This window comes from Pseudomonas sp. TWI628 (assembly GCF_039673865.1).
Taxonomy (GTDB): domain Bacteria; phylum Pseudomonadota; class Gammaproteobacteria; order Pseudomonadales; family Pseudomonadaceae; genus Aquipseudomonas.
On the sequence record NZ_JBDJMM010000005.1, the window covers coordinates 1 to 115343 of the forward strand.

Annotated in this window: 107 protein-coding genes (1 of these 107 running past the window's edge); 44 read left to right on the top strand and 63 right to left on the bottom strand. The window is 61.5% G+C overall.

All coding sequences use genetic code 11. The annotated features are described in order from the left end of the window. Positions 1-65: 65 nt before the first annotated feature. Positions 66-923: an NAD-dependent epimerase/dehydratase family protein gene (locus tag ABE528_RS04965; protein WP_346652363.1), complete on the bottom strand. Its 858-nt coding sequence runs from the start codon at positions 921-923 to the stop codon at positions 66-68. 191 nt (positions 924-1114) lie between these two features. On the opposite strand from ABE528_RS04965, the gene exbB reads away from it, so the two are divergent. The 6 genes from exbB (at position 1115) to ABE528_RS04995 (ending at position 7831) form a co-directional block, all read left to right on the top strand. After that, positions 1115-2083 carry a tonB-system energizer ExbB gene (gene exbB, locus ABE528_RS04970; RefSeq protein WP_152957316.1) on the top strand — a complete coding sequence of 323 codons (969 nt, stop codon included), beginning with the start codon at positions 1115-1117 and terminating at the stop codon, positions 2081-2083. 3 nt (positions 2084-2086) lie between these two features. After that, positions 2087-2515, top strand: coding sequence for a TonB system transport protein ExbD (exbD, locus tag ABE528_RS04975; protein ID WP_346652364.1), 429 nt, complete (start codon positions 2087-2089; stop codon positions 2513-2515). After that, complete coding sequence (locus ABE528_RS04980) at positions 2512-3246, top strand: energy transducer TonB (RefSeq protein WP_152957318.1); 735 nt, start codon at positions 2512-2514, stop codon at positions 3244-3246. The genes exbD and ABE528_RS04980 overlap by 4 nt, the downstream gene beginning before the upstream one ends. Positions 3247-3340: 94 nt before the next feature. Next, on the top strand, positions 3341-4267 hold the full coding sequence (locus tag ABE528_RS04985; protein WP_054884745.1) for a hydrogen peroxide-inducible genes activator: 927 nt from the start codon (positions 3341-3343) through the stop codon (positions 4265-4267). A gap of 3 nt (positions 4268-4270) precedes the next feature. Then, entirely contained in the window at positions 4271-6349 is a 2079-nt protein-coding gene (gene recG / locus ABE528_RS04990) for an ATP-dependent DNA helicase RecG (protein ID WP_152957319.1), read from the top strand. A 78-nt stretch (positions 6350-6427) separates the two neighbouring features. Then, positions 6428-7831 carry an aminoacyl-tRNA deacylase and HDOD domain-containing protein gene (locus ABE528_RS04995; protein WP_152957320.1) on the top strand — a complete coding sequence of 468 codons (1404 nt, stop codon included), beginning with the start codon at positions 6428-6430 and terminating at the stop codon, positions 7829-7831. 33 nt (positions 7832-7864) lie between these two features. Here ABE528_RS04995 and ABE528_RS05000 read toward each other — a convergent pair whose 3' ends face one another. The 4 genes from ABE528_RS05000 to ABE528_RS05015 form a co-directional block, all read right to left on the bottom strand. After that, the gene (locus ABE528_RS05000; protein WP_152957321.1) at positions 7865-8239 is read right to left on the bottom strand and encodes a helicase; all 375 of its coding nucleotides are present in this window, start codon (positions 8237-8239) and stop codon (positions 7865-7867) included. A gap of 146 nt (positions 8240-8385) precedes the next feature. After that, positions 8386-8682 (bottom strand): HU family DNA-binding protein, encoded by a 297-nt coding sequence (locus ABE528_RS05005; RefSeq protein WP_152957349.1) that lies wholly within the window; start codon positions 8680-8682, stop codon positions 8386-8388. 187 nt (positions 8683-8869) lie between these two features. Next, complete coding sequence (locus ABE528_RS05010; protein ID WP_152957322.1) at positions 8870-10018, bottom strand: FAD-dependent oxidoreductase; 1149 nt, start codon at positions 10016-10018, stop codon at positions 8870-8872. 17 nt (positions 10019-10035) lie between these two features. Beyond that, positions 10036-10203 carry a rubredoxin gene (locus ABE528_RS05015; protein WP_027917042.1) on the bottom strand — a complete coding sequence of 56 codons (168 nt, stop codon included), beginning with the start codon at positions 10201-10203 and terminating at the stop codon, positions 10036-10038. A 113-nt stretch (positions 10204-10316) separates the two neighbouring features. Here ABE528_RS05015 and ABE528_RS05020 point away from each other — a divergent pair, with 113 nt between their 5' ends. Both ABE528_RS05020 and ubiA read left to right on the top strand, forming a co-directional pair. Next, positions 10317-10874 carry a chorismate lyase gene (locus ABE528_RS05020; protein WP_346652365.1) on the top strand — a complete coding sequence of 186 codons (558 nt, stop codon included), beginning with the start codon at positions 10317-10319 and terminating at the stop codon, positions 10872-10874. After that, positions 10874-11764 (top strand): 4-hydroxybenzoate octaprenyltransferase, encoded by an 891-nt coding sequence (gene ubiA, locus ABE528_RS05025; protein ID WP_346652366.1) that lies wholly within the window; start codon positions 10874-10876, stop codon positions 11762-11764. Before ABE528_RS05020 ends, ubiA begins: the two co-directional genes overlap by 1 nt. 102 nt (positions 11765-11866) lie before the next feature. Here the strand turns inward: ubiA and ABE528_RS05030 are convergent, their stop codons facing one another. Beyond that, positions 11867-12235, bottom strand: coding sequence for a hypothetical protein (locus tag ABE528_RS05030; protein WP_152957324.1), 369 nt, complete (start codon positions 12233-12235; stop codon positions 11867-11869). A gap of 174 nt (positions 12236-12409) precedes the next feature. On the opposite strand from ABE528_RS05030, the gene phoB reads away from it, so the two are divergent. The 3 genes from phoB (at position 12410) to ABE528_RS05045 (ending at position 15924) form a co-directional block, all read left to right on the top strand. Continuing rightward, positions 12410-13099: a phosphate regulon transcriptional regulator PhoB gene (gene phoB / locus ABE528_RS05035; protein WP_003253341.1), complete on the top strand. Its 690-nt coding sequence runs from the start codon at positions 12410-12412 to the stop codon at positions 13097-13099. Positions 13100-13147: 48 nt separating this feature from the next. Then, positions 13148-14455, top strand: a complete 1308-nt coding sequence (phoR, locus tag ABE528_RS05040; protein WP_152957325.1) for a phosphate regulon sensor histidine kinase PhoR — start codon at positions 13148-13150, stop codon at positions 14453-14455. 128 nt (positions 14456-14583) lie between these two features. Continuing rightward, positions 14584-15924 (top strand): hemolysin family protein, encoded by a 1341-nt coding sequence (locus ABE528_RS05045; protein ID WP_152957326.1) that lies wholly within the window; start codon positions 14584-14586, stop codon positions 15922-15924. Positions 15925-15926: 2 nt separating this feature from the next. Here the strand turns inward: ABE528_RS05045 and ABE528_RS05050 are convergent, their stop codons facing one another. From ABE528_RS05050 to ABE528_RS05085, 8 genes are all read right to left on the bottom strand, one after another. Next, the gene (locus tag ABE528_RS05050; protein WP_152957327.1) at positions 15927-16829 is read right to left on the bottom strand and encodes a peptidoglycan DD-metalloendopeptidase family protein; all 903 of its coding nucleotides are present in this window, start codon (positions 16827-16829) and stop codon (positions 15927-15929) included. 145 nt (positions 16830-16974) lie between these two features. Next, a complete protein-coding gene (locus tag ABE528_RS05055) occupies positions 16975-17874 on the bottom strand; it encodes a response regulator (RefSeq protein ID WP_152957328.1) in 900 nt (299 codons plus the stop codon). Positions 17875-18038: 164 nt separating this feature from the next. After that, positions 18039-18809: a phosphate signaling complex protein PhoU gene (phoU, locus tag ABE528_RS05060; RefSeq protein ID WP_152957329.1), complete on the bottom strand. Its 771-nt coding sequence runs from the start codon at positions 18807-18809 to the stop codon at positions 18039-18041. Between the two features lie 65 nt (positions 18810-18874). Further along, positions 18875-19708, bottom strand: a complete 834-nt coding sequence (gene pstB / locus ABE528_RS05065) for a phosphate ABC transporter ATP-binding protein PstB (RefSeq protein WP_110638940.1) — start codon at positions 19706-19708, stop codon at positions 18875-18877. A 101-nt stretch (positions 19709-19809) separates the two neighbouring features. Beyond that, on the bottom strand, positions 19810-21480 hold the full coding sequence (gene pstA, locus ABE528_RS05070) for a phosphate ABC transporter permease PstA (RefSeq protein WP_346652367.1): 1671 nt from the start codon (positions 21478-21480) through the stop codon (positions 19810-19812). 17 nt (positions 21481-21497) lie between these two features. Next, positions 21498-23786 (bottom strand): ABC transporter permease subunit, encoded by a 2289-nt coding sequence (locus tag ABE528_RS05075; RefSeq protein ID WP_346652368.1) that lies wholly within the window; start codon positions 23784-23786, stop codon positions 21498-21500. A gap of 139 nt (positions 23787-23925) precedes the next feature. Beyond that, positions 23926-24924: a phosphate ABC transporter substrate-binding protein PstS gene (locus tag ABE528_RS05080; RefSeq protein WP_152957331.1), complete on the bottom strand. Its 999-nt coding sequence runs from the start codon at positions 24922-24924 to the stop codon at positions 23926-23928. Between the two features lie 172 nt (positions 24925-25096). Next, positions 25097-26386, bottom strand: coding sequence for an MFS transporter (locus tag ABE528_RS05085; protein ID WP_346652369.1), 1290 nt, complete (start codon positions 26384-26386; stop codon positions 25097-25099). Between the two features lie 359 nt (positions 26387-26745). On the opposite strand from ABE528_RS05085, the gene ABE528_RS05090 reads away from it, so the two are divergent. Together ABE528_RS05090 and ABE528_RS05095 are read left to right on the top strand one after the other, a co-directional pair. Further along, positions 26746-27144 carry an acyl-CoA thioesterase gene (locus ABE528_RS05090; RefSeq protein ID WP_027917060.1) on the top strand — a complete coding sequence of 133 codons (399 nt, stop codon included), beginning with the start codon at positions 26746-26748 and terminating at the stop codon, positions 27142-27144. Positions 27145-27216: 72 nt separating this feature from the next. Further along, positions 27217-28113: a D-hexose-6-phosphate mutarotase gene (locus tag ABE528_RS05095; RefSeq protein ID WP_346652370.1), complete on the top strand. Its 897-nt coding sequence runs from the start codon at positions 27217-27219 to the stop codon at positions 28111-28113. Between the two features lie 53 nt (positions 28114-28166). Here ABE528_RS05095 and ABE528_RS05100 read toward each other — a convergent pair whose 3' ends face one another. The 4 genes from ABE528_RS05100 to purE all read right to left on the bottom strand — a co-directional run bounded on the left by ABE528_RS05100 (position 28167) and on the right by purE (position 30677). Beyond that, positions 28167-28700 (bottom strand): DUF3299 domain-containing protein, encoded by a 534-nt coding sequence (locus ABE528_RS05100; protein ID WP_178120105.1) that lies wholly within the window; start codon positions 28698-28700, stop codon positions 28167-28169. A 49-nt stretch (positions 28701-28749) separates the two neighbouring features. Next, positions 28750-28995: a GlsB/YeaQ/YmgE family stress response membrane protein gene (locus ABE528_RS05105; protein ID WP_152957335.1), complete on the bottom strand. Its 246-nt coding sequence runs from the start codon at positions 28993-28995 to the stop codon at positions 28750-28752. 97 nt (positions 28996-29092) lie between these two features. Beyond that, complete coding sequence (locus tag ABE528_RS05110; RefSeq protein ID WP_346652371.1) at positions 29093-30175, bottom strand: 5-(carboxyamino)imidazole ribonucleotide synthase; 1083 nt, start codon at positions 30173-30175, stop codon at positions 29093-29095. A 10-nt stretch (positions 30176-30185) separates the two neighbouring features. Continuing rightward, positions 30186-30677 carry a 5-(carboxyamino)imidazole ribonucleotide mutase gene (purE, locus tag ABE528_RS05115; RefSeq protein WP_152957337.1) on the bottom strand — a complete coding sequence of 164 codons (492 nt, stop codon included), beginning with the start codon at positions 30675-30677 and terminating at the stop codon, positions 30186-30188. A gap of 296 nt (positions 30678-30973) precedes the next feature. Here purE and ABE528_RS05120 point away from each other — a divergent pair, with 296 nt between their 5' ends. Next, positions 30974-31615, top strand: coding sequence for a hypothetical protein (locus ABE528_RS05120; protein WP_346652372.1), 642 nt, complete (start codon positions 30974-30976; stop codon positions 31613-31615). A gap of 5 nt (positions 31616-31620) precedes the next feature. Here ABE528_RS05120 and ABE528_RS05125 read toward each other — a convergent pair whose 3' ends face one another. Then, a complete protein-coding gene (locus tag ABE528_RS05125) occupies positions 31621-32532 on the bottom strand; it encodes a LysR substrate-binding domain-containing protein (protein ID WP_152957339.1) in 912 nt (303 codons plus the stop codon). A gap of 182 nt (positions 32533-32714) precedes the next feature. Here ABE528_RS05125 and aspA point away from each other — a divergent pair, with 182 nt between their 5' ends. From aspA to ABE528_RS05145, 4 genes are all read left to right on the top strand, one after another. Beyond that, positions 32715-34139 (top strand): aspartate ammonia-lyase, encoded by a 1425-nt coding sequence (gene aspA, locus ABE528_RS05130; protein ID WP_027917067.1) that lies wholly within the window; start codon positions 32715-32717, stop codon positions 34137-34139. A gap of 183 nt (positions 34140-34322) precedes the next feature. Continuing rightward, on the top strand, positions 34323-35315 hold the full coding sequence (locus ABE528_RS05135) for an AraC family transcriptional regulator (RefSeq protein WP_152957340.1): 993 nt from the start codon (positions 34323-34325) through the stop codon (positions 35313-35315). 116 nt (positions 35316-35431) lie between these two features. Beyond that, positions 35432-36472: a histone deacetylase family protein gene (locus ABE528_RS05140; protein ID WP_346652373.1), complete on the top strand. Its 1041-nt coding sequence runs from the start codon at positions 35432-35434 to the stop codon at positions 36470-36472. A 2-nt stretch (positions 36473-36474) separates the two neighbouring features. Then, on the top strand, positions 36475-37578 hold the full coding sequence (locus ABE528_RS05145; RefSeq protein ID WP_152957342.1) for a polyamine ABC transporter substrate-binding protein: 1104 nt from the start codon (positions 36475-36477) through the stop codon (positions 37576-37578). 30 nt (positions 37579-37608) lie between these two features. Here the strand turns inward: ABE528_RS05145 and ABE528_RS05150 are convergent, their stop codons facing one another. Further along, positions 37609-39138, bottom strand: a complete 1530-nt coding sequence (locus ABE528_RS05150) for a PLP-dependent aminotransferase family protein (protein WP_346652374.1) — start codon at positions 39136-39138, stop codon at positions 37609-37611. 89 nt (positions 39139-39227) lie between these two features. On the opposite strand from ABE528_RS05150, the gene ABE528_RS05155 reads away from it, so the two are divergent. The 3 genes from ABE528_RS05155 to ABE528_RS05165 are packed head-to-tail and all read left to right on the top strand — an operon-like array spanning position 39228 to position 40992. Continuing rightward, entirely contained in the window at positions 39228-39857 is a 630-nt protein-coding gene (locus ABE528_RS05155; protein WP_152957344.1) for an FMN-binding negative transcriptional regulator, read from the top strand. Positions 39858-39868: 11 nt separating this feature from the next. Beyond that, positions 39869-40315 (top strand): GNAT family N-acetyltransferase, encoded by a 447-nt coding sequence (locus ABE528_RS05160; protein WP_346652375.1) that lies wholly within the window; start codon positions 39869-39871, stop codon positions 40313-40315. Positions 40316-40320: 5 nt separating this feature from the next. After that, the gene (locus ABE528_RS05165) at positions 40321-40992 is read left to right on the top strand and encodes a GNAT family protein (protein ID WP_152957346.1); all 672 of its coding nucleotides are present in this window, start codon (positions 40321-40323) and stop codon (positions 40990-40992) included. A gap of 184 nt (positions 40993-41176) precedes the next feature. Here the strand turns inward: ABE528_RS05165 and oadA are convergent, their stop codons facing one another. Both oadA and ABE528_RS05175 read right to left on the bottom strand, forming a co-directional pair. After that, the gene (gene oadA, locus ABE528_RS05170; RefSeq protein ID WP_152957347.1) at positions 41177-42985 is read right to left on the bottom strand and encodes a sodium-extruding oxaloacetate decarboxylase subunit alpha; all 1809 of its coding nucleotides are present in this window, start codon (positions 42983-42985) and stop codon (positions 41177-41179) included. Between the two features lie 10 nt (positions 42986-42995). Further along, entirely contained in the window at positions 42996-44411 is a 1416-nt protein-coding gene (locus ABE528_RS05175; RefSeq protein WP_346652376.1) for an acetyl-CoA carboxylase biotin carboxylase subunit, read from the bottom strand. Between the two features lie 205 nt (positions 44412-44616). On the opposite strand from ABE528_RS05175, the gene ABE528_RS05180 reads away from it, so the two are divergent. Next, positions 44617-45564, top strand: coding sequence for a LysR family transcriptional regulator (locus ABE528_RS05180; protein WP_346652433.1), 948 nt, complete (start codon positions 44617-44619; stop codon positions 45562-45564). On the opposite strand, the gene ABE528_RS05185 is transcribed toward ABE528_RS05180, so the two are convergent. After that, complete coding sequence (locus ABE528_RS05185) at positions 45506-45724, bottom strand: hypothetical protein (RefSeq protein ID WP_346652377.1); 219 nt, start codon at positions 45722-45724, stop codon at positions 45506-45508. The genes ABE528_RS05180 and ABE528_RS05185 overlap by 59 nt on opposite strands. Positions 45725-45831: 107 nt before the next feature. After that, positions 45832-46698 (bottom strand): transcriptional regulator HexR, encoded by an 867-nt coding sequence (hexR, locus tag ABE528_RS05190; protein ID WP_027917078.1) that lies wholly within the window; start codon positions 46696-46698, stop codon positions 45832-45834. A gap of 103 nt (positions 46699-46801) precedes the next feature. Here hexR and zwf point away from each other — a divergent pair, with 103 nt between their 5' ends. Beyond that, a complete protein-coding gene (gene zwf, locus ABE528_RS05195) occupies positions 46802-48244 on the top strand; it encodes a glucose-6-phosphate dehydrogenase (RefSeq protein ID WP_152957310.1) in 1443 nt (480 codons plus the stop codon). Positions 48245-48256: 12 nt separating this feature from the next. Here the strand turns inward: zwf and ABE528_RS05200 are convergent, their stop codons facing one another. Then, positions 48257-50617, bottom strand: a complete 2361-nt coding sequence (locus tag ABE528_RS05200; RefSeq protein ID WP_346652378.1) for an EAL domain-containing protein — start codon at positions 50615-50617, stop codon at positions 48257-48259. 235 nt (positions 50618-50852) lie between these two features. Between ABE528_RS05200 and uvrD the strand changes: the two genes are divergently transcribed. From uvrD to ABE528_RS05215, 3 genes are all read left to right on the top strand, one after another. Then, positions 50853-53039, top strand: coding sequence for a DNA helicase II (uvrD, locus tag ABE528_RS05205; RefSeq protein WP_346652379.1), 2187 nt, complete (start codon positions 50853-50855; stop codon positions 53037-53039). Positions 53040-53150: 111 nt separating this feature from the next. Beyond that, the gene (locus ABE528_RS05210) at positions 53151-54008 is read left to right on the top strand and encodes a TIM44-like domain-containing protein (protein WP_346652380.1); all 858 of its coding nucleotides are present in this window, start codon (positions 53151-53153) and stop codon (positions 54006-54008) included. Positions 54009-54122: 114 nt separating this feature from the next. Continuing rightward, entirely contained in the window at positions 54123-54530 is a 408-nt protein-coding gene (locus ABE528_RS05215; RefSeq protein ID WP_027917084.1) for an SMI1/KNR4 family protein, read from the top strand. A gap of 129 nt (positions 54531-54659) precedes the next feature. Here ABE528_RS05215 and ABE528_RS05220 read toward each other — a convergent pair whose 3' ends face one another. Then, entirely contained in the window at positions 54660-56420 is a 1761-nt protein-coding gene (locus ABE528_RS05220; RefSeq protein ID WP_152957308.1) for a cation:proton antiporter, read from the bottom strand. A gap of 333 nt (positions 56421-56753) precedes the next feature. On the opposite strand from ABE528_RS05220, the gene ABE528_RS05225 reads away from it, so the two are divergent. Further along, positions 56754-57239: an acyl-CoA thioesterase gene (locus tag ABE528_RS05225; protein WP_152957307.1), complete on the top strand. Its 486-nt coding sequence runs from the start codon at positions 56754-56756 to the stop codon at positions 57237-57239. Here ABE528_RS05225 and pdxY read toward each other — a convergent pair. Continuing rightward, complete coding sequence (gene pdxY, locus ABE528_RS05230) at positions 57236-58108, bottom strand: pyridoxal kinase PdxY (RefSeq protein ID WP_346652381.1); 873 nt, start codon at positions 58106-58108, stop codon at positions 57236-57238. The two genes, ABE528_RS05225 and pdxY, sit on opposite strands and share 4 nt — an antisense overlap. Before the next feature lie 120 nt (positions 58109-58228). Between pdxY and ABE528_RS05235 the strand changes: the two genes are divergently transcribed. Then, positions 58229-58621, top strand: a complete 393-nt coding sequence (locus ABE528_RS05235; RefSeq protein ID WP_054884785.1) for a DUF3301 domain-containing protein — start codon at positions 58229-58231, stop codon at positions 58619-58621. A gap of 3 nt (positions 58622-58624) precedes the next feature. Here the strand turns inward: ABE528_RS05235 and ABE528_RS05240 are convergent, their stop codons facing one another. Genes ABE528_RS05240 through zigA form a run of 3 tightly spaced genes read right to left on the bottom strand, consistent with a single transcriptional unit; the run spans position 58625 to position 61464 of the window. Further along, positions 58625-59593: a CobW family GTP-binding protein gene (locus ABE528_RS05240; RefSeq protein WP_346652382.1), complete on the bottom strand. Its 969-nt coding sequence runs from the start codon at positions 59591-59593 to the stop codon at positions 58625-58627. 39 nt (positions 59594-59632) lie between these two features. Beyond that, on the bottom strand, positions 59633-60259 hold the full coding sequence (locus ABE528_RS05245) for a DUF1826 domain-containing protein (RefSeq protein ID WP_346652383.1): 627 nt from the start codon (positions 60257-60259) through the stop codon (positions 59633-59635). Further along, positions 60256-61464 (bottom strand): zinc metallochaperone GTPase ZigA, encoded by a 1209-nt coding sequence (zigA, locus tag ABE528_RS05250; protein ID WP_346652384.1) that lies wholly within the window; start codon positions 61462-61464, stop codon positions 60256-60258. Before zigA ends, ABE528_RS05245 begins: the two co-directional genes overlap by 4 nt. A gap of 112 nt (positions 61465-61576) precedes the next feature. Here zigA and ABE528_RS05255 point away from each other — a divergent pair, with 112 nt between their 5' ends. Continuing rightward, the gene (locus ABE528_RS05255; RefSeq protein ID WP_346652385.1) at positions 61577-61957 is read left to right on the top strand and encodes a glutamine synthetase; all 381 of its coding nucleotides are present in this window, start codon (positions 61577-61579) and stop codon (positions 61955-61957) included. A 20-nt stretch (positions 61958-61977) separates the two neighbouring features. Further along, positions 61978-62865 (top strand): GTP cyclohydrolase FolE2, encoded by an 888-nt coding sequence (gene folE2, locus ABE528_RS05260; RefSeq protein WP_346652386.1) that lies wholly within the window; start codon positions 61978-61980, stop codon positions 62863-62865. Between the two features lie 3 nt (positions 62866-62868). Here folE2 and ABE528_RS05265 read toward each other — a convergent pair whose 3' ends face one another. Next, a complete protein-coding gene (locus tag ABE528_RS05265) occupies positions 62869-63396 on the bottom strand; it encodes a DUF3617 domain-containing protein (RefSeq protein WP_346652387.1) in 528 nt (175 codons plus the stop codon). A gap of 130 nt (positions 63397-63526) precedes the next feature. Between ABE528_RS05265 and cls the strand changes: the two genes are divergently transcribed. Beyond that, positions 63527-64966, top strand: coding sequence for a cardiolipin synthase (gene cls / locus ABE528_RS05270; RefSeq protein WP_152957298.1), 1440 nt, complete (start codon positions 63527-63529; stop codon positions 64964-64966). A gap of 50 nt (positions 64967-65016) precedes the next feature. Here cls and cfaB read toward each other — a convergent pair whose 3' ends face one another. Beyond that, entirely contained in the window at positions 65017-66201 is a 1185-nt protein-coding gene (cfaB, locus tag ABE528_RS05275) for a C17 cyclopropane fatty acid synthase CfaB (protein ID WP_152957297.1), read from the bottom strand. Positions 66202-66409: 208 nt separating this feature from the next. On the opposite strand from cfaB, the gene lpdA reads away from it, so the two are divergent. Both lpdA and ABE528_RS05285 read left to right on the top strand, forming a co-directional pair. Then, a complete protein-coding gene (lpdA, locus tag ABE528_RS05280; RefSeq protein WP_152957296.1) occupies positions 66410-67810 on the top strand; it encodes a dihydrolipoyl dehydrogenase in 1401 nt (466 codons plus the stop codon). Between the two features lie 73 nt (positions 67811-67883). After that, the gene (locus ABE528_RS05285; RefSeq protein WP_346652434.1) at positions 67884-68792 is read left to right on the top strand and encodes a LysR family transcriptional regulator; all 909 of its coding nucleotides are present in this window, start codon (positions 67884-67886) and stop codon (positions 68790-68792) included. Here the strand turns inward: ABE528_RS05285 and ABE528_RS05290 are convergent. The 24 genes from ABE528_RS05290 to rpmH form a co-directional block, all read right to left on the bottom strand. Next, a complete protein-coding gene (locus ABE528_RS05290) occupies positions 68778-69548 on the bottom strand; it encodes a substrate-binding domain-containing protein (protein WP_152957294.1) in 771 nt (256 codons plus the stop codon). The two genes, ABE528_RS05285 and ABE528_RS05290, sit on opposite strands and share 15 nt — an antisense overlap. After that, on the bottom strand, positions 69545-70843 hold the full coding sequence (locus ABE528_RS05295) for an MFS transporter (RefSeq protein ID WP_152957293.1): 1299 nt from the start codon (positions 70841-70843) through the stop codon (positions 69545-69547). Before ABE528_RS05295 ends, ABE528_RS05290 begins: the two co-directional genes overlap by 4 nt. A gap of 260 nt (positions 70844-71103) precedes the next feature. Then, entirely contained in the window at positions 71104-72675 is a 1572-nt protein-coding gene (locus ABE528_RS05300; RefSeq protein ID WP_346652388.1) for a glycosyltransferase family 39 protein, read from the bottom strand. A 246-nt stretch (positions 72676-72921) separates the two neighbouring features. Beyond that, the gene (glmS, locus tag ABE528_RS05305; protein ID WP_346652389.1) at positions 72922-74757 is read right to left on the bottom strand and encodes a glutamine--fructose-6-phosphate transaminase (isomerizing); all 1836 of its coding nucleotides are present in this window, start codon (positions 74755-74757) and stop codon (positions 72922-72924) included. 2 nt (positions 74758-74759) lie between these two features. Then, complete coding sequence (locus tag ABE528_RS05310) at positions 74760-75536, bottom strand: DeoR family transcriptional regulator (protein WP_054884856.1); 777 nt, start codon at positions 75534-75536, stop codon at positions 74760-74762. A 160-nt stretch (positions 75537-75696) separates the two neighbouring features. Then, positions 75697-77064 (bottom strand): bifunctional UDP-N-acetylglucosamine diphosphorylase/glucosamine-1-phosphate N-acetyltransferase GlmU, encoded by a 1368-nt coding sequence (gene glmU, locus ABE528_RS05315; RefSeq protein ID WP_152957290.1) that lies wholly within the window; start codon positions 77062-77064, stop codon positions 75697-75699. Between the two features lie 121 nt (positions 77065-77185). After that, positions 77186-77605, bottom strand: a complete 420-nt coding sequence (locus ABE528_RS05320) for a F0F1 ATP synthase subunit epsilon (RefSeq protein ID WP_033695933.1) — start codon at positions 77603-77605, stop codon at positions 77186-77188. Positions 77606-77649: 44 nt separating this feature from the next. Next, positions 77650-79026 carry a F0F1 ATP synthase subunit beta gene (atpD, locus tag ABE528_RS05325; RefSeq protein WP_152957289.1) on the bottom strand — a complete coding sequence of 459 codons (1377 nt, stop codon included), beginning with the start codon at positions 79024-79026 and terminating at the stop codon, positions 77650-77652. 27 nt (positions 79027-79053) lie between these two features. Then, positions 79054-79914: a F0F1 ATP synthase subunit gamma gene (atpG, locus tag ABE528_RS05330; RefSeq protein WP_013974905.1), complete on the bottom strand. Its 861-nt coding sequence runs from the start codon at positions 79912-79914 to the stop codon at positions 79054-79056. A 48-nt stretch (positions 79915-79962) separates the two neighbouring features. Next, positions 79963-81507 (bottom strand): F0F1 ATP synthase subunit alpha, encoded by a 1545-nt coding sequence (atpA, locus tag ABE528_RS05335; RefSeq protein WP_085676550.1) that lies wholly within the window; start codon positions 81505-81507, stop codon positions 79963-79965. A 21-nt stretch (positions 81508-81528) separates the two neighbouring features. Further along, positions 81529-82065, bottom strand: a complete 537-nt coding sequence (locus ABE528_RS05340; protein ID WP_003253191.1) for a F0F1 ATP synthase subunit delta — start codon at positions 82063-82065, stop codon at positions 81529-81531. 12 nt (positions 82066-82077) lie between these two features. Then, the gene (locus ABE528_RS05345) at positions 82078-82548 is read right to left on the bottom strand and encodes a F0F1 ATP synthase subunit B (RefSeq protein ID WP_027917106.1); all 471 of its coding nucleotides are present in this window, start codon (positions 82546-82548) and stop codon (positions 82078-82080) included. Between the two features lie 57 nt (positions 82549-82605). Continuing rightward, complete coding sequence (gene atpE / locus ABE528_RS05350) at positions 82606-82863, bottom strand: F0F1 ATP synthase subunit C (RefSeq protein ID WP_003097235.1); 258 nt, start codon at positions 82861-82863, stop codon at positions 82606-82608. Between the two features lie 143 nt (positions 82864-83006). Beyond that, complete coding sequence (atpB, locus tag ABE528_RS05355) at positions 83007-83876, bottom strand: F0F1 ATP synthase subunit A (RefSeq protein WP_152957288.1); 870 nt, start codon at positions 83874-83876, stop codon at positions 83007-83009. A gap of 16 nt (positions 83877-83892) precedes the next feature. Further along, positions 83893-84300, bottom strand: a complete 408-nt coding sequence (locus tag ABE528_RS05360) for a F0F1 ATP synthase subunit I (protein WP_008092225.1) — start codon at positions 84298-84300, stop codon at positions 83893-83895. A 149-nt stretch (positions 84301-84449) separates the two neighbouring features. Further along, positions 84450-85322 (bottom strand): ParB/RepB/Spo0J family partition protein, encoded by an 873-nt coding sequence (locus ABE528_RS05365; protein ID WP_085676552.1) that lies wholly within the window; start codon positions 85320-85322, stop codon positions 84450-84452. Between the two features lie 9 nt (positions 85323-85331). Continuing rightward, positions 85332-86123, bottom strand: a complete 792-nt coding sequence (locus ABE528_RS05370) for a ParA family protein (RefSeq protein WP_060507762.1) — start codon at positions 86121-86123, stop codon at positions 85332-85334. 18 nt (positions 86124-86141) lie between these two features. Then, positions 86142-86792 (bottom strand): 16S rRNA (guanine(527)-N(7))-methyltransferase RsmG, encoded by a 651-nt coding sequence (gene rsmG, locus ABE528_RS05375; protein WP_110638902.1) that lies wholly within the window; start codon positions 86790-86792, stop codon positions 86142-86144. Further along, positions 86789-88681: a tRNA uridine-5-carboxymethylaminomethyl(34) synthesis enzyme MnmG gene (gene mnmG, locus ABE528_RS05380; RefSeq protein WP_346652390.1), complete on the bottom strand. Its 1893-nt coding sequence runs from the start codon at positions 88679-88681 to the stop codon at positions 86789-86791. Before mnmG ends, rsmG begins: the two co-directional genes overlap by 4 nt. 558 nt (positions 88682-89239) lie before the next feature. After that, positions 89240-90610 carry a tRNA uridine-5-carboxymethylaminomethyl(34) synthesis GTPase MnmE gene (gene mnmE, locus ABE528_RS05385; RefSeq protein WP_346652391.1) on the bottom strand — a complete coding sequence of 457 codons (1371 nt, stop codon included), beginning with the start codon at positions 90608-90610 and terminating at the stop codon, positions 89240-89242. 86 nt (positions 90611-90696) lie between these two features. Next, complete coding sequence (gene yidC, locus ABE528_RS05390) at positions 90697-92373, bottom strand: membrane protein insertase YidC (RefSeq protein WP_152957285.1); 1677 nt, start codon at positions 92371-92373, stop codon at positions 90697-90699. A gap of 2 nt (positions 92374-92375) precedes the next feature. Further along, positions 92376-92621: a membrane protein insertion efficiency factor YidD gene (gene yidD / locus ABE528_RS05395; protein WP_079230263.1), complete on the bottom strand. Its 246-nt coding sequence runs from the start codon at positions 92619-92621 to the stop codon at positions 92376-92378. Continuing rightward, positions 92614-93018 carry a ribonuclease P protein component gene (gene rnpA / locus ABE528_RS05400; RefSeq protein ID WP_079230262.1) on the bottom strand — a complete coding sequence of 135 codons (405 nt, stop codon included), beginning with the start codon at positions 93016-93018 and terminating at the stop codon, positions 92614-92616. Before rnpA ends, yidD begins: the two co-directional genes overlap by 8 nt. Positions 93019-93031: 13 nt before the next feature. Then, the gene (gene rpmH, locus ABE528_RS05405; RefSeq protein WP_003253163.1) at positions 93032-93166 is read right to left on the bottom strand and encodes a 50S ribosomal protein L34; all 135 of its coding nucleotides are present in this window, start codon (positions 93164-93166) and stop codon (positions 93032-93034) included. Between the two features lie 583 nt (positions 93167-93749). On the opposite strand from rpmH, the gene dnaA reads away from it, so the two are divergent. The 4 genes from dnaA to gyrB are packed head-to-tail and all read left to right on the top strand — an operon-like array spanning position 93750 to position 99976. Then, complete coding sequence (gene dnaA, locus ABE528_RS05410; RefSeq protein ID WP_346652392.1) at positions 93750-95288, top strand: chromosomal replication initiator protein DnaA; 1539 nt, start codon at positions 93750-93752, stop codon at positions 95286-95288. Between the two features lie 40 nt (positions 95289-95328). Next, positions 95329-96432: a DNA polymerase III subunit beta gene (dnaN, locus tag ABE528_RS05415; protein ID WP_015268408.1), complete on the top strand. Its 1104-nt coding sequence runs from the start codon at positions 95329-95331 to the stop codon at positions 96430-96432. 15 nt (positions 96433-96447) lie between these two features. After that, positions 96448-97551 (top strand): DNA replication/repair protein RecF, encoded by a 1104-nt coding sequence (recF, locus tag ABE528_RS05420; protein WP_110638907.1) that lies wholly within the window; start codon positions 96448-96450, stop codon positions 97549-97551. Positions 97552-97555: 4 nt separating this feature from the next. Beyond that, complete coding sequence (gene gyrB, locus ABE528_RS05425) at positions 97556-99976, top strand: DNA topoisomerase (ATP-hydrolyzing) subunit B (RefSeq protein WP_346652393.1); 2421 nt, start codon at positions 97556-97558, stop codon at positions 99974-99976. 63 nt (positions 99977-100039) lie between these two features. Here the strand turns inward: gyrB and ABE528_RS05430 are convergent, their stop codons facing one another. Beyond that, positions 100040-100444 carry an RcnB family protein gene (locus tag ABE528_RS05430; RefSeq protein ID WP_152959262.1) on the bottom strand — a complete coding sequence of 135 codons (405 nt, stop codon included), beginning with the start codon at positions 100442-100444 and terminating at the stop codon, positions 100040-100042. 127 nt (positions 100445-100571) lie between these two features. Continuing rightward, positions 100572-101861, bottom strand: a complete 1290-nt coding sequence (locus ABE528_RS05435; protein ID WP_346652394.1) for a sigma 54-interacting transcriptional regulator — start codon at positions 101859-101861, stop codon at positions 100572-100574. A 222-nt stretch (positions 101862-102083) separates the two neighbouring features. On the opposite strand from ABE528_RS05435, the gene ABE528_RS05440 reads away from it, so the two are divergent. From ABE528_RS05440 to ABE528_RS05450, 3 genes are read left to right on the top strand one after another with little or no spacing between them, the layout of a single operon-like run. Further along, a complete protein-coding gene (locus tag ABE528_RS05440) occupies positions 102084-102968 on the top strand; it encodes an MBL fold metallo-hydrolase (RefSeq protein ID WP_152959264.1) in 885 nt (294 codons plus the stop codon). A 22-nt stretch (positions 102969-102990) separates the two neighbouring features. Continuing rightward, positions 102991-104265, top strand: coding sequence for an FAD/NAD(P)-binding oxidoreductase (locus ABE528_RS05445; RefSeq protein WP_346652435.1), 1275 nt, complete (start codon positions 102991-102993; stop codon positions 104263-104265). Further along, positions 104262-105080 carry a sulfite exporter TauE/SafE family protein gene (locus tag ABE528_RS05450; RefSeq protein WP_346652395.1) on the top strand — a complete coding sequence of 273 codons (819 nt, stop codon included), beginning with the start codon at positions 104262-104264 and terminating at the stop codon, positions 105078-105080. Before ABE528_RS05445 ends, ABE528_RS05450 begins: the two co-directional genes overlap by 4 nt. Here ABE528_RS05450 and ABE528_RS05455 read toward each other — a convergent pair. Further along, positions 105069-105956, bottom strand: coding sequence for a LysR family transcriptional regulator (locus ABE528_RS05455; protein WP_152959266.1), 888 nt, complete (start codon positions 105954-105956; stop codon positions 105069-105071). The two genes, ABE528_RS05450 and ABE528_RS05455, sit on opposite strands and share 12 nt — an antisense overlap. 119 nt (positions 105957-106075) lie before the next feature. On the opposite strand from ABE528_RS05455, the gene ABE528_RS05460 reads away from it, so the two are divergent. After that, positions 106076-107722, top strand: a complete 1647-nt coding sequence (locus ABE528_RS05460) for a GMC family oxidoreductase N-terminal domain-containing protein (protein ID WP_346652396.1) — start codon at positions 106076-106078, stop codon at positions 107720-107722. Between the two features lie 97 nt (positions 107723-107819). Next, on the top strand, positions 107820-109439 hold the full coding sequence (locus ABE528_RS05465; RefSeq protein WP_152959268.1) for an MFS transporter: 1620 nt from the start codon (positions 107820-107822) through the stop codon (positions 109437-109439). Positions 109440-109615: 176 nt separating this feature from the next. Here the strand turns inward: ABE528_RS05465 and ABE528_RS05470 are convergent, their stop codons facing one another. The 4 genes from ABE528_RS05470 to glyQ all read right to left on the bottom strand — a co-directional run bounded on the left by ABE528_RS05470 (position 109616) and on the right by glyQ (position 113974). Then, a complete protein-coding gene (locus tag ABE528_RS05470; protein WP_152959269.1) occupies positions 109616-110386 on the bottom strand; it encodes a lysophospholipid acyltransferase family protein in 771 nt (256 codons plus the stop codon). 61 nt (positions 110387-110447) lie between these two features. Beyond that, a complete protein-coding gene (gmhB, locus tag ABE528_RS05475; protein WP_152959270.1) occupies positions 110448-110975 on the bottom strand; it encodes a D-glycero-beta-D-manno-heptose 1,7-bisphosphate 7-phosphatase in 528 nt (175 codons plus the stop codon). A 3-nt stretch (positions 110976-110978) separates the two neighbouring features. Continuing rightward, positions 110979-113030, bottom strand: coding sequence for a glycine--tRNA ligase subunit beta (glyS, locus tag ABE528_RS05480; RefSeq protein ID WP_152959271.1), 2052 nt, complete (start codon positions 113028-113030; stop codon positions 110979-110981). Next, entirely contained in the window at positions 113027-113974 is a 948-nt protein-coding gene (gene glyQ / locus ABE528_RS05485; protein ID WP_027592054.1) for a glycine--tRNA ligase subunit alpha, read from the bottom strand. Before glyQ ends, glyS begins: the two co-directional genes overlap by 4 nt. A gap of 83 nt (positions 113975-114057) precedes the next feature. Here glyQ and ABE528_RS05490 point away from each other — a divergent pair, with 83 nt between their 5' ends. Beyond that, positions 114058-114609, top strand: a complete 552-nt coding sequence (locus ABE528_RS05490; RefSeq protein ID WP_085621437.1) for a DNA-3-methyladenine glycosylase I — start codon at positions 114058-114060, stop codon at positions 114607-114609. Positions 114610-114649: 40 nt separating this feature from the next. After that, positions 114650-115343, top strand: partial view of a lysophospholipid acyltransferase gene (locus ABE528_RS05495; RefSeq protein WP_346652397.1) — the 5' portion only. The gene runs 194 nt beyond the window's last position; the window shows 694 of its 888 coding nt (coding positions 1-694); it begins with the start codon at positions 114650-114652; its stop codon lies off the right edge, out of view.

Genomic DNA, 115343 nt, shown 5'->3' on the forward strand with positions numbered 1-115343 from the left:
GGCCGCTTCGCGGCCCATCGCCGGCAAGCGCGGCTCCCACAGGTGACCCATGCAAGGCACGGGAATCAGCCCTCGCCTGCCAGAATGGCGGCATAGCCTTCCTTGTAGCTCGGATACGCCGGCACCCAGCCCAACGCCCGCACCCGGGCATTGCTGCAACGCTTGCTGCCTGTACGGCGCACGCGCTGTTCATCGGACCACTCGGTAACCCCCATGTACCCCCGCAACCAAGCCACCACATCGGCCAGCGGCGCCGGGTCGTCGTCGACGCCGATGTAGCATTCCTCCAGCGCCACACCATCGGCATCGGCCTGCAGCAGGAACGCCATCAGGCTCGCGGCATCTTCGGCATGAATCCGGTTGCCATACAGCGGCGGCTCCTCGGCTACCCGATAGCCTTGCCGCACCTGGCTCAGCAGCCACTCGCGCCCCGGGCCGTAGATGCCGGTCAAGCGAATCACGCTGGCGGGAATGCCGCTCGCCAACGCCAACCCTTCGGCCTCAAGCATCACCTTTCCGGAATAACCCTCAGGTTCGGTGGCCGCAGTTTCGTCGATCCATTCGCCTTCCTTTTGCGCAAACACGCTGCTGCTGGAGACGAACAGCAACCGCCGCGGGCGCTGGCCACGCTCGCCCAGCCACGCCAGCACATGGCGCAAACCGTCGACATAAGCAGCCTGATAGCCCGCCTCGTCATGCTGGCTGGCGGCGACGCAGTACACCAGATAGTCCGGCGAACGCTGTGGCCATGCCTGTGGAATGGCCGGGTCGGACAGGTCGGCAGCGATGCGCGCGACGCCCTTGGGCAGTTGCTCGACCGAGCGACGCAAGCCACTGACTTGCCAGCCTTTGGCCAGCAGCTGGCGGGCCAAGCGGCCGCCTACATCACCACATCCCACGATAATTGCGGAAAGGTCTGACATCACAAAACTCCCTAGACCAAAGGATCAGGCTAGCTGTATTACACGATAGGCGGCTAGACCATGGGCGAAAAAAGCAACAAGATTGCTTTTGTTAACAAGAATTACTTGCAATAATGGCACCCCTATCTGTTCTCGGCCTATATCGAGGCCTTGGAGAACGCACACTTTCTTCTTCATCAGGTCCGGCCAGCATGACACGTACTCAACCTTCCGCTTCGCCAACACCGTCGCGCGCCTGGCGCGCCATCGCCGCGCTGATGTTCAGCCTGGTGCTGGCCCCAGTGGCCATGGCCGATGAGCCTAACGCCAACACCGCCACCCCGGCTGCTGCTGTCGCTCCGGCCACCCCCGCCACTTCAGCGCCCGCTGCTGTCGAAGGCCAGGCCGCCACTCCGGTCGAAGCACCTGTAGCCGCCGACCCGGCCGTTCAGGAACTGGTTGAAGACACCTCGCTGGGCATGGCCCACGACCTGTCCCCATGGGGCATGTACAAGAACGCTGACATCGTCGTCAAAATCGTGATGATCGGCCTGGCCATCGCCTCGATCATCACCTGGACTATCTGGATCGCCAAGGGCTTCGAGCTGATGGGCGCCAAGCGCCGCCTGCGTGGCGAGATCGCCGCGCTGAAGAAGTCGGTGAGCCTGAAAGAAGCCAGCACCGTCGCCAATAAAGAAGGCACCCTGGCACATACCCTGGTTCACGATGCCCTCGAAGAGATGCGCCTGTCGGCCAATGCCCGCGAGAAAGAAGGCATCAAGGAACGCGTCAGCTTCCGCCTGGAGCGCCTGGTAGCTGCCAGCGGCCGCAGCATGAGCAGCGGCACCGGCGTGCTCGCCACCATCGGTTCCACCGCGCCGTTCGTCGGCCTGTTCGGTACCGTGTGGGGCATCATGAACAGCTTCATCGGCATCGCCAAGACCCAGACCACCAACCTGGCCGTGGTTGCCCCAGGTATCGCCGAGGCCCTGTTGGCCACTGCATTGGGCCTGGTCGCAGCGATCCCGGCCGTGGTCATCTACAACGTCTTCGCCCGCTCCATCGCCGGCTACAAAGCACAGGTGTCCGACGCCTCCGCCCAGGTGCTGCTGCTGGTCAGCCGTGATCTGGACCACCAGGGCAGCGACCGCGCCGCCCCGCACATGGTGAAAGTGGGGTAAACCATGGGCCTGCATCTCAACGAAGGTGGCGACGACCTCGCCGAAAACCACGAAATCAACGTTACGCCGTTCATCGACGTGATGCTGGTGCTGCTGATCATCTTCATGGTCGCAGCCCCGCTGGCCACGGTCGACATCAAGGTCGACCTGCCAGCCTCGACGGCCAAGCCGGCACCGAGGCCCGAAAAGCCGGTGTTCGTCAGCGTCAAGGCCGACCAGAAGCTGTACGTCGGCGACGATCAGGTTGCTGCCCCTGCACAGCTTGGCGCGATGCTCGACGCCAAGACCAAGGGCGACAAGGAAACCACCATCTTCTTCCAGGCCGACAAGGGCGTGGATTACGGTGACCTGATGGAAGTGATGAACACCCTGCGCGCGGCCGGCTACCTCAAAGTCGGCCTGGTAGGCCTTGAGACGGCAGCCAAGAAATGACGAAACCGCGCTCAAACGTGGCGCGCTACGCTGGCAGCCTGGCGATCGTGCTGGGCGTGCACGTGGTCGCCGTGCTGCTGACGCTCAACTGGTCGGTGCCCCAGGCCATCGAGCTGCCCCCGGCAGCCATGATGGTCGAGCTGGCACCGCTGCCCGAGCCCGCGCCGCCGCCACCCCCGAAAGCCGCCCCACAGCCACCGGCACCGGTCGAAGAACCGCCAATGCCAAAGCTGGCCGAGGCGCCGAAGCCGAAGATCGCCATCGCCAAGCCGCCCAAGCCGAAGCCCAAGCCTCAGCCGCCCAAGCCTGAGAAGAAGCCTGAGCCGCCGAAGGATGAGCCACCGGCCAAGGAACAGGTAGCCGATACGCCGCCAAGCAACACGCCACCGCAGAAGTCGGCGGCACCGGCGCCAAGCATCGCTTCCAACAGCCAGGCGCTGCCAACCTGGCAGAGCGACCTGCTGCGCCACCTGGCGAAGTACAAGCGCTACCCGGAGGACGCTCGCCGACGCGGCCTGCAAGGCATCAACCGCCTGCGCTTCGTGGTCGACGCCGAGGGCAAGGTGGTGTCCTACTCCATGGCAGGCGGCTCCGGCAGCGCAGCCCTGGACCGGGCGACCATGGAAATGATCCGCCGCGCCGGCACGGTACCCAAGCCGCCAGCCGAGCTGCTGACCAATGGCACGATCGAAGTAGTAGCACCGTTCGTCTACTCGCTGGACCGTCGCTGATACTTTTGGTTCTGTCACAAATCGGCAAGTCTGATAACGTGCGTCTATCAATTGCAGCCGCTATGCTGGGCCCGCAACTTCATGGACGCACGTTATGACCCTCACAGAATTACGCTACATCGTCACGCTCGCCCAGGAGCAGCACTTCGGCCACGCTGCCGAGCGCTGCCACGTCAGCCAGCCGACCCTGTCGGTCGGCGTGAAGAAGCTTGAGGACGAGCTTGGCGTGCTGATTTTCGAGCGCAGCAAGAGCGCGGTGCGCCTGACCCCGGTCGGCGAAAGCATCGTGGCCCAGGCGCAGAAGGTGCTGGAGCAAGCCCAGGGCATTCGCGAGCTGGCCCAGGCCGGCAAGAACCAGCTGACCGCTCCGCTCAAGGTCGGCGCCATCTACACCGTTGGCCCGTACCTGTTCCCGCACCTGATTCCACAGCTGCACCGGGTTGCGCCGCAGATGCCGCTGTACATCGAAGAAAACTTCACCCACGTGCTGCGCGAGAAGCTGCGCAACGGCGAACTGGACGCAGTGATCATCGCCCTGCCGTTCAACGAAGCCGACGTGTTGACCCTGCCACTGTACGACGAGCCTTTCTGTGCCTTGATGCCAGCCGACCACCCCTGGACGGCGAAGAAGACCATCGACACGGCCATGCTCAACGACAAGAGCCTGCTGCTGCTCGGCGAGGGCCACTGCTTCCGCGACCAGGTGCTGGAAGCCTGCCCGACGCTGAACAAAGGTGGCGAAGGCTCCAAGCACACCACGGTCGAGTCCAGCTCGCTGGAAACCATCCGCCACATGGTCGCTTCCGGCCTGGGTGTGTCGATCCTGCCGCTGTCGGCCGTGCACAGCCATCACTATGCGCCAGGGGTCATCGAAGTGCGCCCGCTTACCCCGCCTGCACCGTTCCGCACCGTGGCCATCGCCTGGCGCGCCAGCTTCCCGCGGCCGAAAGCGATCGAGATCCTTGCCGACTCGATCCGCCTCTGCTCGGTGGCCAAGCCGCCTGTGGAACAACCGGCCTGATCCATGACTGAGCTGTCGAAGGTTTCGGTCACGGCGCTCAAGGGCGTAGGCGATGCCATGGCGGAAAAGCTCGCCAAGGTCGGCCTGGAGAATCTGCAGGACGTGCTGTTCCACTTGCCCCTGCGCTATCAGGACCGTACCCGCGTGGTGCCCATCGGCCAGTTGCGCCCGGGCCAGGATGCGGTGATCGAGGGCGTGGTCAGCGGTGCCGACGTGACCATGGGCAAGCGCCGCAGCCTGGTGGTACGCCTGGGTGACGGCACCGGAGTGCTGAGCCTGCGCTTCTACCACTTCAGCAATGCGCAGAAGGAAGGCCTCAAGCGGGGCACCCACCTGCGCTGCTACGGCGAAGCCCGCCCCGGCGCCTCGGGGCTGGAGATCTACCACCCAGAGTACCGTGCGCTGAATGGCGACGAGCCGCCGCCTCCGGTCGAACAGACCCTGACGCCGATCTACCCGTCCACCGAAGGCCTCACCCAACAGCGCCTGCGCCTGCTCTGCCAACAGAGCCTGGGCATGCTTGGCCCGCGCAGCCTGCCCGACTGGCTGCCCGACGAACTGGCCCGCGACTACCACCTGGCGCCGCTGGACGATGCCATCCGTTACCTGCACAACCCGCCCGCCGACGCCGACCTCGACGAGCTCGCCGAGGGCCAGCACTGGGCCCAGCACCGCCTGGCCTTCGAAGAGCTGCTGACCCACCAGCTGTCACAACAACGCCTGCGCGAAAGCCTGCGCAGCCTGCGCGCGCCGGTGCTGCCCAAGGCCAAGCGCCTGCAGGCGCAATACCTGGCCAACCTGGGCTTCAAGCCAACCGGGGCGCAGCAGCGGGTAGCCAACGAAATCGCCTATGACCTCAGCCAGCACGAGCCCATGATGCGCCTGGTACAGGGCGATGTCGGCGCCGGCAAGACCGTGGTCGCCGCCCTTGCTGCACTGCAGGCCCTGGAAGCCGGCTACCAGGTGGCGCTGATGGCGCCGACCGAGATCCTTGCCGAACAGCACTACATCACCTTCAAGCGCTGGCTGGAGCCGTTGGGCATCGAAGTCGCCTGGCTGGCCGGCAAGCTCAAGGGCAAGGCCCGCGCCAGCGCCCTGGAGCAGATCGCCGGCGGTGCGCCGATGGTGGTCGGGACCCACGCACTGTTCCAGGAAGAGGTCCGCTTCAAGCACCTGGCCCTGGCGATCATCGACGAACAGCACCGCTTCGGCGTGCAGCAACGCCTGGCCCTGCGCAAGAAAGGCGTGGCCGGCGAGCTGTGCCCGCATCAGCTGATCATGACCGCCACGCCGATCCCGCGCACCTTGGCCATGAGCGCCTATGCCGACCTCGACACCTCGGTACTCGACGAGCTGCCGCCAGGGCGTACGCCGGTGAATACCGTGCTGGTCGCCGACAGCCGCCGCTTCGAAGTGGTCGAGCGGGTTCGCGCCGCCTGCGCGGAGGGGCGCCAGGCTTACTGGGTATGCACGCTGATCGAGGAATCCGAAGAGCTGACCTGCCAGGCAGCCGAGAGCACCTTCGAAGAGCTTGGCAGCGCACTTGGCGAGCTGCGCGTGGGCCTGATCCACGGCCGCATGAAGCCGGCAGAAAAGGCCGAGGTCATGGCCGAGTTCAAGCAAGGCAACCTGCAACTGCTGGTCGCCACCACGGTGATCGAGGTTGGCGTGGACGTGCCCAACGCCAGCCTGATGATCATCGAGAACCCCGAGCGCCTGGGCCTGGCCCAACTGCACCAGCTGCGTGGCCGGGTTGGCCGGGGCAGCGCGGTGAGCCACTGCGTGCTGCTGTATCACCCGCCACTGTCGCAGATTGGCCGCGAACGCCTGGGGATCATGCGGGAAACCAACGATGGCTTCATCATCGCCGAGAAAGACCTCGAACTGCGCGGGCCCGGCGAAATGCTCGGCACACGCCAGACCGGCCTGCTGCAGTTCAAGGTCGCCGACCTGATGCGCGACGCCGACCTGCTGCCGGCCGTGCGTGACGCGGCCCAGGCGCTGCTGGCGCGCTGGCCCGACCATGTCAGCCCGCTGCTCGATCGCTGGCTGCGCCACGGTCAACAATATGGGCAGGTGTGACGCCCGTCCCAGAATGGATCCAGCTTTGCCTGCAGGCTGGTTATACTTCGCGTTTAAAAGAACCTGTGGATACAGACCATGACTGAAGTTGCCCTGGACACTGCAACCCCACACGCACCGTCTGTTATCCGACTGTTGCTCGAAAAACTGCACGTTGCCTTTGAAGAGGTGGCGGAACATCCAGAGCTGCCAGCCGCGTCTCGGGTACAGGCGATCCTGCTTGATGACGAGATCGGCGCCCTGCTGGTGCTGTTCCCGCAGAGCAAGCTGCTGGACCTCAACCGTCTCGAAGAGCTGACCGGTCGCAAACTCAAGGCCGTGCCGTTGCCACGCCTCAAGCAGATGCTCGACAAGCATCAGCTCAAGGCCTTGCCGGCCATTCCGGCCCTGACCAGCTCACCTTGCCTGTACGAAGGCAAACTGCTCGATGCCGAACACCTGCTGATCCAGTCAGGCGAAGCCGGCCTGCTGCTCAAGGTTCATCGTAATGATTTCAAGCGCATGCTCGCCAAGGCCAGTGCCGGCAGTTTCGGCCAGCCCGTGCGCGACATCCGCCCCAACCTCGATCGCCCGGATGACGACCCCAAGGAAATCACGCTGGCGGTCCAGGCCTTTACGGCCCGGCGCATCCAGAAGCGCCTGGAAGAAACCATCGAGATCCCGCCACTGGCCGACACGGCGCAGAAGATCATCAAGCTGCGGGTCGACCCCAACGCCAGCATCGACGACATCACCGGCGTGGTAGAAACCGACCCGGCCCTGGCCGCCCAGGTGGTCAGCTGGGCCGCTTCGCCGTACTACGCGTCACCCGGCAAGATCCGCTCGGTGGAAGACGCTATCGTCCGCGTGCTGGGCTTCGACCTGGTGATCAACCTGGCCCTGGGCCTGGCGCTGGGCAAGACCCTGAGCCTGCCCAAGGACCATCCGCAGCAGGCCACGCCGTACTGGCAGCAGTCGATCTATACCGCCGCCATCATCGAAGGCCTGACCCGCGCCATGCCCCGCGCCGAGCGCCCGGAGGCCGGCCTGACCTACCTGGCAGGGCTGCTGCACAATTTCGGCTACCTGCTGCTGGCGCATGTATTCCCACCGCACTTCTCGCTGATCTGCCGCCACCTGGAGGTCAACCCGCACCTGTGCCACACCTACGTGGAACAGCACCTGCTGGGCATCAGCCGCGAGCAGATCGGCGCCTGGCTGATGAAGCTGTGGGACATGCCCGAAGAGCTGTCGACCGCGCTGCGCTTCCAGCATGACCCGGCGTATGACGGCGAATACTCGGCGTACCCCAACCTGGTGTGCCTGGCGACGCGTCTGCTGCGCTCGCGGGGCATTGGCTCGGGGCCACAGGAGCAGATTCCGGATGAGTTGCTGGAGCGCCTGGATATCACCCGGGACAAGGCGGAGGATGTGGTGAACAAGGTGCTCGAAGCCGAGGCCTTGTTGCGCGATCTGGCATCGCAGCTCAACGCCCCGCATTGAGAACATCGGGGCCGCTTTGCGGCCCCGGCGATTTCAGCCTTTCTTCCTGGGTTTCAGGTACTTCATCAACCCCTGGAACCACATCACCAGCGCCGGATTGCCCTTGATCTGGATGTTCTTGTCCTGAATGCCCTGCATGAACGCCAGTTGCTTGTTCCCCGCTTGCATCGTGGCAAAGCCGTAAGCGGCATCCTTGAAGGCGATGGCAAAGGCCGGCTGCGGATGGCTACCGCCCTTGCTGCTGATGCGCTCACCGCTGACGATGAAGTGCCGCGCCACCTTGCCGTCCAGCGTCTGCATCTGGAACACCAGGTCCTTGTCCTTGAGTTGCTGCTGGAACGCCGGGTTGTTGCGGCTGGCCCTGGCCATCAGCAGCCCCATGGCCCAGAGAAGAAAGCGAAACTTCATCAACGCGCCTCGAATAAAAAATGACTGAGGCGCGCAGTTTATCCTTTTCCTGAACTATTTACGCAAGTTCGCAACACTTAGCCTCCAGAATGCATAACGGGCGCCCTGGGGCGCCCGCGTGGATGACACTGGGGGTCAGCAGTCGATCACTTTTTCTTGGCTGGCTTGGCGGGAGCGTTGACGCTGTCGCGCAGGTTCTTGCCAGGCTTGAAGGCAACAGTGTTGCTGGCCTTGATCTTCACCGGCTCACCGGTTTGCGGATTCTTGCCAGTGCGGGCACCACGATGACGTTTTTCAAAGGTGCCGAAACCGACCAGGGTGACCGTGTCCTTGTCCAGGGCTCCGGTGATACTGTCGAGAATCGCGTTCAGCACCAAATTGGCCTTTTCCTTGGTCAGATCAGCCTTTTCGGCGATGACGGCGGCGAGTTCTGGTTTGCGCATAGTGAAGCCTCTTTGACGGAATTTCTTGTTGTTATGCCGTGCTGCCATTGAAGCAGCGTTCAAGGCACCGCAGGCTCTAATCTGCGGCAGACGGAACTGAGAATGGCACGCCCACCGAGGCCGCGCCAGTATCTGGGCGGCCATTGTGCTGGCAACAACAGGATAAATCCGACAGAACACCCGCTATTTACGCCATCAGGGCGGGCAACTGCCGATTCAGCGCGAGTTTTTCCATCACGGCGCTGCCGGTCAGGGCGTAGCCGAGCAACTGGCCGTCCGGGGCATGGCAGAGCACTTTCAAGTCGCTGCCCTGCCCTTCGACCTGCCAGCTGCCTTCACGGCCTGCCGGCGGCGGTGACACCACCAGCGGGCAAGCCGGGGTCTTTACGGTGATCGGCATCGGCCCGTAGCTTACCTGGGTCGGGTTGCCGGCCAAGGTCTGTGCCAGGGCACGGGCGCAGGCCATCAATGGCATCACATAGAGCAGGTTGATGCCGTCGACTTCGGCGCAGTCGCCAAGGGCGAAGATGTGGCTGTGCGAAGTGCGCAGTTGGCGGTCCACTACCACGCCGCGGTTGGTCTGTAACCCGGCGGCAGCGGCGAGGTCGGTACGCGGGCGCAGGCCGATGGCCGAGACCACCAGGTCGCAGGCGATGACTTGCCCATCGGACAGATGCGCCTCAAGCCCCTCACCCGCCTGTTGCAGGCGAGTCAGCACGGGGCCGAGGTGGAAGCGTACGCCCAGCCCTTCCAGGCCGGCCTGCACGGCAGCGGCGGCAGCCGGGTGCAACAAGGTCGGCATGACCTGCTCGCAAGGCGCCACCACCTCGACCTCGAAGCCGCCCAGGCGCATGTCGTTGGCAAACTCGCAACCGATCAGCCCGGCACCGAGAATCAGCACGCGCTGCTTGCCCGCGGCAGCGGCACGGAAGCGCGCATAGTCTTCAAGGTCGTTGATCGGGAATACCCGCTCGGCACCATCGCCTTCGATCGGCACTCGCACGGTCTGCGCCCCCCAGGCCAGTACCAGGTCGCGATACGCGATCGCCTCTTCACCGATCCACAGGCGCTTGTGGCCCGGGTCGATACCGCTGATGCGCGTGTGGGTGCGGACCTCGGCCTTGAGCTGCTCGGCCATCACGCCAGGTTCGGCCATGCACAGGCCATCGGCGTCCTTCTGCTTGGCAAAACCGGTGGAGAGCATGGGCTTGGAGTAGGAACGGCCATCGTCGGCGGTAATCAGCAGCAGCGGCGTGTCGCCATCGAGCTTGCGAAATTCACGGGCCAGGTTGTAGCCGGCCAGGCCGGTACCAATGATTACCACGGGGGACGTCATGCGCTGCTTTCCTTCTATCAGCCGATGGAGATCATTTCGAAGTCGCTCTTGCCCACGCCGCAGTCAGGGCACAGCCAGTCTGCCGGCACGTCTTCCCAGCGGGTACCGGGCGGGATGCCGTCATCCGGCCAACCTTCGGCTTCGTCATAGATCAGGCCACAGACAATACACTGCCACTTTTTCATCAGGTCATTTTCCTCGGTGTCGCTCAGGCGTTGTTGTAGCCCGGCATTATGCAAGCAGTGGGGGCAATCATGCTAAGCTCGCCGCCTCTCTGGCTGTCATCAAGCATACCGACGTGTCGTACGAATCCCCGCAAGCAGCCGCTGTCGCGTGGCTGCCGTATTCACAGCTGGCCACTGAAATCGACCAGCCAACCCTGGACTGGCTGTTTGACGAAGGCTCCCTGACTCGCCGCCTCACCCAGCTGTCCCTGGACCACTTCAGTGTCACTCCCCTGTTCGAAGGCTGGCAACCGCTGCGCGATGACGAATGCCTGGCCCTGAACATCGCGCCAGGTGCCGAAGGCTGGGTGCGCGAGGTGTTCTTGCGCGGGCATGGCGAACCTTGGGTGTTCGCCCGCAGCGTGGCCAGCCGCAGCGCCCTGGAACGGGGCGGCCTGGACCTTGAAACCCTGGGCAGCCGCTCACTGGGCGAATTGCTGTTCTGCGACCAGGCATTCATCCGCCACCCGATCGAGGTGTGCCGTTATCCACAAGGCTGGTTACCAGCCGATGCCGCGCAAGACGGCCTGTGGGGGCGCCGCTCACGCTTCGCCCGTGGCGGCCTCGACCTGCTGGTAGCCGAGGTTTTCCTGCCTACACTGTGGCAAGCGGCCAAGGAGGAGAAGCGCTGATGTACCTGCAACTGCTCAAGTCGCTCAACCGTCTGCACCCACGGGCCTGGGACTTCGTCCAGCTCAGCCGCATGGACCGGCCGATCGGTATCTATCTGTTGCTCTGGCCGACCCTGTCAGCGGTATGGATCGCCGGGCACGGCTCGCCAACTCTGGCCAACGTGCTGATCTTCGGCCTGGGGGTGGTGCTGATGCGCGCCGCTGGCTGCTGCATCAACGACTTCGCCGACCGCAAGGTCGATGGCCACGTCAAGCGTACCGCTGACCGCCCGCTGGCCAGTGGCAGGGTCAAATCGCGCGAGGCGCTGACGTTGTTCGCCATCCTGGTCGGGGTCAGCTTCCTGCTGGTGCTGTGCACCAACAGCCGGACCGTGTGGCTGTCGTTCGGCGCGGTGGCGCTGGCGTCCTGCTACCCGTTCATGAAGCGCTACACCTATTACCCGCAGGTGGTGCTGGGTGCAGCGTATTCCTGGGGTATCCCCATGGCCTTCACCGCTGCCGGTGGCGAGTTGCCGGCCAGTGCCTGGTTGCTGTACATCGCCAACCTGCTGTGGACGGTGGGTTACGACACCTACTACGCCATGGTCGACCGCGATGACGACCTGAAGATCGGGGTGAAATCGACCGCGATCCTGTTCGGCGATGCGGACCGGGCTATCATCCTGACCTTGCAGTTGCTGTCGCTCGGCTGCTTGCTGCTGGCGGGCAGCCGTTTCGAGTTGGGTGGCTGGTTCCACCTGGGTTTGCTGGGGGCGGCGGCGTGCTTTGCCTGGGAATACTGGTCGACGCGCAAGCTGGACCGCGAGTCGTGCTTCAAGGCGTTCCTGCACAATCACTGGGCGGGGTTACTGGTGTTCATCGGGGTGGTGCTGGATTACGCAATGCGCTGAGGTTCAGCGTCACTGTGGGAGCGGGTTTACCCGCGAATGCGATGGTGGCTCCACCGCAGCATTCGCGGGTGAACCCGCTCCCACAGGGGCAAGTGTCAGGCTTTACGGCTTGGCGACGTGCCAGACGTCCTTCATGCCGTCACCGGTCATGTCTCCGGCTTTCTTGTCCTTGACGAAGGTGTACAGCGGCTTGCCGTCATAGGCCCACTGCATCTTGCCGTCGTCACGCTTGATCTGCGTCCACTTTCCTTCGGCTTTTTCACCTTTTTCGACCATCAATGGCGGCCAGTTCGTTGCACATTCACCATTGCACATCGACTTGCCACCGGCGTCCTTGTCAAAGGTGTACAAGGTCATGCCTTTGTGGTCGACCCACATGCCGTCTTTTTCCATGGCATGGTGGGCAGACGCCACCCCCGGCAGCGCCAGTGCAGCGAAAAGGGCCATCCAGCTCAGCGTATGTCGTGTCATTGGAATCACCATGAATTCGGGGGTGGATTGCATGCTGTTTACCGCCGCAGCGGCCCTGTGAAGCCTAGCCCAGTCATGGAATGTCGCCAGAACGGCCAACACCCTGTCACACAGCTGCAATAATTCCGTTATCTAATGCGGGCCAAGACACGATTCCTGGGAGAGGTTTTGAGCATGGTTGGCAGAAACATTCTGATCGTCGACGACGAAGCACCGATTCGCGAGATGATCGCCGTTGCCTTGGAAATGGCCGGCTATGACTGCCTGGAAGCCGAGAACTCCCAGCAAGCCCACGCGATCATCGTCGACCGCAAACCGGACCTGATCCTGCTCGACTGGATGCTGCCCGGCACTTCCGGCATCGAGCTGGCACGCCGCCTCAAGCGCGACGAGCTGACCGGCGACATCCCGATCATCATGCTCACCGCAAAAGGCGAAGAGGACAACAAGATCCAGGGCCTGGAAGTCGGCGCCGACGACTACATCACCAAGCCGTTCTCGCCCCGCGAACTGGTAGCCAGGCTGAAGGCCGTGCTGCGCCGCACCGGCCCGAGCGACAGTGAAGCGCCGATCGAAGTCGGCGGCCTGCTGCTCGACCCGATCAGCCACCGCGTGACCATCGACGGCAAGCCGGCCGAGATGGGCCCTACCGAATACCGCCTGCTGCAGTTCTTCATGACTCACCAGGAACGCGCCTACACCCGTGGCCAGCTGCTCGACCAGGTGTGGGGCGGCAACGTGTATGTCGAGGAGCGCACCGTTGATGTGCACATCCGTCGCCTGCGCAAGGCACTGGGTGAAGCCTACGAAAATCTGGTACAAACCGTCCGGGGCACTGGCTACCGCTTCTCGACCAAGAGCTGATCGAGCCGCCAAGCGCCAAGCTGCAAGTCGTTGTACAAGGACCGTCAATTGAACCAGAACTGGCACGCGACCCTGATTCGCCACCTGTTGCTGCTGATCACTGTCTGCCTGATCGGCGGCCTGGTCAGTGGCTATTACGGCTGGAGCCTGGCCACCGGCCTGGCGCTCTATCTGGGCTGGACGCTCAAGCAGCTATTGCGCCTGCACGACTGGCTGCGCAACCACCAACCCGACGAAGCACCGCCCGATGGCTACGGCCTGTGGGGTGAAGTGTTCGACAGCATCTACCACCTGCAACGCCGCGACCAGCGCGTGCGCGGGCGCCTGCAGGCGGTGATCGACCGGGTGCAGGAGTCCACTGCGGCACTGCGGGATGCGGTGATCATGCTCGACAGCGACGGCAACCTGGAGTGGTGGAACCGAGCCGCAGAGACGCTGCTGGGCTTCAAGACCCCGCAGGACGGCGGGCAGCCGGTGACCAACCTGGTGCGCCACCCACGCTTCAAGGAATACTTCGAGGCGGAGAACTACGCCGAACCGCTGGAGATCCCCTCACCGATCAACGACCGCCTGCGCGTGCAGCTGCATATCACCCGCTACGGCAACAACGAGCACCTGATGCTGGTGCGCGATGTGACCCGCATTCACCAGCTTGAGCAGATGCGCAAGGATTTCGTCGCCAACGTCTCCCACGAACTGCGCACACCGCTGACGGTGATTACCGGCTACCTGGAAACCCTGCTGGACAACGTCGATGACGTGAACCCGCGCTGGGCCCGGGCGCTGCAGCAGATGACCCAGCAAGGCTCGCGCATGCAGACTCTGCTCAACGACCTGTTGCTGCTGGCCAAGCTGGAAGCCACCGACTACCCGTCGGACAACCAGCCGGTGGCGGTCGATGCCCTGCTCACCGCGATCAAGCAGGACGCCCAGGCACTGTCCGGGCCGCGTAACCAGAAAATCACCCTGGAAGCCGTGCCGGGCCTGCGCCTGAAGGGCAGCGAGTCAGAACTGCGCAGCGCCTTCTCCAACCTGGTGTTCAACGCCGTGAAGTACACCCAGGATGAAGGCACCATTCGCATCCGCTGGTGGGGCGACGAACACGGCGCGCACCTGTCGGTGCAGGATTCCGGGGTCGGTATCGACGCCAAGCACCTGCCGCGGCTGACCGAACGCTTCTACCGGGTCGACTCCAGCCGTGCGTCGAATACCGGCGGCACCGGCCTGGGGCTGGCGATCGTCAAGCATGTGCTGATGCGCCACCGCGGCAAGCTGGAAATCAGCAGCGTGCCGGGGCATGGCAGTACCTTCACCTGTCACTTCGGGCCCGCACAATTGGCCAACGGCAAGGCCTGACGGACCAGGGGCCGCTTTGCAGCCCTTTGCTTTTGCTGCCCCAGCCGCTACATTGGACCCCCTGTGCCAGCAAGAGCTGGCACTTTTTTTCTCTCTATCTCAAAGACGGACCCCGTAAAAACTCCATCATGGACCCTTCCCCTGGTATCAGCCTCGCCTCGTTATTCGCCGATTTCGGCATGATCATCTTTGCCTTCCTGCTGGTGCTGCTCAACGGCTTCTTCGTTGCCGCCGAGTTCGCCATGGTCAAGCTGCGCGCCACCCGCGTCGAGTCCATCGCCGAACTGCATGGCTGGCGCGGCAGCATCCTGCGCAAGGTACACAACCAGCTCGACGCCTACCTGTCCGCTTGCCAGTTGGGCATCACCCTTGCCTCGCTGGGCCTGGGCTGGGTCGGTGAGCCGGCCTTCGCCCACCTGCTCGAACCGCTGCTGGCCTACCTGGGCGTGGACAGCGCCGAACTGGTCAAGGGGGTGTCGTTCTTCGTCGCCTTCTTCGTCATTTCGTACCTGCACATCGTGGTCGGCGAACTGGCGCCCAAGTCGTGGGCAATCCGCAAGCCCGAGCTGCTGTCGCTGTGGACTGCCGTGCCGCTGTACCTGTTCTACTGGACCATGTACCCGGCCATCTACCTGCTCAACGCCAGCGCCAACACCATCTTGCGCATCGCCGGCCAGGGTGAGCCCGGCCCACACCACGAACACCACTACAGCCGCGAAGAACTCAAGCTGATCCTGCACTCCAGCCGTGGCCAGGACCCGAGCGACCAAGGCATGCGCGTACTCGCCTCAGCCGTCGAAATGGGCGAGCTGGAAGTGGTGGACTGGGCCAATTCGCGTGAGGACATGGTCAGCATCGACGCCCATGCCCCGCTCAAGGAAATCCTCGCCCTGGTACGCCGGCACAAGTTCAGCCGCTACCCGGTGTACGACGCCGAGCGCGAGGAATTCACCGGCCTGCTGCACATCAAGGACTTGCTGCTGGAGCTGGCCGAACTCGAACACCTGCCCGAAACCATCGACCTGGACGACCTGGCCCGCCCGCTGGAGCGCGTATCGCGGCACATGCCGCTGTCGCAGCTGCTGGAGCAGTTCCGCAAAGGCGGCGCGCACTTCGTGCTGGTGGAAGAAGCCGACGGCAAGGTGATCGGCTACCTGACCATGGAAGACGTGCTGGAAGTGCTGGTGGGTGACATTCAGGACGAGCACCGCAAGACCGAACGCGGCATCCTCGCCTACCAGCCGGGCAAGCTGCTGGTGCGCGGCGATACGCCGCTGTTCAAGGTTGAGCGCCTGCTCGGTGTCGACCTCGACCACATCGAGGCAGAAACCCTCGCCGGCCTGGTCTACGAAACCCTCAAGCGTGTGCCTGAGGAAGAGGAAGTGCTGGAAGTCGAAGGCCTGCGCATCATCATCAAGAAGATGAAAGGGCCGAAGATCGTACTGGCCAAGGTCCTCAAGCTCGACTGACCCTACGGGTTGCCGGCAGTGAAGTCCGGCAACCCGCCAAGCGGACGGTCGAACTGGAACGGTATCGATTCCAGCGCCAGCCCCACATTGCGCTGCACCACGAAATGCAGATGGGGCCCGGTGCTGTTACCGGTATTGCCCGACTTCGCCAGGGCCTGCCCCACCACCACCTGTTGCCCTTCGCGCACCAGCACCGTACCGCGCATCAGGTGCAGGTACACGCCCATGGTGCCGTCGGGGTGCAGTATCCGCACGAAATTGCCCCCCGGGTTGCCACCTCGACCACTCTGGTCATTCTCGACCTTCACCACCATGCCGCCCCGCGCTGCAATGATCGGCGTACCCTCCGGCATGGCGATGTCCATCGCATAGCGGCTCCTGGGGCCGAAATGGCTGAAGCGCCCATTGGGCCCCTGGGTCAGGCGAAATGGCCCGCCCTTCCAGGGAAACGGATAGCGGTAGGCCAAAGAGCGCTGGCCAGGGTCACCCATGGCGTACTGGAAATGGGTGGCGTACTGCAACTTGCCACCTGGGGCGGCCAGCACCGAACTCAGCACCTTGCTCGAACGCGGCCCCACCACGGCGCGTATGTTGCGCGGCTGGTTGCCGCCGAAGGCATTGGTCAGCTTGTCGACGCGCAGCTCAACCTGCATCGGCACGTACAGATCGTTGCGCACCATGAAGCGCACACCGCCCGGGAAGGTTTCGGCCTGCAGGCGCACCTTGCCATCGATGTGATCGAGGATCGGCTCGCTCAGCTCGAAGGTTTTTGCCCCCGGGCTGTAGCGATCGGAGTACGAGACCACGCCGGTGTTGTCGACGGTCTTGTAGATCGTCATGCCCATGCTCGACGCCGAGGCCGAAAGCAAGGCACAGAAAAGCAGCAAGCGGGCGACGGCTGGCATGATGGTGGCTTTTTGACAGGTATGGTCTGTCGAAGACTAGCAGCGGGATCTGTAGGCGGTATTACAGCTGGTCGGAAGAACCTGGCAGATTGGCGCGGACCTTGTGAGCAAGCCCGAGCCCACAAGGTGCTGTGTATCGCCCAGATCAGGCGCCGGGGGTGAAATGCTTCTGCTGGGTCCCGCGGGCAATCAGGCGCGACAGGTAGTCGAGTTTCTGCGCATCCTGGTCGACGAACTTGAAGGTCAGCTGCAGCCAGTCACTTTCTGGCTTGGGCTCCAGCGCCGCGATGGCGTGCAGATAACCGTTCAGGCGCGCCACTTCGGCATTCTCACCCTGCTCCAGGTCGAGCACTGCGCCCTCCAGCACCTGTGGCAACGCGGCACTGCGACGTACCACCAGCAACGCTTCCTTCAGGCTCAGGGCCTTGATCACGCAGGGCTGGGTGCCGCTGGCCAGGCGCAACTGGCCCTGCCCCCGCCCGGCCTGGGCCGCAGCCGCCGCAGTCTGCGGCTTCGGCGCATTGAGCAAAGGCTTGGCCGGCGCGGCAGCAGGCGCCGCCACCTTGGCCGCTTCAGGCTTGCCACCGGTCAGTGCACTCAGCGAGTCGTTGGCGAATGCCGAATTCACCCGTGCCGGTGCACCGGCCATCAGGCTTTCCAGCTTGCCGATCTTGCTCAGGGCTTTCTTCACCTTGGTCAACAGCTGTTCGTTGGTGAACGGCTTGCCGACGAAGTCGGAGACGCCGGCCTGGATGGCCTGGATCACGTTCTCCTTGTCACCACGGCTGGTCACCATGATGAATTGCAGGTCCTTCATCTCAGGCTGCTGACGGCACCAGGTCAGCAACTCAAGGCCAGACATCTCCGGCATCTCCCAGTCGCACAGCACCAGGTCGAACGGCTCCTTGGCCAGCATGGCCATGGCCTTGCGACCGTTGACCGCATCTTCGATGACCATGCCCGGGAAGGCGTTGCGCAGGCACTTCCTGACCAGGTCACGAATGAACGGCGCGTCATCCACGACCAGCACATTGACTTTACTCATCGATACTCCTCTTGAACCCGACTAGCCTACCGCGCAAGGGTGGCCACTTGCCAACTCTAGGGTCACGCCGGGACTTCTTCGCATCGTTCGCGGGTGCCTGCTGATTGCTCTGCCACAAACGAAAACGCCCGGCACGGGCCGGGCGTCGATGCTCGGGAGCAATCTTATTTATCGTCAGGTTTGCCCGGAACATTAGCGCTTTCGGCCGCGTCACCGGCAGTGCCTTCGACTTCTGCCTTCATGCGCTTGAGGCCCATGTGCCGCACGTCGGTACCGCGCACCAGGTAGATCACCAGCTCCGAGATGTTGCGTGCGTGGTCGCCGATCCGCTCCAGCGAACGCAGCACCCAGATCACGCTGAGCACCCGCGAGATCGAGCGCGGGTCTTCCATCATGTAGGTGACCAGTTCACGCAGGGCTGTCTTGTACTCGCGGTCGATGGTCTTGTCGTACTGGGCCACCGCCAGTGCCAGGTCAGCATCGAAGCGGGCGAATGCATCGAGGGCGTCGCGCACCATGTTGCGCACCTGGTCGCCGATGTGGCGCACTTCGACGTAGCCACGCGGCGACTCGCCTTCCTCGCACAGCTGAATGGCGCGGCGGGCGATCTTGGTCGATTCATCGCCAATGCGCTCCAGGTCGATCACCGACTTGGAGATGCTGATGATCAGGCGCAGGTCGGAGGCCGCTGGCTGGCGGCGGGCGAGGATGCGCAGGCATTCCTCGTCGATGTTGCGCTCCATCTGGTTGATCTGCTCGTCGACTTCACGCACCTGCTGGGCCAGGCCCGAGTCGGCCTCGATCAGCGCGGTGACGGCATCGTTCACCTGCTTCTCGACCAGGCCACCCATGGCCAGCAAGTGGCTGCGCACCTCTTCGAGTTCGGCGTTGAACTGCTGGGAAATATGGTGCGTCAGGCTTTCTTTGTTGATCATCGTTTCGCTCCGCGAAGCAGCTGCAAGCTTCAAGTAGTTCGTATCGTTCCCTGGGCAAGCCGGGCTTAGCCGTAACGACCGGTGATGTAGTCTTCGGTCTGCTTCTTCGCCGGGTTGGTGAACAGGGTGTCGGTATCCCCGAATTCGACCAGTTTGCCCATGTACATGAACGCGGTGTAGTCCGAAACACGCGCCGCCTGTTGCATGTTGTGGGTCACGATGACGATGGTGTACTTGGATTTCAGTTCGTAGATCAGCTCTTCGACCTTCAACGTCGAGATCGGGTCCAGCGCCGAGCACGGTTCGTCGAGCAGCAGCACCTCAGGCTCGACGGCGATGGTGCGGGCAATCACCAGACGCTGCTGCTGGCCGCCGGACAGGCCCAGGGCAGATTCGTGCAGGCGGTCCTTGACCTCGTCCCACAGGGCGGCGCCCTTCAGTGCCCACTCCACGGCTTCATCGAGCACGCGCTTCTTGTTGATGCCCTGGATACGCAGGCCGTAGACCACGTTCTCGTAGATGGTCTTGGGGAACGGGTTAGGCTTCTGGAACACCATGCCCACCCGGCGACGCAGCTCGGCCACGTCTTCGCCCTTGCGGTAGATGTTGTTGCCGTACAAGTTGATGGCGCCTTCCACGCGGCAGCCGTCGACCAGGTCGTTCATGCGGTTGAACGTGCGCAGCAGGGTCGACTTGCCACAGCCGGACGGGCCGATGAAGGCGGTCACACGCTGTTTGGGGATGTTCATCTGCACGTCGAACAGGGCTTGTTTGTCGCCGTAGAACAGGCTCAGGCCCGGCACTTCGATGGCCACGGTTTCTTCAGCCAGGCGCAGGCCCTGCTTGTCGCGACCCAGGGCAGACATGTCGATGCCGTGGGTATGGGATTCGTTCTGCATGGTTGACTCCATTTGTAGCTGCAAGCTTCGAGCTGCAAGCTGCAAGTTAGGGCAAAGCGGCAATCTGCTTGGAGCTTGCCGCTTGTGACTTAAAGCTTCAATCAGCTGTCGAGCGCCTTGTACTTCTCGCGCAGGTGGTTACGGATCCACACCGCCGACAGGTTGAGGGTGGCAATCACCAGCACCAGCAGCAGCGCGGTGGCGTATACCAGCGGTCGCGCAGCCTCGACGTTCGGGCTCTGGAAGCCGACGTCGTAGATGTGGAAGCCCAGGTGCATGATCTTCTGGTCCAGGTGCAGGTACGGGTAGTTGCCGTCCAGCGGCAGCGATGGCGCCAGCTTCACCACACCCACCAGCATCAGCGGCGCCACTTCACCAGCGGCGCGGGCCACGGCGAGGATCATGCCGGTCATCATGGCCGGGCTGGCCATCGGCAGGACGATCTTCCACAGGGTTTCGGCCTTGGTCGCACCCAGGGCCAGGGAGCCTTCACGCACAGTCCGCGGAATCCGCGCCAGGCCTTCCTCGGTGGCCACGATCACCACCGGCACGGCCAGCAGCGCCAGGGTCAGCGAAGCCCACAGCAAGCCCGGGGTACCCAAGGTCGGCGCCGGCAGCGCTTCGGGGAAGAACAGGCGGTCGATCGAGCCGCCCAGCACGTAGACGAAGAAGCCCAGGCCGAATACGCCGTAGACGATCGCCGGTACGCCGGCCAAGTTGTTCACCGCGATGCGGATCAGGCGGGTTACGGGGCCTTGCCTGGCGTATTCGCGCAAGTAGACCGCAGCCAGCACGCCGAACGGCGTGACGATTACGGCCATGATCAGGGTCATCATCACGGTGCCGAAGATGGCCGGGAAGATGCCGCCCTCGGTGTTGGCTTCACGCGGATCGTCGCTGAGGAACTCCCAGACCTTGGCGAAATAGGTGCCCATCTTGCTGAAGCCGGACATGCCGTTCGGCTGGACGGCGTGCACCACCTTGCTCAGGTTGATTTCCACTTCGCGGCCGTTGCCGTCGCGGGCCACCAGGCTGTCGCGGGCAAAGGCCTGGTGCAGGCCCAGCAGGCGGTCCTCGATGGCCTTGTAGCGGCTGTTCAGCTCGGCGCGTTCGGCGTCCATGTCGGCCTGGGCGGTGGCGTCCAGCTTGCCGTCCAGTTCCAGCTTGCGGCCGTGCAGGCGCAGGCGCTCGAGGCCATGGTTGATGGCACCGATGTCCTTCTTCTCAAGGGTTTGCAGCTCGCTGTTGAGCTGGTTGGCGCGCTTCAGGCGGGCTTGCAGCTCGCTCCAGGCCGCCGGGCCTTGGGCAACCACGCGGCCTTCTTCCTTGACGCTGACCAGGTAACCGTAGAAGTTGCCCCACTCGCGGCGTTCCAGGGCGATCAGGTCAGCCGGGTGCTGCTGGTCGACCAGCCAGTCGCCGACCACCCAGGTGAAGTCGCTGCCGTTGAGGTCGCGGTTACCCACCTTGACCAGCTCGCGGGTCATGAACTCAGGGCCGTCGTCCGGCACCGGCAGGCCGGCGCCCTTGAGGCGGGCACGCGGGACTTCTTCCTTCTGCACCACTTCGCCGATGACAACGAGGTCGGCCTGGCCCGGCACCTTGTAGGTGGCCTGGATCAGGTCGGCTGGCCAGAAGTGGCCCAGGCCGCGTACGGCGATCACCGCCAGCAGGCCAACGGTCATGATCACCGCCATGGCCACCGCGCCACCGCTGATCCAGACGCCTGGGGCGCCGCTCTTGAACCAGCCTTTGAGGGAATCCTTTTTCACGGATCGCTACCTTTCTATCAAAGCGACGAGTATTTCTTGCGCAGACGCTGGCGAATCAGCTCGGCCAAGGTGTTCATGATGAAGGTGAACATCAGCAGCACGAGAGCGGCGAGGAACAGCACACGATAGTGGCTGCCGCCAACTTCCGATTCAGGCATTTCCACCGCCACGTTGGCGGCCAGGGTGCGCATGCCTTCGAACAGGTTCAATTCCATCACCGGGGTGTTGCCGGTGGCCATCAGCACGATCATGGTCTCGCCCACCGCACGGCCCATGCCGATCATCAGCGCCGAGAAGATGCCCGGGCTGGCGGTGAGGATGACCACGCGGGTCAGGGTCTGCCACGGCGTCGCACCCAGGGCCAGGGAGCCCAGGGTCAAGCTGCGCGGCACGCTGAACACGGCGTCTTCGGCGATCGAGTAGATGTTCGGGATGACCGCGAAGCCCATGGCGATACCGACCACCAGGGCGTTGCGCTGGTCATAGCGCAGGCCGAGCGTGTGCTCGATCCACAGGCGCATGTCACCACCGAAGAACCAGCTTTCGAGGTACGGGCTGACCGACAGGGCGAACCAGCCGATCACCAGGATCACCGGGATCAGGATTGCCGCTTCCCAGCCATCCGGGATGCGCAGGCGGATCGACTCCGGCAGGCGGCTCCAGCTAAAGCCTGCCAGCAGGATGCCGAGGGGCATGATCAGGAACAGGCTGAACACGCCGGGCAGGTGGCCTTCCAGGTACGGTGCGAGGAACAGGCCGGCGAAGAAGCCGAGGATCACCGTCGGCATCGCTTCCATCAGCTCGATCACCGGCTTGACCTTGCGGCGCATGCCCGGGGCCATGAAGTAGGCGGTGTAGATGGCGGCGGCAATGGCCAGCGGAGCGGCCAGGATCATCGCGTAGAACGCGGCCTTGAGGGTACCGAAGGTCAGCGGCGACAGGCTCAGCTTGGGTTCGAAGTCGGTGTTCGAGGCGGTCGACTGCCAGACGTACTTGGGCTCGTCATAGTTCTCGTACCAGACCTTGCCCCACAGCGCGCTGAAGGAAATTTCCGGGTGCGGGTTGCGCAGGCTCAGCGGCAGCAGCTTGCCGCCTTCTTCGATGATGATGCGGTTGGCACGCGGCGAAAGGGCCAGGATGCCTGCACCTTCGGCAGCCTGCTCGACCAGCAGGGTGCGGTGCGCGGTGCTGTGGAACACGCCGAGCTTGCCGTCGGTATCCAGGGCGATGAAGCCCTTGCGACGCTCTTCGGCATCGATCTGGGCGATCGGCGCCTTGCCCAACTGGAAGGTACGGATCTGCTTGAAGCGCTGCTCGCCATCCGGGTCGCGGGCCATGAACCACTGGGCCAGGCCGCCCTTGGAATCGCCGATGATCAGCGAGATGCCACCCACCAGCTGGGCGGTGGCGGTGATTTCGGTGTCGGCGCTTTCGGCCAGCTTGTAGCGGCCATTGAGGCTCTTGTCGCGCAGGCTGAAGACATCGGCGGTGGCGCGACCGTTGATCACGTACAACCACTGCTGACGCGGGTCGATGAAGATGTTCTTCACCACTTCGGTCATCTGCGGCAATTCGATGCGGTTCTGCTCGGTGCTGGTCTCGCCGGTCAGCATGTTTTCGCTGCGCGACAGCTCGACCACCTGCAGGTGCGCACCCGTGGAGCCGGCCAGCACCAGGGTGTCGCCATTGACGTTGACGCTCACGTGCTCCAGCGCACGGCCTTGGTCGTCGAGCACGAACGGCGCCTGGCCGTACGGGTAGTCGATGGCTGGGGTGATGGTCTTCTTGTTGTCCGGGTAGGTGATCTTGTAGGTGTGGTGGAACACCAGTGCCTGACCATTGGACAGACCGAGCACGACCAGCGGGCTGCCCGGCTGGTCAGCGCCGATCGAAGCGACCTGGGTACCTGCCGGCAATGGCAGGTCGACGCGGCTGAGCGGGTTACCGCTCTTGGTGTCGAAGAAAATGGCCTGACCCTTGTCCGAAACGCGCATGCCGACCAGGTTCTGCTCTTCAAGGGCGATCATCAGTGGCTTGCCGGCATCCTGTTGCAGCCAGGTTGGCTCCAGGGCCTTCTTGCTGGTCAGCTCGGCGCCCTGGAACAGTGGCAGCACCACATAAGCCAGATAAAAGAAGATCAGCGTGATGGCTGCCAATACGGCAAGCCCGCCCACCAGTACATACCAGCGGGTCAGGCGATCCTTGAGGGCGCGCATGCGGCGCTTGCGTTGCAACTCGGGCGTATTGAAGTCAATCCGCACGGGCGGGGAATTTGGGGTCATTGTGGAATTGGCCAGATCATTCATGCGCACACCCTAGCGGTCCCGTATGACAAAAACATGACAGTGAGTTGACGCAAAAAAGCCCGCCGCTCAGGAACCCTGGCACCGGACTGGAAAGTCGTGGAAGAGGCCGGGCATCAGCACCGGCCTCATCCTCAATTACTTACTTCTTTGCAACGTTACCGGCGTGGGACAGGCCCAGGTCAGCCAGTGCCTTGTCGACCACTTTGGCCGGCAGCGGGATGTAACCATCCTTCACCACGATCTGCTGGCCAGCCTGCGACAGGACCAGCTTGACGAACTCGGCTTCCAGCGGGGCCAGCGGCTTGTTCGGCGCCTTGTTGACGTAAACGTACAGGAAGCGCGACAGCGGGTAGGTGCCGTTCAGGGCGTTGGTTTCGTTGTCTTCAACGAACTCGCCGCCTTCTTTCTTGGCCAAGGCCACGGTCTTGACGCTGGCAGTCTTGTAGCCGATGCCCGAATAGCCGATGCCGTTCAGCGAGGAGCTGATCGACTGCACGACCGAAGCCGAGCCAGGCTGTTCGTTGACGCTAGGCTTGAAGTCGCCTTTGCACAGGGCTTCTTCCTTGAAGTAGCCGTAGGTACCCGATACCGAGTTGCGACCGAACAGCTGCACCGGCTTGTTGGCCAGGTCGCCGGTCACGCCCAGGTCGCCCCAGGTCTTGACGTCGGCTTTGGCGCCGCACAGGCGGGTGGACGAGAAAATGGCATCGACCTGAGCCATGGTCAGGCCTTTGATCGGGTTGTCCTTGTGCACGAACACGGCCAGGGCATCGACGGCGACCGGGATGGCGGTCGGCTTGTAGCCGTACTTCTGCTCGAAGGCCTGCAGCTCGACGTCCTTCATCTTGCGGCTCATCGGGCCGAGGTTGGCGGTACCTTCGGTCAGCGCGGGTGGCGCGGTGGAGGAGCCGGCAGCCTGAATCTGGATGTTTACGTTCGGATATTCCTTCTTGTAGGCCTCGGCCCACAGAGTCATGAGGTTCGCGAGGGTGTCGGAACCGACGCTGGAGAGGTTGCCCGAAACACCGGTGGTCTTGGTGTAGGTCGGGATCGCAGGGTCGACAGCGGCTACCGCGTTGGCGGTCGCAACGCCAGCGGCGGCAAAGGTGAGGGCCGCCATCAAACGCTTCAGTTTCATGCCTTGCTCCTAGCAGGAATATTGGGGTGTTGGATGGAACGGGGCCAAGTATCTGCAGGCCGCATGAATACGATATGACTCAATTGTGACAAATGGATGAAAGGCCATCACGAAAAGAGGTCTGGCCTCTTCTCGACTGAAGCCGCGAAGAGGCCAGTTGCCTTGGCGCAGATCAGCGCTTGTTGGCGAGCAGATACAGGCCCACGACCAGACCGACGGCGCACAAGCCAGCCACATAGTAGGCCGGTGCCATCGGGCTGACCTTGAGCAGCGCCGTCACCACCATCGGCGTCAGGCCACCGAAGATGGCGTAGGCGACGTTGTAGGAGAACGACAACCCGCTGAAGCGCACCACCGCCGGGAACGCCTTGACCATCACATACGGCACCGCGCCGATCACCCCCACGCACAGGCCGGTCACCGCATACAGCGGGAACAGCAGCTCAGGGTGGGTCGGCAGGCTGTGGTAGAAAGTCCAGGAGCTGGCCAGCAGCAATAGGCTGCCAATCACGAACACCCGGCCCGCGCCAAAGCGGTCGGCCAGGCTGCCGGCACCGATGCAGCCGAAGCTGAGCAGCACGATCGCCAGGCTGTTGGCCTTGAGCGAATCGGTGGGGCTGACGTGGTAGATGCTCTGCAGCAATGCCGGGGTCATCAGGATCACCACCACGATGCCGGCAGACAGCATCCAGGTCAGCAACATCGACAGGATGATCGGGCCACGGTGGTCGCGCAGCACCGCGCGCAGCGGCAGCTCTTCGGCCAGCGCCTTGCGCTGCTGCATCTCGGCGAACACCGGGGTTTCATGCAGCCAGCGGCGCAGGTACACCGAGAACAGGCCGAACACACCGCCGAGCAGGAACGGGATCCGCCAGGCGTAGTCGGCCACTTCTTCGGCGCTGTAGAGGGTATTGATCAGGGTCGCCACCAGCGAACCAAGCAGGATCCCTGCCGTCAGGCCAGCGGTCAGGGTCCCGCAGGCGTAACCGGTGTTGCGCTCCGGCACGTGCTCGGAGACGAACACCCAGGCGCCCGGTACTTCACCGCCGATCGCCGCGCCCTGGATCACGCGCATCAGCAGCAACAGGATCGGCGCCCACAGGCCGACCTGTGCATAAGTCGGCAGCAGGCCCATGATCAGGGTCGGCAGGGCCATCATGAAGATGCTCAAGGTGAACATCTTCTTGCGCCCAAGCAGGTCGCCGAAGTGGGCCATGACGATGCCTCCCAGCGGCCGCGCCAGGTAGCCAGCGGCGAAGATGCCGAAGGTCTGCATCAGGCGTAGCCATTCGGGCATGTCGGCGGGGAAGAACAGCTTGCCGACCACCGTGGCGAAGAACACGAAGATAATGAAGTCGTAGAACTCCAGGGCTCCGCCCAGGGCGGACAGTGAGAGGGTCTTGTAGTCACTGCGGGTCAGCGGCCGCGAGGGCTGCTCGATACTGCTCGGCACGGAGGTCATCGCTCGTTGTTCTCTTGTAGGTCATGCAGGCCGCTTGGCACGCGGCTTCTGGATTGGGGCGAGGAGCGAAGATAGCAAATTGCCGAGCTGCGCTGAAAGCGATACAAAATCCATACAGATATTCGTGAATGTGCGGTCGTCGCCCGGCGATTGGCTATATATACTGGCCGTTCGTAGGAAAAGGTTGCTTTAACCTTGGGAAGTTGTGCGAAAACGCCGGTCATGATGTCAGACGGTTTCGCAGAGTTTCCCTATGGCCGCCCAGCGAAACGGAATCGGCGTAGTATGTTGTCAGCTGAATCGTTTTCCCGGCCTTGCGCCACACCAACGAAAGCGTCACGGGTCAGAGGCCCCATCGCATGATTGAGCTCGAACAAGAAGATCCTATCCCGCAAGGCGACCTGGCCTTGCAAATCACCGCGCTACCGCGCGAAACCAATGGCTTCGGCGACATCTTCGGCGGCTGGCTGGTCGCGCAGATGGACCTGGCCGGCACCGCCATGGCCAGCCGCGTCGCCGGCGGCCGGGTGGCCACGGTATCCATCGACCGCATGGCATTCCTCGTGCCGGTGGCCGTGGGCGCACAACTGTCGTTCTATACCCAGACCCTGGAAATCGGCCGCAGCTCGATCCGCATGATGGTCGAGGTGTGGAGTGATGATCCGCTGTCCAGCGAATGGCGCAAGGTCACTGAAGCGACCTTCGTGTTCGTCGCCATCGATGGCAGTGGCCGAACCCGCTCGGTGCCTCGTCGCTGAGCCTCGCGAGCGGTAAACTCATTGCACGTCACCGGGTCCAAGGGCCCACAGGCAATCAATGAGACGAGCGCAATGGCTACCTTCAAGGTCGAATCCGAGCAACACGGCGAACTCAACTGCTGGCGCATCAGCAGCGACCGCGCCGAACTACTGATCGCCCAGCAGGGCGCGCAGATCCTCAGCTACCAGCGTGTTGGCGAGCCACCGCTGCTGTGGCTGAGCGACCAGGCCATCTTCCGCCAGGGCAAATCGGTGCGAGCCGGTGTGCCGGTGTGCTGGCCGTGGTTTGGCAACTTGCAGCGCAATCCAGCATCAGTGCAGGCCATGTACCGTGGCGAACAGGCCCCCGCCCATGGCTTGGCGCGCACGCGTGACTGGCAATTGCTGGGCGTCGAAGAAAAAGGCGATGAGTTGCACATCGAATTCCAGCTGCCAGAGGCCCAGGGAGAACTGCCGGGCTGGCCGCATGATGTCGAACTGAAGCTGCAGATCGTGCTCGGCGACACGCTCACCGTGTCCCTGAACAGCCGCAACATGGGCAACAGCCCCGTAACCATCAGCCAGGCCCTGCACAGCTACTTCGCCGTCAGCGACGTCCGCCAGGCGCGGGTCGAAGGGGTCGAGGGGCTGCAGTACATCGAGACCCTGGCCGACTGGCAACAGCGCCAGCAGCAGGGTGAACTGGGCTTTGCCGGGGAAACCGACCGGATCTACCTGGATACGCCGCAGAAGTTGAGCATCGTCGACCCGCACTGGCAGCGGCGGATTACCTTGACCAGCAACGGATCGCGCTCGGCGGTGATCTGGAACCCTTGGACCGAGCGGGCCAAGGAGCTGGCAGACATGGCCGATGACGGCTGGCAGCGGATGCTGTGCATCGAGACGGCGAATGTCTGGGATGATGTGGTGGAACTCAAGCCTGGGGCCAGCCGATCGCTGCAGGTCACAATTGGCAGCGCTGAGATCTGATTCCTGCATCAGCTTCTTCGCGGGCAAGCCCGCGAAGAAGCCGGTACAGGCGATCAGAGGTCGGCGTCTTCCACCACCCTCACCTTCCCCGCATCCAGCGCATAGGCCGCATCGGCCAGGTCATTGCTGACCTTCTCCACCTTCAGCTTGCCGCTGACCCAAAGCGGTGTGTAGATGTCGTCGATCTTCAAACCCTTCGGATACCGCACCAGCACCAGCTGGTTGGGCGGCGGCGGCGGCACGTGGATGCACGCGCCCGGGTAAGGCACGAGGAAGAACAAGGTACTGTTGCCCTTGGCATCGCTTTCCAGCGGCACCGGGTAGCCGCCCAGGCGGATGTCCTTGCCGTTCATGGCGGCCACAGTCTTGGTCGAATACATCACCGCCGGCAGGCCCTTGCTCTGCTTGAGGCCGCCCTTGGCAGTGAAGGTGCCATTGGCTTCCGGTGAGTTGTGGTCGATTTCGGGCATCGCTTCGAGGGCCTTCTGGTCCGACTTGGGCATCAGCTCCAGCCAGTCGGTTTCGGGCAGTTCGGCATGGGCCAGGGTGCTGGCCAGAAGCAACGGAATGAGAAAAAAGGCACGCATGAAAATGCTCGGCAACTCGGGATGAATTGCCGGGCATTCTAACCAGTATTCAGCGTTTCTTGATGAACCCGTAGATCACCAGAAGGATGATCGCACCCAACAGTGCACCGATGAATCCTGCAGCCTGGCCCGCCTGGTAGATCCCCAGTGCCTGGCCGCCATAGGTGGCAAGCAGGGAGCCGGCGATACCCAGCAGAATGGTCATGATCCAGCCCATGCTGTCGTCGCCCGGCTTGAGGAAGCGGGCCAGCAAGCCAACGATGAGGCCGATGAAGATGGTTCCAATGATGCCCATGGCAATCCCTCTGAAGTGAAGATGGAACAAGCCAAAGCCTAGACAGCGCTTTGGCTTGTTGCCATTTTCAGAGGGCAGACCCCGAGCAGAAGTTCGATCAGTTGCTGATCAGCGCTTCTACTTCGGCAATCTTGGCCTTCAGGCCGACCATGTCCTGGCAGCGCAGGGTGGCGTGGCCGACCTTGCGCCCGGCCTTGAAGGCCTTGCCGTAGTGGTGCAGGTGGCAGCCGTCGATGGCCACGACCTTGTCCACCGCTGGCACTTCACCGATGAAGTTGAGCATGGCGCTCTCACCGACCTTGGCAGTCGAGCCCAGCGGTAGGCCGGCCACGGCGCGCAGGTGGTTCTCGAACTGGCTGCACTCGGCGCCTTCGATGGTCCAGTGCCCGGAGTTGTGCACACGCGGGGCGATCTCGTTGGCCTTCAGGCCACCGTCGACCTCGAAGAATTCGAAGGCCATCACGCCGACATAGTCCAGTTGCTTGAGCACACGGCTGACATAGTCTTCGGCCAGGCCCTGCAACGGGTGCGCTTGGCTGGCCACCGAGAGTTTCAGGATGCCGCTCTCATGGGTGTTGTGCACCAATGGGTAGAAGCGGGTTTCGCCATCGCGGGCACGCACGGCCACCAGCGATACTTCGCCAGTGAACGGCACGAAGCCTTCCAGCAGGCATGGCACGCTGCCCAGTTCGGCGAAGGTGCCCACCACGTCTTCAGGCGTACGCAAAACTTTCTGGCCCTTGCCGTCGTAGCCCAGGGTGCGGGTCTTCAGCACAGCCGGCAGGCCGATGCTGGCGACCGCCGCGTCGAGGTCTGCCTGCGAGAGAATGTCGGCGAAGGCTGGGGTCGGGATGCCCAGGTCGCGGAACATGCTCTTCTCGAACAGGCGGTCGCGGGCGATACGCAGGGCTTCGGCACTCGGGTAGACCGGGACGAACTGCGACAGGAAAGCCACGGTCTCGGCCGGGACGCTTTCGAATTCGAAGGTCACCAGGTCGACTTCGTCGGCCAGCTGGCGCAGGTGGTCCTGGTCGCCATAGTCAGCACGCAGGTGCTCGCCCAGCGCGGCGGCACAGGCGTCTGGCGCCGGGTCGAGGAAGGCGAAGTTCATGCCCAGCGGGGTGCCCGCCAGGGCCAGCATGCGGCCCAGTTGGCCGCCACCGATTACACCGATCTTCATGGGTTCAGCCTCAAGCCTGACGCGGGTCTGGATTGTCCAGCACGGTGTCGGTCTGCTCCGTGCGGAACTGCTTGAGCGCCGCGTGGTACTGCGGGTGCTTGGCGCCGAGGATGCTTGCCGACAGCAGCGCGGCGTTGACAGCGCCAGCACGGCCAATGGCCAGGGTGGCAACCGGCACACCGGCAGGCATCTGCACGATCGACAGCAGCGAGTCGACGCCCGACAGCATCGACGACTGCACCGGCACACCCAGCACCGGCAGGTGGGTCTTGGCGGCACACATGCCTGGCAGGTGGGCAGCGCCACCGGCACCGGCAATGATCACCTCGATGCCACGCCCTTCGGCCTCTTCGGCGTACTGGAACAGCAAGTCCGGGGTGCGGTGGGCGGAAACCACCTTCACTTCGTAGGGAATGCCGAGTTTTTCCAGCATATCGGCGGTGTGGCTAAGGGTGGACCAATCGGACTTGGAGCCCATGATCACGCCAACCAGTGCACTCATCGTCGAGCCTCTCCTGCAAGCGCCTTCTGGCGCGCTAAAAGCAACAAGCCACGCAGGTGGACCGGCGTGGCTTGTCATACGGATTCTGAATCGACCGGGTCGGCCGAAGGCGCGGGATTGTAGCGTATTTCTGGGCTGGCCGCCCACCCCCATAAGCACATGTCGGATCAAAGGGCAAGCTGTCTCGCGGGACAAGTTTTTCCACCCTGATACGCCAGTGCAAGTCCTTCCAAATTCCGAGCTTTCCGATTCCATCCGAGCATCGCGCAGACACTGCAAACGAAAAGGACTCAACCATGCCGTACATCAGGCGACTTGCCACATTACTGACGCTGTCGTGCACCCTGCACTTGCCGGCTGCGTTGGCCAGAGAGCCCCTTAACATCCACGTTTATCTGCACGATGAGCTGTCTTCCATCAGCGAGCAAGCAATGCACAACGACTACTTCAAGCATTGGGAAGACGAGATGCACGCATTTGCCACGCATCCCATCGAGGTAATCTTCCACCGCAACATCGCAGGTATCACCGACATCAACTACGCAGCCAGCAACAGTGCCTGGGCCACACTTGACGCCTTCCATCATGCAGTGGCTGACAAAACATTCAGCCATTACCCACGGGGTATCAATAAATCGCTTCTGGTCACCGAAAATGAATACGAAGCGTTGGACAGTGGCAAGGTTATCCAAGGCTTGGCGATGCTTGGCGGCAGCTTTGCAATCGCCTCACGCACCACCTACGCCAACCCTGCACATGAGATCGGCCATATGCTCGGGGCAACCCATGAGGATGCTGAAAAGCAGATAAAAATCTGGCCCCTCAAATGCGAAACCTACGTTTACCCCGAACGAGCCAGGGACCGGGCGAATTGCTACCGCTACAGCGACGCCAACCGCGAAAACATCAAGGCGCACCTGCTGAGCCATTCACGCTAACGCTATCAAGCCTCGCCTTGCGCTGCAGCCGATTCCAGCTTGCGCCACAACAGGCGCACGTTGGCCTTGCGCACCAGTGCGCAACGATACAGCCGGATTTCCAGTGGCACGTGCCACTGGTTCCCGCCGCAGATCGCCAGCTCCCCGCGTTCCAGCTCACCACGCATGGACAGACGGGGCACCCAGGCGACGCCCATACCTTCCAGCGCCATGCTCTTGAGACTGTCAGCCATGGCAGTTTCGTAAACGGTGGTGTAGCGCAGGTTGCGTTGACGTAGCAGCAGGTTCACCGAGCGCCCCAGGAAGGCACCAGCACTGTAGGCCAACAACGGCACGCTGCTGTCGGCTTCAAGGTCGAACAGCGGCTTGCCCTCGGCATCCACTGCGCACACCGGAAGCATTTCAGTGGTGCCCATGTGCAGCGACGGGAAGATCTCGGCATCCATCTGCAGGGCAGCGTCGGGGTCATAGAACGCCAGCATCAGGTCACACCCCCCTTCCCTTAATGCATGCACCGCGTCTCCGACGTTAGTCGCAACCAGGCGGGTGGCGATGTTCAAACCATCGTTGCGCAACTGCGCCACCCAGCGCGGGAAAAAGCCCGATGCCAGGGAGTGCGCGGCAGACACCTGGATCACCTCACCCTGACCACCTTCGAGGTGATGCAAATGGCGGAGAACTTCGCTCAACTGGTCGACAACGGTACGCGCAGTGACGAGAAACAGCTGCCCGGCCTCAGTCAGCTCTATCGGCGTGCGGGAACGATTCACCAAGGTCAGCCCGAGCGCCGCTTCCAGGCTGCGTATACGCCGACTAAAGGCCGGCTGAGTAACGAAGCGTCGCTCGGCCGCCTGGGAAAAACTGCGGGTGGAGGCCAGGGCACTGAAGTCCTCCAGCCACTTGCTTTCGAGGTTCATGAAGCAGATCTCCCGGCGTGCACCAAAATGGAACACGCTCGAATGTCAATTGGCGTCACATGAAACACTATGCCGTTTGTGCATAGGTTAGCGTGCAACAGCATTGGCCGCAAAATCTCGTTCAGGCCTAGGATTGGCGCCATTCCGGCATGTGCCGGGTCAAAATCGAGATGATATCCATCATGTCCTCCGCTGCATCGTTCCGCGTCGAAAAAGATCTGCTTGGTACCCTTGAAGTCCCTGCCGATGCCTACTACGGCATCCAGACCCTGCGCGCTGCCAACAACTTCCATCTCTCCGGTGTTCCGCTGTCGCACTACCCGAAGCTGGTCGTGGCCTTGGCCATGGTCAAGCAGGCTGCTGCCGACGCCAACCGTGAGCTGGGTCACCTGAGCGATGCCAAGCACGCTGCCATCAGTGCAGCCTGCGCCCGCCTGATCAAAGGCGATTACCACGACCAGTTCGTGGTGGACATGATCCAGGGTGGTGCCGGTACTTCCACCAACATGAACGCGAACGAAGTCATCGCCAACGTCGCGCTGGAGGCCATGGGCCACCAGAAGGGTGAGTACCAGTACCTGCACCCGAACAACGACGTGAACATGGCGCAGTCGACCAACGACGCCTACCCGACCGCTATCCGCCTGGGCCTGCTGCTGGGCCACGACGCCCTGCTGGCCAGCCTCGACAGCCTGATCCAGGCCTTCGCTGCCAAAGGCAAGGAATTCGACCACGTACTGAAGATGGGCCGTACCCAGCTGCAGGACGCCGTGCCGATGACCCTGGGCCAGGAATTCCGCGCCTTCGCCACCACCATGACCGAAGACCTGCAGCGCCTGCGCTCGCTGGCTCCGGAACTGCTGACCGAAATCAACCTGGGCGGTACCGCTATCGGTACCGGCATCAACGCCGACCCGGGCTACCAGGCCCTGGCCGTTCAGCGCCTGGCGACCATCAGCGGCCAGCCGCTGGTACCGGCTGCCGACCTGATCGAAGCCACTTCCGACATGGGCGCCTTCGTGCTGTTCTCCGGCATGCTCAAGCGTACCGCGGTCAAGCTGTCGAAGATCTGCAACGACCTGCGCCTGCTGTCCAGCGGCCCACGCACTGGCATCAACGAGATCAACCTGCCAGCGCGTCAGCCAGGTAGCTCGATCATGCCAGGCAAGGTCAACCCGGTTATCCCGGAAGCCGTCAACCAAGTGGCCTTCGCCATCATGGGCAACGACCTGGCCCTGACCGTCGCCGCCGAAGGTGGCCAGCTGCAGTTGAACGTGATGGAGCCGCTGATCGCCTACAAGATCTTCGACTCGATCCGCCTGCTCCAGCGCGCCATGGACATGCTGCGCGAGCACTGCATTGTCGGTATCACCGCCAACGAACAGCGCTGCCGTGAACTGGTCGAGCACTCGATCGGCCTGGTCACCGCCCTGAACCCGTACATCGGCTACGAAAACGCCACCCGTATCGCCCGCGTTGCCCTGGAAACCGGCCGCGGCGTACTGGAACTGGTGCGTGAAGAGAAGCTGCTGGACGACGCGATGCTCGACGACATCCTGCGTCCGGAAAACATGATCGCTCCACGTCTGGTTCCGCTGAAGGCGTAACTCAGGCCGCTGCAAACAGTCTCACCAGGTCGAGGGACTAGACACCTCTCAACCTTTCAAAGGCCCGAGCGCACGCTTCGGGCCTTTTTTTTTCGCCTCATGAATGCCGCGCCAGTCATGCCGTGCCGGTATAGGCACACAACTTGCTCCATAATGCCTCCCAGGCCCACGGGATGACCGAGCATGCTGCACAGCCACCTGACCACCCTCAACGCGGTTTCGCTGATCCTCAACCTGTTCCAGGAAGAAGGCTGCGAGGCGACGACGTTGCTCGCCGGCAGCGGCATAGGCCCGGCCGACCTTGGCCATAGCGATGCACGCATCACCACCCAGCAAGAGTTGCAGGTATGCGCCAATGCCGTGGCCCGGCGCGAGGAGATCGGCCTGGAACTGGGCCGGCGCATGCATGTGTCGTGCTACGGCATGCTCGGTTACGCCCTGCTCTCCAGTGCCACTTTGGGTGACGCTCTGCGCCTGGCGCTGCACTATCCGGCACTGCTGGGAACAGTCTTCAAGCTGCGCCTGGTCGACGATGGCCAGCGCGTCTGGTTCAGCGCCAGCGAATACCATGACAGCCCTGCCCTCGCCGCCTTCAATGCCGAGTTCTGCCTGGTGTCGCTGAAAGTGATCTGCGATGACCTGCTCGGCCGCACGCTGCCGCTGCTCGGCGCCCGTTTCGAGCACACCCGGCCCGGCTACCACAACCTCTACACCGGCGCCTTCCAGTGCCCACTGGCTTTCGACGCCGAGGACAACGCCTTTGCCTTCGAACGGCGCTGGCTGGACATGCCATTGCCGCTGGCCGACCCAATCACCCACAAGGCCATGAGCGAGCGCTGCCGGCGGTTGAACCTGGAGTTCACCGGGCGCCAGGCCTGGCTTGGGCGGATCCGCCAGCTCTTGCTGCAACAACTGGATGCGGCCCCGGGCCTGGAGGGGCTGGCGCGGCAGATGAACTGTTCCTCGCGCACCTTGCGCCGGCATCTGCAGGCACTGGGCTGCAGTTATCAACAACTGCTCGATGAACTGCGCTTCGATCGCGCCAAGCAGTTGCTGGCCGATGAGCAGATGCCGATCTACCAGATTGCCGAGACCCTGGGGTTCAGCGAGACCGCGAGTTTCCGCCATGCATTCCAGCGTTGGAGCGGTGTCGCACCCAGCCACTTCCGCGGCTGACCTGCAGTGGCCAACGAGCTTGGCCACATCGATCCCCTTTTGGCCGTTTGCGTCGTTCTCCGCCACCGGGTCTCCCGTTAAAAATGGGCCCACGCCAGTAACCCGGAGAACAACAAATGCTGACGATCTATTCCGATGATCACCGCCTGCACCATGGCCGCTGCGAGCTGATCGACGGCAAGCTGATGCCTTGCTTCGAAATGCCCTCCCGCGCCGACCACGTTCTTGAACAAGTGAAAAAGCGCAACCTGGGCGACGTCCAGGGCCCAACCGATTTCGGCCGTGCGCCGCTGCAGCGCATCCACAGCGCCGACTATCTCGACTTCTTCCAAGGTGCCTGGGCACGCTGGGCCGCGCTCGGTCACGACGGCGACCTGCTGCCCTTCACCTGGCCGGCGCGCACCCTGCGCCAGGTCAAGCCAACCGGCCTGCATGGCGAACTGGGCTACTACAGTTTCGACGCCGGCGCGCCGATCACCGCGGGCACCTGGCAGGCTGCCTACAGCGCTGCGCAGGTCGCCCTGACCGCCCAGGCTGCCATCCAGCAAGGCGCTCACTCGGCCTTCGCCCTGTGCCGCCCACCAGGGCACCACGCCGCCGCAGAGGTCATGGGTGGCTATTGCTACCTGAACAACGCCGCGATCGCCGCCCAGGCCTTCCTCGACCAGGGCCGCGCCAAGGTGGCCATCCTCGACGTCGACTACCACCACGGCAACGGCACCCAGGACATCTTCTACCAGCGCAACGATGTGTTCTTCGCCTCGATCCATGGCGATCCACAAGATGAATTCCCGTTCTTCCTCGGCTATGCCGACGAAACCGGTGAAGGCGCAGGCGTTGGCTGCAACATCAACTACCCGCTGCCCGCCGGCAGTGACTGGGCGGCCTGGAGCGCTGCACTGGAAGACGCCTGCCAACGCATTGCTGCCTATGATGCCGACGTGCTGGTGGTCTCCCTGGGCGTAGACACCTTCAAGGACGATCCGATCTCGCAGTTCAAGCTGGACAGTCCGGACTATCTGGAAATGGGCAAGCGCATTGCCCAGCTCGGCAAGCCCACCCTGTTCGTGATGGAGGGTGGCTACGCTGTGGAAGAAATCGGTATCAACGCAGTCAATGTGCTGGAAGGCTTCCAGCGCGCCCAGCCAGGAGCCTGATCATGGTCCGACTCAAGCGTCTGCTCGCCCCGTTCATCGCTGCCACCCTGTTCACCGGTGCCCTGCACGCTCAAGCCGAGCAGCGCACCCTGCGTGTGTTTAACTGGTTCGATTACATCACCCCGCAGACCTTGAGCGACTTCCAGAAGGACAGTGGCACCAAGCTGATCTACGACATCTTCGACACCAATGAAGCGCTCGAGGCCAAGCTGCTCACCGGCAACTCCGGCTACGACGTGGTCGTACCGTCCAACGTGTTCCTCGCCAAGCAGATCGAAGCCGGGGTATTCCAGCCGCTGGACCGCAGCAAGCTGCCCAACTGGCAACACCTGGACCCGGCGCTGATGAAGCTGATCGAAGCCAACGACCCGGGCAACAAGTTCGCCGTGCCGTACATGTATGGCACCATCCTGATCGGCTTCAACCCGGACAAGGTCAAGGCCGTGCTCGGTGACCAGGCCCCGGTCGACAGCTGGGACCTGATCTTCAAGGAAGAGAACATCGCCAAGCTGAAACAGTGTGGCGTCGCGCTGCTCGACTCGCCGTCGGAGATCTTGCCGCTGGCCCTGCAGTACCTGGGCTTGCCACCCAACAGTGACAAGCCGGACGACTACAAGAAGGCCGAAGCGCTGTTGCTGAAGATCCGCCCGTCTATCACCTACTTCCATTCCTCGAAGTACATGGCCGACATCGCCAACGGTGATATCTGCGTGGCGGTGGGCTACAGCGGCAGCTTCTCGCAAGCCGCCAACCGCGCGAAGGAAGCGAAGAATGGTGTGGTGGTGGACATGCGCCTGCCCAAGGAAGGTGCACCGATCTGGTTCGACATGCTGGCAATCCCGAAGAATGCGGCGAACCCGGAGGATGCCCACGCGTTCATCAACTACCTGCTGCGGCCTGAGGTGATCGCGCCGATCAGTGATTTTGTCGGCTATCCGAACCCGAACAAGGATGCCACCGACAAGGTCAGCCCGGCGATTCGCAACAACCCGAACCTGTACCCGACGGCCGAGGCAATGGCCAAGCTGTACACCCTGAAACCGTTGACGCGTGAGGCCGAACGGGCGCGGACTCGGGCCTGGACGCGGATCAAATCCGGAACCTGATGTACAGCAGGGGCTGCTTTGCAGCCCCATTCACTTTCTCCAGGCTTTGCGCAAACGCATCAAGGATTCGGCAATCTCCCCTTCAGGCACCGCCGCAAACCCCAGCACCAGCCCTGCCCGCTTATCCACAGGCACCTCGCTCTCTTCCAGCCAGTAACTGCTCAACGGGTTCACCTCCACACCCACCGCCTCAGCCGTTGCCACCAACGCCTGCTCCCGCGCAACGTTATCCACATCCACCTTCACATGCAGCCCGGCCGCCACCTCAGGCATCGCACCAAGCCCGGGCACATCCACCGGCCATCCGGCCTTGAGCACATTGCGCCGGCTCAGCGCCGCCTTGCGCATGCGTCGGATGTGCCGCTGGAAATGCCCTTGAGCCATGAATTCGGCCATCACGCACTGGGTGCCCACCTCGGAATGCCGCACCGCCAGTGCCCGGCCCTGGCTGAACGCCTGCACCAGCCGTGGCGGCAGCACCAGATAGCCCAGGCGCAAAGCCGGGAAGGCGATCTTGCCGAAAGTGCCGACATACAACACCCGCCCCTGGCGGTCGAGCGCTGCCAGCGGGGTCAAGGGCGCGCCGCTGTAGCGGTACTCGCCGTCGTAGTCATCCTCGATGATCCAGCCATCGTTGCGCTCGGCCCAGGCCAGCAAGGCCAGGCGCCGGGGCAGGCTCATGGTCACGCCGGTCGGGTACTGGTGCGCCGGGGTGACATAAGCTAGCCGACAACCCGCCAGCTGCTCCAGGCGCTGGCAATCCAGGCCATCCTCGTCCACCGGCACACCGGTCACCTTGGCGCCGGCCACGGCGAAGGTATGCCCGGCGGCTCGATATCCCGGGTTTTCCACAGCCACGCCGTCGCCCGGTTGCAACAGCAACTGTGCACAAAGGCTGATGGCCTGTTGCGCACCACTGGTGATCACAATTTGTTCAGCCGCACAGGAGAGGCCGCGCGAACGGCGCAAGTAGGCGGCTATCAGCTCGCGAAGTATCGGTTCACCTGCGGGGTCGCCATAACCCAGCTTCGCCGGGGACGGATTACGCCAGAAACCCGCCTGCAGCTTGGCCCACACGTCAAACGGGAACAAATCGAACGCCGGAATTCCGACGCGAAATGCCCTGGGCGCGCCGCTTTTTGGCGGTGGAAGGTGGTTATTTTTCAGCCGCTCCAACGGCTCACTGGAAAGCTGGTTGCTGGATAAATCTTCAGTATCACTGAGGCAAAATGTGGATAAGTCTGTTGGTAACCCTAGGGATAACCCTGTGGATAGTTGTGTGGATAGTTTTGGCAGGCGATTTACATAAGTGCCATCCCCTACCCGGCTTTCGATGTAGCCCTCGGCATACAACTGGTCATAGGCACGTACCACGCTGTTGCGCGACAGCGCCAGCACCCTCGCCAGGTCACGCGTGGCCGGCAACCGGGTACCGCTGCTCAGGCGGCCATCCAGCACCCGTGCACGCAAGGCCTGGTAAAGCTGATGGCTGAGCCCGCGGCGGCGATCGAGAACGATACCGGCAGGATCGAAAGGCAATACAAGGGGACGTTCACTCATGGCATTGGACCTATCAAAACAGCAATTAATGGCTCTTACGCAGAACCAATAGCCTGCCTAGGATGGAGCCATTCGACAAGGACCCGCGCATGTACAACAGCAAACCCCATCAGGAACATGACCTTGAGCGCTTGCACCAGCACATGCGCGACACCCGCCTGGCGGTGTTGGTCAGCCACGGCGAACAGGGCCTGCTGGCCACGCACCTGCCAGTGTTGCTCGACACCGACGAGGGCGGCTTCGGCACCGTCTACGCCCACCTGGCGCGAGCTAACCGCCAGTGGCAGGACCTGGAGCAAGGCGCCGAAGCACTACTGGTGTTCCCAGGTGCCGACGCCTACGTAAGCCCCAGCTATTACCCGAGCAAGGCCGAAAACCCCAAGGTGGTGCCGACCTGGAACTACCTTGCCGTGCATGCTTACGGCACTGCCGAAGTGATCCACGAAGCCGCGCCGCTGCTGCAGATTGTCAGCCGCCTGACCGACCGTCACGAACAGGGCCGCAGCGCACCCTGGAAAGTCGCCGACGCCCCCACCGACTACCTCGATGGCATGCTCCGCGCCATCGTCGGCATTCGCCTGCCGATTGCCCGCCTGCAAGGCGCGCGCAAACTCAGCCAGAACCGCTCGGCCGAGGATATCGCCGGCGTGCGCGAAGGCCTGGGTGCCAGCCCGGATTACCAGGACAATCAACTTGCGGCGCACATGCGCCAACTCTGAAGGAAAAGCCCATGCCCATCGTTACCCTGCGTCCCGTCAGCGCTCAAGACCACGCCGTCTGGCTCGCCCTGTGGCAAGCCTACCTGCGCTTCTACCAGACCGAACTGACCGAAGCGGTAAGCCTCAGCACCTGGCAACGGCTGCTCGACCCGAACGAACCGACCCATTCGACCCTGGCCTGGGTCGATGGCAAGGCCGTGGGCATGGTCAACTTCATCTACCATCGTTCCAACTGGAGCATCGAGAACGCCTGCTATCTGCAGGACCTCTACGTCGACAGCAGCCAGCGCGGCCTGGGCATCGGCCGCCAGCTGATCGAGCACGTGTACGCCACGGCCAAGGCCGCTGGCTGCATCAAGGTGCACTGGCTGACCCATGAAACCAATGCCACCGCCATCAGCCTGTACGAACAGGTTGCCGAGCGCCCGGGCTTCATCCAATTCCGCAAAGGGTTGTAGGCCACATGACTGACGCACTGAACTGGAAACCCGCCGCAGCGCCCAAGGCCGAGCCCATCGACGGCCGCTTCATCCGCCTGGAGAAACTCGACCCGGCGCGTCACGGCGACGACCTCTGGGCCGCCCTGCAAGGGCCCGATTCCGACCCGCAGCTGTGGGCCTACCTGCCCTACGGCCCGTTCACCGAGCGTGCTGCCTTCGACCGCTGGCTGCAAGGTAATGCCGCCGGCCACGACCCGCTGTATTACACCGTGATCGACCGGGCCAGCGGCCAGGCCCAGGGCGTGCTCAGCCTGATGTCGATCGTGCCCGACCATGGTCGTATCGAGATCGGCCACGTCGCCTTCGGCGCCCCCATGCAGCGCACGCCCAAGAGCACCGAGGCCGTCTACTTGCTGGGCAAATTGAGCTTCGAGCTGGGCAACCGGAGGCTGGAGTGGAAGTGCAACAACGCCAACGCCCGCTCCAAGCGTGCAGCGGAGCGGTTCGGCTTCGTTTTCGAAGGGGTGTTCCGCAAGCACCTGGTGGTGAAGGACCACAACCGCGATACGGCGTGGTACTCGATTACCGATGATGAGTGGCCGCAGGTGGCAGCGGGGTTTGAGCGGTGGTTGAGTGAGGCGAACCAACAGCCGGAGGGCCAGGTAGAGACTCTGGAGGCCTGCCGCAAAAGCTGAGAGATTTATCGAGGCAGCCGGCCTCTTCGCGGGCAAGCCCGCTCCCACAGGTACTGCGCTGCTCTCAAGCTGTGCGCGGTACCAGTGGGAGCGGGCTTGCCCGCGAAAGGGCCGGTAAATCCAGCACAAAAAAAGGGGAGCACCCGCTCCCCAGAGGTAAACCGCTTGTAGATGAAGGCTTATCTCAACCTTCGATCTCGATCAGGATCTCGCCCGGCGTCACGCGATCGCCCTTGGCCACGTGGATGGCCACGACCTTGCCGGCGATGGCCGCCTGCACTTCGGTCTCCATCTTCATCGCCTCGGTGATCAGCACGGCCTGGCCGGCCTTGACCACGTCGCCTTCCTTGACCAGCACATCGACGATGTTGCCGGGCATGGTGGTGCTGACATGGCCCGGTGCACTGGCCTGCTTGCGCTTGCTGCCGCCACCGCCGACAAACTCGTTGAGTGGCTCGAACACCACTTCTTCCGGCATGCCGTCGATCGACAGGTAGAAGTGACGCTTGCCTTCGGCCTTGACGCCGACACCGGTGATGTCGACACGGTAGGTTTCGCCGTGCACGTCGATGACGAACTCGGTCGGTACACCCTCGCCACTGTGGGAGGCCACTGCACCGGCTTCAGGAATCGGCAGCAGGGCTTCTGGGGTCAGGGTGCCGGCTTCACGTTCCTCGAGGAACTTGCGGCCAATGTCCGGGAACATGGCGAAGGTCAGCACGTCTTCTTCGCAACGGGCCAGGGCACCGATGTCGCCACGCAGCTTGGCCATCTCTGGTTTGAGCAGGTCGGCCGGGCGTACGTCGATCACTTCTTCGTTACCGATCGCCTGGCGGCGCAACTGCTCGTTGATCACGCCCGGCGCCTTGCCGTAACCGCCTTGCAGGTACAGCTTCACCTCGTTGGTGATGGTCTTGTAGCGCTCACCGGCCAGCACGTTGAAGAACGCCTGGGTACCGACGATCTGCGAGGTAGGCGTCACCAGCGGCGGGAAGCCGAGGTCTTCACGTACACGCGGGATTTCTGCCAGCACTTCGTTCATGCGGCTCAGCGCGCCCTGCTCCTTGAGCTGGTTGGCCAGGTTGGAAATCATCCCGCCCGGGACCTGGTTGACCTGCACGCGGGTGTCCACGGCGGTGAACTCGCTCTCGAACTGGTGGTACTTCTTGCGCACGGCGTAGAAGTACAAGCCGATTTCCTGCAGCAGTTCCAGGTCCAGGCCGGTATCAAACTCGCTGCCCTTGAGCGCGGCGACCATCGACTCGGTACCTGGGTGGCTGGTACCCCAGGCGAAGCTGGAGATCGCGGTGTCGATGTGGTCGGCACCGTTTTCCACGGCCTTGAGCTGGCACATGGCGGCCAGGCCGGCGGTGTCGTGAGAATGGATGAACACCGGCAGCGACTGCTCGGCCTTCAGCGCCCGCACCAGCTCACCGGTAGCGAACGGCGTCAGCAGGCCGGCCATGTCCTTGATCGCAACCGAGTCGCATCCCATGGCTTCCATTTGCTTGGCCTGGGCGACGAAGGCGTCGATGGTGTGCACGGGGCTGACGGTGTAGGCGATGGTGCCTTGGGCGTGCTTGCCGGCAGCCTTCACCGCTTCGATGGCGACACGCAGGTTACGCACGTCGTTCATGGCGTCGAAGATGCGGAACACGTCGATGCCGTTGACCGCAGCCTTGGCGACGAAGGCCTTGACCACGTCGTCGCTGTAGTGGCGGTAGCCCAGCAGGTTCTGGCCGCGCAGCAGCATTTGCAGACGGGTGTTGGGCAGCGCCGCACGCAGTTTGCGCAGGCGCTCCCACGGGTCTTCCTTGAGGAAGCGCACGCAGGCGTCGAAGGTGGCGCCACCCCAGACTTCCAGCGACCAGTAGCCGACCTTGTCGAGCTTTTCGCAGATCGGCAGCATGTCTTCGGTACGCATGCGGGTAGCCAGCAGGGACTGGTGGGCGTCGCGCAGGATCGTGTCGGTTACGTGAATTTTCTTGGACATTATGGGTTCCTCACAGGCCTGCGTGGGCGGCGATGGCGGCGGCGATGGCCAGGGCCAGCTCTTCGGGTTTGCGCTTGATCGAGTAGTTGGTCAGTTCCGGGTGGCTTTCGACGAAGCTGGTATTGAACTGGCCGCTACGGAATTCCGGATTGCGCAGGATTTCCTGGTAGTACGCGGCCGTGGTCTTCACCCCTTGCACGCGCATGTCATCCAGGGCCCGCAGGCCGCGGTCCATGGCTTCTTCCCAGGTCAACGCCCAGACCACCAGCTTCAGGCACATGGAGTCGTAGAACGGCGGAATGGTGTAGCCGGTGTAGATCGCCGTGTCGGTACGCACGCCCGGGCCGCCGGGGGCGTAGTAACGGGTGATCTTGCCGAAGCTGGGCAGGAAGTTGTTCTTCGGGTCTTCGGCGTTGATACGGAACTGCAACGCGTAGCCACGGTGCTGGATGTCTTCCTGTTTCACCGACAGCGGCAGGCCCGACGCGATGCGGATCTGCTCGCGGACGATGTCGATACCGGTGATTTCCTCGGTGATGGTGTGTTCCACCTGCACCCGGGTGTTCATCTCCATGAAGTACACCTCGCCATCGGCGAGCAGGAACTCCACGGTACCGGCGTTCTCGTAGTTCACCGCCTTGGCCGCACGCACCGCCAGGTCGCCGATGTAGGCGCGCTGCTCCGGGGTAAGCTGTGGGCTCGGGGCAATTTCGATGAGCTTCTGGTTGCGGCGCTGGATCGAGCAGTCACGCTCGAACAGGTGCACGACGTTGCCGAAGCTGTCACCGAGGATCTGCGCCTCGATGTGCTTGGGGTTGACGATGCACTTTTCCAGGAACACTTCAGCCGAGCCGAAGGCTTTGGTGGCTTCGGAGATTACCCGTGGGAAGTTCTGTTCCAGCTCTTCACGGCTGTTGCAGCGGCGGATACCCCGGCCGCCACCACCGGAAGTGGCCTTGAGCATCACCGGATAACCGATACGCTCGCCTTCGCTCAGGGCTTCATGAATATCGGCGACGTTGCCTTCGGTACCGGGAGTGACCGGCACACCGGCCTGGATCATGGTGCGACGCGCTTCGGTCTTGTCGCCCATGCGGCGGATGACGTCGGCGGCCGGGCCGATGAACTTGATCCCGCGTTCGGCGCAGATCTCTGCCAGTTCGGCGTTTTCCGAAAGGAAACCGTAACCCGGGTGCAGGGCATCACAGCCGGTTTCCACAGCAAGGTTGACCAGCTTGCGCGGGTTCAGGTAACCGGCCAGTGGCTCGGCACCAATGCTGTGGGCCTCGTCGGCGCGCTTGACGTGCAAGGCGTGACGGTCGGCATCGGAATAGATCGCGACAGAGCGAATGCCCATTTCGGCGCAGGCACGCACGATCCGAACTGCGATTTCACCCCGGTTGGCGATCAGGATTTTTTTTATCACTGGATTCTTCCCAAAGCCCGTAGGAACAGACGATCCGGTTGTACCGGTCGGCGCGTGACCAGAGGTTGCTGGCCAGTCGCACATTCACCCTAGCGCTGAAGGTCGATAAACAAAAATCAATATTTGTTAGGGGCTGTATTAGCAAAAGCTTATAGTTCGGTAACAAGGTATTGCCGAAGAGCCGATAAAAATGCGTAAGTCCTTGATGCGTATGACATTACGTCAATTGCAGATCTTCAACGAGGTGTGCGATTTGCGCTCGTACAGCCGTGCGGCCGAGGAGATGGCACTGACGCAACCCGCCGTTAGTCTACAGATCCGCCAGCTCGAAGAGCTGGTCGGCCAGCCGCTGTTCGAGTACGTCGGCAAGAAGCTCTACCTGACCGAAGCCGCCGAAGCACTGCAACGGGCCAGCCGCGACATCTTCGGGCGCCTGGAAAGCCTCGACATGCAGCTGTCGGACATGCAGGGCTCACTGCAGGGGCAACTGAAACTGGCGATCGAGTCCAGCGCCAAGTACTTCGTGCCACACCTGTTCGCCGCCTTCAAGCAGCGTCACCCGGAGGTCAACCTGACCCTCACGGTGGTCAACCGCGCCCAGGCAATCCGCCGGCTTTCCGATAACCGCGACGACCTGATCATCATGTCGATGGTGCCGCAGGACATGGGCCTGGAGTTTCTGCCGTTTCTCAACAACCCGATCATTGCCGTGGCCCCACCGGAACACCCGCTGTGCAAGCTCGAACAACTGCGCCTGCAGGACCTGGAGCCTCATACCCTGCTGGTCCGCGAGCAGGGTTCAGGCACGCGCAAGGCCTGCGAGGAGTACTTCAAGGACAAGCGCGTGCACTTTACCCAGACGCTGGAGGTCGCTTCGGCCGATGCCCAGCGCGAATGCGTGATCGCCGGCCTGGGCATTGCCCTGCTGACCCGCCATGCCGTCAATCTGGAGCTGGCCACGGGTGTTCTCAGGGAGCTGCCGGTGGAAGAGTTACCGCTGTACCGCAGCTGGTGCGTAGTGCAGGCCAAAGCCAAGCGGCAATCGCCGGTGGCCTTGGCCTTTTTGGCGTTCATCCGCAGCGAACGTGCGCTGATCAGCGCACTGGTTGAGCGATTTTCGGGGAAGATGCCGACGAGGCCTGCCACACCGTGAGCGCCTGCAGCTCAGGATAGTCGACGAGCTCGCGGAGCAGTTGACGTTGGTCGCAATAGCTCTCGATCGCGCGGCGGTACTCCATGCGGCGCTGATCCTTTTCCTGCTGCTTGCGAGCCTTGGCGCTGGGTTGGTACGTACCGTCGAAGTCACGAGCCATTGCCTGTCTCCCAGATAGGATGCGGGAGTTTCAGACTGGCCTTGAGGGTTTACGGTTTGGCTGTGGATTGGTGACAAAACCGTGAAATTTGACCGCCTGAAGCGACCTCAGTCGTCGGTAGCCTTGATCGACTTGGGCGACAAACGCAGGCTACGCAAGCTGCGTTTCACGCTCTTGAGGTGATTGACCAGGCTCGGCCCACGGGCCATGGCCACGCCCATGGCCAGCACGTCGATCACCACCAGGTGAGCAATACGCGAGGTCAGTGGGGTGTAGATCTCGGTGTCTTCATGCACGTCGATTGCCAGGTTGACCGTCGACAGCTCCGCCAGTGGCGTCGCGCTTGGGCACAAGGTGATCAGGTTGGCGCCGCTTTCGCGCACCAGGTTGGCGGTGATCAGCAGGTCCTTGGAACGCCCCGACTGGGAAATGCACACAGCCACGTCACCCGGCTTCAACGTCACCGCCGACATGGCCTGCATGTGCGGGTCGGAGTAGGCTGCGGCGCTGAGCAGCAGGCGGAAGAACTTGTGCTGGGCGTCGGCGGCTACCGCGCCGGATGCACCAAAGCCATAGAACTCTACGCGTTGCGCCTGAGCCATGGCGCTCACGGCCTGCTGCAGGGCCTGCGGGTCCAGGTGCTCACGCACTTCCATCAGCGTGTGCAGGGTAGTATCGAAAATCTTCAGGCTGTAGTCGGCAACCGAGTCGTCTTCATGAATCGCGAACTGGCCGAAACTGGCGCCAGCCGCCAGACTCTGCGCCAGCTTGAGCTTGAGATCCTGAAAACCCGAACAACCGATCGCCCGGCAGAATCGCACAATGGTCGGCTCGCTGATGCCCACGCTGTGCGCCAGGTCGGCCATGGAGCTGTGCATCACGGCAGCCGGGTCGAGCAGCACGTGGTCGGCCACTTTGAGTTCCGATTTGCGCAGCAGGTGGCGCGATTGGGCGATATGTTGCAACAGATTCACGGGCTGGACTCGGTTATGATCGGCTGGCCGGGATGTAGCTTTCTTGTAGTTATACTACATGGACGCCAACCCGCCCAGTTAAACGAACGTGGAGAGTGGTGGTTTGACTATTCCTTGCGACATTCTGGTGTTCGGTGGCACCGGTGATCTGGCCCTGCACAAACTGCTGCCAGCGCTCTATCACCTGTATCGCGAGGCGCGCCTGAACAACGCGGTGCGCATCATTGCCCTCGCCCGCCGCCACATAAGCCGTAACGAATACCTCAAGCTCGCCGAGCGCCATTGCCGGGCGCAGATCGCCCGCCACGACTTCGACGAAGATGTGTGGCAACGCTTTTCCGCACGCCTCGACTACTTCCCCATGGATGCTGCGCAAAGCGCCGATTTCGGCCGCCTGGCCCGCTACCTCGGCGAGCCTGGAGGGCTGACCCGCATCTACTACCTGGCCACTGCGCCCAACCTCTTCGTACCCATCGCCAACCACCTGCGGATTGCCGGGCTGGCCGACAGCGAAGCGCGCATCGTGCTGGAGAAACCGATCGGCCACTCGCTGGCATCCGCCACCGCCATCAACGAAGCGATCGGCGCGGTGTTCGACGAAACGCAGGTGTTTCGCATCGACCACTACCTGGGCAAGGAAACCGTGCAGAACCTGATGGCCCTGCGCTTCGCCAATGCCCTGCTGGAGCCGGTGTGGCGCAACGGCCAGGTCGACCATGTACAGATCAGTGTCTGCGAAACCCTGGGCGTGGAAAACCGCGGTGGCTACTACGACCGCGCCGGAGCGACCCGCGACATGCTGCAGAATCACCTGCTGCAGCTGCTGTGCCTGGTGGCCATGGAGCCACCTGCGCAGTTCGAAGCCGAAGCCGTGCGCGACGAGAAAGTGAAGATCCTGCGCGCCCTCAAGCCCATTACCGGCCAGGATGTGCAGGACAAGACCGTGCGTGGCCAGTACGGTGCCGGCCACATCGGCGGCCAGGAAGTACCGGCCTACTATTTCGAGAAAGATGTCGACAACGACACCGACACCGAAACGTTCGTCGCCGTGCACGCCCACATCGACAACTGGCGCTGGGCCGGCGTGCCCTTCTACCTGCGGACCGGCAAGCGCATGGCGCGGCGCTCGTCGCAGATCGTCATCCAGTTCAAACCCGTGCCCCACGAGCTGTTCAGTGGCGGCCAGGTCAACCAGCTGCTGATCCAGCTGCAGCCGGAGGAACGCATCAGCCTGCGCATGATGACCAAGAGCCCCGGCAAGGGCATGCGCCTGGAGCCGGTCGACCTGGACCTGAACCTTGCCCAGGTATTTGGCCAGACCCGCCGTTGGGACGCCTACGAGCGCCTGCTGCTGGACATCCTGGAAGGCGATTCGACGCTGTTCATGCGCCGCGACGAAGTGGAGGCCGCCTGGGCCTGGATCGACCCGATCATCAAGGGTTGGGAAGAGCACTTCCAGGCGCCCCGCCACTATGCTGCTGGCAACAACGGCCCGGAACAGGCCAACAGCCTGCTGGCCAGGCATGGCAGGCACTGGCATGGCTGAGTGATCTTGCGCTCAATGCGCCCATGGACGGTCAAGCATCTGCCTGAACTCCGGCTCAGGAACAGGCCTGCTGATGAGATAGCCCTGAACCTCATCACACGCCTGCTCACGCAGGAACGCCAATTGTTCCGCCGTTTCCACCCCTTCCGCCACCACCTTCAGGCCCAGGCCTCTGGACAGGGTGATGATCGCCCGGGTGATGGCTGCATCCTGACTACCCTCGGACAGGCCACGGATGAATGCCTGGTCGATCTTCACGTAGTCCACCGGCAGGCGCTTGAGGTAGCTCAATGACGAATAGCCGGTGCCAAAATCATCGATGGCCAGCTTCACTCCCAGTGCGTGCAGTTGCTCGAAGGTCGTGATGATGTGTTCGACGCTGTCCAGCAGCTGGCTTTCGGTCAGCTCCAGCTCCAGCAGATGCGGCGCCAAGCCGGTTTCCTCGAGCACCTGACGCACCAGACTGACCAGCTTGCCCTGGCGCAGCTGGTAGACCGACAGGTTGACCGAAACCCGAACCTCCAGCCCTTGCCGCAGCCATTCGCGCGCTTGTTTGCAGGCTTGCCGGAGCACGAACTCACCAATAGGGGCGATCAGCCCGGTTTCTTCTGCCAGGCCGATGAATTCCCCTGGCGGCACCATGCCCCTCTCTGGATGCTGCCAGCGCACCAGTGCTTCGGCAGCATGCAGGTGCCCACTGAGCAGGCACAGTTTGGGCTGGTAATAGACCATCAGTTGTTCTTCTTCGATGGCCTTGCGGAGCTGGTTCTCCAGCTGCAGGCGCTCAAGGGTGCTGGCGCGCAGGCTCTCGGTATAGAACTGGAAGTTGTCACCGCCCAGATGCTTGGCATGCTGCTTGGCCATGTCTGCCTGGCTGATCAGGGCATCGGCATCGAGCGTGACATCGGACAGCACACTGATACCCACCGAAGCACTGACCACCACCTCATGCCCATCGAGCCGCTGCGTCTTGCGCAACTTGTTCAACAAGCGGGTGGTGACCCGCACCAGGCTCGACAGGTTGCTGTAACCATCGAACAGCACGGCAAACTCATCGCCGGACAGCCGCGCCACGGTGTCCGCCTCGGGAACGGTGCTGACAATGCGCCGGGCAATCTTGCGAATCAGTTGATCAGCCAGTTCATGGCCCAGGCTTTCATTGAGCAGCTTGAAACGGTCCAGGTCGATATGCAGCAGGGCAAGGCTGCGGCCGTTGCTGCGCACGCGTTGCGCGGCTTGCTGCAGGCGCAACCGGAACAGTGAACGGTTGGCCAACCCGCTCAGTTCATCGTAGTGCGCCAGATAGCGCAGGCGCTCCTCGGATGCCCGGCACGCCGACAGGTCGGTAAAGAAGCCGACCACCTGGCTCAATTGGCCCTCGGCGTCACGTACAGCCGTCAGCTGCAAGCGTTGCGGGTGCAGCTCGCCGTGCTTGCGCGCCTCTACCAGTTCACCCTGCCAACCGCCTTGCTGCGCCAGCGCCGACTCGATGGCCTGGCTGTGCCTGCGCGCATCACTGTGGCATGGCAATTCGAACAACTCGCGCGCCAGCAGCTCGCAGCGGTTATAGCCAGTCATCTGGCAGTAAGCCTGATTCACCGCCAGCACCCCGAAATCGGCGCTGAGAATCACCACACCCTCATTACAGGCTTCGAACACCGTGGCAGCAAGGCGCTGCTGCTCTTCGAGCACCTTCTGCGCCGAGACCCGTTGCAGGTCCTGGTTCAACGCCTGATTCTGGAAACGCCGCAGCAGGCTGCGGTCGAGCAGGCGGTTGACCTGCCAGGCCACCACCAGCAACGCCGCCAGCAGGATCAGCCCGAGCCAGCCCCAACCGCGCTGCTGCCCCGCCTCGAAGTAGAACAGGAACAGGATGGGTGGCAACAGGCAGGGCAAGGCAAAGCTGAGAAAGGCCGGCAGGCTGACTGCATAGGCAATGCTCGCACTCAAGGCGGCCATCCCCAGCAGCCCGAACACCCAGGCCTGCTGCACGAAGTTGTCTTCCGGCACCAGCGCGATTGCGGCACAGGCCAAGGTCAGGCCGCTGAACGCCGAACCGAACAGGAACATGCGGCGCCAGCCGGGGTTGGCCTGGCGTTGCGCCGTGGCTGCATCGAACGCCGCAACCTGGATCACCCGCAGGGCCACCAGCGCCAGCAGCCACACCAGCCAAACGCCCACCAGCAGATAGCGCCCAGGGTTCCACAACAGCCAGGCGCACAGCAGGCCGTTGAGCAGCATGAACAATGTAGGTAACAGAGAGCCTTGATACAGCAGACGCGTTCGCTCGACGGAGAGCTGAGTGGCGAACTGCCTGCGCACATTCCTTGTCATCTCCGGCGATACTCCGATCGCCGTGCAGTCCTGGTTCATAGCGCTGTTTCTTGTAGTGTTCTTGTTATGGTTGGCACTAAACGAGCTGCGATCTTACACAAACGGCAGCCCTGGCCAAACTCCTCCGGGTCATCTTTCACCAAGCCACGCGGGTACGGATACTGGTATAGCTGAAATGTCGCGAGTACCAGAACCCGATGAGCCACAGCGCGACAGGTGAATATTTATACAGTAGGCGTTTGCCCGTTGACCGGCCTGCCCCTAGAATGGCCGGATGCACACAGATGACCTCTCCCTCCTGCTGAATTCCCTCAACGATGCCCAACGCCAGGCCGTCGCGGCCGCGCTTGGGCGTCAGCTGGTGCTTGCTGGCGCCGGTTCCGGTAAAACCCGCGTGCTGGTGCACCGCATCGCCTGGCTGATCCAGGTCGAGCAGGCATCGCCGCACTCGATCCTGTCGGTGACCTTCACCAACAAGGCTGCCGCCGAAATGCGCCAGCGGATCGAGCAGTTGCTGGGTATCAACCCGGCCGGCATGTGGGTGGGCACCTTCCATGGCCTGGCGCACCGCCTGTTGCGGGCGCACTGGCAGGAAGCACGCCTGGTGCAGAACTTCCAGATTCTCGACAGCGATGATCAGCAGCGGCTGATCAAGCGTGTCATGCGCGAGCTCGGCCTGGACGAGCAGAAATGGCCAGCGCGCCAGGCGCAATGGTTCATCAACGGGCAAAAGGACGAGGGCCTGCGCCCACATCATATCCAGGCCAGCGGCGACCTGTTCCTGCAGACCATGCGTGATGTCTACAGTGCCTATGAACTGGCCTGTGAGCGCGCCGGGGTCATCGATTTCTCCGAATTGCTACTGCGCGCCCTCGACCTGTGGCGCGACCACCCTGGCCTGCTGGAACACTACCAGCGGCGCTTCCGCCACCTGCTGGTGGACGAATTCCAGGACACCAACGCCGTGCAGTACGCCTGGCTGCGCCTGCTGGCAGGCAAGAACGGTGGCAGCCTGATGGCGGTGGGCGACGACGACCAGTCGATCTACGGCTGGCGCGGCGCCAAGATCGAGAACATTCACCAGTACACGGCCGACTTCCCCGACGCCGAGATGATCCGCCTGGAGCAGAACTACCGCTCCACCGGCGGCATCCTCAAGGCCGCGAACGCGCTGATCGCCAACAACAGCGGGCGCCTGGGCAAGGAACTGTGGACCGACATGGGCGAAGGCGAACCGCTGACGCTGTATGCCGCCTACAACGAGCACGATGAAGCGCGCTATGTGGTCGAGACCATCGAGAGCCTGATCAAGCAAGGCAGCGCGCGCAATGACATCGCCATCCTGTATCGCTCCAACGCCCAGTCGCGGGTGCTCGAAGAAGCCCTGCTGCGCGAACGCATCCCCTACCGCATCTACGGTGGCCAACGCTTCTTCGAGCGTGCCGAAATCAAGAATGCCATGGCCTACCTGCGCCTGATCGAAGGCCGCGGCAACGATGCGGCACTGGAGCGGGTAATCAACGTGCCACCCCGTGGAATTGGCGAGAAAACCGTCGAGGCCATTCGCGAGCATGCCCGCCACAGCCAGCTGTCCATGTGGGAAGCCATGTGCCAGTTGCTGGCCGCCAAGGCGCTGAAAGGCCGCGCCGCTTCTGCCCTGGGTGCCTTTATCGAGTTGATCGAGGGCTTGGCCAGCAAGGTTGCGGATATGCCGCTGCACACCATGACCCAGACGGCCATCGAGCAGTCCGGCCTGATCATCTATCACCAGGAAGAAAAGGGTGAAAAAGGCCAGGCACGGGTAGAAAACCTTGAGGAACTGGTCAGCGCCGCGCGCAACTTCGAAACCAGCGAAGACGACGCCGACCTGTCGCCGCTGTCGGCCTTCCTTGGCCATGCTTCGCTGGAGGCGGGCGATACCCAGGCGGACGAGCACGAAGACAGCATCCAGCTGATGACCCTGCACAGCGCCAAGGGCCTGGAATTCCCCTACGTCTTCCTGGTGGGCATGGAAGAAGGCCTGTTCCCGCACAAGATGAGCCTGGAAGAACCCGGCCGCCTGGAAGAGGAACGCCGCCTGGCCTACGTGGGCATCACCCGCGCCATGCGCCAGCTGATCATGACCTATGCCGAGACCCGCCGCCTTTATGGCAGCGAGACCTACAACAAGGTTTCTCGTTTCGTACGTGAGATTCCGAGTGGCCTGGTTCAGGAAGTACGCCTTTCCAACAGTGTCAGCCGACCGTTCGGCGGTTCGACCAGCACGAGCAGCAACCTGTTTGCCAATGCGGCCATTCCGCAGACCTCCTTCAGCCTGGGCCAGCGCGTGCAGCACGCAGTGTTTGGCGAAGGGGTGATCCTCAACTTCGAGGGTTCCGGTGCCCAGGCGCGGGTGCAGGTGAACTTTGCCGAAGGCAGCAAATGGCTCATGCTGGGATACGCCAAGCTCGAGGCCATCTAAAAGCCTCGAAACATTCCAGGCAAAAGCTGGAAACATCTTGTCGCTGGTCATGTGCACAGGAACCTGTGCACCATGGCGCGCGTGCAATCCACAACAGGGGAAATCCCATTTATGCAACGTTTTCTTAGCATCGCACTGGCGCTCTGCGTCGGCCTGACGCTGAGCCTGGACGCCAACGCCAAGCGTTTCGGCGGCGGCAAGAGCTCGGGCGCCGCACCTATCCACCAGACCCGCCAGGCTACGCCAACCACGCCTGCTGCCGCGCCGACCGCTCCAGGCCGCGCCCCGGCCGCCGCCAGCGGTGCCTCGCGCTGGCTGGGCCCACTGGCCGGCCTCGCCGCCGGTGGCCTGCTGGCGTCCATGTTCATGGGTGACGGCTTCCAGGGCATGCAGATCATGGACTTCCTGATCATGGGCCTGATCGCCTTCCTGGTGTTCCGCTTCATTGCCGCACGCCGTCGCCAGCAGCAGCCGCAAATGGCCGCTCCGGGCCACGCGCCGTTCCAGCGTGAAGCCCATGGCCAGCAGCCAGCCCAGCCGCCGATCTTCGGTGGTTCGGCCGCCCCTGCCGCCGCAGCCGCTCCGGTAATCAACGCACCGGCCTGGTTCAACGAGCAGAGCTTCCTGGCAGCGGCCCGCAGCCACTTCCAGTCGCTGCAGCAGCACTGGGATGCCAACGAGATGGACAAGATCGCCGAGTTCGTCACCCCGCAGATGCTTGAATTCCTCAAGCGCGAGCGTGCCGACCTGGGTGATGGCTTCCAGTCCACCTACATCGATGACCTCGATGTGCAACTGGACGGTGTCGACGATCGCGCCGACCGCACCGACGCCACCCTGACCTTCCGTGGCGTGTCGAAGACCTCGCGCTTCGACCAGGGCGAAGCCTTCAGCGAAAGCTGGCACATGGTTCGCGCCCAGGGCGAGAACCAGCCATGGCTGGTCGCCGGTATCCGTCAAAACGGTTAACCGTCGCACGTTGCACAAAAAACCCCGGGCCTGTCCCGGGGTTTTTGCTTTTGCCAGAGCAGGCTACTAGGGTATAACGCGCAGCGTTGTCATCAAGGTCAGAGGATGTAAACCGTGGAAGAAGTGATCGAACAACTCCGTGAAGCCAATGAACCCGTGCCGGTGCCGCTGGAGCTTCCCGATGAAGACCAACTGGTCGAGATCGAGGAACAGCTGTTCATCAACATTCCGTTCGTGTTCAAGGAGTTTCTGCTGACGGTCAGCGATGTGGTCTATGGCTCGCTGGAGCCGGTGACCTGCACCGATCCGCAGTCGCACACCTACCTGCCCGACGTCGCTGCCAACGCCTGGGACGCCGGTGTGCCGCGCGACCTGATTCCGCTCTGCGAGGACGGCAATAATTACTACTGCGTCGAGGAAGACGGCACCGTGGTGCTGTGGGAAGGCGACGAAGAAGCCGTTGCCGAGGAGAGCTGGGAGTCGGTGTGGCACTGGGCACGGGACGTGTGGCTGGAAAGCTGAAAAGCGCAGTCAAAACAATGGCTTAGCGCCATCACCCCAGTTAAGATCGCCAGGCTTTCTGCGCCTGGCGACATCGCTACCGCTCCATCCCCTCGGACGACGGTGAAATCTTGCGCAGAGGGCATGCCCTCAGTGCGAATGATCGCGACTGTTCTCCAGCGTCTCCAGCAAGGCGATCTGCATCCGCGAATGCACGCGGATGAACCAGCGCCACAGCAACGCCACCACCACCGCTGCTACCACCGCGATCACCAGCAATAGCTCGCTGGTCGGCAAGATGCTCGCCGACAACGCCGACAGCAGCAGGAAGATCACCAGCAGCGACACCAGCGGAATCACCTCGGCAATCACGCGACGCACACGCTGGGTATGCCGGCCGGCCATTTCCGGCTTCACGCCCATCTCAGCCAACAGCATCGACAGTGCCTTGAGCTTGCGATAGGCGGCAATCAGGAAAGGCAGCGACAGCAGCAACGCCGCGCCCCAGATCAACGCCTTCTGCTGGCTGACATCCGTCACCCACTCATTGAGCCAATTGCCGATGCGTCCGGCAAAATAACCACCGCTGAAGAAAATCGCGATCACCAGCGCCAGGTTGACCCCCACCTGCAGCAGGATGCGCCGGATCATCGCCGCCAGCATGGCACTTTCACCTTGCGGCTGAATGTTGCGCAACCATTCCCCATACAGTGACAGCACCCGCGCCAGGCGCCGTGGCACCACGTTGCCGAGCTTCAGTGACAGCGGGTCGGCGGCGCGGATCAGGTAAGGCGTCAGCAGCGTAGTGATAGCCGAAACCGCCACCGCCACCGGGTAAAGGAAGTCGCTGGTGACCTGAAGGGTCATCCCCAAGGCCGCGATGATGAAGGAGAATTCGCCAATCTGCGAAAGGCCCATACCCACCCGCAGCGAGGTACGGCCATCGTTACCGGCGATGAATGCGCCCATGCCGCACGACAGCATCTTGCCCAGCACCACCGCCAGGGTGATCACCACGATCGGCCAGGCATAGTCAATCAGCACCTGAGGGTCGATCATCAGGCCGATGGCGACGAAGAAGATCGCGCTGAACAGGTCGCGCACCGGCTCGATCAGGCGCTCGATCTTCAACAGCTGGCGCGACTCGGCCATGATCGCACCGATCAGGAAGGCCCCCAGTACCATGCTGTATTCCAGCTTGACCACCAACAGGCAGAAACCGAAGCACAGGCCCAGCACAGTAATCAGCAACATCTCATTGCTTTCGAATTTCGCCACGTAGGCCAGCAGGCGCGGCACCAACAGGATGCCGATGACCAGCGCGACGATCATGAACAACGACAGCTTGCCGACCGTCGAAAACACCTCGCCGGAGCTGACCGAGCCACTGACGGCGATGCCGGACAGCAAGGCGATGATGCCGATGCCGAGGATGTCCTCGACAATCAGCACGCCAAAGATCAGTTGGGCGAAGCGCTCGTTCTTCATCTTCAGGTCATTCAGCGCCTTGACGATGATGGTGGTCGAGGAAATCGCCAGGATCGCGCCAAGGAACAGCGAGTCCATGGTATTCCAGCCGAACCAGCGGCCGATCTCGAAACCGATCCAGATCATCAGGACGATTTCCAGGAACGCCGCGATAAATGCCGTGGCGCCGACCTTGAACAGCTTGCGCAGGCTGAACTCCAGGCCCAGGCAGAACATCAGGAAGATAACCCCCAGCTCGGCCAGGGTCTTGATCGTGTCTTCGTCGTGGATCAGGCCGAACGGCGGCGTGTGCGGGCCGATGATGAAGCCGGCGACGATGTAGCCCAGTACCACGGGCTGCTTGAGGCGATGAAAAAGAATCGTCACCACACCGGCGACCAGCATGATCACTGCCAGGTCCTGGATGAAGCTGATGGCATGCATGGCGCGATACTCCTTGTCGACTTTGCTGGATGCCCAGGCAGACCGCTCCTCTGCCAAGGCCAAGCCGAGCGAGCAGCAAGTACATACTGTATTGAATGCAAGAACGCCCACGTTGCATGGGCGTAGTCAGGTTAACATCGCACCCCGCCGCAAAAAGCCGGTGCAATATGTAGAAACAGATCGGCTGATCAGCCGTCTGTGATGACGTAATTGGCGTGACGATGGAGCGTCCGGCAACGTCCCGTAATTCAGGAAGGCAAACCTTCTAGAGGGGAAACAGAAGTGTCAGCAGATACCCGCCCCGATTCAGCGCAACCTCACCGTGAGCACACTATGGAACCTGGAAACGCCCAGCTGAGCATGACCGTCCTGATGACCCCGGACATGGCCAACTTTTCTGGCAACGTACACGGCGGCACCTTGCTCAAGTACCTCGACGAAGTGGCCTATGCCTGTGCCAGCCGCTATGCCGGCAGCTATGTGGTGACCTTGTCGGTCGACCAGGTGATCTTCCGCGAGCCGGTACATGTCGGCGAGCTGGTGACCTTCCTCGCCTCGGTCAACTACACCGGCAACACCTCGATGGAAGTGGGTATCAAGGTGGTCACCGAGAACATCCGCGAGCGCTCGGTACGCCATTCCAACAGCTGTTTCTTCACCATGGTCGCGGTTGATGACAACCGCCGCCCGGTGCCGGTGCCGCCACTCCAGCCGCACTCCAGCGAAGAGAAGCGCCGCTTCCTGCAAGGCCAGCAGCGCCGCCAGATCCGCCAGGAACTGGAAAAGCGCTACCAGGACCTGAAAACCGACTCGATCTAGATCGCCAGGCGCTGCGCCTCGAAGCGCACGCGTGGGTGAGCAATGCGATCCTGGGCACGCACCAGCTGCAGTTCGTAGCTGGCGCAGGCCTGGGTTTCCAGCAGCACCTCATGCACGGCCGCTGCCGTGAATTCAAAGGCCTGCAGCCAACTGTCGCCCAGCAGCACCCGGGCCAGGAACAACCCCGAAGTCAGGTCACCCACGCCAACCGGTTGCTGCGGGAAGGCCAGCAGGGGACGACGCAGGTGCCAGCTTTCTTCGCGGGTCACCAGCAACATCTCGAACAAGCCTTCATCACGGCCCGGATACGACAGGTGCTTGACCAGCACCACTTGCGGGCCACGTTCGAGCAGGCCGCGCGCCATGCTCACGCAGTCCTTGAGCGATTGCGCACGACGGCCGCAGAAGCTGTCCAGTTCCAGCTGATTGGGGCAAAGGATATCCGCCTTGGTCGCGGCTTCATCGAGCAGGAACTCGCTGACCTCCTGCGGAACGATGCAGCCCTTCTGCGCATGGCCCATGACCGGGTCACACAGGTACAGTGCCTTCGGGTTCACAGCCTTGATGCGTTCGACGCCAGCCAGAATCGCCCGCCCCTGCTCGGCGCTACCCAGATAGCCGGACAGCACGGCGTCGCATTGGCCCAGCTCGCCGATGTTGGAAATACCTTCCACTAACGCAGGAATTTGCGCTGGAGCAAGCACTTCGCCCGCCCACTGGCCATACTGAGTGTGATTGGAAAACTGTACAGTATTGAGGGGCCAGACGTTGATCCCGATACGCTGCATGGGGAACACCGCAGCGCTGTTGCCGGCGTGGCCGAACACCACGTGGGACTGGATGGCGAGCAGATGCGGGGTACGTTTCATGCGGGAAGATTCCAAAGCTGTTTCAAGGATTGTGCAGCGCGCAGTATGGACTCGATTGCCACCTGTACGACAGGCCAGGGACGCAGTTAAGCTGGTTCGACCTGTTTGGAGCATACGTAAATGTTGACCCTGGAGAATCTCTTCGTCCTGATGTTGTTGGCCACGGCAGGCGCTTGGTTATGGCACAACCATGGGCTGCGCGAGAAGGCCCTGGAGCGGGTCAAACAGCATTGCGCCAAGCTCGACCTGGAGCTGCTGGATGACGCCGTTGCGCTCAAACGCATTGCGTTCATCCGCGATGCAAACGGCAAGAAGCGCCTGGCCCGGGTCTATGCCTTCGAGTTCACCGTGACCGGCGAACAACGCCACCCTGGCACCGTGACCCAGTTCGGCGCCCACAGCGCGCAGATCGAACTCGCACCCTACCCGTTCGAGATCAAGACACCACCACGGGCCGACAATGTGATCGAGATGCAGCAATGGCGCCAGGAACACAATCGCTGGCGCAATTGACAATCAGATCAGGCATTGCGCCAGAGCGCTCTGTAACAGCGGCTCTGGCTGCGCCTGCTCGAAGATCAGCTCGATGCGCGAGTCCTTGCGCCATTCGCTTGGCTGCCACTGCGGCAAGTCAGCGTCCAGCCCATTGAATGACTGCCACCCATCCGCACTGTGGATAACGCCCTTGGCACGCCGCCATGGCCAGGCCGCAAGAAATGCCTGCAAGCGCTGCGGGTCAAATCGCTGACTGGGGTGCCAGCGCCAGCCGATGCTCCACCCCCCCTCACCTTCCTGAGCTGAGCAAATTGGCATGGAAGTATCTATCCACAGGGCTGAAGGCGCTGTGGATAGACTCGCTTCAGGCAAATTATTCACAGAACTGTCACTGATTCGACTTGTGGATGAAACAGGCAGCATGTCGAGTTCGACCAAGCCCTGCTGGGTCCAAATCGTGTGGATATTTAAAAACTCTTTATTTATCAACAGCTTAATATCTTCATCCACAGCGTCTGCCTTGTTCAGCAGAACCAGCGCTGCCGCTTGCAAGGCCTGTTGCTGAGCCTCCGGTAATGGCTCACCTCGGGCCAGTGCATGAGCATCCAGCACCATCACCAACGGCTGCACCGCCAGCACCCCAACCCAGGGTGGCTGCTGCAGCTGGTTCAGCAACTGCACAGGATGACCAAGCCCGGAAGGCTCGATGAACAACCGGTCGGGCCGAGCCTTGCGCAGCAGGCGGCCGAGCCCGACCTGGAACGGTGTACCGTTCACGCAACACAGGCAGCCACCGGCCACCTCGCCGATGGCGATACCGTCCTCGTCACGGCTGAGCAACGCCGCGTCGAGGCCGACCTGGCCAAACTCGTTGACCAGCACGGCCCAGCGTTCGTTTGCAGGGCGCTGGGCCATCAGCTGGCGGATCAGGCTGGTCTTGCCAGCCCCCAAGGGACCGGCGATGACGTAGGTGGGGATGTTCTGCAGCATGCCAGGACTTCTATGCGGAGTTCACCCCACTATGCCCCGTCATGCCAGCCAGTCAAGGCTGAGCAGCAACCGCCGCTGTTGACTGGCCGGCGAGCGGTGGATAAGTCCCGCGCCTTCATTACCCAGCCATTTTTCCCCTTTGAGTACAGCCACCTCACCCGCCTGCAGGGTGCGAATGTTATCCACAGGCGCTGCCGCCAGATGCAGACCTACCCGCTCTACTGCACCTTCTTCCAGCCATTCGCTGCCAGGGCCGACGTAGGTGGTCAGCAAGCGCACGGGCACGTTATCCACATGGAAGCGCGGGCACATGGCACCTTGCAGCACCCGCAGCCGCAACCCCACCCGCCGTGCACCGAGCAGGCAGGTGTAGGCCGATACCAGCCACTTCACATCGGCAACAAATCCCTCGTAGCCATGCAGCTCGGCTGCCTCCTGCAGCAAGCCAGGCAGTCGCGGCGGCTCGTGCTCGTTCACATCGAGTACGCGCTGGTCTGCCAGGGGCTGGCCGAGGCTTACCGCCAAGGCGGCAAAGTCTTCCAGCTGAGCTGGCAAGCGGCGCTGCCAGACGGCCAGGTTCACGCCATCCTGGAAGATCTCGGTGAGTACCTTTGGCGCTTCACCAAAGGCCTGGCGGATATCCACAGGGCGCAACGCCGGGTTCATGCTGCTTCCTCGGCATGCCAGGGACCGAACGGATCCGGCAGGCGAAGCCAGGCCACCGGCCCGAGCGCCATTTCCTCATCGCTCAGCAGGCAGGCATCCAGCTCTGTGGATAACCGCGCGAAGTCGATGTTCTGCCCAATGAATACCAGCTCCTGGCGGCAGTCACCGGTTTCGGCGTGCCAATGCTTGAGAATGTCCGCCGTGCTCTGCTCATCCTGTGGCCAATGCTCGCGTGGAACAAACCGCCACCAGCGCCCGGCCAGGCCATGACGCATCATGCCGCCAGCCTGCGACCAGCTGCCGGCTTCCTGGAATTTGCTGGCCAGCCAGAAAAAGCCCTTGGAGCGCAGCAGCCTGCCGTTGCGCCAGGTGTTGTGGATAAAATCGAAGAAGCGTTGAGGATGCAGTGGCCGGCGGGCTTCCCAGGTGGTCGCCGCGATGCCGTACTCCTCGGTTTCCGGTATGTGCTCGCCGCGCAACTCCTGCAGCCAACCGGGTGCCTGCGCGGCCTGGTCGAAATCGAACAGCCCGGTATCGAGAATCCGCGCCAGCGGCACCTGGCCCATGACCATCGGCACGATCTGCGCGCGGGCATTGAGGCTGCGCAGAATGGCGGTGAGTTCCTCTCGCTCGTGCTGGCTGATCAGGTCGATCTTGCTCAGCAGCAGTACATCGGCGAACTCGACCTGTTCGATCAACAGGTCGCTGATGGAGCGCTCATCTTCTTCACCCAGCGTCTCGCCGCGGCTGGCCAGGCTATCGGCTTGCTGATAATCGCGCAGGAAATTCAGGCCATCGACCACGGTGACCATGGTGTCCAGGCGCGCCATGTCGGACAGGCTACGGCCTTGCTCATCGCGGAAGGTGAAGGTTTCGGCGACCGGCAGGGGTTCCGAGATACCGGTGGACTCGATCAGCAAATAGTCAAAGCGGCCTTCCTCGGCCAGTCGCGCGACTTCTTCCAACAGGTCTTCACGCAGGGTGCAGCAGATGCAGCCGTTGCTCATCTCGACCAGTTTTTCTTCTGCGCGGTTAAGGCTGACGTTGCGCTGCACTTCGCTGGCGTCGATGTTGATTTCACTCATGTCGTTGACGATCACCGCGACCCGAAGGTTGTCGCGGTTACGCAGCACATGGTTGAGCAAGGTGCTCTTGCCGGCGCCGAGGAAGCCGGACAGCACGGTGACAGGGAGGCGGTTGGACATGGTGAAACCTCTTCAGGCGGACGCACTCGAAACGATGCATTGCACAATGTTATAAAGTAACAATACAATTTCGCCAAGCCGTACTCGTCGCAAGCGTACTTCGGAGATGGAAATGAGCCTGTCACGTGCTGCCCTGTTGCTGCTGCTTCTCACGCCCGTGCCTGCCTTGGCATTGGCGCAAGGCAGTTCGCTGGCGCTGTGTACCCGGAGCGCAACGCTACTCGCCTGCCAGGACGGTAAAGGCAGTTACTACAGCGTGCGCACCGAAGGCAGCCATTTCTACTTGCGCGGCTTCGACACGGCCACTCGCCGGCTCTGGTCGCAGACCAACAGCCGCTATGGCGCGCTGACGTCGTTCACCGGGCTGGCCAGCGATGGCGAAGCCTGGTTCGGCTACAGCCGACGTGTTGGCTGGACCACGTTAAATCGCGTGTCGAGTTCCAGCGGCCAACGTTTCAATTTGCATTGCAGCCTGGTCGGCGGATGTCGCTGACCCTTTTGCCTGGTATCCCCATGACTAGCCTGACGCTTCCGGACATTGCCACACAGCCCCAAGCGCACGCCGTCCCGCTTGATTGGGTCGGTATGTGCGGTATCGCCTTACCCATCCAATTTGACGGCCGTCAGGTGTCGGCCATGGCCAATGCCGGTGTCAGCCTGGTAGATGGCACTTCGCGGGGCATCCATATGTCTCGCCTCTACCTCGCACTGGAATCGCTTGAAGAGCAGCCGTTGACGCCCTTGGTCATTCGCCGTCTTCTGGCAGACTTTCTCGCCAGCCACGAAGGGCTTTCCAGCGCTGCTTATCTCAACCTGGCTTTCGAGCACTTGCTGAAACGACCCGCCTTGGTCAGCCCACTCGCTGGCTGGAAGCGCTATCCAATCACCCTCGAAGCGAAGATAGAAAATGAAATGTTCCACGTGGAACTATCAGTTCGTGTGCCGTACTCCTCAACCTGCCCTTGCTCGGCAGCGCTGGCAAGGCAACTGATTCAACAGCAGTTCGAGGCTGATTTCCCAGGGCAGCACCTGGAACGCAGTGCGGTATTGGAATGGTTGGGCAGCAGCCAGGGCATCGTCGCAACGCCGCATAGCCAGCGCAGCCAGGCGCTGATAAGCGTGCGCCTGCAAGACAATCTGGAGTCGTTACCCATAACCGAATTGATCGACCGGATTGAGACCAGCCTGGGTACGGCTGTGCAAACCGCCGTAAAGCGTGCAGACGAACAGGCGTTCGCTTTGGCCAATGGGCAGAACCTGATGTTCTGCGAGGACGCCGCTCGGCGACTGCATCAGTCGCTACGGCAGTTGGAGTGGGGTAGCGCCTTCAAGCTGCGCGTGGAACATGCAGAGAGCCTGCATGCCCACGATGCAGTAGCCAGCAGCCAGTGGCAGTGGTGAAACTCAGGTACGGGGTTTGACTGTGCCGCAGTCATTGCCGAGCCATACGGCCCGGGTGTTCATACTGCCCTGCTGCTGAACGCCCGAGGCATTGAAGGTGCCGTTCACCTGAGTGGTGAATTCCTTGTCGCTGAGGAAAGTCGCCTGGCCGGTGCCCTGGGCCTTCGGGCAGCTGAACTGAAACTTCCAGACATTACCGGTGCGGTCGGTGATCTTCTGGGTACAACCCGACTTCGGATCCTGCAACGGAATATCGTTGGTCTGCACCTGCTCACGCGTCAGGCACGAACGCACCCCATTGCCGCCAATCGTAACACCCTGTTTGGCCAATACCCCTTCCATCATGGCCCGCTGTTCCGGCGGCAGGTTCTTCAATTGCCCGAGCATGAACTGCATATCGGGTAACGGCTTGCCATCGACCTGCATGTTGCTGGTAGTCAGTTCCCACAAACCAGGTTGCAACATCTGCGCATGTACCAGTGGGCTGCCCAGGCCCAAGGCCAGGGCCAACAGTGGCAGACGAATCTTCATGTACGAACGCTCCTCGAAAAACCGGCCAACGGGCCGGGCTCAGCCTTAGACGCCAAATCCGCTTTCAGGTTGCAAGCCGGACGTGGAACGTGTTCTGTTATCCGCTGTGTGTTCGGCAAGCAGGATGCGTATGGATTACCACAGCCCCTACTTTTTCGGCTACGTGCTCGGCCTGATTCATTTGCTCGGCATGATCGCCGCGTTGCATGCAGTGTTCACCGTGCGTACCGCTCAAGGCGCAATTGCCTGGGCCATGTCGTTGTTCTTCATTCCTTACTTCACGCTGATTCCCTACCTGATCTTTGGTGCGCGATCCTTCTACGCCTACATCCAGGCCCGGCGCCAGGCCAACCAGGAAATGCACGTGGCCATGGCCAGCCTCAACTGGCGGCCCTGGGTAGAGGAAGCCCTCACTGCCCGAGAATCAGAAAGCTACGCAGCCTTGCGGGCCATGCCGAAACTCGGGCGAATGCCCTGCCTGGCTAATAACCAAGTGAAGCTGCTGATCAACGGCAAAGCCACTTTTGACGCTATCTTCGCCGCCATCGAGCAGGCACGCGAAGCAGTGCTGGTCCAGTTTTTCATCATCCACGACGACACCCTGGGCAAAGACCTGCAGCAGTTGTTGCTGCGCAAGGCGGCCGAGGGGGTGAAGGTATTCGTGTTGTACGACCGTGTCGGCAGCCATGCCCTGCCCGCTAGCTACAGCCAGGTGCTGCGTGAAGGCGGTGTGCAGATCCATGCCTTCGCCACCCGCCGCGGATGGTTCAACCGCTTCCAGGTCAACTTCCGCAACCACCGCAAGATCGTCGTGGTCGATGGCCTGCTCGGCTTCATCGGTGGGCATAACGTAGGCGACGAATACCTCGGCAAGGATCCACATCTGTCACCTTGGCGCGATACCCATGTGCAGATCAGCGGCCCAGTACTAGCCTGCCTGCAGGAGTCGTTTGCCGAGGATTGGTACTGGGCCACGCGTCAGCTGCCACCTTTGATTCTGCCAGACACCTACCCCGACAACGGCGTACTGTGCCAAGCCCTGGCCAGCGGCCCGGCAGACCCGCAGGAAACCTGTTCGTTGTTCTTCATTGAGGCCATCCACTCGGCGAACAAACGGGTATGGATCACCAGCCCTTACTTCATCCCGGATGAAGCGGTGTTCGCTGCCTTGCGTCTGGCGGTGCTGCGCGGGGTGGATGTGCGCGTGCTGATTCCTTCTCGGCCCGATCACAAGATCGTCTATGCGGCCTCCAGCCTGTTCGCGTTCGAAGCGGTACGCGCAGGGGTGAGGATGTTCCGTTATCAGCCTGGCTTCCTGCACCAGAAGGTAGTGCTGGTGGATGACGAGATCAGCGCGATCGGCAGCGCCAACCTGGACAACCGCTCGTTCCGGCTCAACTTCGAGATCACCTTGCTGACGGTAGACCGCCCATTCGCCGACCAGGTGGAGGCGATGCTGCTGGAAGACTTCGAACAGGCCCGTGAGATCACCGCCGAGGACAGTCGTGATACCCATCGCGTTCAGCAGCTGGGGATGCGCATCGCGCGGCTGATTTCACCCATTCTCTGAATGAAGAAGGGGCCGCTTTTGCGGCCCCCTCTGCGTTCAGTGATAGAGGTTCAACGATAAAGATCTTCCCGCGTCCACGGCAGATCATGGTGCCCGTCGGCATAAGGCTTCACGGCCAGAATCTGATGCAGGTTGATCCAGCCCTTCTGGAACGCATAAGCACACCCGGCCAGGTACAGGCGCCAGATGCGCAAGGTCTTCTCCGGCACCAGCCCCGCCGCTTTGTGCAACTGGTTCTCGAGGTTCTCGCTCCAGTGATGCAGGGTCTTGGCGTAGTGCAAGCGCAGGCTCTCGACGTCCACCACCTCCAGCCCCGCTTCACAGATGCAGGCGGTGATCATCGACAAATGCGGCAGCTCACCATTGGGGAATACGTAACGGTCGATGAAGTCACCTGCCCCTCGCCCGACAGGTCGGCCATCGATGTGCTTGGCAGTGATGCCATGGTTCATCACCACGCCACCTTCCCTCACCGCGCCGAACAGCTTCTGGCAATACAGCGCCAGGTTGGCGTGCCCGACGTGCTCGAACATGCCAACGCTGACCACTTTGTCGAAGCGGCCGTCCTGTGGCAGGTCGCGATAGTCGAGAATCTGCAGGTCGACCTTGTCGGCCAGGCCCTCGGCCTTTACCCGCGCGCGCCCAAGCTTGAGCTGCTCTTTGCTAAGGGTGATACCGAATACCTTGGCGCCATATTCACGCGCGGCGAAACGCGACAACCCACCCCAGCCACAGCCCACATCGAGCAGGTAGTCACCGGCATCCAGGCGTAACTTGCGGCACAGGTGATCGAACTTGTCCTGTTGAGCTTGATCCAGGGTGTTGTCCGGCTCACGGAAATAGGCGCAGGAATAGGCCATGTCCTGATCGAGCCAGAGTTGATAGAAGTCGTTGGAGACGTCGTAGTGGTAGGAAATCGCCTTGGCGTCTGTGCGCTTGTCATGGGCCAGACGCTCTGGCGGGGTGTCATCTTCGTCGATCAGCAGCGCTTCGCTGAGCTCGTCGCACACGCGGATGGCTTCACCGATATCACCTTCCAGCTCCAGCTTGCCCTCCACGAACGCAGTGCCCAGCTGGTCCAGGCTTGGGTGGGTCAGCTGGCTGATCAGCTGTGGCTCCTTGACCAGGATGGTGACCTGAGGGCTTGGGCCCAGATCGAACTGGTTGCCGTCCCACAGTTTCAGCCGCAGCGGCAGATGCAGGCTTTGCAGTGCCGGTGGAAGTTGAGCAAGCATGAACACCCCTCCTTTCCCTATCAGGCCACGACGCCTGTAATTTCGAACGTCGCGGGATCAGAGTAGTTCATTCGTGGGAGGTTTCCTCTAAACGAGACCAAGGTCTAGAACCAACTGATCTGATGAAAGCAACAGATTGTATACAATCTGCGCTTCTGAGCTTAACCTTATGCCCCTCTCGCGCTTCCTCATCTGGAGTACAAAACCCATGAAATCCTATGACGTGGTGATCATCGGCGGCGGCCCTGGCGGCTACAACGCAGCGATCCGCGCCGGCCAGCTGGGCCTGAGCGTCGCCTGTGTGGAAGGCCGTTCGACCCTCGGTGGCACCTGCCTGAACGTCGGTTGCATGCCGTCCAAGGCGTTGCTGCACGCATCCGAGCTTTATGAAGCTGCCAGCGGCGACGAGTTCGCCCACCTCGGCATCGAAGTGAAGCCGACGCTCAACCTCGCCCAGATGATGAAACAGAAGGACGAGAGCGTAACCGGCCTGACCAAGGGCATCGAGTACCTGTTCCGCAAGAACAAGGTCGACTGGATCAAAGGCTGGGGCCGCCTGGATGGCGTCGGCAAGGTCATCGTCAAGGCTGAAGATGGCAGCGAGACCGCACTGCAGGCCAAGGACATCGTCATTGCCACCGGCTCCGAGCCCACTCCCCTGCCCGGCGTGACCATCGACAACCAGCGTATCATCGACTCCACCGGTGCCCTGGCCCTGCCACAGGTCCCCAAGCACCTGGTGGTGATCGGCGCGGGCGTCATCGGCCTGGAACTGGGTTCGGTGTGGCGCCGTCTGGGTGCACAAGTCACCGTCATCGAGTACCTCGACCGCATCTGCCCGGGCACCGATGAAGAAACCGCCAAGACCCTGCAAAAAGCCCTGGCCAAGCAAGGCATGGCCTTCAAGCTCGGTAGCAAGGTCACCCAGGCAAAGACTGAAGCCGAAGGTGTCAGCCTGACCCTTGAGCCGGCTGCTGGTGGTGCCGCTGAAACACTGCAGGCCGACTATGTGCTGGTCGCGATCGGCCGTCGTCCTTATACCAAGGGCCTGAACCTTGAGAGCGTAGGGCTGGAAACCGACAAGCGCGGCATGCTCAGCAACCAGCACCACCGCACCTCGGTGCCAGGTGTGTGGGTAATCGGCGACGTCACCTCCGGCCCGATGCTGGCGCACAAGGCTGAAGACGAAGCGGTCGCCTGCATCGAGCGCATCGCCGGCAAGCCCCATGAAGTGAACTACAACCTGATCCCCGGCGTGATCTATACCCGTCCGGAACTGGCTACGGTCGGCAAGACCGAAGAGCAACTGAAGGCCGAAGGCCGCGCCTACAAGGTTGGCAAGTTCCCCTTCACCGCCAACAGCCGCGCCAAGATCAACCACGAGACCGAAGGCTTCGCCAAGGTCATCGCCGATGCCAACACCGATGAGGTGCTCGGTGTGCACCTGGTCGGCCCGAGCGTCAGCGAGATGATCGGCGAGTTCTGCGTGGCCATGGAGTTCGCCGCCTCGGCTGAAGACATCGCCCTGATCTGCCACCCGCACCCGACCCGCTCCGAAGCCCTGCGCCAGGCCGCGATGAACGTGCACGGCATGGCCATGCAGATCTGACCCCGCTGGCTCCGCCGGTTTTTTCGAAATACCATTGATGCACGCTTTCGATCAAACCAGCGGGGCCCACCGGGTGAGCATCAATTTCGATCTGAACGACTTGCAGGCCTTCCGTGCCGTGGTCGAGCAAGGCAGCTTCCGCCGCGCCGCCGATACCATTCGCATCACCCAGTCGGCGTTGAGCCGGCGCATCGAAAAACTCGAGTCGGCGTTGGGGGTGAAACTGCTCGAACGCACCACGCGCAAGGTGTCGCTGACCAATGTCGGGCGTGCTTTCCTGCCGCAGGTCGAACGCCTGCTGGACGACCTCGACCTGGCGCTGCTCAGCGTCGGTGATGGTGGCTCACTGCGTACCGGCACACTGACCATCGCCTGCGTGCCGTCAGCCGCCTACTACTTCATGCCCCATGCGATTCGCGCCTTCCATGCGCAGTATCCGAAAGTGCGCATCAACCTGTACGACGCCTCTGCCAACGAAGTCAGTGCCGCCGTGGCCTCCGGCGAAGCGGATTTCGGCCTTAGCTTCACTGGCAACCTTGCCCCGGAGATTGAATTCAGTGTCTTGCTCGAAGAACGCTATGTCATCGCCTGCCGCCAGGATCACCCGCTGGCCAAGCTGGACAAGGTGACTTGGGCACAAGCCTACGAACACGACTACATCACCCTGGGCAAATCGTCAGGCAACCGTCTGGTACTGGATCGGGCGCTGGCCGGGATGCAGGTCAGCAAAGAGAGTGTGTGCGAAGCCAGGCACGTGACCACCCTGCTTGGCCTGATCGAAGCAGGCCTGGGTATTGCGGCGGTGCCATCGATCGCGCTACCGATGACGCCGCATCCGATCCTCGCCAGCGTTGCACTGGTCGAACCGCAGGTCAGCCGCAAGATGGGCCTGCTCAAGCGCCGCGGCCGCACGCTGACACCTGCGGCACTCGAGATGGTAAGGCTGATTCGGGAATTGCCCGGCGTATTAGCGGGCGACTGAATCCAGGCCGGTGGCGCGTACGTCAGGCTGCACGGCAGGTGAAGCCAGGTATTGCAGAAGCTGTTTCGCCTCGGCGGGGTGCTCGGCATCCTTCGGAATACCGGCGGCGAAGCGGGTCACCGACTGCAGGCTTTCTGGAATCTTGCCAACGAAGGTCACACCCGGCACGGGCAGCAACTCGGCAACCTGCTGGAAACCAAGCTCATAGGTGCCCTGAGCCACCTGCGAGGCCACCGGTATGCGCTCGACCATGGTGCTCTTGCCGACCAGGCGGTCCTCGATACCCAGCTTCTTGTACAGCTCTTTCTCGATATACACGCCACTGGCGCTGTCCGAGTAGGCCACCGATTTGGCCGCCAACAGTGTCTGCTTCAGTTGGTCGGGAGTGGCGATACCAGGCTTGGCCTGGCCCTGCTTGACCACCATGCCGATGCGCGAGTCCGCCAGCTCGACCCGTGAAGCAGGGTCGACCGTGCCCTGGCGGATCAGCTCATCCAGCGCATAGCCGACCATGATCACCACATCGGCGTGCTCACCGCGTGCGAGGCGATTGGGAATCGCCTCGGGTGCCTTGCCCATCGAGGGCCCGAGCACAGTGACCAGTGTATCGCCGCTCTGCGCGGCATACTTGGGCCCTAGTTGCTTGTAGGCGGCGGTGAAACCGCCCGAGGTCATCACGGTCAGTTCGGCAGCCTGGGCTAGGCTGCAGCCAGCCAGGAGAACAGCGGCAAGTAACGCTTTCATCGAGGTCCTCATACAGCCACCGGTGCGCGATTGGCCAGGCGACGGTACAGCATGCAGGTGGCGACGAATGCACAGAGCGCGGCAAACATCATCCAGTAGGCGGGTGCCGCCTTGTCATTGGTGACATGGATCATCCAGGTCGAGATGGCCGGGGTGAAACCACCGAACAGTGCAGTCGCCAGGCTGTAAGCCAGCGAGAAACCTGCCACGCGGACTTCCACCGGCATGATCTCGGTCAGCGCCGGGATCATCGCCCCGTTGTACATGCCGTACAGGAACGAGAACCACAGCAGCACTTCAAGCATGTGGCCAAAGCTCGGCGACTGGGCCAGATAGGTCAGCGCCGGGTAAGCGGTGATCACCGTCATCAGCGACATGGCCAGCAGCAGCGGCTTGCGCCCCAAGCGATCGCTGAGCGCACCGCCGATGGGCAACCAGATGAAGTTCGACACCGCCGTCAGCAAGGTCACCAGCAGCGCGTCACCGGTACTCAGTTGCAGCACGGTCTTGCCGAAGGTCGGCGCGTACACAGTGATCATGTAGAAGGCGGTGGTGGTCATGGCAACCATCAGCATGCCAAACAGCACCATGCCGGAATTGGCGGCCAGCGTCGCCAGCACCTGCTTCATGGTAGGGCGATGCTCGCGCGCAGCGAACTCCTCGGTTTCCTGCAAGCTGCGACGCAGCAGGAAGATCACCGGGATGATCATGCAGCCCACAGCAAACGGCACGCGCCAGCCCCACTGGGCGATCTCGGCGGCAGACAGCCATTCATTGAGGGCAAAGCCAAGCGCTGCGGCGACGACGATAGCCACCTGCTGGCTGGCGGACTGCCAGCTAGCGTAGAAGCCCTTGTGCCCTGGCGTGGCCATTTCGGCCAGGTACACCGACACCCCGCCAAGCTCCGCACCCGCCGAGAACCCTTGCAGCAAGCGCCCGATCAGCACCAGCGCCGGGGCCAGAAGCCCGATGCTGGCGTAACCGGGCACCAGCACGATCAGCAAGGTCCCGCTGGCCATGATCGCCAGGGTGACGATCAACCCTTTGCGTCGGCCTACGTCATCAATGTACGCACCCAGGATCACCGCACCCAGCGGGCGCATGAGGAAGCCTGCGCCAAACACGGCGAAGGTCATCATCAACGAGGCGAATTCATTGGACGCGGGGAAGAAGGCCGCCGCGATATGCGTGGCATAGAAGCCGAACAGGAAGAAGTCGAACTGTTCGAGGAAGTTTCCGGACGTAACCCGGAAGACCATACCGGCCTTGGACTTGCCCTCGGGCACCGAGTGTGATGGCAGACTCATGGTGGATCTCCAGCGTTTCTTAATAATTGTAAGTGCTTATTTCTGGAATGATCGTCGAAAGCAGCGCTGGAGATAATCGTTCATTTTTCATTAATTGATGCGCAGATGGCATCAATGAGACCTGTGCTACGGCTTCCTGAGCGGTAAGTGAGCACGACTCAGCGCTTTGATGGTTATCAAGATTGCCCTGATAAACGGAGGGGTATTTCAGTATCCCGGATGCCGCCGATACATTTCGAGTTCGTAGGGTAAGGCTGGGGCTAGTTTGCTTTCACGTTATAGGGCAAGCGAACACTGTAAAGGCGCACTTGGGTATCGCCGACTTTTAACGTACTGGCCTTATGCCAATTTTCCGGGATGGGAGAGAAATCATCGGGCGGTTCGCTATTGCTAATCAACCAGACTCTGGTTTGGCCGACGGGTAGATTCTCAAGGCTGTCGAAATAGATTTTATCGGCATCATTGTTCACCAGTGTGCCAAATCCGTAGTTACCTGGCCGACCCGAAGCGCCGTTGGCCTGTGGCGGCGTATAGAGCAGTGGCACTGACCCGGTCTTGTTATAGTAGACATAGCTGAAATACCAGAAAAGATCGCTGACGATAATACGGTCATTCGCACGATAGTTTTCATTGACGAAGTTGACCAGCGTGTTGAACTGATCATCATCCTTTTGATAGTAATTACTCAGGCCGCCCAACTCTACCGCCAGAAAAGCCACCAGGGTGGCTATTGCCGCATAGCGAAAACTACGCTTCATTCGATCAAAGGCGACTGCCAGTATTATCGGTAAGCCCAGGGCAGAAAACATCAGATAACGTTCGACCAGAAGTGGCGTGATCCACGAGACCAAAAATACGACGATCAACGGCAGAAACGTATAGATCGCCATTAGCGTATGGAATTTATGCGGGCTTCGATCATGCCGGCAGACAGCGCCCGTTAGCAGCGCCAACGCCAGTGGCAGTGCAAAGTAAACTGGCCATTTCAGATCCAGGCCATCGGTCAGGGCCAGATACTGCCAGAGTGTCGATGGCAGGGAATGCAGTGTAACGGGCAGTATCCAGCCAATGTCGCCACCTGCCTTGAGTTGGTCAAGGTGCTGCAGCAGGTCGATCAAGCTGGGAATCCAGGGGATATACAACAAGACGATCAAGCTGTTGGCGACCCACCATGCTGGCCGAGTGATGAGGCGGCGTTTGTCGCCGCGTACAAGCAATAGATAGGCCCAGTGAGACAGTACGCAAAGGCCAGTGAAATAATGAGTATAGAAACTTGCCGCCATTAACAGCACATACACGAAAAGGTAGCGGTGGCGCTCAGGATTTTTTACCCAATATACCAGCGCGATGGTTGCTCCCAGCAGGAAGAATCCCATTAGGGAGTACATGCGCGCTTCTTGACTATAACGCACTGCAATTGGCAGCAAGGCCAACAAAACACCAGCCAGTACGGCTGCACGTCGTGTTGCAATCTGGTAAGCCAGCCACATGCCCAGGGCTACAGTACCGACACCTGTCAGCACGCTGATGAACCTGACCGAAAAGACACTGTCCCCGAATGCAGCTATCCAGGCGTGTAGAAGGAGAAAGTAAAGTGGTGGGTGTACGTCATGGGCGCTGTGGACCCAGATGAGCGAGGGTGAGTACTGGCTCATCAACAAGCTGGAGCCCTCGTCGCACCATATGGCGGAGGCCGTTGAGCCGTACACTCGCGCCAGCGTGGCGAGCAACAGGATTGGTAGCGGCCAGAGTTTCCTGGCCCATACAGCGAATTTCTTCGCATTGCCGGGAGCTGGGCTTTTCCCACTGACGTTGTGTTCGTGAGACTTCATGTTTCCTCCAGCCCGGTGCAGCCTTGTGAGCACTTCACCTCACCATCAAAAAATAGTCCTAGGAAAAGCTGCCTGCAAACTGCCCTGGTGGGAGGGCTTATCTAGACTACTCTCGCGGAAAAGCGACGCGGTTGAGCTGGACCAACGGTATGACCCAAAAACGGAAAACCCCCGTAGTTACGGGGGTTTACGCGTTGTGTCGAACTTTATTGTTCAAAGCCAATCGCTTTTCCGAAGAACAAACGCTTATTCCACAGTCACCGACTTCGCCAGGTTACGCGGCTGGTCGACGTCAGTACCCTTGAGCACTGCCACGTAGTATGACAGCAGCTGCAGCGGAATGGTGTAGAGGATCGGCGCCAGCTCGTCGACGATGTGCGGCACCTTGATCACGTGGGTGCCTTCGCCGTTGCTCATACCGGCGTTCTCGTCAGCGAACACTACCAGCTCGCCACCGCGGGCACGCACTTCCTGCAGGTTGGACTTGAGCTTCTCCAGCAGTTCGTTGTTCGGCGCCACGGTCACGACAGGCATGTCGTTATCCACAAGCGCCAGCGGGCCGTGCTTGAGCTCCCCGGCCGGGTAGGCTTCGGCGTGGATGTAGGAGATTTCCTTGAGCTTCAGCGCACCTTCCATTGCCACCGGGTACTGTGCACCACGGCCGAGGAACAGGGTGTGGTGCTTGTCGGCGAACAGCTCGGCGGTTTTCTCCACGGTGCTGTCCATGGCCAGCGCCTCGCCCAGGCGCGCTGGCAGGCGGCGCAGCTCTTCAACCAGCCCAGCTTCGACGCCCGCTTCGAGGGTGCCACGCACCTGGCCCAGGGCCAGGGTCAGCAGCATCAGCGAGACCAGCTGGGTGGTGAAGGCCTTGGTCGAAGCCACGCCGATTTCCGGGCCGGCCAGGGTCAGCAGGGTCAGGTCGGACTCACGGACCAGCGAGCTGATACCGACGTTGCAGATGGCCAGGCTACCGAGGAAGCCCAGTTCCTTGGCGTTGCGCAGGGCGGCCAGGGTGTCGGCAGTTTCACCGGACTGGGAGATCGAGACGAACAGGGTATCTGGCTGCACCACTACCTTGCGATAACGGAACTCGCTGGCCACTTCGACCTGGCACGGAATGCCAGCCAGGCTTTCCAGCCAGTAACGAGCAACCATGCCGGCGTGGTAGCTGGTACCGCAGGCGACAATCTGCACGTTGCGCACTTTGGCAAACAGCTCGGCAGCCTGTGGGCCGAAAGCCTGGACCATCACATGGTCTTTGCCCAGGCGGCCTTCAAGGGTGCGCTGGACCACGGTCGGCTGCTCGTGGATCTCTTTGAGCATGAAGTGGCGATAGGCGCCCTTGTCGGCGGCTTCGGCACCTTCATGGTATTGCACGGTTTCACGCTGCACCGGTTTGCCGGCCTGGTCCCAGATCTTCACCTGGTCACGGCGGATCTCGGCGATATCGCCCTCTTCCAGGTACATGAAACGGTCGGTGACCTGGCGCAGGGCCAGTTGGTCGGAAGCCAGGAAGTTTTCGCCATGGCCCAGGCCGATCACCAGCGGGCTACCGCTGCGCGCGGCGACCAGGCGGTCAGGCTGTTTCACGCTGATCAGCGCCAGGCCGTAGGCACCGTGCAGGCGCTTGACCGCAGATTTCAGCGCATCGGCCAGATCCGGAATGGTCTTCAGGGTATGGTGGATCAGGTGCACGATGACTTCGGTATCGGTCTGCGAGGTGAAGACGTAGCCCAAGCCTTTGAGCTCTTCACGCAGTTCTTCGTGATTCTCGATGATGCCGTTGTGCACAACGGCCACTTCGCTAGCGGAAAAATGCGGGTGGGCGTTGCCCTCGGTCGGCGCACCGTGGGTGGCCCAACGGGTGTGGGCGATGCCCAGCTGACCGTTCAGCGGTTCGGCAGCAACAGCGGCTTCCAGCTCGGCGACCTTGCCGATACGGCGGCGGCGCTGCAGTTCGCCCTGCTGGGTGTAGACGGCCAGGCCGGCACTGTCGTACCCACGGTACTCAAGACGCTTGAGGCCTTCGATGAGAATGGCAGTGATGTTGCGCTCGGCTACGGCACCAACGATTCCACACATGGTTATTGCTCCTGGCTGATCGCGGCGCAGATCAGGTTGATGCCGCGGGCTTGAATCTGTTCGCGTGCCGCTGCGGGCAGGCGTTCGTCTGTAATAAGGGTGTGCACGCTGCCCCAGGGCAGCTCGAGATTGGGGATCTTGCGCCCGACCTTGTCGGACTCGACCATCACGATCACTTCGCGGGCGACCTCGGCCATCACTCGGCTCAGGCCAAGCAGCTCATTGAAGGTGGTGGTGCCTCGCTGCAGGTCGATGCCGTCGGCACCGATGAACAGCTGATCGAAATCGTAAGAGCGTAGTACCTGCTCGGCGACCTGACCCTGGAACGACTCCGAATGCGGGTCCCAGGTGCCACCGGTCATCAGCAGCACCGGTTCGTGCTCGATCTCGCTGATGGCGCGGGCCACATTCAACGAGTTGGTCATCACCACCAGACCGGGCTGGCGGCCCAGTTCCGGGATCATGGCGGCGGTAGTGCTGCCGCTGTCGATGATGATCCGCGCATGCTCGCGAATCCGCCCGACCGCTGCACGGGCAATAGCTTTCTTGTAGGCAGAGACCGGTTGCGCAGGTTCACTGAGCATTTCCTGCGGTACCGGCACTGCACCGCCGTAACGGCGCAGCAGCAGGCCGTTGGCCTCCAGCGCGGCAAGGTCCTTGCGAATGGTCACTTCCGACGTTTCGAAACGCTTGGCCAAGGCGTCCACGCTCACCTCCCCTTGCTCGCTGAGCAGGGCCAGGATGTTGTGACGGCGCTGGGGGGTATTTCGTTTCGACATTGGCTGTTAAGTTTCGATTCGAAAGATAATGGTTGCAATCAAAACCTAAGATGGACGGTTCGTCAAGATGTGGATAAAAATTCCTGACCCCCGGCATGCGCATAAAAAAAGCCGACTTATTCACATAAGTCGGCTTTCGATAGAAACAGCTGTGTATAACTCAGCTCTTCTTGATCTTCTCCGGCCGCTTCCAGCCCGAGATGTTGCGCTGACGCGCACGTGCCACCGCCAGATCGCCTGCTTCGACAGCCTGGGTGATGGTTGAACCGGCAGCCGTCGTGGCACCCGCCTTGATTTCCACAGGCGCCACCAGCGAGTTGTTGGAGCCGATGAACACGTCCTCACCCATCACGGTCTTGAACTTGTTGGCGCCATCGTAGTTGCAGGTGATGGTACCGGCGCCGATGTTGGTACGTGCACCGATCTCTGCATCACCCAGGTAGGTCAGGTGGCCGGCCTTGGCGCCTTCACCCAGGTGGGCATTTTTCAGTTCGACGAAGTTACCCACATGGGCCTTGGCTTCCAGCACGCTGCCCGGGCGCAGGCGGGCGAACGGGCCGGCATCGCTGCCCTCGCCCATCACCGCACCCTCCAGGTGAGTGTTGGCCTTGATGATCGCGCCCTTGCGCAGGGTGCTGTCTTTGATCACGCAGTTCGGGCCGATCTGCACGTCGTCCTCGATGACAACCTTGCCTTCCAGGATAACGTTGATGTCGATCAGCACATCGCGACCAACGCTCACTTCGCCACGTACATCGAAGCGCGCAGGGTCGCGCAAGGTGACCCCCTGGGCCATCAGCCGACGGCCTTCGCGCAGCTGGTAATGGCGCTCGAGCTCTGACAGCTGGCGACGGTCATTGGCGCCCTGCACTTCCATCGGATCGTGCGGCTGTTCGGTGGCGACCACCAGCCCATCGGCCACCGCCATGGCGATGACGTCAGTGAGGTAGTACTCGCCCTGAGCATTGTTGTTCGACAACCGGCCCATCCAGTCGGCCAGTCGCGCGGCTGGCATGGCCAGGATACCGGTGTTGCCTTCCTTGATCGCCTTCTGCGCTTCGCTGGCGTCCTTGTGCTCGACGATGGCGGTCACCTGGCCTTCTGCATCACGCACGATGCGGCCATAACCGGTCGGGTCTTGCAGGGTGACGGTGAGCAGGCCCAACTGCTTGTCGCTGACCTTGGCCAGCAGACGCTGCAGGGTTTGCACTTCGATCAGTGGTACATCGCCATAAAGCACCAGCACGGTGTCGGCAGTGATTGCCGGCAATGCCTGCGCAACGGCGTGGCCGGTCCCCAGCTGCTTGTCCTGCATGACGAAGTTCAGGTCGGCGGCGGCCAAACGCTCACGCACCAGCTCCGCACCGTGGCCGATGACCACGTGAATGCCTTGGGGCTGAAGCTGGCGCGCACTGTGGATAACGTGGCCGAGCATGGAATTGCCGGCTACCGGGTGCAGTACCTTGGGCAGCGCCGAACGCATGCGGGTGCCTTGGCCGGCGGCGAGAATAACGATATCAAGGGACATTGACTGGCTACCAATCCTGGGCGGTCAGGGATGACCGAAGCGGGGAATTCAGAAAAAGAAAAAGGGTAGCCGAGGCTACCCTTTAACTCAATCGCAACGGAAGAATGCGGCCTGAACCGGATTACTTGCCTTTGCGCATTTGCTGGACGGTACGCAGCTGAGCTGCAGCCTCGGCCAGACGTGCGGCAGCAGCACCGTAGTCGAAGTCCGAGCTTTTCGCGTTCAGGGCGTTCTCAGCAGCCTTGAGGGCTTCCTGAGCCTGAGCTTCGTCCAGGTCGGCAGCGCGCTGCACGGTGTCGGCAAGAACCTTGACCATGTTCGGCTGCACTTCGAGGAAGCCACCGGAGATGTAGAACACCTCACGATCGCCGCCTTGCTTGGTCAGCGTGATCGGACCAGGCTTGAGATTGGTGATCAGCGGGGCGTGGCCTGGAGCGATACCAAGATCGCCCAGGTTGCCGTGCGCTACTACCATCTCGACCAGGCCGGAGAAGATTTCTCCTTCCGCGCTGACGATATCGCAATGGACTGTCATAGCCATCTGCTTGCCTCAACCTGATTAGCGCCCCTTGCGGGGCGCCGGGATTACAGTTTCTTGGCTTTCTCGATCGCTTCGTCGATGCTGCCGACCATGTAGAACGCTTGTTCTGGCAGGTGGTCGTAGTCACCTTTGAGGATGCCGCTGAAGCCAGCGATGGTGTCTTTCAGGGAAACGTACTTGCCTGGCGAACCGGTGAAGACTTCGGCCACGAAGAACGGCTGCGACAGGAAGCGCTGGATCTTACGAGCGCGGGCTACCAGTTGCTTGTCGCTTTCGGACAGCTCGTCCATACCCAGGATCGCGATGATGTCCTTCAGCTCTTTGTAGCGCTGCAGAACATACTGAACGCCACGAGCGGTGTCGTAGTGTTCGTTGCCGATCACGTTCGGGTCCAGCTGGCGCGAAGTCGAGTCCAGTGGGTCGACCGCTGGGTAGATACCCAGGGAGGCGATGTCACGGGACAGAACGACGGTGGCGTCCAGGTGGGCGAAGGTGGTCGCTGGCGACGGGTCGGTCAGGTCGTCCGCAGGTACGTATACGGCCTGAACGGAGGTGATCGAACCTTCTTTGGTCGAAGTGATACGCTCTTGCAGAACGCCCATCTCTTCGGCCAGGGTCGGCTGGTAACCTACTGCCGAAGGCATACGGCCCAGCAGTGCGGATACTTCGGTACCGGCCAGGGTGTAACGATAGATGTTGTCGACGAACAGCAGAACGTCGTTACCTTCGTCACGGAACTTCTCAGCCATGGTCAGGCCAGTCAGCGCTACGCGCAGACGGTTTCCTGGTGGCTCGTTCATCTGACCGTAGACCAGCGCTACCTTGTCGAGAACGTTGGAGTCCTTCATCTCGTGGTAGAAGTCGTTACCCTCACGAGTACGCTCACCCACACCAGCGAACACGGAGTAACCGCTGTGTTCCATGGCGATGTTACGGATCAGTTCCATCATGTTTACGGTCTTGCCAACACCGGCACCACCGAACAGACCAACCTTACCACCCTTGGCGAACGGGCAAACCAGGTCGATAACCTTGATGCCGGTTTCCAGCAGGTCGTTGCCGCCTGCCTGGTCAGCGAACGAAGGCGCTGGCTGGTGGATACCGCGACGCTCTTCTTCGCCGATCGGGCCGGCTTCGTCGATCGGGTTGCCCAGTACGTCCATGATACGGCCCAGGGTGGCCTTACCAACTGGAACGGAAATGGCAGCGCCGGTGTCGATGACATCCAGACCGCGCTTCAGGCCTTCGGTCGAGCCCATCGCAATGGTACGAACCACACCGTCGCCCAGCTGCTGCTGAACTTCGAGAGTGGTTTCCGCGCCTTGTACTTTCAGCGCGTTGTAAACACTCGGTACGACGTCACGTGGGAATTCCACGTCGATGACGGCGCCGATGATTTGAACGATACGTCCGCTACTCATAGCTGGATCCTCTGAATTTTTGAACCGTTAAACCGCGGCAGCGCCGCCGACGATTTCCGAGATCTCCTGGGTGATCGCAGCCTGACGCGCCTTGTTGTAGATCAATTGCAGCTCTTTGATCAAATCACCGGCGTTGTCTGTGGCGTTCTTCATGGCGATCATCCGGGCCGCTTGTTCAGCAGCGTTGTTCTCGACCACCGCCTGGTATACCTGCGACTCCACGTAACGCACCATCAAGCCGTCCAGCAGCTCTTTTGCGTCGGGTTCATACAGGTAATCCCAGTGATGCTTGAGATCCTGATCCGGGGTTGCCACCAACGGTACCAATTGCTCGACCGTCGGTTTTTGGGTCATGGTGTTGATGAACTTGTTCGAAACCACCGAAAGGCGATCGATACGGCCGTCCAGGTAGGCGTCCAGCATCACTTTGACGGAGCCGATCAGATCGTTGATCGATGGCTCTTCGCCCAGGTGGCTGATCGCAGCTACGACGTTGCCGCCAAAGATGCGGAAGAAAGTCGCACCCTTGCTGCCGATCACGCACAGGTCGATTTCAACGCCCTGTTCGCGGTTTTCGTTCATGTCCTTGACCAGGGCCTTGAACAGGTTGGTGTTCAAGCCACCGCACAGACCACGGTCACTGCTCACCACGATATAACCGGCGCGCTTTACAGGGCGCTCGATCATGAACGGGTGGCGGTATTCCGGGTTGGCGTTGGCCAGATGACCGATCACCTGGCGGATACGCTCCGCGTAAGGACGGCTAGCAGCCATGCGCATTTGTGCCTTGCGCATCTTGCTGACCGCCACTTTCTCCATGGCGCTGGTAATTTTTTGCGTGCTTTTGATGCTCGCAATCTTACTGCGAATCTCTTTTGCGCCTGCCATGTATCACCTATCAGGTTAGCAAGCGGGGGCCGGAGCCCCCGCTGCGGCTTACCAGGTCTGGGTGGCCTTGAACTTCTCGATACCGGCTTTCATGCCAGCGTCGATTTCGTCGTTGAAGTCACCCTTCACGTTGATCTTCGCCATCAGTTCGGCGTGATCACGGTTGAAGTAGGCGATCAGTGCTTGCTCGAAGCTACCGACCTTGGAGACTTCCACGTCAGTCAGGAAACCACGCTCAGCGGCGTACAGCGACAGGGCCATGTCCGCGATGGACATTGGCGCGTACTGCTTCTGCTTCATCAGCTCGGTTACGCGCTGACCATGCTCCAGCTGCTTGCGGGTCGCTTCGTCCAGATCGGAAGCGAACTGGGCGAATGCAGCCAGTTCACGGTACTGAGCCAGAGCGGTACGAATACCACCGGACAGCTTCTTGATGATCTTGGTCTGAGCGGCACCACCTACGCGGGATACCGAAACACCGGCGTTCACTGCAGGGCGGATGCCCGAGTTGAACATGGCCGATTCCAGGAAGATCTGACCGTCGGTGATGGAAATCACGTTGGTCGGAACAAACGCGGAAACGTCGCCAGCCTGGGTTTCGATGATCGGCAGGGCGGTCAGGGAACCGGTCTTGCCAGTGACTGCGCCATTGGTGAACTTCTCGACGTACTCTTCCGAAACGCGCGATGCACGCTCCAGCAGGCGGGAGTGGAGATAGAACACGTCACCTGGGTACGCTTCACGTCCTGGTGGACGACGCAGCAGCAGGGAGATCTGACGGTAGGCAACGGCCTGCTTGGACAGGTCATCGTAAACGATCAGGGCGTCTTCACCGCGGTCACGGAAGAACTCGCCCATGGTGCAGCCGGCGTAAGGCGCCAGGAACTGCAGCGCGGCGGATTCCGAAGCACTGGCAACGACCACGATGGTGTTGGCCAGGGCGCCGGCTTCTTCCAGCTTGCGAACGATGTTGGCAACGGTGGAACGCTTCTGGCCGACTGCAACATAAACACAGAAAATACCGGAGTCTTTCTGGTTGATGATGGCGTCGATGGCCATGGCGGTCTTGCCGATCTGACGGTCACCGATGATCAGCTCACGCTGGCCACGGCCGACAGGGATCATGGCGTCGACGGACTTGTAGCCAGTCTGTACAGGCTGGTCTACCGACTTACGCCAGATCACGCCTGGAGCTACTTTCTCGACCGCGTCGGTCTGGGTGTTGCCCAGAGGACCTTTGCCGTCGATCGGGTTGCCCAGTGCGTCAACGACGCGACCCAGCAGTTCCTTACCAACCGGAACTTCCAGGATGCGGCCGGTGCACTTGGCGCTCATGCCTTCGGCGAGGGTGTCATAGGCACCCAGGATCACTGCACCTACGGAGTCTTGCTCCAGGTTCAGGGCCATGCCGAATACGCTGCCAGGGAACTCGATCATTTCGCCGTACATGACGTCGGCCAGACCGTGGATCCGCACGATACCGTCGGATACCGAAACAACGGTACCTTCGTTACGGGCTTGGGAGCTCACATCGAGGTTGTCGATGCGGCCCTTGATGATTTCACTAATTTCGGAAGGATTGAGTTGCTGCATTGCTCTGCTGCCCCTTCAAACTCAAGATTTCAATGCTTCGGCCAGTTTCGCGATCTTGCCGCGAACAGAGCCATCGATTACCAGGTCACCAGCGCGGATGACGACGCCGCCAATCAGGCTGGCATCCTCCGACGCGTGCAGGCGAACTTCCTGGCCTAGCCGTGCACTGAGAACCTTGGCGAGTTTGTCTTGCTGTTCTTGGTTCAACGCGAAGGCACTGGTGACTTCCACGTCCACGGATTTCTCTTGCTCGGCCTTGTACAGGTCGAACAGGGCGGCAATCTCCGGCAGAAGCAGGAGACGGTCGTTTTCCGCGGCAACATGAATGAAATTCTGTGCCTGTGCATTGAACTTGTCACCGCACACGTCAATGAACGTGGCGGCCTTTTCTGCGCTCGTCAGTCGCGGGGCCTTGAGCAGGCGCTGCATGGTGTCGTCTTGCGACACCGCAGCAGCCAGGCCGAGCATGGCTGACCAATTGGCCAGTTGCTGATGGGCCTGGGCATGCTCAAAGGCAGCCTTAGCGTAAGGTCGGGCCAACGTGGTCAGTTCTGCCATGATCGCCCTCGCTTAAATTTCAGCGGCCAGTTTGTTAACCAGCTCCGCATGCGCGTTTTGATCGATTGTGGCGCCAAGGATCTTTTCAGCACCGCCAACAGCCAGGGCACCCACTTGGGCACGCAGGGCGTCTTTCGCGCTGTTCAGTTCCTGTTCGATCTCGGCCAGAGCCTGAGCCTTCACACGGTCAGCTTCGACGCGGGCCTGGTCACGGGCTTCCTCGACAAGCTGAGCAGCGCGTTTCTTGCTTTGCTCAATGATTTCGGCTGCCTGTGCTTTAGCTTCACGCAGTTGCTGACCCACTTTCTCTTGGGCCAGCTCCAGGTCGCGAGCTGCGCGGTTGGCAGCGTCCAAGCCGTCGGCAATCTTCTTTTGACGCTCTTGCAGAGCAGTGATGACCGGAGGCCATACGTACTTCATGCAGAAGAGTACAAAAATCAGGAAGGCAACGGATTGGCCAATCAGGGTTGCATTAATGTTCACGCCAACACCTCGCTCGGTCTTAATTCATCACAGCCATCAACTCGTGGTTACGAGTGATTAGCCGGCGATCTGACCAACGAACGGATTCGCGAAGGTGAAGAACAGAGCGATACCAACACCGATCATGGTTACGGCGTCGAGCAGGCCGGCAACGATGAACATTTTGACCTGCAGCATCGGAACCATTTCTGGTTGACGAGCAGCGCCTTCCAGGAATTTGCCGCCCAGCAGGCCGAAACCAATGGCGGTACCCAGAGCACCCAGGCCGATCAGCAGAGCAACAGCGATAGCGGTCAGACCAACTACAGTTTCCATCTTTCCTCCCGACTTTTACGTCGTATTGGTTAGGTTTTTAAGTTGAAGCGGTAAAACAAATCGTTTGGTACAGCTGCCCTTGCGGACTTTTAAAGCCCTCCCCCCAAACGAGCGGGGAAGGCTACAAGACACGCCAGGCGGTCTTAATGGTTATCTTCATGAGCCATCGACAGGTAGACGATGGTCAGCATCATGAAGATGAAAGCTTGCAGCGTGATGATCAGGATGTGGAACACAGCCCACGCCCACTGCAGCACGATACCCAGGCCGCTCAGCCAGAGGATGCCGGCGCCGAACATCACGGCGATCAGGATGAACACCAGCTCGCCGGCGTACATGTTGCCGAAAAGACGCAGTGCCAGCGAGATCGGCTTGGCGATCAGGGTGACGAATTCCAGCAGGAAGTTCACCGGGATCAGCAGGATCTGAACGAAGATGTTCTTGCTGCCGAACGGGTGCAGGGTGAGCTCACCGATGAAGCCGCCCAGGCCCTTGACCTTGATGCTGTAGAAGATGATCAGGGCGAACACGCAGAAGGCCATGGCCAGGGTCGCGTTCGGGTCGGTGGTCGACACGGCACGGAACGGAATGTGCGGATCACCGGAGATCTTCATGGCCAGCTGAGGAATCCAGTCGACCGGTACCAGGTCGATGGCGTTCATCAGGAACACCCAGACGAAGATGGTCAGCGCCAGCGGAGCGATTACCGGGCTACGGCCGTGGAAGGAGTCCTTCACGCTGCCGTGGACGAAGTCCACCATCACTTCCACGAAGTTCTGCAGGCCGCCTGGTTGGCCGGAAGTCGCCTTCTTGGCCGCCATGCGGAAGATGAACAGGAAGATCAGACCCAGCGCGACGGACCAACCCAGGGTGTCCAGGTGGAACGCCCAGAAGCCCATTGCCTTGGCTTCTGCAGCCGAATGGGCAAAGCCCCAGCTGCCGTCTGGTAGTTGACCGTAGGTCAGGTTCTGCAAGTGGTGCTGGATATAGCCCGAAGCGGTTTCTGCTGCCATGGTTGCCTCAAACGCCCTAAGGTCTCGAAAGTCTTTTATTCATCAGCAGGGGCGCGAACCAGCTGACCAAAAGGGTCAACACGAAGACGCCGAATACTGCTAACGGCGCCAGTGGCTTCACTCCTGCGAAGGTCAGTGCAAAAAGCACTGCCGTCAAAATCATCTTGCCTGCTTCGCCCGCGTAAAACGACTTGACGATAGCTTGTGCCGCCCGAGCTCCGCTGAAGCGAAAAGCCTTCCAGGCGAAATACACATTGGGCAGCCAGGCAATCAAACCTCCGCAAAGGCCTGAATATCCACTGACCGCCCCTTTCCACTGCCACAACACCAAGGTTGCCAGCAGTAGTACGACGAATTGAGCCAGCAGTACCGGAAAAACCGCCCAGCGATGGAAAGGCAGGCGGTTTGGCGTGCGGATTTCCATCACAGCTGCTCCTCGGAAGTCGACCAACAAGTCAGTTATGACTTGGCATAATTTGTGCCGACAAAATGCGCGCAGAGTATAGGGGTGGATTAACCCCTATTCAACTATTCGGTAGTGATTTCCGACTGCGCGCTACAACGGGAATTGTTTCAGCGGATGTGAGCAAGCACGCCTTGCAACTCGTCAAGCGAGTTGTAGCGAATAACCAACTGGCCTTTTCCCTTGTTGCCGTGGCGTATCTGCACGGCAGAGCCCAGGCGCTCTGCGAGCCGCTGTTCAAGGCGTGCGATGTCCGGATCAGGTTTGCTCGGTTCGACCGGCTCAGGCTTGCCATTGAGCCACTGACGGACCAGTGCCTCGGTTTGGCGCACGGTGAGCCCACGTGCGACAACATGACGCGCCCCCTCTTCCTGACGATCTTCCTCGAGGCCGAGCAAAGCGCGGGCGTGGCCCATTTCCAGGTCGCCGTGGGCGAGCATGGTCTTGATTGCCTCAGGCAGCGAGATCAGGCGCAGCAAGTTGGCCACGGTCACCCGCGACTTGCCCACGGCATCGGCCACCTGCTGCTGGGTCAGCTCGAACTCCTGCTGCAGGCGCTGCAGGGCCAGGGCTTCTTCCAGCGGGTTGAGGTCTTCGCGCTGAATGTTCTCGATCAGCGCCATGGCGATGGCGGCTTCATCCGGCACTTCACGCACCATCGCCGGGATGGTGTCGAGACCGGCTTGCTGGGTGGCGCGCCAGCGGCGCTCACCGGCGATGATCTCGTAGCGGCTACCGTCGATCGGGCGGACCACGATCGGCTGCATCACCCCATGGTTGCGAATCGAGTGCGCAAGTTCTTCCAGTGCCTCGGGGTCCATGTCGCGGCGCGGCTGGTACTTGCCGCGCTGGATCAGTTCGACGGGCAGGTGTTGCAGTTCTTTCTGGTCGATCTTCACAGCCTGCTCTTCGAGCGCGCTGACGGAAGGACCACTGAGCAGTGCATCCAACCCACGTCCGAGACCCCGTTTCTTAACGGCCATGCGGATTCCTTAAGTTGTTTGTGCAGTGCGTGATTGACGGCGTTGACGGCGTACCAGTTCCCCGGCCAGGGCCAGATAGGCCAGTGCGCCACGCGATTGCTTGTCGTAGGCCAGCGCCGGCATGCCGAAGCTCGGTGCCTCGGCCAGGCGGATGTTGCGCGGAATGACCGTGTCGTACAGCTGCTCGCCGAAGTGTTCCTTGAGCTGCGCCGAAACATCGTTGTTGAGGCTCAGGCGCGGGTCGTACATGGTCCGCAGCAGGCCTTCGATCTTCAGTTGCGGGTTCAACCGGGCAGCGATGCGCTTGATGTTATCCACAAGGTCGCTGAGGCCTTCCAGCGCGTAGTACTCGCACTGCATCGGGATGATCACGCCATCGGAGGCGACCAGCGCGTTGAGCGTCAGCATCGACAGCGACGGCGGGCAGTCGATGAGGATGAAATCGTAGTTTTCGCGAATCGGCGCCAACGCGTTGCGCAGGCGGCTCTCCTTGACCTGCATTTCCAGCAGTACCACTTCCGCGGCGGTCAGGTCGCGGTTGGCTGGCAGCAGCTGGTAGGCGCCGTGCTCGGAGTAGTGCATGGCCTGGGCAAGGTCGCATTCCCCGATCAGCAGGTCATAGACCGAATGCTCGAGTTCGTGTTTGTCCACACCGCTGCCCATGGTCGCGTTGCCCTGCGGATCGAGGTCGATCAGCAGCACACGACGCTTGGTCGCGGCCAGCGATGCTGCGAGGTTGATACAGGTGGTGGTCTTGCCGACACCACCTTTCTGGTTCGCGATTGCGAATACCTTAGCCATTGTTGCGTGTGTTCCCAATCAAGCCTTGCGGCGCAGTATCAGCAGATGGCGCTGGCCCTGGCAACCTGGAACGGTCAGGGCCTGCTCGCTTTCCACTGTGAAGTCTGCGGGCAATGCTACCAGTTCATCGGCAGGATGCAGCCCCTTCATTGCAAGCCATTGCGTCCCGGTGTCGCCCAGATGGCGGGTCCAGTTGGTGAAGTTCTCCATGCTGCTGAAGGCGCGAGAGATGATTCCGCTGAACGGTAGCGACGGCTGGAAGGCTTCGACCCGGCTGTGGATAACCGTGAGGTTGTCCAGTTTCAGTTCCATTTTCACCTGGGTCAGGAAGCGCGTCTTCTTGCCATTGGCGTCCAGCACCGTCACCTGCTTGTGCGGATGCAGGATAGCCAAAGGGATGCCGGGCATGCCACCGCCGCTGCCAACATCCAGCCAGTTGTCACGCTCGCTGTGGATAAACGACATGACGCTGAGGCTGTCCAGCAGATGGCGGGAAACCATCTCGTCCGGATCGCGCACGGCAGTGAGGTTGTAGGCTTTGTTCCATTTGATCAACAGGGCCAGGTAGCCCAACAGCTTTTCGTGCTGCTCGGCGCTCAGCTCGACACCGAGCTGGCGCGCACCTGTGGACAACTCTTCGGCGTGTTGCGGGGTGACCAGGGAACTCAAGCGCTTTGCTCCAATTCGCGGCCTGCGCCGCGTTTTTTCAGATGAATCAGCAACAGGGAAATCGCCGCCGGGGTAACGCCGGGGATACGCGAAGCCTGGCCCAGAGTCTCCGGGCGCGTCTGGCCGAGCTTGCCCTGGATTTCCTTCGACAGCCCGGAAATCGTGGTGTAGTCGATATCCACAGGCAGGCGCGTGTCTTCGCTGGCGCGCAGGCGGGCGATCTCGTCCTGCTGGCGATCAATGTAACCGGCGTACTTGGTCTTGATCTCGACCTGCTCGGCGACCTGTGGATCAATCTCTGCACCACCTGTCGCTTCGATCAAGCCGGCATAGTCGATCTCTGGCCGGGCCAGCAGGTTGAGCAGGCTGTACTCGTGGCTCAGCGGGGTGCCGAACTTATCCACAATGGCTTGTCCTTGCTCGGTGTTCGGGCGCACCCAAGTCGATTTCAGGCGCTGCTCTTCGCGCTCGATACCGTCGCGCTTGGCGCAGAAGGCGGCCCAGCGATCGTCGTCGATCAGGCCGAGCTCGCGACCTTTCTCGGTCAGGCGCAGATCAGCGTTGTCTTCGCGCAGGATCAGCCGGTACTCGGCACGCGAAGTGAACATGCGGTACGGCTCCTGGGTACCCAGGGTAATCAGGTCGTCGACCAGTACGCCGATGTACGCCTCGTCGCGGCGCGGGCACCAGCTTTCGCGGCCTTGCGCACGCAGCGCGGCGTTGGTCCCGGCCAGCAGGCCCTGGGCGCCGGCTTCTTCGTAGCCGGTGGTGCCGTTGATCTGGCCGGCGAAGAACAGGCCGCCGATGACTTTGGTCTCGAGGCTGTACTTCAGGTCGCGCGGGTCGAAGTAGTCGTACTCGATGGCGTAACCCGGGCGAACGATGTGGGCATTTTCCATACCGCGGATCGAACGCACCAGCTCCAGCTGCACATCGAACGGCAGCGAAGTGGAAATACCGTTGGGGTACAGCTCGTGGGTGGTCAGGCCTTCCGGCTCGATGAATACCTGGTGGCTTTCCTTGTCGGCGAAGCGGTGGATCTTGTCTTCGATCGATGGGCAATAGCGCGGGCCGACACCTTCGATCACACCGGAGTACATCGGTGAACGGTCAAGGTTCGAGGCAATGATCTCGTGGGTGCGGGCGTTGGTGTGGGTAATCCAGCAGCTCACCTGGCGCGGGTGCATGTCGGCGTTGCCCATGAACGACATCACCGGGATCGGCGTGTCGCCTGGTTGCTCGGTCATGACCGAGAAGTCCACGGAACGCCCATCGATACGCGGCGGCGTACCGGTTTTCAGGCGACCGACGCGCAGCGGCAGTTCGCGCATGCGGTGAGCCAGGGCAATCGACGGCGGATCACCGGCGCGACCGCCGGAATGATTTTGCAGGCCGATGTGGATAAGCCCACCGAGGAAAGTACCGGTGGTCAGCACCACGGATTCGGCGAAGAAGCGCAGGCCCATCTGGGTCACCACGCCTTTGACCTGGTCCTGTTCGACGATCAGGTCGTCGCAGGACTGCTGGAATATCCACAGGTTCGGCTGGTTTTCCAGGATCTCGCGTACCACTGCCTTGTAGATGGCGCGGTCGGCCTGCGCACGGGTGGCGCGTACGGCCGGGCCCTTGCGGTTGTTCAGGATGCGGAACTGGATGCCGCTCTTGTCGGTGGCCAGCGCCATGGCGCCGCCGAGTGCATCGATCTCTTTGACCAGATGGCTCTTGCCGATGCCACCAATTGCCGGGTTGCAGCTCATGTGACCGAGGGTTTCCACGTTATGGGTCAACAGCAGGGTTTTCACACCCATGCGTGCTGACGCAAGCGCAGCCTCGGTACCGGCATGGCCGCCGCCGATGACGATCACTTCAAAACGGGAAGGGAAATCCACCACGCACCTCGTGCCTGTTTTTGCGAATAGAGAAGGTAAGCCGACAAGTATAGGGACTTCACCCCCTCTAAAGGAACCGTCTGAGCAAATTTTGACCAGTCTGTGGATGAATGGCAGACAACAGAAATCAAAGAAGAAAATTTTATAAAAGCTTTGTTTTTATGTTTATTCTTATGCACAGCCTCTCCTGTGGATAACGTTCTGCAGCCCTTTATCTGTATGGTTTACAGCGAAATTGAACCCTGTGGCTTACCCACCATGAGGGTTATGGATAACGTCCTTTAGCCTGTGGATTAAATGATGGTTTACCCACAGGCGGATTTTTCCTCAGAAAAAAAGCCTGCTTATCAAGAGGGCTGAAGGTGGGTTTTCCACAGGGCTCCTGAACATGAAATCGTGTCTGTGGATGATTTTATGTAACCCTGTACTGGCCTCTTCGCGGCTAAAGCCGCTCCTACAGGGGCCGGCGTGGGTGTCGAAAGATCCGACGAGTGGATAAATCGCAGGCAAAAAAAAGCCGCTCCCGAAGGAGCGGCCTTGGATTTGCCGAGCTGTGGACTACTTGCCGATGCAGAAACTGGAGAAGATCCGCCCCAGCAGGTCGTCGGAACTGAACGCGCCGGTGATCTCGCCCAACGCCTGCTGCGCCTGACGCAGGTCTTCGGCCAACAGTTCGCCCGCGCCAGCCAGGGTCAGCTGTGCGCGGCCATGCTCCAGGTGCGAACTGGCCTGGCGCAAGGCATCCAGGTGGCGCCGGCGGGCGCTGAAACCGCTCTCGGCGGTCTGTTCATAACCCATGCAGGCCTTGAGGTGATCACGCAGCAGTTGTAGCCCGTGATCGCCCCCCTTGGCGCTCAGGGTAATGGTTACATGGCCGTCATCGCACTGTTCCAACCCTACCCGCTCACCGCTGAGGTCGGCTTTGTTGCGAATCAGCGTGACTTTGGCCGGGTCCGGCCGCAGGTCCAGAAACTCGGGCCACAAGGCAAACGGGTCACTGGCCTCGGGTGCGGTGGAATCGACCACCAACAGTACCCGGTCGGCCTCGCCTATGGCCTTCAGCGCGCGTTGCACGCCAATCTTTTCCACATGGTCGTCGGTATCCCGCAGGCCGGCAGTATCGACCACGTGCAGCGGCATGCCGTCTATGTGGATATGTTCGCGCAGGATATCCCGGGTGGTGCCGGCGATGTCGGTGACGATGGCCGCCTCACGCCCCGCCAGCTGGTTCAGCAAGCTGGACTTGCCGGCATTCGGCCGGCCGGCGATGACCACCGTCATGCCGTCACGCAACAAGGCGCCCTGCCCGGCCTCGCGTTGCACGGTGGATAACTCGGCACGGACAGCATCGAGCATCGACAACACATGGCCATCGGCAAGGAAGTCGATTTCTTCTTCAGGGAAGTCGATCGCGGCCTCGACGTAGATGCGCAGGGCAATCAGCGCCTCTGTCAGGCTGTGCACACGTTTGGAGAATTCCCCCTGCAGCGAGCGCAAGGCATTGCGTGCAGCTTGGCTGGAGCTCGCCTCGATCAGGTCGGCGATGGCTTCGGCCTGGGCCAGGTCGAGCTTGTCGTTGAGAAACGCACGCTCACTGAATTCACCTGGGCGGGCCAGGCGGCAGCCGACTTGTACACAGCGCTGCAGCAGCATGTCGAGCACCACCGGGCCACCATGGCCCTGCAACTCCAACACATCCTCGCCGGTAAACGAGTTGGGGCCTGGAAAGAACAGCGCGATGCCTTCATCCAGCACCAGGCCTTCCTCGTCACGGAACGGCCCGTAGTGAGCGTGGCGTGGCGTCAGTGTACGACCGGTGATCAGTTGGCCAGCCTGGCTCGCCAGCGGCCCGGACAGCCTGACGATGCCCACACCTCCGCGGCCCTGGGCGGTGGCGATGGCGGCGATGGTTTCACGCACAGTGTTCATGCTCGAAAGCCTCTACGACAAAAACGACAGATAGCAAAAACGCCCCCGAGGGGGCGTTTTTATTCACAGGCTAGCGCAGCAGCCCGTCAAGCAGCAGCTTTTTTGGTGGCTGCTTCGATACGGCGGGTGATGTACCACTGCTGAGTGATCGACAGGCAGTTGTTCACAACCCAGTACAGCACCAGACCCGCTGGGAACCACAGGAAGAAGAAGGTGAAGATGATCGGCATCATTTTCATCACCTTGGCCTGCATCGGATCCGGTGGAGTCGGGTTCAGACGCTGCTGGATGAACATGGTGGCGCCCATGATGATCGGCAGGATGAAGAACGGATCCTTGATCGACAGGTCAGTAATCCACAGCATCCATGGGGCCTGACGCATCTCGACGCTTTCCAGCAGTACCCAGTACAGGGACAGGAACACCGGCATCTGCACCAGGATCGGCAAGCAGCCGCCCAGCGGGTTGATCTTCTCTTTCTTGTACAGCTCCATCATCGCCTGGGACATCTTCTGGCGATCGTCACCAAAGCGTTCCTTCAGTGCGGCGAGCTTCGGTGCCACGGCACGCATGCGCGCCATCGAGCGGTAGCTGGCAGCCGACAACGGGAAGAACAGGCCCTTGATGAGCATGGTCAGCACGATGATCGACCAGCCCCAGTTACCCAGCAGGCTGTGGATATGTTGCAGCAGCCAGAAGATCGGCTGGGCAATGAACCACAGGAAGCCGTAGTCGACGGTCAGTTCCAGACCTGGGGACAACTCTTTCAGCTTGGACTGGATCTTCGGACCGGCATACAGCATGGCGCTGGTTTCGACCTTGCCACCAGCCGGAACGCTGAGCGCCGGGCCGGTGTAGCCGATGATGTAGTTGCCCTGGCTGTCCTTGCGGGTCTGGACAACATTGTTGTCCGACTTGGCCGGAATCCAGGCGGTCACGAAGTAGTGCTGCAGCCAGGCAACCCAGCCGCCGGACACATTTTCTTTCAAACTACCTTTGTCGATGTCCTTCATCGAGACCTTTTTGTAAGGCTCGGAGGCAGTCCACATGGCGGCGCCCAGGTACGTGGCGGTGCCGGTGGCAGTGCTCGACGACGGGTCGGAGCTGGCGTCACGCTTGAGCTGGGCAAACATGTTGCCGTTCCAGGCCTGGCCGCTCTGGTTGTCGATCAGGTAGCTGACGGTCAGGTCGTATTCACCGCGCTTGAAGCTGAAGCGCTTGATGTAGTTGACGCCGTTGTCGCTGAACTTCAGGTCAACCACCAGTTGTTCCTGGCCGTCGGCCAGCTGGTAGCTCTTCTGCTCGGCAGCGTACAGCGGGCGTCCCGACGAACGGGCATCCGGACCGTTGGCGCCGGTCAGGCCGCTTTGTGCCAGGTAGATGCGTTCGCCACCGTTGTCGAACAGTTGGAACGGAATGTCCGGATGGTCCTGACGGCGTGGGTACTTCGGCAGGTTCAGCTGGACGATGTCACCACCGACCGGATCGATAGCGAGTTCCAGAACATCGGTCTTGATCCGGATCAGATCCTTGCTGACTGCAGCCGGAGCCAGTTCGGCGGGGCTGGATTCAGCATTGGCGCTTGGCACATCGGCGCTGGCGGTACCGGCCGGCACACCATCCGGCAAGGCCGGGGCAACAGTGCTGGCAGCAGTATTCTGAGTCGGCAGGGCAGCCTGGCCGTAGTCCTCGTTCCACTTGAGGACCATGACGTAGGACACGATTGCCAGGGCGACGATCAGGATCGTGCGTTTAATATCCATGATTACTCGGCTATCGAAGAAGTTCGGGAGGAAGGAGCGGGGGGAACGGGATCGAAACCGCCGTCGTTCCACGGATGACAACGCCCCAGGCGACGAACGGCTAGCCACCCGCCACGCAAGAGGCCATGGTTTTCAATGGCTTCAAGAGCGTAACAGGAGCAACTGGGGTAGAAACGACAGTGATTGGCCATCAGGGGACTGATGGCGTAACGGTAAAACTGGATCGGAACGAGGGCCAGTTTACGCATTTTGACTGTCTACCCCTGCGGAATCGGCGTTAGCCGCTGGAGTTGGCCGGCTGCGCGCCAGGCGTTTCCAGAGCTTGCCAAAGTGTTGGTGCAATTCCGGGTTTTCTATCTCACCCAATCCCTTGCGCGCGACGATCACTATATCCAGGCCACCCAGCATTTGCTGGTTGAGCCGGAAGGAATCGCGCATCAAGCGCTTGAGGCGGTTGCGTTGAACGGCGAGCTTGACGCTCTTCTTGCCGATCACCAGGCCGAGGCGCGGGTGATCCAGGCCGTTCTCGCGAGCAAGGATCAGCAGGTTTTTCCCTGGAACCTTGCCGGTTGGGGAGTCGAAGACCGCTTTGAAGTGCCGGGGTGTAAGCAGTCGCTTTTCCCGACTGAAGTCCTGACTCACCACCTGTGCCGAAAAATCAAATGGCCAGACGCTTACGGCCTTTGGCACGACGACGCGACAGAACAGCGCGGCCGTTCTTGGTAGCCATACGGGCACGGAAGCCGTGGGTGCGAGCGCGCTTGATGGTGCTTGGTTGGAAAGTACGTTTCATGGCGTTGTTACCTGGTTTGTCGACTACGGGCCGGAATGGCCCCCTTTTTAAGAGATCGGCGATTCTAGAGAAAGCAAGTCCATAGGTCAATTTCCAACCAGCCTTTCCTTATAGGTGGTTCCCTGAGTGCTGGATGCCAGGGAGGGTTGATCAGCCAGGCAGACGGACGACAAAATGAAAAAAAAGAAGAGAGATATAAAAAGCTTTTCTGAAGAACTTATAAATCTTAAGTGGATAACCTTCTGTGGATAACTGTCTTGAGCCTACGAATTACGGGCTGTACAGAGATTCATAACCTTGTCGGTAACAGGTGCTGCGCTTGTGACAGACCTTTTGAAAGCCTGTGGATAGAAATGGTCGTTATCCACAGATGAGTTATCAACAGGGCTCACCTCGGGGTTGTGCATAGACCTCATGGGTGGTTATCCACAGAGCTTATTCACAGAGGCTGGAAGACGTTTTTGCCGCTAAATGGCTGTTTTGTCATGGCTCAGAATGTTTCCACATGTGGATAACTGATCGCTCGACCGGTACAATGGCGGTTTGTTTTTGCCTTATCCGGCTTTCAACTCAGGGGATATCCGTGTCAGTGGAACTTTGGCAGCAGTGCGTGGAGCTTCTGCGCGATGAACTGCCTGCCCAGCAATTCAACACCTGGATCCGTCCGCTACAGGTCGAAGCCGAAGGCGACGAGTTGCGTGTCTACGCGCCGAACCGTTTCGTGCTCGACTGGGTGAATGAAAAGTACCTCGGCCGTCTGCTCGAACTGTTGGGTGAAAACGGCGACGGCATTGCACCTGCCCTTTCCTTATTAATAGGCAGCCGTCGCAGCTCTGCTCCACGTGCTGCACCTAATGCACCCGTCAGCGCCGCGGTGGCGGCCACGCTTGCACAAAGCCAGACACAACAGGCCGCTGCACCTGTCATTGCCGCCGTTGCCGAACCCGTCCAGGCGCCAGCCGCCGAACCGATGCAAGTGAACGAGGTCGTTGAATCGGCCTCGCGTGACAGCTTCGATGGCATGGGCGACAGCGCATCGGCACCTGCTGCGGGCAGCCGTACCGAGCAGCGCACCGTCCAGGTGGAAGGCGCGCTCAAACACACCAGCTACCTGAACCGCACGTTTACCTTCGAGACCTTTGTAGAAGGTAAGTCGAACCAGTTGGCCCGCGCTGCGGCGTGGCAGGTCGCCGACAACCCCAAGCATGGCTACAACCCGCTGTTCCTTTATGGCGGCGTGGGCTTGGGCAAGACCCACCTGATGCATGCTGTGGGTAACCACCTGCTCAAGAAGAATCCGAATGCCAAGGTCGTTTACCTGCATTCCGAGCGCTTCGTCGCGGATATGGTCAAGGCGCTGCAGCTCAACGCAATCAATGAATTCAAGCGCTTCTACCGCTCGGTCGATGCGCTGCTGATCGACGACATCCAGTTCTTCGCCCGTAAAGAGCGTTCCCAGGAAGAGTTCTTCCACACTTTCAACGCCTTGCTTGAGGGTGGCCAGCAGGTGATTCTCACCAGCGACCGCTACCCGAAGGAGATCGAAGGCCTGGAAGAGCGCCTGAAATCGCGCTTCGGCTGGGGCTTGACGGTGGCTGTCGAGCCGCCGGAACTGGAAACCCGTGTGGCGATCCTGATGAAGAAGGCCGACCAGGCCAAGGTCGAGCTGCCGCATGATGCTGCGTTCTTCATCGCCCAGCGTATCCGCTCCAACGTACGTGAACTCGAAGGCGCCCTTAAGCGAGTGATCGCTCACTCGCACTTCATGGGCCGTGACATCACCATCGAGCTGATTCGCGAGTCGTTGAAGGACCTGCTGGCGCTGCAGGACAAGCTGGTGAGTGTGGATAACATCCAGCGCACCGTGGCCGAGTACTACAAGATCAAGATTGCCGATCTGTTGTCCAAACGCCGCTCGCGCTCCGTTGCGCGCCCCCGTCAGGTTGCCATGGCACTGTCGAAGGAGCTGACCAACCACAGTCTGCCGGAGATCGGCGACATGTTTGGCGGCCGCGACCACACCACCGTGTTGCACGCCTGCCGCAAGATCAACGAATTGAAGGAATCCGACGCGGACATCCGCGAGGACTACAAGAACCTGCTGCGCACGCTGACGACCTGATGGTCGCCAGCGCAGCTAATTGAAGGCAAGGGACTAGACCATGCATTTCACCATTCAACGCGAAGCCCTGTTGAAACCCCTGCAACTGGTCGCCGGTGTCGTCGAGCGCCGCCAGACCTTGCCGGTGCTGTCCAATGTCCTGCTGGTCGTGCAAGGCCAGCAGCTGTCGTTGACCGGTACCGACCTGGAAGTCGAACTGGTTGGCCGCGTGCAACTGGAAGAGCCGGCTGAGCCAGGCGAGATCACTGTCCCGGCGCGCAAGCTGATGGACATCTGCAAGAGCCTGCCGAACGACGTTCTGATCGACATCAAGGTCGACGAACAGAAGCTGCTGGTCAAAGCCGGCCGTAGCCGCTTCACCTTGTCGACCCTGCCTGCCAACGATTTCCCTACTGTTGAAGAAGGCCCGGGCTCGCTGACCTGCAACCTTGAGCAAAGCAAACTGCGCCGTCTGATCGAGCGCACCAGCTTTGCCATGGCCCAGCAGGACGTGCGTTACTACCTCAACGGCATGCTGCTTGAAGTGTCGCGCAACACCCTGCGTGCGGTGTCCACCGACGGCCACCGCCTGGCGCTGTGCTCGATGAGCGCGCCGATCGAGCAGGATGACCGCCATCAGGTCATCGTTCCACGTAAAGGTATCCTGGAGCTGGCGCGCCTGCTCACCGACCCGGAAGGCATGGTCAGCATCGTTCTCGGTCAGCACCACATCCGTGCGACCACTGGTGAGTTCACCTTCACTTCCAAGCTGGTCGACGGCAAGTTCCCGGACTACGAGCGCGTGCTGCCGAAGGGTGGTGACAAGCTGGTAGTCGGTGACCGTCAGGCGTTGCGCGAAGCGTTCAGCCGTACCGCAATTCTTTCCAACGAGAAGTACCGCGGTATTCGCCTGCAGCTGGCAGCTGGCCAACTGAAGATCCAGGCCAATAACCCCGAGCAGGAAGAGGCAGAAGAAGAGATCAGCGTGGACTACGAAGGCAGTTCGCTGGAGATCGGCTTCAACGTCAGCTACCTGCTGGACGTGCTGGGCGTTATGACTACTGAGCAAGTTCGTCTGATTCTGTCCGACTCCAACAGCAGTGCCCTGCTGCAGGAAGCCGGCAATGACGACTCTTCCTACGTTGTCATGCCGATGCGTCTGTAATTCGTAGCAGGCGACATGTCCCTTCGACGTATCATGGTCACCGCAGTGCGCAATCTGCACCCGGTGACCCTCTCACCTTCCCCCCGCATCAATATCCTCTACGGCGCCAATGGCAGCGGCAAGACCAGTGTGCTCGAAGCTGTGCACCTGCTTGGCCTTGCCCGGTCATTTCGTAGTACTCGGTTGAACCCGGTCATTCAGTATGAGCAGCCTGCCTGTACGGTATTTGGCGAAGTGCAATTGGCTGAAGGTGGCACCAGCAACCTGGGGGTTTCACGGGAGCGGGCGGGCGAATTCACTATCCGCATCGATGGGCAGAATGCCAGGAGCGCCGCTCAACTGGCTGAACTGTTACCGCTGCAACTGATAAACCCGGACAGTTTTCGGTTGCTGGAAGGCGCACCGAAAATTCGCCGGCAGTTTCTCGATTGGGGAGTGTTCCACGTGGAACCTCGATTCCTGCCAGCCTGGCAACGTTTGCAGAAGGCGCTGCGGCAGCGGAACTCGTGGTTGCGGCATGGTACACTTGACCCAGCTTCGCAAGCCGCTTGGGACCGGGAGTTATGCCTGGCCAGCGCGGAAATAGATGAATACCGTCGCAACTACATCAAGGCTTTGAAGCCCGTCTTCGAGCAAACCCTGAGCGAGCTGGTCGAGCTGGACGGGTTGACCCTAAGCTACTACCGCGGCTGGGACAAGGACCGGGAACTGCAAGAAGTACTCGCCTCCTCTCTCCTTCGCGATCAGCAAATGGGCCACACCCAGGCCGGCCCGCAGCGTGCAGATCTGCGTCTTCGTCTGGCTGCCAATAATGCAGCTGACATCCTGTCGCGTGGTCAGCAAAAGTTGGTGGTGTGCGCGCTGCGCATTGCCCAGGGCCACCTCGTCAGTCAGGCTCGCCGCGGCCACTGTATTTATCTCGTTGACGACCTGCCGTCCGAGCTGGATGACCAGCATCGCCGCGCACTGTGCCGCTTGCTTGAAGAATTACGCTGCCAGGTGTTCATCACCTGTGTAGATCACGAATTACTGAGGGAAGGCTGGCAGACGGAAACGCCAGTTGCCTTGTTCCACGTGGAACAAGGCCGTATCACCCAGACCCACGACCATCGGGAGTGAAGGCATGAGCGAAAATCAAACGTACGACTCCTCCAGCATCAAGGTGCTGAAAGGTTTGGATGCCGTACGCAAGCGTCCCGGCATGTACATTGGCGACACCGATGATGGTAGCGGCCTGCACCACATGGTCTTCGAAGTGGTCGACAACTCGATCGACGAAGCCCTCGCCGGTCACTGCGATGACATCACCGTCATCATCCACACGGACGAATCCATCAGTGTGCGCGACAACGGTCGTGGCATTCCGGTCGACGTGCATAAAGAAGAAGGCGTTTCCGCAGCCGAGGTCATCATGACCGTGCTGCACGCCGGCGGTAAGTTCGACGACAACTCCTACAAGGTATCCGGCGGTCTGCACGGTGTAGGTGTATCGGTAGTGAACGCCCTGTCCGAGAAACTGGTACTGACCGTTCGCCGCAGCGGCAAGATCTGGGAACAGACTTACGTTCACGGTGTTCCTCAGGCGCCGATGGCTGTCGTCGGTGACAGCGAAACCACGGGTACCCACATCCACTTCAAGCCTTCGGCTGAAACCTTCAAGAACATCCACTTCAGCTGGGACATCCTGGCCAAGCGGATTCGCGAACTGTCGTTCCTCAACTCGGGTGTCGGCATCCTGCTGAAGGATGAGCGTTCGGGCAAGGAAGAGTTCTTCAAGTACGAAGGTGGCTTGAAGGCGTTCGTTGAATACCTCAACACCAACAAGACCCCGGTCAATTCGCAGGTCTTCCACTTCAACGTCCAGCGTGACGATGGCGTGGGTGTCGAGATTGCGCTGCAGTGGAACGACAGCTTCAACGAAAACCTGCTGTGCTTCACCAACAACATTCCGCAGCGTGATGGCGGTACTCACCTGGTTGGTTTCCGCTCCTCACTGACCCGTAGCCTGAACAGCTACATCGAGCAGGAAGGCCTGGCCAAGAAGAACAAGGTCGCCACTACCGGTGACGACGCCCGTGAAGGCCTGACCGCGATTATTTCGGTGAAGGTGCCGGATCCGAAGTTCAGCTCGCAGACCAAGGACAAGCTGGTCTCCTCGGAGGTGAAAACCGCCGTGGAACAAGAGATGAACAAATACTTCGCCGACTTCCTGTTGGAAAACCCGAACGAAGCCAAGGCCGTGGTCGGCAAGATGATCGACGCTGCCCGTGCCCGTGAAGCGGCGCGTAAAGCCCGTGAAATGACTCGCCGTAAAGGCGCGCTGGATATCGCCGGCCTGCCAGGCAAACTGGCTGACTGCCAGGAGAAGGACCCTGCTCTCTCCGAACTGTACCTGGTGGAGGGTGACTCCGCAGGTGGCTCGGCCAAGCAAGGCCGTAACCGTCGCACCCAGGCGATCTTGCCGCTGAAGGGCAAGATCCTCAACGTCGAGAAAGCGCGCTTCGACAAGATGATCTCGTCCCAGGAAGTGGGCACGCTCATCACTGCACTGGGCTGCGGCATCGGCCGCGAAGAGTACAACATCGACAAGCTGCGCTATCACAACATCATCATCATGACCGATGCTGACGTCGACGGTTCGCACATCCGTACCCTGCTGCTGACCTTCTTCTTCCGTCAGCTGCCGGAGCTGGTCGAACGCGGTTACATCTATATCGCCCAGCCACCGCTGTACAAGGTCAAGAAAGGCAAGCAGGAGCAGTACATCAAGGACGACGAGGCCATGGAAGAATACATGACCCAATCGGCCCTCGAAGACGCCAGCCTGCATCTGGACGAATCGGCACCAGCCGTTTCCGGCGTACAGCTGGAAACCTTGGTGAATGAATTCCGCGCCGTGATGAAGACCCTCAAGCGTCTGTCGCGCCTGTACCCGGAAGACATCACCGAGCACTTCATCTACCTGCCGGAAGTCACTCTGGAGCAACTGGGTGACCATGCCGTGATGCAAGCCTGGCTGGTGAGTTTCCAGGAGCGCCTGAACAACAGCCAGAAGTCGGGCCTGGCCTATCAGGCCAGCCTGCGCGAAGACAAGGAACGCAATGTCTGGCTGCCGGAAGTGGAAGTTACTTCCCACGGTCTGGCCAGCTACGTCACCTTCAATCGCGACTTCTTCGGCAGCAACGACTACCGCTCGGTGGTCAACCTGGGTGCCAAGCTGTCTACCCTGCTCGGCGAAGGTGCCTACGTGCAGCGCGGTGAACGTCGCAAGGCGATCACCGAGTTCAAGGAAGCCCTCGACTGGCTGATGAACGAAAGCACCAAGCGCCACACCATCCAGCGATACAAAGGTCTGGGCGAGATGAACCCGGAGCAGCTGTGGGAAACCACCATGGACCCAACTGTCCGCCGCATGCTCAAGGTCACCATCGAAGACGCGATTGCCGCCGACCAGATCTTCAACACCCTGATGGGCGACGCGGTGGAACCACGCCGTGACTTCATCGAAAGCAATGCGCTGTCGGTGTCGAACCTGGACTTCTGATCAGGTGTAAATCGCCAAAAACAAGAAAGCCCGCTGACGCGGGCTTTTTTGTGGCCGTAAGAATCAGTAGCCGGAAAGCACGCTGACGACCACACCACTGGCAATCGCCACCAGCACATAGTCACCGTTCACGTACAACCAGCGGTGATCACGGGGCGGTGCGTACAGATGGCGGGCACGCCAGTCGGTCACCCAATAGCGATCGGCGCGATAACGCGGTTCCACTACATAGCCACGATGCCACTGCTGATGCGGCATCGGCATGCCCGCTTCAGGTCGGAAATTCGGGTTGTGATAGGCCGGGTAGCGACCGTTATCATGGCGGTCATGCCGCTCGGGTTGACCGTGTGGCGGGTAGCCCTGGTGGGATGGACCGTTGTCGTAGCGGTCCGGGCCCGGTTGAGCGAAGCTGGCCAAGGGTGTGCTGAGCACAAGCGCGGCGCAGAGTACGGTTAGGGCTTTCTTCATTTGTGGATCCTCTGCCTGTTAACGCCCGGCAGGTAATACGGGCTGCCGGGTTCGGTTAACTGATCAGACCACAAACTTTTTCACTTAATGTAAGGGCTGAGGTAAAGGTCCGGTAAAGGTCAGCGGACTACAGCCCCAGTGCTTTCAAGCGGCGATACAAGGTTCGCTCACTCAGGCCAAGATGACGGGCCAGCTCGCTGCGTGATCCCTGGAACTGCTCCAGCGCGTGCGCGAGCTCACTCAGGTCGCTTTGCCCTCTGTTCATGCCGAATGCCTGCTGTGGCCCAACGTCTTCCGGCAAGTGCTCAGGCCGGATCAGCCCATCATCGGCAAACAACCGAGCCCTTTCCAGGATGTTGCGCAACTCACGAATATTCCCGGGGAAGGCATGCAGCTTGAGTTGCTTCAGCGCCTCCTCGGTCAGGCTCGGTGTCGATTTGCCAGCCATGCGCTGCAGCAGGCTCTCGGCCAGCAGCGGCAAATCCTCAACGCGCTCGCGCAACGCCGGCAGGCGGATCGGAAAGCCACTGATGCGGTAATACAGATCTTCTCGGAACGTCCCCTCAGCCACCATTTTCTTCAGCGGTTTATGGGTTGCCGAAACCAGGCGGAAATCCGAATGCACGGTGCGCAGGCTGCCAACTGGGCGGAAGCTTCCGGATTCGATCAGGCGCAGCAGTTTGACCTGCATCGCCAACGGCACCTCGCCGATTTCATCAAGGAACAACGTGCCGCCGTGGGCTGCCTCGGCCAAGCCGACCTTGCGCTGATTGGCGCCGGTGAACGCGCCTTTCTCGTAGCCGAACAGCTCGCTCTCGAACAGCGACTCGGTCAGGCCGGTGCAGTCGACGACGACCAGCGGGCCATTGGCCCGTGGGCTACCCATGTGAATGGCACGGGCGAACAGCTCCTTGCCGGTACCCGATTCGCCTTGCAGCAGCACCGGAATTTGCGCGGGCGCCGCACGCTGAAGGCTGGCCAACGCGGTCTTGAATGCCGGCGCTCGCCCGACCAGCCCCTGTTCTTGAGGTTGAGCGGAAGCCAGGGTGATGCTGGTAAGCCGCTCGACGAAGGCCACCACCCTGCCCTGCTCATCGAGGATAGGCCGCAGCTCTACATCTACATGCTCAGGGCCACGCGGCGTGTGATGGATATGCAGCACACGCTCCGGCACCTTGCTGTCCCACGCCTTGCGCATCGGGCAGTGCTCACCGGCCTGGTCGCAAGGGACGGCGTAGTGATGTGACACCCGATGGCATTTCTCACCCAGAGGGGCCTGCTCGCCCCGACCGAACTGCCGGCGATAAGCCGCATTGGCCGCGAGGATATTGTAGTCGGTGTCCAGCACAATGGTAGGTAGCGCATCGTGCTCAAGGTAGGAAACCAGAGCTAGGATGAGTGGAAGAGATTCAGGCATGACGACACCGATTGGTTAACCTGGCGCAGGGTAACAAGGACTGCCAAACACTGCCATTGGCTGACAGTCGACTGCCAAACCCACTGCCACTATCGGTATTAACTGTTTTCATCTCCCCATTTTATTGCTCGATAAGTAGGAGAATGCCTGGCACGTATCTTGATAAATCTCCACCCACTGCCTACGCCTGTACAAGGCGAGGCAGATTATTTGGAGAACGTGATGATCATCGGTAATAACCTTCACGTGGACGCCTTCTACGACGAGGCGACCTCGACCATCAGCTATCTGGTCATGGACCGTGAAACCCTTCAGTGCGCTCTGATCGACAGCGTGCTGGACTACGACCCCAAGTCCGGTCGCACCTGCACTGCTTCAGCGGATCGCCTGATCGCACGTGTGACCGAGCTCAAGGCCACCGTGCAATGGGTACTGGAAACCCATGTCCATGCGGACCACCTCTCGGCGGCGGCTTATCTCAAGAGCAAACTCGGTGGCCATACTGCGATCGGTGCGCACATTACCCAGGTACAGAAAGTCTTCGGCACACTGTTCAACGCCGAACCTGGCTTCGCCCGTGACGGCAGCCAGTTCGATGTGCTTTTCGAAGATGAGGAAGGTTTCCGCATCGGCAACCTGCATGCCCGTGCGCTGCATACCCCCGGGCACACCCCGGCATGCATCAGCTACATGGTCGTGGACGCAGGCGAGACCGCGGTGTTCGTCGGCGACACCCTGTTCATGCCCGACTATGGCACTGCCCGCTGTGATTTCCCCGGCGCCGATGCGCGCACCCTGTACCGCTCGATCCGCCGCTTGCTGGCTTTCCCCGACCAGACCCAGCTGTTCATGTGCCACGACTACCTGCCGGGCGGGCGCGAGATGCGCTACGTCACCACTGTGGCCGAGCAGCGCGCCAGCAATATCCACATCCACCAAGGCATCGACGAGGACAGCTTCGTGGCCATGCGCGAAGCCCGCGACAAGACCCTCGACATGCCCGTGCTGATCTTGCCATCGGTGCAGGTGAACATGCGCAGCGGCCAGTTCCCGGAGCCTGAAGAAAACGGCGTGAGCTACCTGAAGATCCCGTTGAACAAGCTTTGACTGCCCTGCCCCATTACCAGAAATTCCAGGATTGACTGCCATGCCTGCCAATGTCGACCACCACAAGGTGGTCATCGTCGGTGCCGGTGCCGCCGGTATCGCCGCTGCTTCCAGCCTGATTGCCCGTGACCCGTCACTGGACATTGCCCTGATCGACCCTGCCGAAGTGCACTACTACCAGCCGGGCTGGACCATGGTTGGTGCCGGCGTGTTCAAAGCGCCGAGCACCGCCCGCACCATGGCCTCGGCCATCCCGCGCGGTGTGCGCTGGATCAAGGCGCGTGTCCAAGGCTTCGACCCGTCTGCCCAACTGGTCACCCTGGAGGGTGGCCGCGCCATCAGTTATGAACAGTTGGTGGTCTGCCCCGGCCTCAAGCTCGACTGGGACGCGATCGAGGGGCTAGGCGAAACCCTTGGTCGCAACGGTGTCACCTCCAACTACCGCTACGACCTGGCACCTTATACCTGGGAGCTGGTGCAAAAGCTCAAGCAAGGGCGTGCCCTGTTCACCCAGCCGCCGATGCCGATCAAGTGCGCTGGCGCGCCGCAAAAGGCCCTGTACCTGTCCTGTGACCATTGGCTGCGCAGTGGTCGGCTGGGCGACGTGAAAGCCAGTTTCTTCAATGCCGGTGCGGTGCTGTTCGGCGTTCCCGACTATGTACCAGCCTTGATGGCCTACATCGACAAGTACGGTGTGGACCTCAACTACAGCCATCGCCTGGTAGCCGTCGATGGGCCCAACCAGCGTGCCACCTTCGTGCGCACGCTAGCCGACGGCAGCAGTGAAACCCGTACCGAAGCCTTCGACATGTTGCATGTGGTGCCGCCGCAAGTTGCCCCGGACTTCATCCGCCAGAGCCCCTTGGCCGATACAGCCGGTTGGGTCGATGTCGATCCGCATACCTTGCGCCACCGTCAGTTCGGCAACATCCACGCACTGGGCGATGTGGCCAACACCAGCAATGCCAAGACTGCCGCTGCTGCGCGCAAGCAGGCGCCAGTGGTAGCCAACAATGTGCTGGTAGCGCTGGGCCGCCTCCCTACCCTGGCCCAATACGACGGCTATGGCTCCTGCCCGCTGACTGTCGAGCGCGGCAAGATCGTCCTGGCCGAGTTCACCTATGGCGGCAAGGTTGCTCCGAGCTTCCCACGCTGGCTGCTCGATGGTCGCCAGCCGACACGCCTGGCTTGGCTGCTCAAGGCACGGGTGCTGCCGCCGTTGTATTGGCAGGGGATGCTCAAAGGCCGAGAGTGGATGGCGCGCCCGCAGCCGCTGGACGCCGAGGCCGCACAGTGATCGAACATCAACTGCTGGGCGCGGGCCTTGGGGCGATCATCGGTGCGGTGCTGGCGCTGACCGGCGCCGGTGGTGGCATCCTGGCGGTACCGCTGTTGGTGTTCGGGCTTGGCCTGTCGATGGTCGAAGCAGCACCTATCGGGCTGCTTGCCGTGGGGCTTGCTGCGGCGGTGGGTGCGGTACTCGGCTTGCGCGAAGGGCTGGTGCGTTATCGCGCCGCCCTCTTCATCGCCGTGATCGGCATCGCGGCGGCCCCGTTCGGCCTGATGCTGGCGCACCGCTTGCCCAATACACCCTTGGCGCTGGTGTTCGCGGCCGTGCTGATCTATGCCTGCCTGCGCATCTGGCGCAAGGCGGCAAAAGAACTGCGTGGTGAAGGCAGCGAAGCCCATCGCTACATCGAGCCGTGCGTGCTCAACCCGTTGCAGGGGCGCTTGCGCTGGACGTTACCCTGCGCACGCGCCCTGGCGTTTACCGGGGCCCTATCTGGCTTGCTCTCCGGCCTGCTGGGCGTCGGCGGCGGTTTTGTGATCATCCCGGCCTTGAACCGTTACACCAACCTGCGCATGAAGAGCATCGTCTCGACCTCCCTGGCCGTGATCGCGCTGGTTTCCACGGGTAGCGTGGTCAGCGCCAGCCTGGCCGGTGTGATGCACTGGCGGATCGGCGCACCGTTTGCCATCGGTGCGGTGATCGGCCTGCTGCTGGCCAGGCCGCTTGCCACCCGGATCGCCGGCCCACGCCTGCAGCAGCTGTTTGCCGTGGCCGGTTGGCTGGCGGCCCTGCTGCTGGCTGGCAAGGCGCTACTCGGCTAGCAGCTCATCCTGTTCCGCCGCGCACAGCGCCAGCAGGTAGTCCCACACGACCCGCAGGCGCACCGACTTGTGCAATTCGCGGCGGGTACAGATCCAGTAGCTGCGCTGGATGGTCTCGCTGGGCAGCACGCGTACCAGCGTCGGGTCGTGGCGAGCCATGTAGTTAGGCAGCACGGCGATGCCTAGCCCTGCACGTGCGGCGGTTTGCTGAGCGATCACACTGGTGCTGCGGAAGGCCACGTTCGGTGCGCGGCAGAAGCTGTTGAGAAACAGCAGTTCCTGGCTGAACAGCAGGTCATCGACGTAGCCGATCCAGCTGTGTCGGGCCAGGTCTTCGCGGTTGCGCAGCGGCGGCGCCCGGTCCAGGTAGCCCTGGCTGGCGTACAGCGCCAGGCGGTAGTCGGTGAGCTTGCGGGTGATCAGCAGGTCGGCGTTGGGCCGCTCCAGGTGAATGCTGATCTCGGCCTCGCGGTTGAGGATGCTGACGAAGCGCGGCACCGCCACCAACTCCACCTCCAGCCCCGGATAGCGGGCGAACAGATCGCTCATGCGCGGGGTGAAGAACATGATGCCGATGCCTTCGGTGACGCCCAGGCGAATCTTGCCCAGCGGGGTGATGGCCTGGGTGATTTCTTCCTGCGCCAGCAGGGCAACATTCTCCATGGCTTCGGCGTGCTTGAGCAGAGCCTGACCTGACGGGGTCAGCTCATAGCCCTGGGCGTGCTGCACGAACAGTGGCGTACCCAGGCTCTTCTCGATGCTTTCGATGTGCCGGGCGACCGTGCTGTGGGTGGTATTTAGGCGCTTGGCCGCGCTGAGCAGGCGGCCACTGCGTTGCAACTCGAGGAAAAACCGCAGATCGTTCCAGTCGAACATGCTGATCCTTGTGGCTGTGCTAAAACGCACAGCGGCTGCGTGAAATCTCGTGTTTCCATAGCGAAATTACTCACTAAGATGGATCGGGACAAGAATAATAATCAGGCGCGAGGTTGCACATGCCATCAGCCGATTCTGTCTTCGACTACGTGGTCGTAGGCGCTGGCCCCGCCGGTTGCCTGCTGGCCAACCGTTTATCCGCCGACCCTTCCTGCCGCGTCCTGCTGCTCGAAGCCGGTGGCCGCGACAACTATCCCTGGATTCACATCCCCGTCGGTTACCTTTACTGCATCGGCAACCCCCGTACCGACTGGTGCTTCAAGACCGAAGCACAGCCCGGCCTGCTCGGTCGCGTGCTGGGATATCCACGGGGCAAGGTGCTCGGGGGCTGTTCATCGATCAATGGCATGATCTACATGCGTGGCCAAGCTGCCGATTACGACCAGTGGGCCGAGCAAGGCAACGAGGGTTGGGCCTGGAAAGATGTGCTGCCGTTGTTCAAGGCCAGTGAAAACCACTTTGCCGGCGCCAGCGAGCACCACGGCAGTGAGGGTGAATGGCGGGTCGAGCGCCAGCGTTACAGCTGGCCGATCCTCGATGCCTTCCGCGACGCCGCTGCACAGAATGGCATCGGCAAGGTCGACGACTTCAACACCGGCGACAACCAGGGGTGTGGATACTTTCAGGTCAATCAGCGCAGCGGTGTGCGCTGGAATGCCTCCAAGGCTTTTTTGCGGCCGATCAAGGACCGCCCCAACCTCACCGTGCTGACCGGCGTGCAGGTTGACCAGGTACTGTTGAACAACACCCGTGCCCGTGCCGTCAAGGCGCAGTGGCAAGGTGCCTGGCATGAGTTTGCTGCGCGTCGCGAGATCATCCTCTGTGCGGGCGCGGTGGGGTCGCCTGGCATTCTCCAGCGTTCCGGCATCGGCCCGCGCAAGCTGCTCGAAAGCCTGGGCATCGGTGTGCGCCACGACATGCCCGGCGTTGGCGGCAACCTGCAGGATCACCTGCAACTGCGGCTGATCTACCAGATCCGCAACACCCGCACCCTCAACCAGATGGCCAACAGCCTGTGGGGCAAGCTGGGCATGGGCCTGCGCTATCTCTACGACCGCAGTGGCCCGCTGGCCATGGCGCCGAGCCAACTGGGCGCCTTTGTACGTTCGAGCCCGGAGCAGGCCACGGCCAACCTGCAGTATCACGTGCAGCCGCTGTCACTGGAGCGTTTCGGCGAGCCGCTGCATCCGTTCCCGGCCTTCACCGCTTCGGTGTGCAACCTGCGCCCGGCCAGCCGTGGGCGCATCGATATCCGCAGCGCGGACATGTGCAGCACGCCGCTGATCGACCCCAACTACTTGAGCGACCCCCAGGACCTGCGCGTCGCCGCCGACGCCATCCGCTTGACCCGGCGTATAGTCCAGGCCCCTGCCCTCGCCGCTTTCGATCCCCAGGAGTATCTGCCAGGCCCGTTCCTGCAAACCGACGAAGAACTGTTCGACGCGGCCGGCAAGATCGGCACCACCATCTTCCACCCGGTCGGCACCTGCCGCATGGGCAACGGCGACCTGGATGTTGTGGATAACCAGCTGCGCGTGCACGGCATCCCTGGCTTGCGTGTGGCCGATGCCTCGATCATGCCGCAGATCACCTCCGGTAATACCTGTTCCCCCACCCTGATGATCGCCGAGAAGGCGGCGCAACTGATCCTCAAAGGAGCCGCAACCCAGACCTATCTGAACGAAGACGCAGTACCGACCCCCTGACCCGGGAGCGTGCAACACCGGCAGCTCGCGGTCACAAGCTGCCGACAGTGGAACAACAAGAATAATCACTGTGGCCTGCGGGCCGAGGACAGCAACGATGTCGGATTACATCCAAGAGCAGGGTGCGACGGCGAGCACCTCCAGCCGTCGTGAAGAACGTAAGATCATTTTCGCGTCATCCCTCGGGACGGTGTTCGAGTGGTATGACTTTTTTCTCTATGGGGCGCTGGCCGCGGTCATCAGCAAGCAGTTCTTCGCTGGGGTGAACGACACCACTGCCTTCATCTTTGCCCTCATGGCCTTTGCTGCCGGCTTCCTGGTGCGGCCGTTCGGCGCGCTGGTGTTCGGCCGCCTGGGTGACATGATCGGGCGCAAGTACACGTTCCTGGTGACCATCGTGCTGATGGGCCTGTCGACGTTCGCCGTCGGCCTGCTGCCCACCTATGCCAGCATTGGCATCGCGGCACCGATCATCCTGGTGATCCTGCGGATGCTTCAGGGGCTGGCGCTGGGCGGTGAATACGGCGGTGCCGCCACGTACGTGGCCGAGCACGCACCACCCGGCAAGCGTGGCTTCCATACCGGTTTCATCCAGTCCACTGCGACCCTGGGTTTACTGCTGTCGTTGCTGGTGGTACTGGGCAGCCGTTACATCAGTGGTGATCAGTTCGAAACCTGGGGCTGGCGCCTGCCGTTCCTGCTGTCGATCATCCTGCTGGCGATTTCCACCTGGATCCGCATGAGCATGCACGAGTCGCCGGCTTTCGTGAAAATGAAGGCCCAAGGCAAGGTCAGCAAATCACCGATCCGCGAGTCGTTTACCTCCTGGCCCAACCTGAAGGTCGTGCTCACCGCGCTATTCAGCATCAACGCCGGGCAAGCCGTAACCTTCTACACGGCGCAGTTCTACGTGCTGTTCTTCATGACCCAGATGCTCAAGATGGACCCGGCTCAGGCCAACACCTTGCTGATCATCAGCGTGGTCATCGGCGCGCCGTTCTTCGTGTTCTTCGGTTGGCTGTCCGACCGTATCGGGCGCAAGCCAATCCTGATGCTCGGCCTGCTGCTGGCCACCGTGCTGTACTTCCCGCTGTTCAAGGCCCTGAGCCACTACGCCAACCCGCAGATCGACGCGGCCAGTCGCCAGGCGCCTATCGTGGTCACCGCGGATCCGCAAGGCTGCACCTTCCAGTTCGACCCGGTTGGCAAGGCACGTTTCGACAGCCCGTGCGACAAGGTCAAGACCTTCCTGGTCAAGCAGGGCCTGCCGTACAGCTCGGTGAGCGTAGCCGGCAGCGATGTGGTGGTGAACATTGGTGACAAGGCCATCAACGGCTTCGATGAAGCGGCCATGCGCACGGCAATCGAACAGGCAGGCTACCCGGCCAAGGCCGACCCGGCGCAGGTCAACCAGGTAATGGTGGTGGTGCTGATCGTGGCAATGATCCTGATCGCGACCATGACCTATGGGCCGCTGGCGGCGGTGATGGTCGAGTTGTTCCCGACCCGTATCCGCTACACCTCGATGTCGCTGCCCTACCACATCGGCAACGGCTGGTTCGGCGGCTTCCTGCCCACCGTGTCGTTTGCGCTGGTGGTGTATACCGGCGATATCTTCTACGGCCTGTGGTACCCGGTGCTGGTGACCGGCATCAGCCTGGTGGTCGGGATCTTCTGCCTGAAAGAAACCAAGGACGTGGATATCGACAAAGTCTGACGCCATCACCACGCCATAAAAAAACCGGCTGTAAAAGCCGGTTTTCTTATGCCCCGAAAAAACTTATGCACGTTTTTCAGAAAAATGTCATACACAGAAATAAATAGCTAATTCATGTACTTAGCTACGATTCCAGGCACATTATCAAAAACTGTTCACAAGTTATCCACAGATGCTCAGGCCAATTGCTCTTGGGGTTTTTCATCCACTGGCGGCAGCGAACCCATGGCCCGCTGGGTCGCTTCATTCCATGCTGCTGCACGGTCGTTGAGCTCGGCGATGGCCCGTGGCCCGGTGCCCTCGGCGTACATCGGCTTGCCGATCACCACCTCGATGGTGCCCGAACGCTTGCCCCAGCCAGTCTTGGGCCAGAACTTGCCAGCGTTGTGGGCAATCGGCAGCACTGGCAAGCCAGCATTCACGGCCAGCGCGGTACCGCCTCGGGAGAATTTGCCCACAGTACCAAACGGTACGCGAGTGCCTTCCGGAAAGATCAGTACCCAGGTTTTCTGCTTGAGCAGCTCGTCACCCTTGCTGGCCACCTGGCGCAGGGCTTCCTTGGGGTTGTCGCGGTTGATCGCGATCGGCCGCAGCATGGCCATGGCCCAACCAAAGAACGGCACATACAGCAGTTCGCGCTTGAGCACCTGGCTCAGCGGCGAGAAGTACTGGGAAAGAAAGAAGGTTTCCCAGGTGCTCTGGTGGTTGGACAAGATCACGCAGGGCTCAGCCGGCACGTTTTCGGCACCGGTGACCTTGTAGTTGATACCGAGGATGGTGCGCACCAGGAACAGTGCGCAACGGCACCAGTACACGTTGATGAACTTGTAGCGCTTGGGGAACGACAAGAACGGCGCGACGAAGAAGCTCAGCGAGCACCACAGCAGCGAACTGGTGCCCAGCAGCAGGTAAAAAAGAAAGATTCTGATCGCCTGCAGGATCGACATAGTGGCAAGTACCGTTGCGGGGCGTGCCCGCCTAGGAAAATGCGCCCAGAGGGCGCACTGTTTAAATTAGTTCTCTGGCGATGGCAGCCAGATCGTCGAAAATCAGTGTAGTTTCCGCGACACCTTTTTCCAGGGTCCGCTCGCCCTTGCCGGTTTTCACCAACACGGGTTGTGCACCGACGGCCAGGGCGGCCTCCAGGTCACCTTTGCTGTCGCCGACGAACCAGACGCCTTCCAGGCCCACCTGGTAATGCTCGGCGATCGCCCGCAGCATGCCAGGCTTGGGCTTGCGGCAATCGCAGCCTTCATCCGGCCCGTGCGGGCAATACACGATATGGCCGACTTCGCCGCCCTGCTCGGCCACCAGTGCGCGCAAACGCGCATGCATGGCCTCGAGGGTTGCCAGCGGGTAGTAGCCACGGGCGATGCCAGACTGGTTGGTGGCCACGGCCACCGTCCAGCCCGCCTTGCTCAACTGCGCGATGGCCTCGACCGAGCCAGGGATCGGGATCCACTCTTCCAGCGTCTTGATGTAGGCGTCGGAGTCGTAGTTGATTACCCCGTCACGATCGAGAATCAGCAGTTTCAAGGCTTACCCCAGCAGCGAAATGTCGGCCACGCCCAGGAACAGGCCGCGCAGGCGGCTGAGCAGGGCATAACGGTTGGCACGCACCTTGGCGTCTTCAGCGTTGACCATCACCGCCTCGAAGAAGGCGTCGACCGGGTCACGCAGGGCCGCCAGGCGGGCCAGCGATTCGCTGTACTGGCGCGCAGCTGCCATCGGTTGCACGGCCTGGTCGGCCTGCTGGATGGCCGAGTACAGGGAGAACTCGTTGGCGTTGTCGAAGTACTTCGGCTCGACCTGGTCGGCGATGGCGCCTTCGGCCTTGCCCAGCAGGTTCGACACGCGCTTGTTCACCGCGGCCAGGGCTTCGGCTTCCGGCAGCTTGCGGAAGGCCTGCACAGCCTGCACGCGCTGGTCGAAGTCCAGGGCCGAAGCCGGCTTCAGGGCACGTACCGACAGGTAGGTAGCCACGTCGATGCCTTCGTCTTCGTAACGTGCACGCAGGCGATCGAAGATGAACTCCAGCACCTGCTCGGCCAGGCCAGCGGCCTTGACCTTGGCACCGAACTGCTTGACTGCGAACTCGACCGCAGCGCTCAGGTCCAGGTCCAGCTGCTTCTCGATCAGGATGCGCAGTACGCCCAGGGCAGCACGACGCAGTGCGTACGGGTCCTTGCTGCCGGTGGGCAGCATGCCGATGCCGAAGATGCCGACCAAAGTGTCGAGCTTGTCGGCGATGGCCACGGCAGCACCGGTGAGGGTCTGCGGCAGCTCGGCGCCAGCACCGCGCGGCATGTACTGCTCGTTCAGGGCCAGGGCGACGTCTTCCGGCTCACCGTCGTTGAGCGCGTAGTAGTAGCCGGCAACACCCTGCATTTCAGGGAATTCGCCGACCATCTCGGTGGCCAGGTCGCACTTCGACAGCAGGCCGGCACGGCCAGCGCGCTGGGCGTCGCCGCCGATCAGCGGGGCGATGAAGGCTGCCAGCTTGGAAACGCGCTCGGCCTTGTCGTAGACGGTGCCCAGCTGCGCCTGGAACACCACGTTCTTGAGGCGCTCGTTGAAGGTTTCCAGCGGCTGCTTCTTGTCCTGCTTGAAGAAGAACTCGGCGTCGGTCAGGCGTGGGCGCACGACCTTCTCGTTACCCTGCACGATCTGCTTGGGGTCACGGCTCTCGACGTTGGCCACGGTGATGAAGCGCGGCAGCAGCTTGCCTTCGCTGTCCAGCAGGCAGAAGTACTTCTGGTTGTCCTGCATGGTGGTGATCAGGGCTTCTTGCGGCACTTCGAGGAAACGCTCCTCGAACGAGCACACCAGCGGCACCGGCCACTCGACCAGGGCAGTCACTTCGTCCAGCAGCGCCGGCGGCACGATGGCGCTGCCTTCCTGCTGCATGGCCAGCTCCGCGGTACGCTTGCTGATCAGCTCGCGGCGTTCGGCGAAGTCGGCCAGCACGTGGGCCTTGCGCAGGTCTTCGACGTAGTTGGCCGGAGTGGTGATGACCACGTTCTCCGGGTGGTGGAAGCGGTGGCCACGGGATTCACGGCCGGCCTTCTGCGACAGGATGGTGCAATCGACCACCTGGTCGCCGAGCAGCATCACCAGCCACTGGGTCGGGCGCACGAACTCTTCACGGCTGGCCGCCCAACGCATGCGCTTGGGGATCGGCAGGTCGTTGAGCGAATCCTCGACGATGGTCGGCAGCAGGCTGGCGGTGGCCTTGCCCGGGATGTGCTGGGAGAAGCGCAGCTTGGCGCCGCTCTGGTCGATTTCGGACAGCTCTACGCCGCACTTCTTGGCAAAGCCCAGGGCAGCCTGGGTCGGCTCGCCGTCTTTGAAGGCCGCCTGCATGGGCGGGCCGTCGATGTTGATGCTGCGGTCTGGCTGCTGCACGTCCAGTTGGCGGATCAGCACGGCCAGGCGGCGCGGCGCGGCGTACACCTGCTTGCCGGTATAGTTCAGGCCAGCGGCCTGCAGGCCCTTCTCGATGCCGGCCAGGAAGGCGTCGCCAAGGCTGGCCAGGGCTTTCGGTGGCAGCTCTTCGGTGCCCAGTTCTACCAGGAAATCTTGAGCACTCATTGTGCAGCCTCCAGCTTCGCCAACACTTCGTCACGCAGTTCAGGGGTGGCCATCGGGAAGCCCAGGCGTGCGCGGGCTTGCAGATAGCTTTGCGCCACGTCCCGGGCCAGGGTACGTACGCGCAGGATGTAACGCTGGCGCTCGGTTACCGAGATGGCGCGGCGGGCGTCCAGCAGGTTGAAGGTGTGCGAGGCCTTCAGGACCATTTCATAGGTCGGCAGCGGCAGCTCCAGCTTGATCAGGCGGTTGGCTTCGCTTTCATAGAAGTCGAACAGTTCGAACAGCTTCTCGACGTTGGCGTGTTCGAAGTTGTAGGTCGACTGCTCCACCTCGTTCTGGTGGAACACGTCGCCGTAGGTGACCTTGCCGAACGGGCCGTCGGCCCATACCAGGTCGTAGACCGAGTCGACGCCCTGGATGTACATGGCCAGGCGCTCGAGGCCGTAGGTGATTTCACCGGTGACCGGGTAGCACTCGATGCCACCTACCTGCTGGAAGTAGGTGAACTGGGTGACTTCCATGCCGTTCAGCCAGATTTCCCAACCCAGGCCCCAGGCACCCAGGGTCGGCGATTCCCAGTTGTCTTCGACGAAGCGGATGTCGTGGACCAGTGGGTCCAGGCCAATGGCTTTCAGCGAGCCGAGGTACAGCTCCTGGAAGTTGGCCGGGTTCGGCTTCAGGACCACCTGGAACTGGTAGTAATGCTGCAGGCGGTTGGGGTTTTCGCCATACCGCCCGTCGGCAGGGCGACGGCTAGGCTGCACGTAGGCGGCGTTCCAGGTTTCTGGACCCACGGCGCGCAGGAATGTAGCGGTGTGGAAAGTGCCGGCGCCTACTTCCATATCGTAGGGCTGAAGCACCACACAACCTTGAGCTGCCCAGTAGTTTTGCAGGGCGAGGATCAGGTCTTGGAAGGTACGCACGGCTGGCGTAGGCTGGCTCACGAAATTCACCTGTATCTGGGGATGCGGATGTAAAGAGCGGGAGTATAACCTGATTCGCCTCGCCCTCTACTCATTGGAGCCTTATGCCACGCTGCTTTTGGTGTACCGACGATCCGTTGTACCAGGCCTACCATGACCAGGAATGGGGAACGCCCCAGCGTGACCCGGCGTTGCTGTTCGAGATGCTTTTGCTCGAAGGGTTCCAGGCGGGGCTTTCATGGATCACCGTTTTGCGCAAACGCGAGCGTTATCGCGAGGTGATGCACGGCTTCGACCCGGTGAAACTGGCGGCCATGAGCGACGAACGCATCGAGGAGTTGATGCTGGACGCCGGCATCATCCGCAACCGCCTCAAGCTCAAGGCTGCCCGGCGTAACGCGCAGGCCTGGCTGGCTGTGGATAACCCTGCCGAGTGGTTGTGGTCGTTCGTTGGCGGTGAGCCGAAGATCAACCACTTCCAGGGCCGCGGCGACGTGCCAGCGGTTACCGAAGAAGCCAAGGTCATGAGCAAGGCCCTGCAGAAGGCCGGCTTCACCTTCGTCGGCCCGACCATCTGCTATGCCTTCATGCAGGCCACCGGCATGGTCATGGACCACACCACCGATTGCGATCGCTACGCCGCCTTGCTGCGCTGAGGGGTTACAATGCGCGCCTTGCTGAAATAAGGAATTGCCTGTGGAAAAGTTCAAGGGCGCCCTGATGGTCGGGGTGCTGCGTCTGTTTGCCAAGCTGCCCTGGGGCGCTGTGCAGCGCGTCGGCGCCGGTATCGGCTGGCTGATGTGGAAAGTCCCCAACGGCTCGCGCAATGTCGTGCGCATCAACCTGGCCAAGTGTTTCCCGGAGATGGATCCGGTGGAGCGCGAGCAGTTGGTCGGTCGTGCACTGAAGGACATCGGTAAGTCCTTCGTCGAAAGTGCCTGTGCCTGGATCTGGCCGCCGCAGCGTTCGCTGGAGCTGGTCAAGGAAGTGCACGGCCTGGAAGTGCTGGAGCAGGCCTTGGCCTCTGGCAAGGGCGTGGTCGGCATCACCAGCCACCTGGGCAACTGGGAAGTGCTCAACCACTTCTACTGCAACCAGTGCAAACCGATCATCTTCTACCGCCCGCCGAAGCTCAAGGCAGTGGATGACCTGCTGCGCGAGCAGCGCGTGCAGATGGGTAACCGTGTGGCGCCTTCGACCAAGGAAGGCATCCTCAGCGTGATCAAGGAAGTGCGCCGCGGTGGGCAGGTGGGTATTCCTGCCGACCCGGAACCGGCGGAATCGGCGGGGGTGTTCGTGCCGTTCCTGGGCACCCAGGCGCTGACCAGCAAGTTTGTGCCGAACATGCTGGCCGGTGGCAAGGCGGTGGGGGTGTTCCTGCATGCGCTGC

Bases quoted from the DNA above. Each gene is read 5' to 3' on its own strand.
- ABE528_RS04965 (WP_346652363.1), bottom strand. From the start codon at position 923: ATGTCAGACCTTTCCGCAATTATCGTGGGATGTGGTGATGTAGGCGGC.
- exbB (WP_152957316.1), top strand. From the start codon at position 1,115: ATGACACGTACTCAACCTTCCGCTTCGCCAACACCGTCGCGCGCCTGG.
- exbD (WP_346652364.1), top strand. From the start codon at position 2,087: ATGGGCCTGCATCTCAACGAAGGTGGCGACGACCTCGCCGAAAACCAC.
- ABE528_RS04980 (WP_152957318.1), top strand. From the start codon at position 2,512: ATGACGAAACCGCGCTCAAACGTGGCGCGCTACGCTGGCAGCCTGGCG.
- ABE528_RS04985 (WP_054884745.1), top strand. From the start codon at position 3,341: ATGACCCTCACAGAATTACGCTACATCGTCACGCTCGCCCAGGAGCAG.
- recG (WP_152957319.1), top strand. From the start codon at position 4,271: ATGACTGAGCTGTCGAAGGTTTCGGTCACGGCGCTCAAGGGCGTAGGC.
- ABE528_RS04995 (WP_152957320.1), top strand. From the start codon at position 6,428: ATGACTGAAGTTGCCCTGGACACTGCAACCCCACACGCACCGTCTGTT.
- ABE528_RS05000 (WP_152957321.1), bottom strand. From the start codon at position 8,239: ATGAAGTTTCGCTTTCTTCTCTGGGCCATGGGGCTGCTGATGGCCAGG.
- ABE528_RS05005 (WP_152957349.1), bottom strand. From the start codon at position 8,682: ATGCGCAAACCAGAACTCGCCGCCGTCATCGCCGAAAAGGCTGATCTG.
- ABE528_RS05010 (WP_152957322.1), bottom strand. From the start codon at position 10,018: ATGACGTCCCCCGTGGTAATCATTGGTACCGGCCTGGCCGGCTACAAC.
- ABE528_RS05015 (WP_027917042.1), bottom strand. From the start codon at position 10,203: ATGAAAAAGTGGCAGTGTATTGTCTGTGGCCTGATCTATGACGAAGCC.
- ubiA (WP_346652366.1), top strand. From the start codon at position 10,874: ATGTACCTGCAACTGCTCAAGTCGCTCAACCGTCTGCACCCACGGGCC.
- ABE528_RS05030 (WP_152957324.1), bottom strand. From the start codon at position 12,235: ATGACACGACATACGCTGAGCTGGATGGCCCTTTTCGCTGCACTGGCG.
- phoB (WP_003253341.1), top strand. From the start codon at position 12,410: ATGGTTGGCAGAAACATTCTGATCGTCGACGACGAAGCACCGATTCGC.
- ABE528_RS05045 (WP_152957326.1), top strand. From the start codon at position 14,584: ATGGACCCTTCCCCTGGTATCAGCCTCGCCTCGTTATTCGCCGATTTC.
- ABE528_RS05050 (WP_152957327.1), bottom strand. From the start codon at position 16,829: ATGCCAGCCGTCGCCCGCTTGCTGCTTTTCTGTGCCTTGCTTTCGGCC.
- ABE528_RS05055 (WP_152957328.1), bottom strand. From the start codon at position 17,874: ATGAGTAAAGTCAATGTGCTGGTCGTGGATGACGCGCCGTTCATTCGT.
- phoU (WP_152957329.1), bottom strand. From the start codon at position 18,809: ATGATCAACAAAGAAAGCCTGACGCACCATATTTCCCAGCAGTTCAAC.
- pstB (WP_110638940.1), bottom strand. From the start codon at position 19,708: ATGCAGAACGAATCCCATACCCACGGCATCGACATGTCTGCCCTGGGT.
- ABE528_RS05075 (WP_346652368.1), bottom strand. From the start codon at position 23,786: ATGAATGATCTGGCCAATTCCACAATGACCCCAAATTCCCCGCCCGTG.
- ABE528_RS05080 (WP_152957331.1), bottom strand. From the start codon at position 24,924: ATGAAACTGAAGCGTTTGATGGCGGCCCTCACCTTTGCCGCCGCTGGC.
- ABE528_RS05085 (WP_346652369.1), bottom strand. From the start codon at position 26,386: ATGACCTCCGTGCCGAGCAGTATCGAGCAGCCCTCGCGGCCGCTGACC.
- ABE528_RS05090 (WP_027917060.1), top strand. From the start codon at position 26,746: ATGATTGAGCTCGAACAAGAAGATCCTATCCCGCAAGGCGACCTGGCC.
- ABE528_RS05095 (WP_346652370.1), top strand. From the start codon at position 27,217: ATGGCTACCTTCAAGGTCGAATCCGAGCAACACGGCGAACTCAACTGC.
- ABE528_RS05100 (WP_178120105.1), bottom strand. From the start codon at position 28,700: ATGCGTGCCTTTTTTCTCATTCCGTTGCTTCTGGCCAGCACCCTGGCC.
- ABE528_RS05105 (WP_152957335.1), bottom strand. From the start codon at position 28,995: ATGGGCATCATTGGAACCATCTTCATCGGCCTCATCGTTGGCTTGCTG.
- ABE528_RS05110 (WP_346652371.1), bottom strand. From the start codon at position 30,175: ATGAAGATCGGTGTAATCGGTGGCGGCCAACTGGGCCGCATGCTGGCC.
- purE (WP_152957337.1), bottom strand. From the start codon at position 30,677: ATGAGTGCACTGGTTGGCGTGATCATGGGCTCCAAGTCCGATTGGTCC.
- ABE528_RS05120 (WP_346652372.1), top strand. From the start codon at position 30,974: ATGCCGTACATCAGGCGACTTGCCACATTACTGACGCTGTCGTGCACC.
- ABE528_RS05125 (WP_152957339.1), bottom strand. From the start codon at position 32,532: ATGAACCTCGAAAGCAAGTGGCTGGAGGACTTCAGTGCCCTGGCCTCC.
- aspA (WP_027917067.1), top strand. From the start codon at position 32,715: ATGTCCTCCGCTGCATCGTTCCGCGTCGAAAAAGATCTGCTTGGTACC.
- ABE528_RS05135 (WP_152957340.1), top strand. From the start codon at position 34,323: ATGCTGCACAGCCACCTGACCACCCTCAACGCGGTTTCGCTGATCCTC.
- ABE528_RS05140 (WP_346652373.1), top strand. From the start codon at position 35,432: ATGCTGACGATCTATTCCGATGATCACCGCCTGCACCATGGCCGCTGC.
- ABE528_RS05145 (WP_152957342.1), top strand. From the start codon at position 36,475: ATGGTCCGACTCAAGCGTCTGCTCGCCCCGTTCATCGCTGCCACCCTG.
- ABE528_RS05150 (WP_346652374.1), bottom strand. From the start codon at position 39,138: ATGAGTGAACGTCCCCTTGTATTGCCTTTCGATCCTGCCGGTATCGTT.
- ABE528_RS05155 (WP_152957344.1), top strand. From the start codon at position 39,228: ATGTACAACAGCAAACCCCATCAGGAACATGACCTTGAGCGCTTGCAC.
- ABE528_RS05160 (WP_346652375.1), top strand. From the start codon at position 39,869: ATGCCCATCGTTACCCTGCGTCCCGTCAGCGCTCAAGACCACGCCGTC.
- ABE528_RS05165 (WP_152957346.1), top strand. From the start codon at position 40,321: ATGACTGACGCACTGAACTGGAAACCCGCCGCAGCGCCCAAGGCCGAG.
- oadA (WP_152957347.1), bottom strand. From the start codon at position 42,985: ATGTCCAAGAAAATTCACGTAACCGACACGATCCTGCGCGACGCCCAC.
- ABE528_RS05180 (WP_346652433.1), top strand. From the start codon at position 44,617: ATGCGTATGACATTACGTCAATTGCAGATCTTCAACGAGGTGTGCGAT.
- ABE528_RS05185 (WP_346652377.1), bottom strand. From the start codon at position 45,724: ATGGCTCGTGACTTCGACGGTACGTACCAACCCAGCGCCAAGGCTCGC.
- ABE528_RS05200 (WP_346652378.1), bottom strand. From the start codon at position 50,617: ATGAACCAGGACTGCACGGCGATCGGAGTATCGCCGGAGATGACAAGG.
- uvrD (WP_346652379.1), top strand. From the start codon at position 50,853: ATGCACACAGATGACCTCTCCCTCCTGCTGAATTCCCTCAACGATGCC.
- ABE528_RS05210 (WP_346652380.1), top strand. From the start codon at position 53,151: ATGCAACGTTTTCTTAGCATCGCACTGGCGCTCTGCGTCGGCCTGACG.
- ABE528_RS05220 (WP_152957308.1), bottom strand. From the start codon at position 56,420: ATGCATGCCATCAGCTTCATCCAGGACCTGGCAGTGATCATGCTGGTC.
- ABE528_RS05225 (WP_152957307.1), top strand. From the start codon at position 56,754: ATGGAACCTGGAAACGCCCAGCTGAGCATGACCGTCCTGATGACCCCG.
- pdxY (WP_346652381.1), bottom strand. From the start codon at position 58,108: ATGAAACGTACCCCGCATCTGCTCGCCATCCAGTCCCACGTGGTGTTC.
- ABE528_RS05235 (WP_054884785.1), top strand. From the start codon at position 58,229: ATGTTGACCCTGGAGAATCTCTTCGTCCTGATGTTGTTGGCCACGGCA.
- ABE528_RS05240 (WP_346652382.1), bottom strand. From the start codon at position 59,593: ATGCTGCAGAACATCCCCACCTACGTCATCGCCGGTCCCTTGGGGGCT.
- ABE528_RS05245 (WP_346652383.1), bottom strand. From the start codon at position 60,259: ATGAACCCGGCGTTGCGCCCTGTGGATATCCGCCAGGCCTTTGGTGAA.
- zigA (WP_346652384.1), bottom strand. From the start codon at position 61,464: ATGTCCAACCGCCTCCCTGTCACCGTGCTGTCCGGCTTCCTCGGCGCC.
- ABE528_RS05255 (WP_346652385.1), top strand. From the start codon at position 61,577: ATGAGCCTGTCACGTGCTGCCCTGTTGCTGCTGCTTCTCACGCCCGTG.
- folE2 (WP_346652386.1), top strand. From the start codon at position 61,978: ATGACTAGCCTGACGCTTCCGGACATTGCCACACAGCCCCAAGCGCAC.
- ABE528_RS05265 (WP_346652387.1), bottom strand. From the start codon at position 63,396: ATGAAGATTCGTCTGCCACTGTTGGCCCTGGCCTTGGGCCTGGGCAGC.
- cls (WP_152957298.1), top strand. From the start codon at position 63,527: ATGGATTACCACAGCCCCTACTTTTTCGGCTACGTGCTCGGCCTGATT.
- cfaB (WP_152957297.1), bottom strand. From the start codon at position 66,201: ATGCTTGCTCAACTTCCACCGGCACTGCAAAGCCTGCATCTGCCGCTG.
- lpdA (WP_152957296.1), top strand. From the start codon at position 66,410: ATGAAATCCTATGACGTGGTGATCATCGGCGGCGGCCCTGGCGGCTAC.
- ABE528_RS05290 (WP_152957294.1), bottom strand. From the start codon at position 69,548: ATGAGGACCTCGATGAAAGCGTTACTTGCCGCTGTTCTCCTGGCTGGC.
- ABE528_RS05295 (WP_152957293.1), bottom strand. From the start codon at position 70,843: ATGAGTCTGCCATCACACTCGGTGCCCGAGGGCAAGTCCAAGGCCGGT.
- ABE528_RS05300 (WP_346652388.1), bottom strand. From the start codon at position 72,675: ATGAAGTCTCACGAACACAACGTCAGTGGGAAAAGCCCAGCTCCCGGC.
- glmS (WP_346652389.1), bottom strand. From the start codon at position 74,757: ATGTGTGGAATCGTTGGTGCCGTAGCCGAGCGCAACATCACTGCCATT.
- ABE528_RS05310 (WP_054884856.1), bottom strand. From the start codon at position 75,536: ATGTCGAAACGAAATACCCCCCAGCGCCGTCACAACATCCTGGCCCTG.
- glmU (WP_152957290.1), bottom strand. From the start codon at position 77,064: ATGTCCCTTGATATCGTTATTCTCGCCGCCGGCCAAGGCACCCGCATG.
- ABE528_RS05320 (WP_033695933.1), bottom strand. From the start codon at position 77,605: ATGGCTATGACAGTCCATTGCGATATCGTCAGCGCGGAAGGAGAAATC.
- atpD (WP_152957289.1), bottom strand. From the start codon at position 79,026: ATGAGTAGCGGACGTATCGTTCAAATCATCGGCGCCGTCATCGACGTG.
- atpG (WP_013974905.1), bottom strand. From the start codon at position 79,914: ATGGCAGGCGCAAAAGAGATTCGCAGTAAGATTGCGAGCATCAAAAGC.
- atpA (WP_085676550.1), bottom strand. From the start codon at position 81,507: ATGCAGCAACTCAATCCTTCCGAAATTAGTGAAATCATCAAGGGCCGC.
- ABE528_RS05340 (WP_003253191.1), bottom strand. From the start codon at position 82,065: ATGGCAGAACTGACCACGTTGGCCCGACCTTACGCTAAGGCTGCCTTT.
- atpE (WP_003097235.1), bottom strand. From the start codon at position 82,863: ATGGAAACTGTAGTTGGTCTGACCGCTATCGCTGTTGCTCTGCTGATC.
- atpB (WP_152957288.1), bottom strand. From the start codon at position 83,876: ATGGCAGCAGAAACCGCTTCGGGCTATATCCAGCACCACTTGCAGAAC.
- ABE528_RS05360 (WP_008092225.1), bottom strand. From the start codon at position 84,300: ATGGAAATCCGCACGCCAAACCGCCTGCCTTTCCATCGCTGGGCGGTT.
- ABE528_RS05365 (WP_085676552.1), bottom strand. From the start codon at position 85,322: ATGGCCGTTAAGAAACGGGGTCTCGGACGTGGGTTGGATGCACTGCTC.
- ABE528_RS05370 (WP_060507762.1), bottom strand. From the start codon at position 86,123: ATGGCTAAGGTATTCGCAATCGCGAACCAGAAAGGTGGTGTCGGCAAG.
- mnmE (WP_346652391.1), bottom strand. From the start codon at position 90,610: ATGAACACTGTGCGTGAAACCATCGCCGCCATCGCCACCGCCCAGGGC.
- yidC (WP_152957285.1), bottom strand. From the start codon at position 92,373: ATGGATATTAAACGCACGATCCTGATCGTCGCCCTGGCAATCGTGTCC.
- yidD (WP_079230263.1), bottom strand. From the start codon at position 92,621: ATGCGTAAACTGGCCCTCGTTCCGATCCAGTTTTACCGTTACGCCATC.
- rpmH (WP_003253163.1), bottom strand. From the start codon at position 93,166: ATGAAACGTACTTTCCAACCAAGCACCATCAAGCGCGCTCGCACCCAC.
- dnaN (WP_015268408.1), top strand. From the start codon at position 95,329: ATGCATTTCACCATTCAACGCGAAGCCCTGTTGAAACCCCTGCAACTG.
- recF (WP_110638907.1), top strand. From the start codon at position 96,448: ATGTCCCTTCGACGTATCATGGTCACCGCAGTGCGCAATCTGCACCCG.
- gyrB (WP_346652393.1), top strand. From the start codon at position 97,556: ATGAGCGAAAATCAAACGTACGACTCCTCCAGCATCAAGGTGCTGAAA.
- ABE528_RS05430 (WP_152959262.1), bottom strand. From the start codon at position 100,444: ATGAAGAAAGCCCTAACCGTACTCTGCGCCGCGCTTGTGCTCAGCACA.
- ABE528_RS05435 (WP_346652394.1), bottom strand. From the start codon at position 101,861: ATGCCTGAATCTCTTCCACTCATCCTAGCTCTGGTTTCCTACCTTGAG.
- ABE528_RS05440 (WP_152959264.1), top strand. From the start codon at position 102,084: ATGATCATCGGTAATAACCTTCACGTGGACGCCTTCTACGACGAGGCG.
- ABE528_RS05455 (WP_152959266.1), bottom strand. From the start codon at position 105,956: ATGTTCGACTGGAACGATCTGCGGTTTTTCCTCGAGTTGCAACGCAGT.
- ABE528_RS05460 (WP_346652396.1), top strand. From the start codon at position 106,076: ATGCCATCAGCCGATTCTGTCTTCGACTACGTGGTCGTAGGCGCTGGC.
- ABE528_RS05465 (WP_152959268.1), top strand. From the start codon at position 107,820: ATGTCGGATTACATCCAAGAGCAGGGTGCGACGGCGAGCACCTCCAGC.
- ABE528_RS05470 (WP_152959269.1), bottom strand. From the start codon at position 110,386: ATGTCGATCCTGCAGGCGATCAGAATCTTTCTTTTTTACCTGCTGCTG.
- glyS (WP_152959271.1), bottom strand. From the start codon at position 113,030: ATGAGTGCTCAAGATTTCCTGGTAGAACTGGGCACCGAAGAGCTGCCA.
- ABE528_RS05490 (WP_085621437.1), top strand. From the start codon at position 114,058: ATGCCACGCTGCTTTTGGTGTACCGACGATCCGTTGTACCAGGCCTAC.